Source organism: Ignavibacteriales bacterium, from assembly GCA_026390595.1.
Lineage (GTDB): Bacteria > Bacteroidota > Ignavibacteria > UBA10030 > UBA10030 > UBA9647.
Window position 1 is genome coordinate 1 of sequence record JAPLFQ010000012.1, and the last position, 115,343, is coordinate 115,343.

The 115,343-nt window shown below is 53.5% G+C and carries 76 protein-coding genes, 1 tRNA gene and 1 riboswitch (1 of these 78 running past the window's edge); of the genes, 26 read left to right on the top strand and 51 right to left on the bottom strand.

What is annotated here, in order from left to right; all coding sequences use genetic code 11:
• The 9 genes from NTU47_05140 to NTU47_05180 all read right to left on the bottom strand — a co-directional run.
• The coding region (locus tag NTU47_05140) for a beta-galactosidase (GenBank protein MCX6133184.1) at nt 1–395 on the bottom strand (395 nt) is incomplete at its 3' end.
• A 47-nt stretch (nt 396–442) separates the two neighbouring features.
• The gene (locus tag NTU47_05145; protein MCX6133185.1) at nt 443–2,104 is read right to left on the bottom strand and encodes an endo-1,4-beta-xylanase; all 1,662 of its coding nucleotides are present in this window, start codon (nt 2,102–2,104) and stop codon (nt 443–445) included.
• Between the two features lie 80 nt (nt 2,105–2,184).
• The gene (locus NTU47_05150; protein ID MCX6133186.1) at nt 2,185–3,777 is read right to left on the bottom strand and encodes an endo-1,4-beta-xylanase; all 1,593 of its coding nucleotides are present in this window, start codon (nt 3,775–3,777) and stop codon (nt 2,185–2,187) included.
• A 219-nt stretch (nt 3,778–3,996) separates the two neighbouring features.
• Nucleotides 3,997–6,714 carry a T9SS type A sorting domain-containing protein gene (locus NTU47_05155; GenBank protein MCX6133187.1) on the bottom strand — a complete coding sequence of 906 codons (2,718 nt, stop codon included), beginning with the start codon at nt 6,712–6,714 and terminating at the stop codon, nt 3,997–3,999.
• A gap of 45 nt (nt 6,715–6,759) precedes the next feature.
• Nucleotides 6,760–8,535, bottom strand: a complete 1,776-nt coding sequence (locus NTU47_05160; GenBank protein ID MCX6133188.1) for a T9SS type A sorting domain-containing protein — start codon at nt 8,533–8,535, stop codon at nt 6,760–6,762.
• 46 nt (nt 8,536–8,581) lie between these two features.
• Nucleotides 8,582–11,647 (bottom strand): carboxypeptidase-like regulatory domain-containing protein, encoded by a 3,066-nt coding sequence (locus NTU47_05165; GenBank protein MCX6133189.1) that lies wholly within the window; start codon nt 11,645–11,647, stop codon nt 8,582–8,584.
• A gap of 83 nt (nt 11,648–11,730) precedes the next feature.
• Entirely contained in the window at nt 11,731–13,053 is a 1,323-nt protein-coding gene (gene xylA / locus NTU47_05170; GenBank protein ID MCX6133190.1) for a xylose isomerase, read from the bottom strand.
• Between the two features lie 27 nt (nt 13,054–13,080).
• Nucleotides 13,081–14,586, bottom strand: coding sequence for an MFS transporter (locus NTU47_05175; GenBank protein ID MCX6133191.1), 1,506 nt, complete (start codon nt 14,584–14,586; stop codon nt 13,081–13,083).
• Between the two features lie 76 nt (nt 14,587–14,662).
• Nucleotides 14,663–16,981 (bottom strand): glycoside hydrolase family 3 C-terminal domain-containing protein, encoded by a 2,319-nt coding sequence (locus tag NTU47_05180; protein MCX6133192.1) that lies wholly within the window; start codon nt 16,979–16,981, stop codon nt 14,663–14,665.
• Nucleotides 16,982–17,452: 471 nt separating this feature from the next.
• On the opposite strand from NTU47_05180, the gene uxuA reads away from it, so the two are divergent.
• The 11 genes from uxuA to NTU47_05235 all read left to right on the top strand — a co-directional run bounded on the left by uxuA (nt 17,453) and on the right by NTU47_05235 (nt 40,343).
• A complete protein-coding gene (uxuA, locus tag NTU47_05185) occupies nt 17,453–18,643 on the top strand; it encodes a mannonate dehydratase (protein MCX6133193.1) in 1,191 nt (396 codons plus the stop codon).
• Nucleotides 18,644–19,284: 641 nt separating this feature from the next.
• Nucleotides 19,285–19,458: a hypothetical protein gene (locus NTU47_05190; GenBank protein MCX6133194.1), complete on the top strand. Its 174-nt coding sequence runs from the start codon at nt 19,285–19,287 to the stop codon at nt 19,456–19,458.
• Nucleotides 19,459–19,577: 119 nt separating this feature from the next.
• Nucleotides 19,578–19,868: a helix-turn-helix domain-containing protein gene (locus tag NTU47_05195; GenBank protein ID MCX6133195.1), complete on the top strand. Its 291-nt coding sequence runs from the start codon at nt 19,578–19,580 to the stop codon at nt 19,866–19,868.
• Between the two features lie 1,296 nt (nt 19,869–21,164).
• A complete protein-coding gene (locus NTU47_05200; GenBank protein ID MCX6133196.1) occupies nt 21,165–24,101 on the top strand; it encodes a protein kinase in 2,937 nt (978 codons plus the stop codon).
• A gap of 29 nt (nt 24,102–24,130) precedes the next feature.
• Nucleotides 24,131–25,663 carry a sigma 54-interacting transcriptional regulator gene (locus tag NTU47_05205; GenBank protein MCX6133197.1) on the top strand — a complete coding sequence of 511 codons (1,533 nt, stop codon included), beginning with the start codon at nt 24,131–24,133 and terminating at the stop codon, nt 25,661–25,663.
• 386 nt (nt 25,664–26,049) lie between these two features.
• Entirely contained in the window at nt 26,050–26,652 is a 603-nt protein-coding gene (locus NTU47_05210; protein MCX6133198.1) for a hypothetical protein, read from the top strand.
• Nucleotides 26,653–26,744: 92 nt separating this feature from the next.
• Nucleotides 26,745–28,538, top strand: coding sequence for a hypothetical protein (locus NTU47_05215; GenBank protein ID MCX6133199.1), 1,794 nt, complete (start codon nt 26,745–26,747; stop codon nt 28,536–28,538).
• Nucleotides 28,539–28,553: 15 nt separating this feature from the next.
• Nucleotides 28,554–30,080, top strand: coding sequence for a C10 family peptidase (locus tag NTU47_05220; protein ID MCX6133200.1), 1,527 nt, complete (start codon nt 28,554–28,556; stop codon nt 30,078–30,080).
• A gap of 105 nt (nt 30,081–30,185) precedes the next feature.
• Entirely contained in the window at nt 30,186–32,267 is a 2,082-nt protein-coding gene (locus NTU47_05225; protein MCX6133201.1) for a T9SS type A sorting domain-containing protein, read from the top strand.
• Nucleotides 32,268–32,292: 25 nt separating this feature from the next.
• Entirely contained in the window at nt 32,293–35,985 is a 3,693-nt protein-coding gene (locus tag NTU47_05230; protein MCX6133202.1) for a YCF48-related protein, read from the top strand.
• 191 nt (nt 35,986–36,176) lie between these two features.
• Entirely contained in the window at nt 36,177–40,343 is a 4,167-nt protein-coding gene (locus tag NTU47_05235) for a GxGYxYP family putative glycoside hydrolase (GenBank protein ID MCX6133203.1), read from the top strand.
• Between the two features lie 409 nt (nt 40,344–40,752).
• Here NTU47_05235 and NTU47_05240 read toward each other — a convergent pair.
• A tRNA-Leu gene (locus NTU47_05240) sits at nt 40,753–40,836 on the bottom strand.
• Nucleotides 40,837–41,090: 254 nt separating this feature from the next.
• On the opposite strand from NTU47_05240, the gene NTU47_05245 reads away from it, so the two are divergent.
• Nucleotides 41,091–43,325, top strand: coding sequence for an Ig-like domain-containing protein (locus NTU47_05245; GenBank protein MCX6133204.1), 2,235 nt, complete (start codon nt 41,091–41,093; stop codon nt 43,323–43,325).
• 57 nt (nt 43,326–43,382) lie between these two features.
• On the opposite strand, the gene NTU47_05250 is transcribed toward NTU47_05245, so the two are convergent.
• Nucleotides 43,383–44,693: a hypothetical protein gene (locus NTU47_05250; GenBank protein ID MCX6133205.1), complete on the bottom strand. Its 1,311-nt coding sequence runs from the start codon at nt 44,691–44,693 to the stop codon at nt 43,383–43,385.
• A 137-nt stretch (nt 44,694–44,830) separates the two neighbouring features.
• Here NTU47_05250 and NTU47_05255 point away from each other — a divergent pair, with 137 nt between their 5' ends.
• From NTU47_05255 to NTU47_05280, 6 genes are all read left to right on the top strand, one after another.
• Nucleotides 44,831–46,192 (top strand): mannanase, encoded by a 1,362-nt coding sequence (locus NTU47_05255; GenBank protein MCX6133206.1) that lies wholly within the window; start codon nt 44,831–44,833, stop codon nt 46,190–46,192.
• Nucleotides 46,193–46,400: 208 nt separating this feature from the next.
• The gene (gene rfaE1, locus NTU47_05260) at nt 46,401–47,390 is read left to right on the top strand and encodes a D-glycero-beta-D-manno-heptose-7-phosphate kinase (GenBank protein MCX6133207.1); all 990 of its coding nucleotides are present in this window, start codon (nt 46,401–46,403) and stop codon (nt 47,388–47,390) included.
• A gap of 20 nt (nt 47,391–47,410) precedes the next feature.
• Complete coding sequence (gene rfaE2, locus NTU47_05265; GenBank protein MCX6133208.1) at nt 47,411–47,899, top strand: D-glycero-beta-D-manno-heptose 1-phosphate adenylyltransferase; 489 nt, start codon at nt 47,411–47,413, stop codon at nt 47,897–47,899.
• Nucleotides 47,900–47,961: 62 nt separating this feature from the next.
• On the top strand, nt 47,962–52,479 hold the full coding sequence (locus NTU47_05270; protein ID MCX6133209.1) for an AsmA family protein: 4,518 nt from the start codon (nt 47,962–47,964) through the stop codon (nt 52,477–52,479).
• A gap of 91 nt (nt 52,480–52,570) precedes the next feature.
• On the top strand, nt 52,571–54,730 hold the full coding sequence (gene rnr, locus NTU47_05275) for a ribonuclease R (protein MCX6133210.1): 2,160 nt from the start codon (nt 52,571–52,573) through the stop codon (nt 54,728–54,730).
• A 122-nt stretch (nt 54,731–54,852) separates the two neighbouring features.
• Nucleotides 54,853–58,011, top strand: a complete 3,159-nt coding sequence (locus NTU47_05280; protein MCX6133211.1) for a biopolymer transporter Tol — start codon at nt 54,853–54,855, stop codon at nt 58,009–58,011.
• A 184-nt stretch (nt 58,012–58,195) separates the two neighbouring features.
• Here NTU47_05280 and NTU47_05285 read toward each other — a convergent pair whose 3' ends face one another.
• The 4 genes from NTU47_05285 to NTU47_05300 are packed head-to-tail and all read right to left on the bottom strand — an operon-like array spanning nt 58,196 to nt 61,806.
• Nucleotides 58,196–59,131 (bottom strand): substrate-binding domain-containing protein, encoded by a 936-nt coding sequence (locus NTU47_05285; GenBank protein MCX6133212.1) that lies wholly within the window; start codon nt 59,129–59,131, stop codon nt 58,196–58,198.
• Between the two features lie 16 nt (nt 59,132–59,147).
• On the bottom strand, nt 59,148–60,437 hold the full coding sequence (locus tag NTU47_05290; protein ID MCX6133213.1) for an MFS transporter: 1,290 nt from the start codon (nt 60,435–60,437) through the stop codon (nt 59,148–59,150).
• Nucleotides 60,438–60,446: 9 nt separating this feature from the next.
• Nucleotides 60,447–60,923 (bottom strand): transcription antitermination factor NusB, encoded by a 477-nt coding sequence (gene nusB / locus NTU47_05295; protein MCX6133214.1) that lies wholly within the window; start codon nt 60,921–60,923, stop codon nt 60,447–60,449.
• 58 nt (nt 60,924–60,981) lie between these two features.
• Nucleotides 60,982–61,806 carry an ABC transporter ATP-binding protein gene (locus NTU47_05300; protein MCX6133215.1) on the bottom strand — a complete coding sequence of 275 codons (825 nt, stop codon included), beginning with the start codon at nt 61,804–61,806 and terminating at the stop codon, nt 60,982–60,984.
• Between the two features lie 172 nt (nt 61,807–61,978).
• Nucleotides 61,979–62,090: riboswitch (TPP riboswitch) on the top strand.
• 67 nt (nt 62,091–62,157) lie between these two features.
• Between NTU47_05300 and NTU47_05305 the strand changes: the two genes are divergently transcribed.
• The 3 genes from NTU47_05305 to NTU47_05315 are packed head-to-tail and all read left to right on the top strand — an operon-like array spanning nt 62,158 to nt 66,732.
• A complete protein-coding gene (locus NTU47_05305; GenBank protein ID MCX6133216.1) occupies nt 62,158–64,605 on the top strand; it encodes a TonB-dependent receptor in 2,448 nt (815 codons plus the stop codon).
• A gap of 45 nt (nt 64,606–64,650) precedes the next feature.
• Nucleotides 64,651–65,277, top strand: a complete 627-nt coding sequence (locus NTU47_05310; protein ID MCX6133217.1) for a thiamine diphosphokinase — start codon at nt 64,651–64,653, stop codon at nt 65,275–65,277.
• Nucleotides 65,278–65,292: 15 nt separating this feature from the next.
• On the top strand, nt 65,293–66,732 hold the full coding sequence (locus tag NTU47_05315) for a sodium:solute symporter family protein (GenBank protein ID MCX6133218.1): 1,440 nt from the start codon (nt 65,293–65,295) through the stop codon (nt 66,730–66,732).
• A 142-nt stretch (nt 66,733–66,874) separates the two neighbouring features.
• Here the strand turns inward: NTU47_05315 and NTU47_05320 are convergent, their stop codons facing one another.
• The 3 genes from NTU47_05320 to NTU47_05330 all read right to left on the bottom strand — a co-directional run bounded on the left by NTU47_05320 (nt 66,875) and on the right by NTU47_05330 (nt 71,707).
• The gene (locus NTU47_05320) at nt 66,875–67,519 is read right to left on the bottom strand and encodes an NAD(P)-binding domain-containing protein (protein MCX6133219.1); all 645 of its coding nucleotides are present in this window, start codon (nt 67,517–67,519) and stop codon (nt 66,875–66,877) included.
• Between the two features lie 143 nt (nt 67,520–67,662).
• Nucleotides 67,663–68,547: a prohibitin family protein gene (locus NTU47_05325; GenBank protein ID MCX6133220.1), complete on the bottom strand. Its 885-nt coding sequence runs from the start codon at nt 68,545–68,547 to the stop codon at nt 67,663–67,665.
• A gap of 112 nt (nt 68,548–68,659) precedes the next feature.
• Nucleotides 68,660–71,707, bottom strand: a complete 3,048-nt coding sequence (locus tag NTU47_05330; protein ID MCX6133221.1) for a hypothetical protein — start codon at nt 71,705–71,707, stop codon at nt 68,660–68,662.
• Nucleotides 71,708–72,039: 332 nt separating this feature from the next.
• On the opposite strand from NTU47_05330, the gene NTU47_05335 reads away from it, so the two are divergent.
• Nucleotides 72,040–72,840: an inositol monophosphatase family protein gene (locus NTU47_05335; GenBank protein ID MCX6133222.1), complete on the top strand. Its 801-nt coding sequence runs from the start codon at nt 72,040–72,042 to the stop codon at nt 72,838–72,840.
• Here the strand turns inward: NTU47_05335 and NTU47_05340 are convergent.
• From NTU47_05340 to NTU47_05390, 11 genes are all read right to left on the bottom strand, one after another.
• The gene (locus tag NTU47_05340; GenBank protein ID MCX6133223.1) at nt 72,824–74,167 is read right to left on the bottom strand and encodes a thymidine phosphorylase; all 1,344 of its coding nucleotides are present in this window, start codon (nt 74,165–74,167) and stop codon (nt 72,824–72,826) included. The genes NTU47_05335 and NTU47_05340 overlap by 17 nt on opposite strands.
• Complete coding sequence (locus NTU47_05345) at nt 74,164–74,736, bottom strand: NUDIX hydrolase (GenBank protein MCX6133224.1); 573 nt, start codon at nt 74,734–74,736, stop codon at nt 74,164–74,166. Before NTU47_05345 ends, NTU47_05340 begins: the two co-directional genes overlap by 4 nt.
• A complete protein-coding gene (locus NTU47_05350; GenBank protein MCX6133225.1) occupies nt 74,714–75,817 on the bottom strand; it encodes a mechanosensitive ion channel in 1,104 nt (367 codons plus the stop codon). Before NTU47_05350 ends, NTU47_05345 begins: the two co-directional genes overlap by 23 nt.
• 46 nt (nt 75,818–75,863) lie before the next feature.
• Nucleotides 75,864–76,508 (bottom strand): orotate phosphoribosyltransferase, encoded by a 645-nt coding sequence (gene pyrE, locus NTU47_05355; GenBank protein ID MCX6133226.1) that lies wholly within the window; start codon nt 76,506–76,508, stop codon nt 75,864–75,866.
• 49 nt (nt 76,509–76,557) lie between these two features.
• Nucleotides 76,558–76,875: a tetratricopeptide repeat protein gene (locus NTU47_05360; protein ID MCX6133227.1), complete on the bottom strand. Its 318-nt coding sequence runs from the start codon at nt 76,873–76,875 to the stop codon at nt 76,558–76,560.
• Nucleotides 76,872–77,153 carry a 4a-hydroxytetrahydrobiopterin dehydratase gene (locus NTU47_05365; protein ID MCX6133228.1) on the bottom strand — a complete coding sequence of 94 codons (282 nt, stop codon included), beginning with the start codon at nt 77,151–77,153 and terminating at the stop codon, nt 76,872–76,874. The genes NTU47_05360 and NTU47_05365 overlap by 4 nt, the downstream gene beginning before the upstream one ends.
• 155 nt (nt 77,154–77,308) lie before the next feature.
• Nucleotides 77,309–77,821, bottom strand: a complete 513-nt coding sequence (locus NTU47_05370) for a hypothetical protein (GenBank protein ID MCX6133229.1) — start codon at nt 77,819–77,821, stop codon at nt 77,309–77,311.
• A gap of 143 nt (nt 77,822–77,964) precedes the next feature.
• Nucleotides 77,965–78,486, bottom strand: a complete 522-nt coding sequence (gene def / locus NTU47_05375; GenBank protein MCX6133230.1) for a peptide deformylase — start codon at nt 78,484–78,486, stop codon at nt 77,965–77,967.
• Between the two features lie 79 nt (nt 78,487–78,565).
• Nucleotides 78,566–79,375 carry a glutamate racemase gene (gene murI, locus NTU47_05380; GenBank protein MCX6133231.1) on the bottom strand — a complete coding sequence of 270 codons (810 nt, stop codon included), beginning with the start codon at nt 79,373–79,375 and terminating at the stop codon, nt 78,566–78,568.
• Between the two features lie 19 nt (nt 79,376–79,394).
• Nucleotides 79,395–82,031, bottom strand: a complete 2,637-nt coding sequence (gene glnD, locus NTU47_05385) for a [protein-PII] uridylyltransferase (GenBank protein MCX6133232.1) — start codon at nt 82,029–82,031, stop codon at nt 79,395–79,397.
• A gap of 245 nt (nt 82,032–82,276) precedes the next feature.
• Nucleotides 82,277–83,755, bottom strand: coding sequence for a trehalase family glycosidase (locus NTU47_05390; protein MCX6133233.1), 1,479 nt, complete (start codon nt 83,753–83,755; stop codon nt 82,277–82,279).
• A gap of 1,112 nt (nt 83,756–84,867) precedes the next feature.
• Between NTU47_05390 and NTU47_05395 the strand changes: the two genes are divergently transcribed.
• Nucleotides 84,868–85,494: a hypothetical protein gene (locus NTU47_05395; protein ID MCX6133234.1), complete on the top strand. Its 627-nt coding sequence runs from the start codon at nt 84,868–84,870 to the stop codon at nt 85,492–85,494.
• A 124-nt stretch (nt 85,495–85,618) separates the two neighbouring features.
• Here the strand turns inward: NTU47_05395 and NTU47_05400 are convergent, their stop codons facing one another.
• Nucleotides 85,619–87,010: a lamin tail domain-containing protein gene (locus NTU47_05400; protein ID MCX6133235.1), complete on the bottom strand. Its 1,392-nt coding sequence runs from the start codon at nt 87,008–87,010 to the stop codon at nt 85,619–85,621.
• A 540-nt stretch (nt 87,011–87,550) separates the two neighbouring features.
• Between NTU47_05400 and NTU47_05405 the strand changes: the two genes are divergently transcribed.
• Together NTU47_05405 and NTU47_05410 are read left to right on the top strand one after the other, a co-directional pair.
• Nucleotides 87,551–88,594, top strand: coding sequence for a hypothetical protein (locus NTU47_05405; protein MCX6133236.1), 1,044 nt, complete (start codon nt 87,551–87,553; stop codon nt 88,592–88,594).
• Nucleotides 88,595–88,836: 242 nt separating this feature from the next.
• Nucleotides 88,837–89,427: a hypothetical protein gene (locus NTU47_05410; protein ID MCX6133237.1), complete on the top strand. Its 591-nt coding sequence runs from the start codon at nt 88,837–88,839 to the stop codon at nt 89,425–89,427.
• A gap of 349 nt (nt 89,428–89,776) precedes the next feature.
• On the opposite strand, the gene NTU47_05415 is transcribed toward NTU47_05410, so the two are convergent.
• The 6 genes from NTU47_05415 to NTU47_05440 form a co-directional block, all read right to left on the bottom strand.
• Nucleotides 89,777–91,753, bottom strand: coding sequence for an oligopeptide transporter, OPT family (locus NTU47_05415; protein ID MCX6133238.1), 1,977 nt, complete (start codon nt 91,751–91,753; stop codon nt 89,777–89,779).
• 159 nt (nt 91,754–91,912) lie between these two features.
• Nucleotides 91,913–93,166, bottom strand: a complete 1,254-nt coding sequence (gene pepT, locus NTU47_05420; GenBank protein ID MCX6133239.1) for a peptidase T — start codon at nt 93,164–93,166, stop codon at nt 91,913–91,915.
• A 102-nt stretch (nt 93,167–93,268) separates the two neighbouring features.
• Nucleotides 93,269–94,003, bottom strand: a complete 735-nt coding sequence (locus tag NTU47_05425) for a hypothetical protein (protein ID MCX6133240.1) — start codon at nt 94,001–94,003, stop codon at nt 93,269–93,271.
• Nucleotides 94,004–94,275: 272 nt separating this feature from the next.
• Entirely contained in the window at nt 94,276–95,043 is a 768-nt protein-coding gene (locus tag NTU47_05430) for an alpha/beta fold hydrolase (protein ID MCX6133241.1), read from the bottom strand.
• A gap of 33 nt (nt 95,044–95,076) precedes the next feature.
• Nucleotides 95,077–95,460 carry a Co2+/Mg2+ efflux protein ApaG gene (gene apaG / locus NTU47_05435; protein ID MCX6133242.1) on the bottom strand — a complete coding sequence of 128 codons (384 nt, stop codon included), beginning with the start codon at nt 95,458–95,460 and terminating at the stop codon, nt 95,077–95,079.
• A gap of 49 nt (nt 95,461–95,509) precedes the next feature.
• Entirely contained in the window at nt 95,510–96,271 is a 762-nt protein-coding gene (locus NTU47_05440) for an MBL fold metallo-hydrolase (GenBank protein MCX6133243.1), read from the bottom strand.
• 361 nt (nt 96,272–96,632) lie between these two features.
• Between NTU47_05440 and NTU47_05445 the strand changes: the two genes are divergently transcribed.
• A complete protein-coding gene (locus NTU47_05445; protein MCX6133244.1) occupies nt 96,633–97,778 on the top strand; it encodes an NAD(P)/FAD-dependent oxidoreductase in 1,146 nt (381 codons plus the stop codon).
• Between the two features lie 195 nt (nt 97,779–97,973).
• On the opposite strand, the gene NTU47_05450 is transcribed toward NTU47_05445, so the two are convergent.
• The 15 genes from NTU47_05450 to NTU47_05520 all read right to left on the bottom strand — a co-directional run.
• Nucleotides 97,974–100,118: a prolyl oligopeptidase family serine peptidase gene (locus NTU47_05450; GenBank protein MCX6133245.1), complete on the bottom strand. Its 2,145-nt coding sequence runs from the start codon at nt 100,116–100,118 to the stop codon at nt 97,974–97,976.
• Nucleotides 100,119–100,283: 165 nt separating this feature from the next.
• Nucleotides 100,284–101,531, bottom strand: coding sequence for an ABC transporter permease (locus tag NTU47_05455; GenBank protein MCX6133246.1), 1,248 nt, complete (start codon nt 101,529–101,531; stop codon nt 100,284–100,286).
• 93 nt (nt 101,532–101,624) lie between these two features.
• Nucleotides 101,625–102,857, bottom strand: a complete 1,233-nt coding sequence (locus NTU47_05460; protein ID MCX6133247.1) for an ABC transporter permease — start codon at nt 102,855–102,857, stop codon at nt 101,625–101,627.
• A 94-nt stretch (nt 102,858–102,951) separates the two neighbouring features.
• Nucleotides 102,952–104,043, bottom strand: coding sequence for an efflux RND transporter periplasmic adaptor subunit (locus NTU47_05465; GenBank protein ID MCX6133248.1), 1,092 nt, complete (start codon nt 104,041–104,043; stop codon nt 102,952–102,954).
• Nucleotides 104,044–104,223: 180 nt separating this feature from the next.
• Nucleotides 104,224–105,093, bottom strand: a complete 870-nt coding sequence (locus NTU47_05470) for an alpha/beta hydrolase (protein MCX6133249.1) — start codon at nt 105,091–105,093, stop codon at nt 104,224–104,226.
• A 224-nt stretch (nt 105,094–105,317) separates the two neighbouring features.
• Nucleotides 105,318–106,736 (bottom strand): M64 family metallo-endopeptidase, encoded by a 1,419-nt coding sequence (locus tag NTU47_05475; GenBank protein MCX6133250.1) that lies wholly within the window; start codon nt 106,734–106,736, stop codon nt 105,318–105,320.
• Nucleotides 106,737–106,848: 112 nt separating this feature from the next.
• Nucleotides 106,849–107,427, bottom strand: a complete 579-nt coding sequence (locus NTU47_05480) for a peptidylprolyl isomerase (protein MCX6133251.1) — start codon at nt 107,425–107,427, stop codon at nt 106,849–106,851.
• Between the two features lie 12 nt (nt 107,428–107,439).
• Nucleotides 107,440–109,302, bottom strand: a complete 1,863-nt coding sequence (locus NTU47_05485) for a CocE/NonD family hydrolase (GenBank protein MCX6133252.1) — start codon at nt 109,300–109,302, stop codon at nt 107,440–107,442.
• A gap of 147 nt (nt 109,303–109,449) precedes the next feature.
• Nucleotides 109,450–110,511: an ACR3 family arsenite efflux transporter gene (arsB, locus tag NTU47_05490; GenBank protein ID MCX6133253.1), complete on the bottom strand. Its 1,062-nt coding sequence runs from the start codon at nt 110,509–110,511 to the stop codon at nt 109,450–109,452.
• A gap of 4 nt (nt 110,512–110,515) precedes the next feature.
• Entirely contained in the window at nt 110,516–110,950 is a 435-nt protein-coding gene (locus NTU47_05495; GenBank protein MCX6133254.1) for an arsenate reductase ArsC, read from the bottom strand.
• A 109-nt stretch (nt 110,951–111,059) separates the two neighbouring features.
• Complete coding sequence (locus NTU47_05500) at nt 111,060–111,872, bottom strand: arsenite methyltransferase (protein MCX6133255.1); 813 nt, start codon at nt 111,870–111,872, stop codon at nt 111,060–111,062.
• A gap of 59 nt (nt 111,873–111,931) precedes the next feature.
• Complete coding sequence (locus NTU47_05505) at nt 111,932–112,252, bottom strand: metalloregulator ArsR/SmtB family transcription factor (protein MCX6133256.1); 321 nt, start codon at nt 112,250–112,252, stop codon at nt 111,932–111,934.
• Between the two features lie 282 nt (nt 112,253–112,534).
• Entirely contained in the window at nt 112,535–113,812 is a 1,278-nt protein-coding gene (locus tag NTU47_05510) for an adenosylhomocysteinase (GenBank protein MCX6133257.1), read from the bottom strand.
• A gap of 87 nt (nt 113,813–113,899) precedes the next feature.
• Entirely contained in the window at nt 113,900–115,042 is a 1,143-nt protein-coding gene (gene metK / locus NTU47_05515) for a methionine adenosyltransferase (protein MCX6133258.1), read from the bottom strand.
• Nucleotides 115,043–115,193: 151 nt separating this feature from the next.
• Nucleotides 115,194–115,343 carry the 3' end of a sugar phosphate nucleotidyltransferase gene (locus tag NTU47_05520; GenBank protein ID MCX6133259.1) on the bottom strand. The gene runs 825 nt beyond the window's last position, so 150 of the gene's 975 nt are visible here — the last part of the coding sequence; the start codon falls outside the window, past its right edge — the gene reads right to left on this strand; its stop codon occupies nt 115,194–115,196.

Below are 115,343 nucleotides of genomic sequence, written 5' to 3' on the forward strand. Positions count from 1 at the left end.
GGAGCGTAGCAGGACATGCTGTTCTTCCAGGTCCCGAACCAGAGAAAAACCAGCCTGATGTTGTGTTTCCTCGCACCGTTGATTGCACCATCAACAAGAGAGAAGTCGAACGTTCCCTCAGCCGGTTCAATCAAGCCCCAATAGACCGGAACAAGCAAGGTGTTGAGGTTCATCTTCACGATCTTGGGCCAGATCTCGTCAAGATACTTCAGGTCTGAGGCACTGGAGTTCCCCGTCTCGCCGGCGAGCATCAGAAATGGTCTGCCGTCAACAATGATATGCTTCGTATCCCCGTGATTTTCCAAACGGGGAGTAGGCACAAGTTTGTTCGTCTGGGCGTTCAGAGAACATGTCAGGAAGACGAAAGTGAAAAAAACTTTACCCGCGTTTGACATACGATATCCTTTCGAAAATCGGTAGAAGTTCGACTTCTACCTTGATACTATTTCATCAAGGTCATTTTTCTCGATTCGATGAAGACCGGTTCCTGACCGTTCACGGGTCGTGCCTGGAGTCGATAGTAGTATACTCCGCTGGGAAGGGTTGAGCCATCCCAATCCACTGTGTGACTCCCCGCTGAACGGGCTTCGTTCACCAGAGTGCAGATTCCTCGACCGAGAACGTCGAACACCTCCAGTTTCACGAAGCTAATAGCTAATAACTGATAGCCAATAGCTGTTTTTGGATTAAACGGATTTGGGTAGTTCTGCGACAAGGAGTACTCGGACGGAATGGCTCCTGTCTGTTCAACATCCGACATGACCTCCCCCGTAAGGAAATTCCCCAGCACCGAGTAATCACTGGTGCCGACCGAATTCGCGGCAGTGACACGCCAGTAGTACCGCACATTTGCGGCAAGCGGACGCAGGTTCAGCGTTGTGTCGGCAAGCGTGGTATCTACGACGAGAGGACTGAATGACCTGTTGTCAGCCAACTGCACATGGTAAGACGTGGCAAGAGTAGAAGATTGCCAGACCAGCTGAGGATCGCGCGGCGTGCCGTTCACACTCACTGGCGACATGAGCGCCGGAGGCACCGGAATGGTGATATATGTTTGGAGCCACTGAAAGGCAGGACGCGACCTGCCGTTCGCGTACAGCAGATAAGTGTCCGGGTACGAAGTCCAGACGTCATCATCGACGTAACCCCAGAATGTAATTCCCTTTACACTTGGATTGGTCCAGAAGATGGGGAAGTAGATCATGTACTGTGCGAGCTGATCGGAATCAACGGGTTCATCGACATCAAATTCGGTAATATAGACAGGGAGGCCGGTGGCGGTCAGTCTGTTCAGGTTGCTTTTGATATCGGCGAGATTATAGACATAGCCGGTGGTCCCGACGCGGCTCCTGAACTCGAAGTAGTGTCCCTGCACACCGATGCCGTCGATGAGTTTCCGATCCTTCAGCAGATTGATGATCGTCAGGTAGTTGGTCGTCGACGTCGTGTTGCCGAGGATATTGTAGTCATTCAAGATCAGCTTGACACCTGGTGCACAGTATTGCCGCGCCCACGTGAACGCTGTGATCACCCAGTCCCATCCGGTAGCGCCATCACCTCCCAGCCCATTCTTGTACGAGGGGAGAGGTGTATGGAGCGGTTCGTTGACGACATCGACGAAATTCATCTTTGGATACCGCTGGCCGACGAGGCGAATCCAGTTTTCCACTTCCCTGCGTTGAGTGGCGGTATCAAGACCTGCGATCCACCCGGGTTGCTGGCTTCCCCAGACCAGTGTATGATGCTTGTAGATCATTCCATTTTGGAGCGCGTAATTGTACAGCGAATCAAGGTAGGTCCAGTTATATTGCCCCTGCGAAAACGAAACCGAACCCCATTTCCCTGCATTGCCGGGCGTCATCTGGTTCCAGTAGCGGGTCAGATGTCGGGAGATGGAGGAGCCCACGCTGCCACCAAGAAACCTTCCTTTGCCGTCGGCGAGCCGTTGCGCAGACAGCGGGACCGGCAAAAGACACATGACAGCAAGGACGAGACTCAGCGCACCGATCACACGAGGACTCACAATCGCCAGGTGGAATCGCATATGGAAATGAGACCAGGCGGAAAACCTGGATGCAAACCAACTCCACATGAGCTCGATCATACGAATTCTCTCTCCCGGACGTACACATTTCACCCATCCCGATCTTCCGGTCGGGATGGCGTATTGACCAAAGTACACTGCTACTTCATCAGCAGCATCTTCTTGCTGTCGACGTGATCGCCGGCCACGATTCGGTAAATATAGACACCCGAGGGCACGTTTTTGGCGTTCCAGACAACGGTGTGGGAACCCGCCGGTTTCTCCCCGTCGACGAGTGTCGCGACTTCACGCCCAAGTGCATCATATACGATCAGCTTTACAGAGCTGAGTTGTGAAAGGCCCGCCAGACCAGACTGCCCCTTCGTCAGGTCGGTAGGCAGGTGAAAGCTGATGGATGTTGTCGGATTTCCGCCAAAGGCGGATCCGCCTCCGGCGGAGAACGGATTCGGATAGTTCTGGTGCAGCGCAAACTCTTCCGGAATATGACCGCTCTCTTCTACGCCGACGACAGTCGAGTTAGTCACAAAACTACGTGTAAGCGAGTAGTCGCTCGTGCCGTAAGTGTTCGTCGCATTCACCTGCCAGTAGTGCGTAGTGTTTGGGCGAAGCGGGCTGAGCTGGAGAACAGTATCGCTCACCGTGGCATCCACAAGAGCAGTCGCAAGCGTGCTGTCGTCGGAGACCCGGACACGATATGAACTGGCCGATGATGAGGAACGCCAGATCAATTTCGGGTTACGCGGAACTGCTGATGCCCCGGTCGGAGAAATGATTGCGGGGATAGCAGGGCCCGCAACATATCCTTTGAGCCACTGAAGGGCAGGTCGGGGGGCATTTCTGTAGTCGATCAAGAACGCGTACGGCTTCCATATTGAGTTCTCCGCGTAACCCCACAGCGTAATACCTTTCACAGACGGATGGTCCCAGAACAAAGGGAAGTAGATCTGATAGTTTTGCAGCTGAATGCCGTCATCAATTTCGTTGATATCGAACTCGGTGATGTAGATTGGCAGTCCTCGCGTTGCCAGCCTGTCCAGATTGCTCTTCAAGGTGCTGACCGGATAGGAGTAGGATGGACTCGAGCCTGCAGAACTCTTGAACTCAAAGTAATGTCCCTGGATGCCAAGGCCATCAATCAGGCCCCTCGCCTTCAGCGTGTCAATCAATGCAATGTATCTGTCTGTGACGGTGTTGCTTTGCAGGACATTGTACTCATTGATGTGAAGTTTTGCCCCGGGGAGATGTTTCCGCGCCCACTGAAATACCGTGATCACCCAGTCCCAGCCGGTTGTACCGTTCCCTCCCAGGGCGTTTCTGTATGCAGCAGGTCCGTTCAACGGTTCGTTCACTACATCCACGAAGGTCGTCTTCGGATACCGTTCTCCAACGAGCCGGATCCATTCTTCCACCTGGGCTCGCTGACTGGCTGAATCGAGCGATGTGATCCATGAAGGTTGCTGATTTCCCCACACCAGATTGTGATGCTTGTAAGGGAATCCATTCGTGATGGCAAAATTGTAGATGTTATCCAGAGGGGTCCAGGTGTACGCGTCCTGAGTCCCTTCAACGCTTCCCCATTTTCCCGCGTCGTCCGCTGTAACCTGGTTCCAATACTTCGTGAAATCGGAACGGACAGACTTCACACTGCTGCCGAGGAACTTGCCTTTGCCGGTCGCCAGTGGTTGAGACGACACAGTGTAAGGGAGGTACGCCAACGCTGCGATAAGAATCATAACGACTGTTTTGAACCACCGTGTGCAATCCGCGAGGCTTCGCGGTGACGACACGCCTGGTCGAAAATAATCGTCTGGATTCCTGGATAATCTAGTGTAGCGAACCTTGTGAAAAAGAAGCATCGGGGTACTCACTTCCTGATATCATCAACGATGGTCGTGAAATAAAAACGGCCCGCCCGTTGCTCACGGACGGGCCGCATATATCTGGTACAAACGTTACTTCACCAACATCAGTTTCTTCACCGAGGTGAACGTGCCTGAACCATCCTGGCTCTGGGCATCGATCCGGTAGAGATAGGTACCGCTGCTCAGACCTGCAGCGTTCCAATGAATGGTGTACCTGCTCGGTGACTGGACTCCGTCCACAAGCTGCGCAACCACACGACCCAGCAAGTCATACACACGGATGGACACGCGTGCGGACTTTGCGACGTCATACGAGATTGCCGTCGAGGGATTGAACGGGTTCGGGTAGTTTTGAGCGAGTCCGAATTCCGCCGGAATCACGTTGGTATTCTGCTCGACATCGGTTGCCGCTCCCTGAGGTGCAACCAGAGGAAGTGTGCCGACATCCACGTAATCGATCTTGACATCGGTCAGCTTCATGCCGGTGGTCGCCTGACCGCCTGCAATGGCGAACGCAATAGAATTGAACTTGGTTGTTGCGACCGGGACATTGGTGTCTGTCAGCTTTCCGGTGATCGCGTAGCTGTTGTCGGCCTTGGCCAGTTTGAATCGTACATCAGCCCCGCCGGCTGTTGCTGCAACCGAAATAGCGAAGTTATAGATGCCCGCTTTGGCATCCGCATTCGCCGGAGTCTGGACCTGTGTTCCGAGTGTGTAATTCGACGTCAGGATTCCAGCACCCGCGGCCGGATAATCATTGTGCAGCCACGCACCGTTGACAACGGCGCCTGAGCTTGCTGTCTTGCTCAAGCCCGGCCAGCTGGCGAGACCGTTCGTTCCGCTTGGCGGGATGAACAGGTATCCGGTATGAGCTGTCTCCACTCCATCCCAGCGTGAGGAATCTGGAAGCGTGGCTTTCGAAGAGTCAACGATAACCTTTCCTGCCGCGTCGCTGTAGAAGACACCAAACCGGAAAGAGTTCGGTGCCTGGAAGCCGCCATTCACAAACTCCGTTTTTCCTGTAATAAGAAGCGCTTTCGTTGCGGTGGGTGTAACAGGGTCAAAGCCGCCACGGATTGCAGCCCATTTCCCGTTCGGAGCGGTGCCGCCGATTCCGGCATTTCCGACGATACGATCGGGATCTGGAATAAAGTTCCATCCGTACATTCGGCCACCAATGAAGCCCCACTGGTCAACGTAATATGCTTGCCATGGAGGTGCAGTGACAGTAATCGGAGCTCCTTTGTCAACCTTGACGTTGGTGAGTTTGAACGCCGATGTGGCGGCTTCTATGTCGTTGTTGATCCAGAAATGAACAAAATTGAATTTTCTGGATACTGCTCCTGCGTCAATGCCAATTCCACCCGTCCAGTATGTCGTTTGTTGATTTGCGGCATGCTGTTTTTCTATATAGAATCGTACCTCGTTTGTACCATTACTTAAGGCCTGAACGGAGATGGACCAATTATAGACGCCCATCGAAATTTCCGCAAGACGGGGAGATTGAAGGATTGAGAAAATAGGCCCGCCGCCATTGCTAAACGTACTATTCCAGTTGCCGTTAATAACCGTCCAGATCACACCTGATCCACCTGAACCATTTGCCAGGTCGGTACCGCCTGACCTTGGTGTGAACTCGTATCCATAAGATCCTTTTGTGGTGCCGCTGGGAGCGCTCGTGACCCACAAGGCGGAGTCTTTCAGCCTATTGTTCAGTTTCATACTGTCCTGAAATGTCAAAGCGTAGCGAAGGCCAGTATAGGCCGGACCTGCACCACCTCCAACATACTCAAGCGATCCACTGACAATGATCGCCTCGCCTACTGCTACTGGAATCGTCTCGCCAAAACCTCCACTCAGGCTGGCCCCGGATGGTTTTGAGGCTCCGGACATCATGGCATCTCCGACGAGGTAGGTAGAGTCGTTCTTGATCTTCCAGGCTGTTCCGCGACTCGCACCCCAATTGTCGACATAGAATGCTGCCCACGGTGCTGCAGTAACAGTAATCGGGGCTCCCTTCTGGACTGTGACGCCAGTCAGGTTCATCCCGGTTACGGAGGCGTCTATGTCGTTGTTGGTCCAGAACGAAATGAAATTAAACTTCCTGGACACTGCGCCCGCGTCAATGCCGGTCCCGCCAGTCCAGTATGCAGATTGTCCACCGGCAGCGAATTGTTTCTGTATATAGAATCGAACCTCGTTCGTGCCATTAGCCAATGCTGTGACCGAAATGCCCCAATCATAAACGCCCTTTGTGATTACCGCAAGGCGAGGAGCCTGAAGGATTGAGAATATAGGACCGCCATTATTGCTGTAGGTACTATTCCAATTGCCGTTAGCAACTGTCCAGATCACACCTGATCCGCCCCCACCATTTGCCATGTCAGTACCGCCTGAGCGTGGTGTGAACTGGTAACCAGAGTGTGATTTTGTGCTGGTCCACATAGCGTCTACGGTATTTCGACCGCTCAATGACGCACTGTCCTGAAAATGCAGGGCATAGCGAAGCGCAGTATAGGCTGCACCTGGATCACCCCCAACAAATTCCATCTTGCCGTTGACGACGATCGTCTCGCCTGCGTTTAATGTGATTGTATTGAAACCACCGCTGAGTGAAGCCCCTGATGGTTTTGAGGCTCCGCCCATGCTGCCGTTTCCGGCAGGGGTAGTGGAAGTATTGAGTATCGGCCAGGCCGATCCGCGAGCGGTCTTACCCCATTGATCGACAAGGGTCTGAGCCTGCAACGCAGTTCCCATCAAACCGAGAACGACCGTTGCCAAGACCATTAACACGAAGAGTTTCTTCATGATAATCCTACTCCTTTAGAAGGTTAACGAATTGTGGGTTAGTTATTATTTCATGAGAATCAGTTTTTGTGTAAGTGAAGCCGTTCCGGATTGCAGACGATAGAAATAGACACCGCTTGTAAGCCCTTTGGCGTCGAACGTCGCCACATACTTACCGGGGTTTTGCTCTCCATCGACGAGTGTTGCTACTTCCTGACCAAGCTCGTTGAAGACCTTCAACGAAACATGGCCCGTCTTCGGGACAGAGTATTCGATTTGTGTCGACGGGTTGAAGGGATTTGGATAATTCTGACTGAGCGCGTACTCCTGAGGAACAACGCTGCCCAGCTTCTCTACGCTTGAGGCCAGGGGATCCTTGCCCGTCGTCAACCACGTATTGATTCTTGTGTTTTCTGCAGCCGATTGTGCCGCCCACGCCGTGTACTGCGTTGGCCACCAATGATAGAGATCGCCCTTCGGGAACCCACCCATTGCACCGGTCTTCAGCTTGGTATTTGTATAAGACATGTTCTCCTTGACAGGCCATGTTTGCGTGTATGAATTCCACGACGCCCATTCCCACGGGTGATCGGAGTTGTCATTCCACTTTTTATACAGGAATGTCTTCAAAGAATCTATGTTCACTGGCGGATTGACAAAACCAGGATTAATGCTGTCATTCTGGGCTCTGTTCATATACGGCCAGACTTTCTTTCCCGCGGACGTTGAATCAAAAAATGTCAAGGTCTGACCATTGAACATTGGCATCGGAAGTGGTATGTCGGTATCAAGTCTGGTTCTATGCTTGTCCTGGCTGTAGGGGTTGCCATTGGGGCCCCATCCCATCCAATCGACGAGCCATGGGTCAAGAGCGTAGTTGTTGTATGCGAACAGTATGCGGCGATCCTGTTCGCTGAAGGGGACGGTGAATCCGAAGCCTCCTCCCATGGCACCGCTATCGATAGGAGCGATTGTAATAGTACCGCCATTGATGCCGCCCGGCGCCGACGGGATGTAACCGTACATGAACGTGTTTATGAACAGGGAATTTGTAACATACATCTTCCACCACCATCCGCTCTCCAGCGGGAACTGGACAACGTTATAGAAGGTACAGTGGTTGAAGAAGACGTTATCTCCATAATTCGCTGCTTCTTGCATATAGACATATCCTATATTTGCGAAAGTGCAATTCTCGAATTGCAGACTATCTGTATGTATTCCTTGAGCCGCATAGGGGACTGAGACTGCCCTGCTGTAGTATCTGAAATGATTGTCAGTGCAGTTTCTGAAATAACAGTTCTTGATAAACCCTTTGAAATGAGTGGCAAACGGTTGTATGGCACCGCTGGAAGCTTGCTGCACATAATCGAACATGACGTTCGTAAATTCGCAGCGGCCGCCGACTGAAGATGAATCGCCGACACGGATTGTTGAGGTAAATCGTGTCCCGTCAAGGCTGGCCCATAAGAGCCATGTGTTCGACATTTTGATTGTCCCGGCGATATCGAACATGTATGTCTTGGAGGGAGCCGTACTGGCGGTCCAACAAATCATAGGCGGGGAAGTCGTCTGCGTGGTCCCGGGAGCATCTGCAGTAATTTCGAGCGTTTGTCCCGGAGGAGTAATGATAGATCCGGTAAGAACGTATGTGCCGTACGGCTTTAATTTGAAAATAGTATTTGACAATCTGCCACCAGTGATTGCTGCAGTCACGGCATCATTAAGCGTTCCTTCCTTACTTGTTTCCCAGTAATCGCTGACTACAACCACTTGTTTCTGTGCATAGAGTGATGTGCACATCATCGCTGCAAGGAATAGCGTGCGTAAAAGATGTTTCATAGTTGTTCCTCCACCTGTTTTGTTGGAGAATGAATGATTAGGTATTTCATAGCCGGTATCTGAGTCCCAAATTGCCCGTAAGGCCATAGTTCTGTTGACTCGTGAAGCCGTTGATTGATTGCTGAGCCGAGGCGTTGTTCCTGTTGTTGAGATTGAATATATCCAGGAAGACTTCGATGCCAAACCATGGAAGAATCTGTCGTACCGAAGCATCCATCCTGAAATAGTCTCTGGTGAAGCCGTCCTGCTCGGGGAAATTGCCAATGTTGCTGACTGAATTACCCTGGAAGACAATCGACAAACGGGCGGAAAAGTTTTTGTAGTCGTAGCCGAGAGAAGCATTGACGATGTCGTTGGGCTGGTTCACGAGACGCCCTGCACGAGTACTATCAAAGACTTCCGTGAGCGTCTGCCTGGGACCGATGATCGTTGTCCTGGCGTTTCTCCAGGGATACGTGGCATTCGAGGAAATCCGCGTGTAGTTGATACCGAGCAGCACTCCGTTGAGTGGCGACGGCAAATACCAGAACCGTGTCTGAAAATCCACTTCAATACCTCTGACGAAGGCAATATAAGGAGTATTCATATACGTGAAGAGGGTTGCTCCTTTTACAGGAGCCGTTCCTCCAATGCTGAAGGAATTGACCGTGGCAACGCCCGCGGGCGCTGTGGTGTAGAGCGAATATTGCGTTGAGTACGTGAAGTCCTTTATTTCCTTGTAGAAACCGGCGATGGAGAGAAGTCCCAGTTCATTGGTGTGGAACGTCAATATGAGATCATGGTTATAGGCATGGGCCGTTCTGAGATCGGGATTGCCGGACCGCACTGTGCCCTGGCCATAGCTGATGGTGTAGGATGGTGAAAGCTGATGATAATCCGGACGGGCCAACGTCTGTGTATATCCGGCACGGACATCACACCAATCCGTTACATCATATTTCGCCTGGACCATCGGAAGGAAGAATTCATTTGTCGGAGTTGCATTCACATCGAAATATTTCTGGCTCTTGTCGTCACGTCCGTCCATCAGAACGTACGCATCGTACACTCCTTTGTCCTTTTCATATCGCGCACCGCCGATAACCATCAGATTTCCATACTTCAATTCAGACATCACGAATGCGGCAGTATAGTCCTCGACGTATTTGTAGGTATTAGGAAGAGTCTGGAAGTAGCCGTTGAACCAACCGCCGGGTTCCACCGCCGTCGCATTGTACGAACTGAATGCAGGATTGCCTGCAACATAATGGATGATGCCGGTAAGCAAACTGGGATCGTTGGCCCAAATGATGCCTCCGAAACGGTCGTCAAGAAAACTCTTAAGGATGTCACTGTCATGAGATGTAAAGCCGGTCGATGTGAAAATGTTTAAACCGCTGTTGAACGTCATCCCCGGAAATTGTCCTCGGATCCCGTTCGAAATTGCCGACTGGATCGTGTTTGTTCCTGATATTGTTGCATAAGGCGTACGTTGAGAGTTTTGGTGGCGAGTGGTATTGAATTCACCGCCAAACTTCAGGTAGCCGGCCAGGTCGGAACCCAAACGAAACGGAACTTTGAAATCCGCCTTGTATGTCTGCCCGTTTTCCTTGTAGCTGGAGCTGAACAAAGTCAGCGTGTTGAGATACGTCGTCTCCGTGCCCCCATAGCGAATAAGGGAGGTCAGGTTCTCCGGAGTTGTGTTGGGTGTCGAAGTCCCGACACCGCGGGTCTGATAAAACTCGGATTGCGGCGCCTCGGGCAGATTGTTCCTTGAATAGTTGTTCGCCGCCCTGAGGTCGAACGTCATGAATCCCAGGTCATAACTGAAGACGAGCGAATTCATGGCCAGGTCAACGTTGTTCTCACCCTCCTGATACCTGAAAATCAGATCCGATGTGAGCGAGGAATAGTTCAGTATTGTCCGATAGTCCCTGTAATCTGAATTCAGCCGGCTGAACATATTGACAAGTTTGATGGAGCCCGAGGGCAAAATATAATCAACTATCAGATTTCCGCCGAAACGTTTCCTGGTTTCAAAATGGCGGTTCAGCTGGACGTTCGTGACCCTTACAGGAAGATAGCCGTTATCACCCTTCGTGTCTGACGTGATTTCATAGCCGGCATTCATGTTGTCGGCATCACGGTCATACTGTTCAATATTCCCCAGGAGATACACGCCGAGCTTGTCATTCAAGAAACGAGTGCTTGCAGATGCGACTGCTCTGAAATTTCCATACTGATTGCTCTTCTGAGTATAGCCCGATTGGAAAAGAAAGTCGGAATGGAAATCTGATGGGGCTTCGCGCAGCTCCATGTTCACGGTGCCGCCTATGGAATTGGCATTCATATCCGGCGTCAACGACTTGTAGACGGAGATAGATTTTATCATGTAGGGAGACATCATGGATAGATCTACACTTCTGTCATTGTTGATTGACCCGGCAGTTCCGCCCTGGGAGCTTACTCCGATCTGTGTGCTGCCAGTCGTTGCAAGCGAAACTCCGCCAATCGTAATTTGGTTGAACTTTGGAGCCAAACCTCTGATCACGACCTTGTTCGCTTCGCCGGAACTCTGGAGCGTGGATACGCCCGGCAGACGGCTTATTGCCTGCGCTGCGTTGAAGTCCGGCAATTCCTGAATCCTTGCTTCAGAGACAATGCTCACAATCTTGTCTGATGCCAGCTGCTGGTTGATCGCCTGCATCTGGCCCTGGGCCTGCCCGGTGACGACGAACTCCTGTCCCTGGATCGCCACTGGCGCCAGGGAAAAGTCGTGAACAACTGTCTCGTCGTTCGAGATTTTCACCTCAGCGCTTACGGAGCGATACCCGATATAGGAGGCCTGAAGTGTGTAGGTTCCCGGAGGAACGTTGGGGATGGAAAACCCGCCGTTCAGATCCGTCGAGGCTCCCAGGCTTGTTCCCTTGATCGTCACGTTGGCTCCAGGGAGCAGATCCTTCGTGTCCTTGTCGTACACTTTTCCTTTCAGCACCCCCCCCGCAAGGACCGTCTGAGCGACCAGAAGGAAAGATATTCCCGCCAGGAGAACGACCTTTGACCAGGAATGCCGTCCGACACGAAGGCCGGCCGACCACGTCATTGCTGCAATCAGACCCAATGATTTTTTCACAACAGTGTCTCCTTATATTAATGCTGTGCTTTACCGGACGAGACGGTTGACCGGCAATGTTGATAGTTCCAGATTCGGATGACTTACCGCAGAATGTATGAGTTCAGAATATTCTCGAGCATTTCCTGCCGGCCCCCTGCGGGTTCGGGCTTGCCTTGCCTGCGGGCCCATTGGTCGAGCTCTGCGAGTCCGACTTTTCCAGCCATAATCTTCGCGCCGATACCTGACTTGAAGCTGCCGTAGCGCTCATCAATGAACTTTGAAAACACTTTGTCCTTGATGATCTCGTGCGCAATCAGCAGCCCCTTCGCAAATGCATCCATGCCGCCAATATGCGCATGGAACAGGTCGTAGGGGTCGGTTGAACTCCGCCGTACCTTCGCGTCGAAATTGAGTCCCCCTTTGCCCAAACCATCCTGCTTGAGGATGACAAGCATCGCCAGGGTTGTCGCATAGATGTCTGTCGGGAATTGATCAGTATCCCAGCCGAGAAGAAGATCGCCGCGGTTTGCATCGACGCTTCCGAGCTTGCCCGCTGCCGAAGCAACTGCGAGTTCGTGCTCAAACGTGTGCCCAGCGAGCGTGGCGTGGTTGGCTTCAATGTTGAGTTTGAAATGGTCGATCAGATCATATTCCTGCAAGAACGAAAGGGTCGTAGCGGCGTCGGTATCGTACTGGTGTTTTGAAGGCTCAGCGGGCTTCGGTTCGATGAGGAATTGTCCTTTGAAGCCGATTTTCTTCTTGTAGTCGACGGCCATGTGGAAGAATCGCGCCATCTGCTCCTGCTCTCGCTTGAGATCAGTATTCAGCAGCGTCTCGTATCCTTCGCGTCCCCCCCAGAAAACGTAGTTCTCACCGCCAAGCTCCTTCGTGGCGTCCATCGCATTCTTGACCTGTGCGGCAGCGTGCGCCATGACGTGGGCATTGGGGCTTGTACCTGCGCCCTGCGAATAAATCGGATCGCTGAACAAATTGGCCGTTCCCCACAACAGCTTGACGCCGGTTGCTTTCTGCATCTGCTTTGCAATCCGGACAATCTCCTGCAGGTTCTTCACCGATTCAGAAAAGTTCTCACCTTGAGGAGCGATGTCGCGGTCATGGAAGCAGTAGTAATCGACACCAAGTTTCTGCAGGAACTCAAACGCGGCATCCAGCGTCTCTTTGGCGCGATCCATCGGGTCGCTCGCCTGGCGCCAGGCTCGTGCGAAACTGGCACCTCCGAACATATCGGCGCCGCTTCCCAGCATGGTATGCCAATAAGCGACGGCGAAGCGAAGATGCTCGCCCATCGTTTTGGAGCCGACGCGTTGATCTCTATTGTAGTACTTGAAAGAAAGGGGATTCCTGGAATCTTTCCCCTCGAATGGGATGGGTTTCTGGATTTTCGGGAAGTACGTTTTCGACATTATGGTTCTTTCAATTGTGATTCAACGTCACGGGGTCACGGTTGAAAAACTCTTTCGCCTTTCCGCGAGCTCGTCCTGGATCTGAATATTCAGTTTCTTGTTGATCCCGTAATACGAAAGCGCTATCACACCGATGAGGAACGTGGTAGCAGGGAAGATACTTGCCGTCATGCGGATGCCCAGGAGGGCCCCTTCCGACTGCACGATGTTCGGAATGTATCCGTACGCCGCAAGCAGCCAGCCGCAAATTGCCCCGCCGAATCCGAGTCCTGCCTTCAATGCAAACACAATCCCTGCAAACACAACGCCCGTAGCGCGGCGCCTGGTTTTCCATTCCGCATAATCGGCAACATCAGCCATCATGGCCCACAGCAACGGGATCGTCGGACCGTACGCGAGAGATTTCAGAAGATTCAGGATAAACGTGAGTCCCACGGCGTCGGATGGCAGCATGATGAACAGGGCAGTGAACAGGGTCGTCAGCGCCAGCCCCACGAGGAATACGGTCTTCTTCCCGAAACGTATCGAAAGAGGTTTGGACGCAATCACGCCGAGGATCATCACAAACTGTCCGGACATGTTGAAGAGGCTGAATCCGACGGACGTAACGTTGGTCCGATCCGTCGTCGCGATGAGCCCGAATGCGTTCAGGATGTCATGCCACCAACTCGTGGCCACCAGAGTGCCGCCGGATGTGGTCGTCACGAGTCCCCACGATTGGAGGAAACCAAACAACTGGTTCTTGTCCACAAAGTAGGTAAAGTAGTAGAACATCGCGCTTCCCCACAGAGCGAGCGTGATGAAAAGAAACAACGTCAGCACGAACATCGAAATCCACGGGGTGTTCTTCAAAAGATCGGCGAAATCCTGCTTGGGGGATGATTTCTGGTTGGGATCCGGCTTGATGCGTTCGCGTACGCTGAAGAAGGTGATGACGAAGAAAACGATACTCAGGAGAGCGAACACTCCGATCGTCATCGACCATCCCTTGGCGGCATCACCCTGCCCGAACTTGCTGACCATGGGGAGCGTCAATCCCTGTACGACGAGCGCTGCGGCCATGGCAAAGAAGAAGCGGTAGGACGACAGGCTTGTGCGGTCGTTCACGTCACCGGTCATGACACCGTTGAGTGCCGAGTACGGCAGGTTGTTGACCGAATACACCGTCATCAGAAGGATGTAGGTGATGTACGCGTACACGAGTTTCCCGGTGCTGCCAAAATCCGGAGTGGTGAACGCAAGGAAGAACATGACTGCGAATGGTACTGCTGACCAGAGGACCCAGGGCCGAAACTTACCCCATCTGGTGTTCGTGCGGTCTGCAACAACGCCCATGAAAGGATCAAACGCTGCATCCCAGAATCGCCCCACAAGAAGTAAGGTGCCTGCAGCAACTGCGGAAAGGCCGAACACGTCGGTGTAGAAGCCCAGCTGAAAGATGAGCATCGTCTGGAAGACGAAATTGGCCGCGCCGTCTCCAAACCCGTAGCCGATTTTTTCCCTGACCGACAGCTTTTCAGTGCTTGATTGCACGTATCACCCGAAGAGTAAGTGTGTGGTTGCGTAATTGAACATCGTGACTTCCGCCCCCTCGTCCGTTTGTCCGCCCCTATTTCACATGAAGCACCGTTTTTTCGAGGTCCCGGTCAAGCGAAGAACTCCCTACCATAATTTCGAAATCGCCGGGCTCGACAACATAGTGCTTTTCAATATTCGTAAACGCCAAGTGTTCCGGCAGAATGTCCAGGGCTACCGTCTTCGATTCCTTCGGTCCAAGCCAGACTTTCCTGAATCCCTTCAATTCCTTCACCGGGCGGGTCACGGAGCTGAACATATCACGTATATACATCTGAACGACCTCGGATCCGGCACGATTGCCGGTGTTCGTCACATCGATCAGGACCTTGGTCGATCCGTCCTTTTGAATCGTCTGATTCTCCAACCGGAGGTTGCTGAAGCTGAAGGTCGTGTAGCTCAGACCGAACCCGAAGGGATATAACGGTGTGATGTCGTCGAACAGATACCCGCGCCGCGCTGATGGCTTGTGATTGTAGAAACAGGGAATGTGCCCTGCGGATCTTGGAATCGATACCGGGAGTTTGCCACCGGGATTGACATTCCCGAACAGCACATCTGCCACTGCCGATCCGGTTTCCTGTCCCAGGTACCAGCATTCAAGTATCGCTGGAATGCGGGCGTGAATCTGGCTGAGACTGTTTGGACGTCCGTTGAACAGTACGAGGATCACAAGTTTGCCTGTATCCAGAACGGCCTTTGCAAGCTCGTTTTGCATACCGAAAAGGTCCAGATCCGGCCTGTCACCCATGTGCACCTTGCTCCACGCTTCTCTGGACGTTTGTTCGTTGTCCCCGAGGACAAGCACTACTGCATCCGATTTCTGTGCTGCTGCGACGGCGAGGCCGATCAGCTTCCGGTTCTCTTCGGGATCGGGAAGGGTGACGAGATCATCGCTCCATGAGCCGCCAATCGTGGTTTTGCATCCTTCACTATAGACCACATTCACACCTTCTCCCGCTTTTTCCTTGATGCCCTGCAACACAGATTTGAAATGCGGGGGAGTGCCGCTGTACCCCCCAAGCAGCAACCGGTCCGCGTTTGGCCCGATGACCGCTATGGTGCTGTTCTTCCTGGGAGCGAGCGGGAGCAGGTTCGCTTCATTCTTCAGCAGCGTAATCGTTTCTCGCGCTGCCTGCAAAGCGATCGTACTGTCCCGTTCCAGGTTACGCTTGTGGCGTTGTTCGTCGAACTGAACGTAAGGGTCTTCAAAAAGACCAAGCTGGAATTTCAATCGGAGAAGCGGGGAGATCAGATTGTCGAGCGCTGACTCTTTCAGCTTTCCCTCGTTGATCAACCGCGTCAGAGCGGGATAACAGTCCGGGTCCGGGGTTTCGACATTGATTCCAGCCTCGCAGGCGAGGCGGGCGGCTTCGTCTTTGTCTTTCGCAACACGGAAACTTGACGCTTCTTCACGTTCATGGAGTTCCGTGATTGCGAAGTAGTCGGAGACGATGACACCGCGAAAACCCCACTCTCCCCGAAGAACATCCTGCAGGAGCCACCGGTTTGCGTGAGAGGGGACCCCATCAATTTCGTTGTAGGAGGGCATTACCGAGAGAGCGTTTGCTTTCCGAATGACTTCCCTGAACGGGAAGAAGAAGGTATCGCGCAGGAGGCGTTCTGAGAAATCGCCGGGACCGCAGTTGGAGCCGGACTCTGGCTGGCCATGTGCGGCAAAATGTTTGATGGTCGCGATGATCCGCTCCTTGTCCTTGAGCGAGCCGTCTCCCTGCATGCCGCGGACGGCGGCAATTCCCATCTGACTCACAAGGTAGGGGTCTTCGCCATACGTTTCCTCGAACCGTCCCCAACGAGCGTCACGGGCAAGGTCGAGATCCGGTGCCAGAGTCTGATGTGCTCCCCGCGCTCTTGTAGCTTCGGCGATGGAAGCGTGGATATTCTCGACAAGTTCAGGATTGAACGTCGAGGCCAGCCCTATCGGCTGCGGGTAGCTGGTAGCATCCCGCGCGACCAGTCCGTGAAGCGATTCTTCGTGGAAGATGGCGGGAATTCCGAGTCGGGTCTTTTCAACAAGGAACTTCTGAAGCGTATTCGTCAACTCCGCCATCTGCGCTGGTGACTGTCCTCCAGCCCTGTCGCTGATGCGCGCTATCTGTCCAATGCCGTTGCAGAGGTTTCGCTGAACGCTTGTATGGTCGAGTTTCCCCGTATCATCGAACAGGGAGGTGTGCGGCAGGCGCCAGATGCATAGTGCTTGCGCAGCCTTTTCTTCGACGGTCATGCGTGCCAGGAGATCGGCCAGGCGGGCGTCGACGGGCAGCCCGCAATCTTTGTACGCGGGCACTTCCTGACGGCTTTCCTGTTCCCTGAGAAGCGGTTTTTCTATCATTGTTTTCTTTCGTGGCGAGTTCCAAAGCAGGCTCACGGTTAGAGCGCCATACTTCAGATGGAAGCGAATGCAGGTACACCGGCATAGGCGGAGGCTTTGCGGAGGCCATGCCTCAGCTCATTATGCCGGCTTGAACCCATTCATCCGCAGTCATCTCGGTCTCATTGATGTGGGACCCCTGTTCCGTGGGAATTGCTTCTATCGGAAGGCAGGAACTGCGGTACTATTTAATGGGTTAAACAATAATTGAACCGTTTCAATAATAATTAGGGAGTTTCAAGAAGTCAAGAAAAAAAACACTATTTTGGTCAATGGGGGCGTCCCATTTTCGAGAGAATTCATTGAATCCCCCGGAAATCAGTCCGTTCTCTCGCCGCCGATGTGGCGATCGTCATGTTTGAGGTCTGCAAGCTCGTTTCTGACCTGATGGCATTCAAATGAGCACCAAATACTTAGAAAAGGAAACAACTCATGTCGATGGAACAGACCTGGAGATGGTTCGGTCCTCAAGATCCCATCAAGCTTGACGAAGTGAAGCAGACAGGGGCTACTGGGATCGTGACAGCGCTGCATCATGTCCCCGCCGGTGAACAATGGACAGTTGAAGAGATCATGAAAAGAAAACGGGAAATAGAATCGGCGGGTTTGCGATGGTCCGTGGCGGAAAGTCTGCCTGTCCATGAGGGAATCAAGACGAACAACATGAACTGCGGGCGCCTTGTCGAAAACTACAAGATCTCGCTATCGAATCTGGGCCGGTGCGGCGTCGAAACGGTGTGCTACAATTTCATGCCGGTCCTTGATTGGTCGCGGACTGATCTGGGTGTTGAATTCAAAGATGGGTCTATCACGTCGAAATTTGAATCGAGAGTCTTTGCAGCCTTCGATCTGCATATTCTGAAGCGGGAAGGGGCGGAGGCCGACTACACGGAGGATGAGGCGAGAAACGCCCGGCAATACTTCGACACATTGAGCGAGCGCCAACGCGATGCGTTGGTGCAGACGGTGCTCCTTGGATTTCCTGGCTCGGGAGAGGCGTACACGCTTGCGCAATTGAAAGATGCTCTACACATGTATGATTCGATCGGGGAAAATGAACTCCGGCACAACCTGACTCGATTCCTGAAGGAGATAGTCCCGGTTGCTGAAGAGTCCGGCGTGCGTCTTGCAATCCATCCTGATGATCCGCCGTTTCCACTGCTGGGACTGCCAAGGATCGTGAGCAATAAGAGGGATGTGGAACAGATACTCGCCGCATATGATTCAACGTCGAACGGCATCACGCTGTGCACCGGGTCCTTTGGTGCCGGGATGAAGAACGACCTTCAGGAACTCACGGAGCTGTTCGCGCCGCGTATCAATTTTATACACCTGCGCAACGTCACCAAAGACCCTCAAGGTGATTTTGTGGAAGACAATCACCTGGAAGGCGATGTCGACATGTACGGAGTCATCAGGACCCTGCTCCTGGAGCAAAAGCGGCGTACCGAAGATGGAAGGAAAGACATCAGAATCCCGATGCGGCCGGATCATGGCCATCTCATGAAGGCCGATCAGGAACGTGCGAAGGTGTATCCCGGCTATTCACTCTTTGGGAGAATGAGAGGATTGGCTGAGCTGCGCGGGGTGGAATTGGGGATCCGGCGTTCGCTGGGGTTGTAACCCCGCTGAGAAGCGGAGGGGCAGGCCCTTCGACTCGGTCCGCGAATAACGTAGACCTCGCTCGGGACTTCGCACAAAGCGCTCAGCTTGACCTTCAACCTGCGTCAGGGAGATGCTGAAACAGGAAACGCCACCTGAAGAAAGGGTGGCGTTTCTGTTTCGGAGTGCCCGGAACCCTTCGCCTCGTCCCGATAGAAGTCATCGGGACTCGCTCAGGGCGGGGCCCGAATTTTACAGAACTCACACATCTGTACCGGGTATTTGAAATGGCATTGAATTCAAGGGAATAGTCGATCCATCTATTTGCATTGGCGATATCTGTGAAAGCGACGAAGATAACATCTTGGCATTTCATCCTCATTCTGGCGGCCGTCGTTCCCTTTTTGACTGGCCGGAACACTCCCTCTCCTCCCCAGACAGAATCCCCGACTACGACATTGCAGGCCTACTTCTCTCCACTGGGTGGAGCCACCGAAGCCATCGTTCAGACCCTCACAAATGCAAATGCATCCGGGGCAACCGCCACAGAAGCCGCTTGTCGAGTTCTCCCGTCTCGCCAACCACCAACAGTGACAAGACATTCCACTTGACAACTATACGCCAATGGCGTATATTGACTTATGCTCATTGTAGAGACCCCAGTGTTCACAAAACGAGTGCTCGAGACCCTGTCCGATGATGAATATCGGGAGCTACAGCATTTCTTGTCAGAACACCCGGATGCTGGCAACGACATTCCGGGCAGCCACGGACTGCGGAAGCTGCGATGGACGATCTCAGGCAAGGGAAAGCAGGGAGGAACGAGAATCATCTAGTATTGGCTGAAGTCAAGGGACACAATACTGATGCTTTTCGTATTTAAGAAGAATGAACGGAGCGATCTGAGCAAAGATCAGCTCAAGATACTAAGATCAATCGCCGCAAAGGAGTTGAAATGAAGAAGGAAACATTCGATGAGTTGGTGACAAGTATTGAGCAAGGTGGAGCCATTGTGCGAGGCAAGAAAGCCTCGAGCAGGACATTTCGCATTCAGAGTCCGAATGTATCGGCAATTCGCCGGCACCTGGGACTCACTCAACAGAAGTTTGCAGAGCTGCTTGGAATCAGCCCGGCAACGCTCCGCAACTGGGAACAAGGAAGAAGAAGACCCGAAGGCGCCGCCCGTGTACTTCTCTGCGTTGCGGCAAAATATCCAAGAGCGGTCCTGGATACCGTTGGAGCATGATCCACTCTCCGCAAATCACTTCTGCCCCCTAACCACAAGACAGGTTCTATGGAAGCACAGAAGCCCGACTGGCTATTGCCAATCGGGCTTCTTGTTTTGTACAACTCCAGCCTGACACTTGAGACATCACCCGATGCTCTTACGCGATGCAGAACTTTCTCGCACCGCTTTCAAGTTGCTCACTCCAAAGTTGCAGGTTCAACTCCGGGTCATAAAACAAAGAGGCCAAATCTTTTCAGATTTGGCCATCTGGTGCCCGGAACCCCGCCCAAAAAAAGGCGGGGCGGGCAGGACATAAGCCCATTGCGATGACATGCTGAAACAAGAAACGCCACCCGAAGAAAGAGTGGCGTTTCTGTTTCAGAGTGCCCGGAACAGGACCCTTCGGCTCTCCCTCGACTCGCTCACTCCATTCGCTTGGGTTCGCTCAGGAGCTCGTCTCGCCTGCGGCGAGACTCGGCTTGACTCAATAACGTTCGAATGAGATAGAAAACGAACGCCCCACCAGAAGGTGGGGCGTCGTTTTCTGTGCCCGGAACAAGACTTGAACCTGCACGTCCTCGCGAACACTAGCTCCTGAATCACATCAAGTCGTTTTCATCGAGTCGGAAGTGCCCAGTTCGATTTGAATTGGGCACTTTTCTTTTTCCGTTTCGAGTCACCAACCCTCTTTTAGAGACAAAATGGTTACGATTTGGTTACACGATTTCTGGATGTCATAGAGTGTGACACAGTGTGGTGACAATTTGGTTACTCGGGTCACGGGTAACAGTTACACTTTGCTATGGAGTTTTCGTCCTGCAACTCAATCCTCTTGAGAGCCCATTCGAAAAGTCTCTTCGAATAACCGAGACAAGCATGCACGAAATCGGTAAAACTGATTTGAGATCTATGAGAGAAGCCCCGAAACATGGGGTTTGTTTCTTCAAGCGATCGGACCAATTGTCTGATGCAACGGAATATGAGGATGAGCCCAAAACCAGATGCTGACTGAGATCTCTTGTGCGATGACCTCATGATTCGTCGTGCGGGCTCTTGATGCCGCCGGGTGGGGGCTACTCGCGAGGCTACACGGAAAGACGTTCATCTTGCCGGATGTTCCCATTTTCAGCACTCTCGAGCATCTGTGAGGATGTGCCTACAACATTTTGTCCGTACTTTTGCACCGGACATTTGTCGGCACTTCCCTGACGTTGACAATCTCCACACATTCCATTACGTTCCTTCATTAGTTCCCTCCAAATGTCGTGCGTCAGGGGTCTCCCAAAACCTGTCTTCCTTCGTGAATAGCACCGCATGATTGGTACGACTGTTTCTCACTATCGCATTCTCGACAAGCTTGGCGGCGGAGGAATGGGCATTGTCTACAAAGCCCATGACCTCAGGCTGGATCGTGACGTCGCGCTAAAATTTCTCCCGCCCGAGCCCGCTCTCGATCCGAAGTTAAAAGAACGTTTTGCTCTTGAGGCAAAGGCCGCGTCATCCATCGACCATCCGAACATTTGCACTGTCTTTGATGTGGAAGAATCGTCTGACGGACGAATGTTCATTGTGATGCCCCACTATGAAGGGGAAACTCTCAAGAAGAAGATCGAACGAGGTCCTCTTCAGCCGGCGGAAGCGATCAACGTTGCGATTCAAATTGCGCAAGGCCTTTCTGAGGCCCATCGGCATGGGATTGTGCATCGGGATATCAAGCCGGCGAACATCTTCATTACCGGCAGCAGGGTTGTGAAGATCCTCGATTTTGGTTTGGCGAAACTCGACGGGTCCTTTGACATCACCAAAAGCGGAAGCAGGCTCGGCACAACCACCTACATGGCGCCGGAGCAAGTGAGGGCGGAACAAGTTGATTACCGGGCAGATATCTGGTCGCTCGGAGCCGTGCTCTACGAGATGTTGACGGGGACAACGCCTTTTGGCGGCGACAATGAAGCAGCTGTCATGTATTCGATCGTGAACGACATGCCGCCGTCAATTCACATACGGCGCCCGGAAATCTCTCGACAGATTGATATGGTGGTTAACCATGCCATCTCGAAATCGAAGGCTGACCGCTATCAGACAATGCTCGAATTTGCCAGCGATCTTGAGGCCTTGAAAAACAGTTCGTCCATCTCAGGAGTGACCATTGCGCAGGCAGCAGCTGCAAAAAGATCCAGAAGTCGGTTTATGAAGGCAATGGTTGCCGTTGGAACGTTGTTGCTGGCGTTGGCTGTCGGTTACTATTTCCTTCAGCCCATCCTTGGTGATGACGCGCTCGCGTCCCACCCGGAGCGCGTGTTGACCATTTCGTTTGAAAACCTAAGCGGTGACACGACTCTCAACTACCTACAGAAGGCAATTCCGACGCTATTGGAGACGCGGCTCGAGCAGTCACGATACCTTCAAGTGGTCACGCAGGAACGAATGCGGGACATTGTCCGGAACATGGGGAAAGGCACGCCAAAGTATGTCGATGCCGAGCTCGGCACTGAGATCTGTCTGAAAGAAGGGATCCGCGCACTTATTATGGGCAGCTTCACCCGTGCAGGCGACTTGTTTGTCTCAAACATGAAGGTCCTTGACCCTACGACGAAAAAAGTACTGAGAGCAGCCGAATCAAAAGGAAAAGGTGTAGAGAGCCTTCTCGCAAGTCAGATCGATGAACTGAGTAAAGCCGCTGAGAGTGGAATCGGCCTGTCACAGCGCAGGATTCAAGAATACGATCGTCCCGTGGCACAGTTGACAACAGAGTCGCCTCAAGCACTTGCCTGGTACTTGAAAGGAAAAGAGGCCGAAGGCAACTACGAGTGGCAGGAGGCAGCAAAGTGCTACCGGGAGGCCGTGAGATGTGATTCATCGTTTGCCGCAGCGTATTGGAGTATCTATACGTGCGAGGACAACGCGGATAATCCCACGATGGCCTTCGAAGCTTTGAGGAAGGCGAACGACTGGCAATGGCGAGCCTCCGACAAAATGCGTCTGCTAATTGAAGCCGATTACGCCGGTTTCCTTGAGAACAACAAAGAGAAAAGATTCTCCATCCTAAGTGAAATCGTGAAGCGCTACCCATACGAACGAGAAGCGTACAAATCGCTCTTCTACGTGTACGTGGCAAAAAGAGACGCAGTTCAAAAACGAGCCATGTTAAACAAAATCGTCGAGCTCGATCCTACGAACGAGATGGCGCTAAACGAATTGGCAGCTCAGACAAGCGATACCACTCTTGCGTTTTCCTACCTCCGAACAGTCGTGGAGACTCATCCAAAGAACACCAATGCCCTTGATACGTGGGCTATGACGTATTTCATGGTCGGCAAGTACGACGATGCGCTTAACAAATTGAGGGAACTTGCTCAGCGAAGCAAGCAAGGCGAACGCCCTCTCTGGGGAATTGCGTATATCACAGCCTGCAAGGAAGATCTTGATGGAGCTGTTTCCGCGCTTGAACCTGGCCCAAGCCTCTCGCGCGGACTCTTTGAGTACTTCCGAGGGCGGGAAGAAACAGCACTCCAGAATTTTCGACAAACGAGGGGCACAAACGAGGCGAAGCAGGTCGAAGATATTGCCCGTCTCGTTACCGGATGGATTCATCTCGAAAAGGGACGATTCAAGGAAGCCCGAAAGCAGTTCGAAGTCTATGCGGATTCTGCAGACAGGCACGGAGCGCTAGCGAAAACACCGTTCGGACGAGATAAGAACCCGTTTTATCATTTCTCATTGGGGTATTTGGATCTTGCAAGTGGAAACCTCAAGGGCGCTAACGAACATCTCGACGCACTGCGAATGGACACGCTCAACCGCCGCATAGATCACAACACCCGAGTTGTGAAGCAATACCTGAAAGGGGAAATCCTGTTGGCGGAGGGAAGCACGCGCGAAGCACTGGACAAAACTCAGGGACTCGAGCCCGGCATTGATGGAAACATCAGCTACGAATCGGACATGATTCGCCACAATATCCCGCTTTCATTCCGGGATCTTCGAGCCCGTGCCTGGTTCAACGTCGGAGTCATTGATTCCGCGATTGCCACATATGAGCTGCTCATGTCGACACACTCCGGAGGAGGCAGAGTGAATATCACTTCCCCGGTATTCCATCTGCGACTTGGAGCGCTCTACGAACAAAAGGGAGAACTGGAGAAGGCCAGAGGTCAGTATCAGACTCTTCTGCGGATTTGGAACAATCCTGAAAAGAACCTGCCGGAACTTGCCGAAGCGAAGTCCCGTTTGGCGAACTTGCGGAAGTAAGTGAACTCTTCGAGTTTTCTGGAGTGACTATGACTGTAACAGCTGACCCCGCTTCGCTCCTTGAACGCGTCCGCGAACTCGAGCAACTGAACCAACTTGCTCAGGCGCTGAGTTCAACCCTCAGCGTTGAAGAATCGCTCGACACAATTGTTCGTTCGTGCCTGACGCTCTGCAGCGCTGAGCGGGCGGCAGTTGTCCTTTTTGACAATGGGACGAAGAAGCCTGAGACTCTTGTTCGTTGTGCAAATACAGCTGCGGACGGGATTGATCATATGATCAACGATCTGGTCGCAGGGTGGGTTCAACGACACAAGGAGCCGCTTGTCACGAACGATGTCCTTCTGGAATTTCGATTCCAGGAACCCTCGGCGCGCATTCGGAGACTTGGTCCGGCTCTGGCCGTCCCCCTCATGGACCAGGGAACAGTTTTCGGAATGATCAACCTCATTAATTCGCGGGATGGAAACTCATTCTCATCGAATCACCTGAGGGTGGCTGGTATCATCAGCACGATCGCAGCCCAATATATTCACCGCGCGGAAGTACATGAATTCCAGAGTGAGCATATTCAGCAGCTGAAATCAACCCTTACCCGAGAGCGAGGTGTTCATTCGATCCTCGGCAACAGCAGGGAAATCAAGGCAGTCATCGAGACGATTGGTCTGGTTGCTCCCTCGTCAGCGAATGTTCTTCTAATAGGGGAGACTGGAACAGGCAAGGAGCTTGTTGCGAAGGCGATTCACTATGAGGGGCAGCGTGCGGACAAACCGTTCATCGCCGTAAATTGTGCTGCAATTCCACATGATTTGTTCGAGTCGGAGCTCTTTGGTCACGTGCGTGGCGCATTTACGGGGGCAACGGATGCGCGTGCAGGAAGATTCGAGCTGGCAAATGGCGGGACGTTGTTCCTGGACGAAATATCGGAGATGCCGCCGGCGCTGCAACCGAAGCTGCTGCGCGTCCTCGAAGAGAAGAAGTTTCAGCGAATCGGATCGTCCGACCAGATTACCGTCGATGTCCGGGTCATCGCCGCGAGCAGCAAAGACCTCGCCCGGGCCAGCCAGGCTGGAGAATTCCGGGAAGCATTGTTCCATCGGCTCAATGTTGTCCCCATCACGCTTCCCACGCTTCGGGAGCGCGTTGAGGATATCCCCCTTCTTGCAGAAGCATTTTTAGGAGAAATCAGTGAGGGTTCCAAGCGCTTCACTGCGGAGGCGCTTGCACTGCTGAAGACTTTCGAGTGGAAAGGAAACGTGCGGGAGCTACGAAACGTTGTCGAACGCATCTCCATTCTTGCCAGGGAGCGTGAAGTTGGCACTTCAAGCGTTCGGCTGTTTTCGTTTGGCGCTGATGCAGGAATCACGCCTCGCCTTACATCTGCTTTCCGCGAAATGCTCCACGTGTCGGATCGAGAAACAAATATCCCTGATCGCGTGGAGAAGGAACTCATCCAACTTGCCCTCAGAGAGTGCTCGGAAAACGTTAGCCAGGCTGCGCGTTTGCTGGGCATCGACCGGATGGCGCTTCAACGGCGCATCGAGAAATTCGAACTGAACACGTAAACATCGACTTCATTCCGCCTCTTTTAGCTTTCATTCTCTTCCCGTCAACAGATTGTTTCGATCGATTCTGAGCACCCCCTTTGCTCGGAATCGTTCACTGTCGATACCCCGGCCTCAAAAACCAGTCGTTTTGCCCCATTGAAGAGTGGCACCCGCCTTGAGAAGTCTTGGAGCACTATCTAGGATTCTTCTCTGAGTTCTTTCGTGATGTGTCAATTACTCGCACCGTCGCCGGGCATTCCCTATATCATAACCTTTGTCGAATAACCGTCGGGGGCGATGTGTAGTAGTTCACCGGGGGGGAGTCCGCTGTGCCCCGTTATGCACGCATACCAGCAAAATGTCAACTAGCATTCCGATCAGTTCCCAAAAATGGAGGGCTGTAAATGAAACAGATAGCATTGCCTCTTCTCATTCTTGTTCTCCTGGGACCTTTGTCTCTCATTGCGCAACAAGAGATGCAGGATGTAGTGTATCTGAAGGACGGATCGGTGATCCGTGGCATCATTGTCGAGCAGGTTCCTGGAGTAAGCCTCAAGATCAAAACGCGTGACAGTAACGTTTTTGTCTACAAGATCGCGGACGTTCAGAAAATGACAAAAGAAACCTCTACGGATGCGAGGGAACTCAGAGGGCGGGGCGAAAAATCGCCCATCCTTGCACTCGGTCTCTCTTTGCTCGTTCCCGGAGGTGGACAGTACTACAATGGCCAGAATGTCAAAGGGGCGATTATGACAATCGTGTCCGCGGGCGGGGCTGTTGTGATGGTGACAGGAGATCACCATGAAGCACCATACGGACTTCTGGTCTATGCAGTGGCGGCTGTCTGGTCGCTCATCGATGCGCCGATCGCGACAAACCTCATCAATCAAGAAAGGGAGAATTCCTATGGGCACCTCCTTGAACTCAAGACGAGGGTGGGACTAGCCGGTATGGATCTGGCTGTGAGTTCCAGTGGGGTTGGAGCCAAGATCGTGCTGCATTTCTGACGAACCCGTTAGTCAGAATTCCATCGAGATCACTACATAGTTGAGATCAATTCTGCTCGTTGTGTACCCTGGCAATTCTAAAGGAGAATGCTATGCATACCGCATGGAGAAGTATCGTAATTGGTTTCCTTCTGATTCTCGTCGTCGCCCTGTCCAATGCCCAGGTTCCAAAGACCATGAGCTATCAGGGTATGCTCTCAGACGGAACCGGCAAAACTGTAGGCGATGGTACGTACAGTCTCACATTCAAGCTGTATGATGTGATCACTGGAGGCACCGCGCTCTGGACAGAGACGCAAAGCGCCGCCGTGAGCAAAGGTGTCTTCAGTGTGATACTCGGCAGCAGTACCGCATTGAACCTCGCCTTCGACAAACCGTACTTCCTTGGGGTCTCGATAAATGGAGCAGCCGAACTCGTGCCGAGAATGCAGTTGACGAGTTCTGCGTACGCGCTCAATGCGGACAAAGTGAAGGGAACAACCAACGTGTTTCCTTCTGAAGGAAACGTTGGTATCGGAACAACGACTCCCATGGGAAGGATGGAAGTGAAAGACTCCCTTGTCATCTCCGGCAATGGAATAGAAGGAGGTCAATTGAGTTTGCTTGACGGCGACCGTCAAGGAGGATGGGAATTTGACAACTATGGCACCAGTGGAAATGAGCAGTTGAGGATCTTCCGCGGGAGGGGGTTCAATGACATCTTTGATGCATTTGTTCTAAGGCCGACTGGGAACATAGGAATCGGGGTTTCTGACCCGGAGACGAGGCTTGAAGTGGCTGGCATCATCAAGTCGAAAACCGGAGGTTTCAAGTTCCCGGATGGCACCGTTCAGACCTCAGCGGCCACAGATGTTTCGGTGCCCCTGAGACTCGCGGGCGCGCTTGCCTATACCTCCATCATATCCCCTCCCCCACCCAAAGCAATCTTGACGGCATTGAACAATGGCTTTTACTACGGGGTCGAAGGATCTATTACTTCAACGAATGGGAGAGCTGGATTGCACGGCTATTCTGATGCGGCCACAGGCAGCGGCCTAGGTGTGTTGGGTGAAAGCGACGCTGATCAGGGCGTTGGAGTTAGGGGAAATGCGGGTAACACGGCGATTGCCGCCTTGAATTATGGAGGTTACTTTCAGTCGTCTGGTGGAAAGGGAATCGGTGTGCTTGGGATTGCTGCTTCCGCCGGGCCTGGTGCCTCCAATTATGGGGGCTACTTCGCGGCATCTGGTGGTAAGGGAATCGGTGTGTTCGGAACGGCTACGGGTGTCGCGACGGGGGCAACATACGGTGGATACTTCGAGGCCACCAAAGGTGATTCTGGAATCGGTGTGTATGGACATGGGAGCATTTGGGGAGCGAAGTTCTTCGGCGAGCAAGTTGGTATCTATGCGAATTCATATGTAGCAGGCAGTTTCCAGGGCAAGGTGCAGATTCTAGGGCGCCAGAGTGGTGGTTTGGTCATGGAACTTGGTGAGGGGCTCGACTATGCCGAAGGGTTTGACGTCACTGAGAATTCAGCTCTTCCACCGGGAACTGTCCTCGTGATCGATACCGAGAAGCCGGGAAATTTGAAAACGAGTGAACAAGAATATGACACGCGCGTTGCTGGAATCGTGTCAGGGGCGAAAGGGCTTGGAACTGCAATTCGTGTCGGTGGGAATGATTTTGACGTTGATGTCGCACTCGCCGGGCGGGTGTACTGTAACGTCGATGCAACTGAGCAAGCAGTCGCACCCGGGGACTTGCTTACGACGTCATCCGTCGCAGGATACGCGATGAAGGTCACCGATCATCAGAGGGGTCAAGGTGCGATCCTCGGGAAAGCCATGCAACCTTTGGAGCGGGGGAAGAAGGGGCAGATCCTTGTTCTGGTAACGCTGCAATAGTGCCGTGGAGGACCTATGAAAAACAAATACGTGATTGCCTTGGTTGTTTTGAATCTCCTTATCGGCGCAAACGAACAACTCAATGCTCAGATCGCGAGCAAGGATGAAGCGACCATCGTCGCTCGAACCTGGATCGCTGTTATCATTAGAAAATTCGGCGACTGGGGTGGGAACAAACAAGCTTCTGTACAATCCGTACGGGAATTCACGAGAGGCTCGAGACAGCTTGGCTATTTGATCGACGTGAATCCATCAGGCCACATTGTTGTGTCGCTTCGGAAAGAGTTTCTTCCCATCGCGGAATACTCGGCAACGAGCCGATTGGATCCGACGTCAGATGTCGGCTGGGTTGATTTTATCAAACTGAGCGCCGAAAGGGATCTCAACGCGGTGGAAACAAATGTGGGCTCGGTCAAGACAGCCTCAACGCAAAGCGTCACCCAACTATTTGAAGCCGACAACAAGCCGCTCTGGAATGCGTTGCTGACGGGGACGATTCTGGAAGACCAACATATGACGCATCGCCAAAAAGTTGAAGACTACACCGAGGGCGAATCGCTCGTAACGTCAACATGGAATCAGGGCTGGCCCTACAACGCGGAGTGTCCGGACAAAGGTTGTTCGAGCTCATCCAATAATGGACACGCTGTTGTGGGTTGTATTGCCACCGCTGCTGCTCAAATAATGCGTTACTTCTGCTGGCCGCCGTACAAGACCCGCAGCGCCGGACTGGGCCTGATCGAGTGGACGGGTACGCCATATGATTGGGCTAATATGCCCGACAATCTCATTTACAATGCTCCAGGCGACCAAGTGATGGCCGTTGCCACCCTGTGCGCAGATATTGGCAAAGCTGCCGACATGGACTATGGTTGTGATGGATCAGAAGCCTGGCTTTACAACACTACCTCGTTCACGAATTACACCACCATGCTCGACGCCTACAAAGCTTTCGGCTATAATCCCGATGTGGAAGGAGAGCTTCGGGGGTTCAGGAGCAGCTCTGATTGGAGCAGTATGCTCAAGAACAACATCAATGCGAACCGTCCTTTGCAGTATAGTATTGAAATGGATGAGGGGGGACACTCGATGGTATGCGATGGGTGGCTTGAAGGTCCCGGCGAAACCCTCTTTCATATGAACTACGGTGGGAGTGTTGCTGCCGATGGTTTTTGTCCAATTGGCAACATATCTGGTAGATCATCGACAGAAACGGAAAGAGTCCTGATAAATATCCGGCCGATAAACCCTGTTGGAACTTGGGTCCAGGGAACGTTCGACGTTCCGTACTACAAGTATCGCAATTTCGATCGCTCCGCCACAGGGCATGCGGCGGAATTCTCAGCCGGCCAGAAACTGCATTTCATTCCCGGCGTCAGTCTCAAGAACTCATCCCAAGGGACAGATATGATAAAGTTTTATGGCTGGAGCGATCGACCGACAATAATATTCACCCAAGGCACTGAGTCTCGGGGTATTCACCTGATGAGTGGTCATATCTACTTGTACCCAGATGGTAGTTTCAGATTTCCGAAGAGGTGAAACATAAGGTCGCAGCAGAAATCTCGCGGTTCATGGAATTCAAGCAATCCCGGAAATTGTGTCTGGGCTCTAATACGGGTATAGCTATGACAGAGGACTATTGAGATGAAAAACTCTAGAGCATTTATCAGCGCACTTAGTCTCGCTTTCGTAATCGTTAGCTGGTCGCAGGCGCAAACACAGTATGCGCTCGATCGGTCCACGTTTGGCACTGCAGGGGGCGAAATCTTGGGGGGCGGGTATCGGCTTGCTGGAACGGTCGGGCAACCGGCAGTGGGATTGGCAAGCCAATCCGCCATGACTCATATGGCAGGATTTTGGTGCCAAGCTGGTTCGACGGTTATCACACCGCCTTCGCCGCCAACACTTTCTTATCCCGCTGACCGCTCTCAAAGTGTCCCTGTCACAAACACTTTGTCCTGGTTCAAATCGGCTGGGGCAACGTCATACAGGCTGCAAGTTTCAATCGCTGCCGATTTCTCGAGTACTGTAGTGGATAATGCAACGATCACAGACACACTGAAGACCATCGGGCTACTCCTCAATTCGACAACGTACTACTGGCGGGTGAGCGCAACGAGTGGAACGGGTACGAGCGCGTACTCAATCGCCTGGGCATTCACTACAGTTGGAGGTGCCACCCTGGGCGGGTCGCTGGCTGTGAGTGATGGTGCTGGTGGAACACAGATACTTCAGTTCGGAATCGATCCCTCGGCGTCGGATGGGATCGATGTGTCGTTGGGAGAGGTGGAACAAGCACCGATTCCTCCTTCAGGTATCTTCGATGCGAGGTTTGTCGGAGATGACATTGGAGTGAACCTTGGTCAAGGGCTGCGAAAGGACTATCGGCAAGGCTCACTGACAGCCACTGCTGTCAAGATTCATGAAATCCGGTATCAGGTCGGCAGTGGGACGAGCATCACAATAAATTGGAACTTCACTGGATCGGCGCTCACCATCAGCGGCACACTTCAGGATCTGGTTACAGGTTCGATCGTGAATGTGTCTATGAGTGGAACGGGTAGCTATACAGTGACGAACCCCGGGAGCATCTCGAAGCTCAAGATGACGGTCAGTTATGGAATAACAACGAAGGATGTGACTGTCAACTCCGGTTGGAACATTGTTTCTGTTCCGTACCAGGCAACAGACATGAGCGTTTCGGCCCTTTTCCCGGACGCATCGCCGCCGGCATACGGGTTCAACAATGGATATTCCTCGGCCACAACTCTTTCTCCCGGCAAAGGCTACTGGTTGAAGTTCCCCGCACCGAGAACCTATAGGTTGGTGGGAACGACCATCCGGCCATCTACCATAGCGGTCAATGCTGGATGGAACATGATCGGCGCTCTGGATTGTGAAGCTACAACATCATCCGTCACGAGCACACCGTTGGGGATTGTTTCTTCTCCCTATTACGGTTACAGCAACGGCTACACCACTGCGACGATGCTCAACTCTGGAAAGGGGTACTGGGTGAAAGCTTCGCAGGCCGGGACACTCAACCTGCAATCTGCGGGCGCAAATGTCGAAGGCGATCGCATCGCATCAACGTCCTCCTCTGCGGTTAGTAGAATCGCGATACAGATCGAGGACAACAGCGGGCGAACTGGAACGCTCTATCTGTCGGAGGGGAGAGGTGGGGAGGAGCTTCCTCCTGCCCCACCGGTTGGTGTTTTCGATGTGAGGTTCAGCAGCAACGCGATCATGGAAGCGCTTGGATTGGACCATCACAAGATTAGGTTGAACTCAGTTGACTATCCGATCACACTGACCGCTAAGGGAGTCGAAGGGCAAGAGATGTGGATTAATGACGACATGGGAGGTTCAATTGTGAATGAAAGATTGCAGGAGGGGAAGACGATTGTGATACACCAGAAACTGTCTGCGTTGGTATTGAGTGAGAGAAGAGATGCATTGCCAGAGAAGTTCGAGTTGTTCCAAAACCATCCCAATCCGTTCAATCCGAGCACAACCATCCGTTATGCGCTGCCGGAAGGGGGGAAGGTCCGACTGGTAGTATATAACGTGCTTGGAGAAGTTGTCGCAGAGCTGGTCCATGGCGAACAGGAAGCGGGGCAACACCAGGTTCAATTCAATGCGGTGAACCTTTCATCAGGTGTGTATCTCTACAGGCTTGAAACAGGAACCTTTGTGTCTGTAAGAAAACTCGTCGTAATAAGGTAGCTCTACAACAGGGAGGAACCATCCTATGCGTCACACAATCGCGCTCCTGACAATGCTATTCCTGGTTGCAGTGCCCGTGCTGGCACAAACGCCTGCCGTTGAAGTCATCCTCACCGTCGCTGACGGAGCAGGAGGAACCCAGCAGCTCAGATTCGGACTCGATCCTTCTGCAACAGATGGGATCGATGCCGGCCTGGGGGAACTTGAACTCCCGCCGACACCGCCGACAGGGGTGTTCGATGCCCGGTTCATTGGTGGCGATATCGGATTGAGTCTCGGGCAAGGACTGGTGAAGGATTTTCGATTGGGCTCGACGTCGACTTCAGGAATCAGAACACATGAACTACAATACCAGGTTGGCGGTGGAACAAGCATCACGTTGACCTGGAACCTGCCGTCAGGTGCAACCGGAAGACTGCAGGATGTCATACTTGGGTCGCTGATTGATCAGCCGATGAGTGGCAGTGGGAGCTATACCGTGACGAACCCCGGAGCGTTTTCGAAACTCAAGATGACGGTGACCTATGCCTTCGTAGCGACCAATCCGCCCACGGCAACGACGGGATCAGCCTCCAGTCTCACGACAACCGACGCGCAATTGAGCGGGACGGTCAACCCGAACGGTGCGAACACCACGTACTATTTTGAGTACGGCACAACGACGAATTACGGTTCGCAAACCAGCAATGCAAATGCGGGGACGGGGACAGCTACAAGCAACGTCACCGCCACACTTACCGGTTTAAGTTCAAATACGCTCTACCACTATCGCCTTGTAGCGACGAATACCTCAGGGACAAGTCGTGGGGGCGACATGTTCTTTACTACAGCACAAGTAGTCCTCGCTCCAACGGTGACAACGGGTCCCGCCACAAATGTCACTGTCTCGGGGGCACAACTGACTGGATCAGTAAACCCGAATGGTGTGAGCACGACGTATTACTTCGAATATGGTGCGACGACAAGCTACGGATCGCAGGCCACCACCACCGATGGAGGCTCAGGATCAAGTGCATCGAATGTTGCTTTTACACTTGCCGGTCTAAGCGCAAGCACCGTGTATCACTATCGCATTGTAGCAACGAACAGTGCGGGAACGAGCCGCGGGAACGATATGCTGTTCACAACGTCACAACTCATCTTGGCACCCACGGTCACAACCGGCTCTCCGTCGAGCATCACGGCAAGCGGGGTACAAGTGAGCGGCACAGTCAATCCGAATGGAGCGAGCACTACCTACTACTTTGAGTATGGAACTTCGGCAACGTACGGTTCCCAGACTGCCAGTACGACTGCGGGATCTGGTGCAACGGTGACGAACGTCAGTGCGACGCTCTCCGGCCTCAGCGCAAACACGTTCTATCACTACCGGATCGTGGGTGCAAACAGTGCCGGTACGAGTCGTGGGAACGATATGACATTTACGACGGCGCAAGCTTCCACACAAATTGCGGCTGTTGATGTGCTCCTAATCGTGAGTGATGGTGCCGGAGGAAGCCAGCAACTGAGATTCGGCGTTGATCCCGCAGCAACCGATGGGGTGGATGCTTCTTTTGGGGAGTTGGAACTCCCGCCAACACCGCCGGCCGGAGTGTTTGATGCGCGGTTTGTTGGCGATGATATCGGCATGAATCTTGGTCAGGGGATGGCAAAAGACTATCGCCAGGGTACTGCTACGATGGCTGGAGTGCGCACACACGAGCTGCGCTATCAGCTTGGTACCGGAACAAGCATCACGATCACATGGACTCTTCCCACCGGAGTGACCGGTCGTTTGCAGGATGTCATCCTTGGAACGCTGATTGATCAAGCAATGAGCGGAAGCGGTAGTTACACAGTCACAAATCCAAGCGGATTCTCAAAGCTCAAGATGACGGCAACCTACGTTCTGAACCCGGTGACGGCGCCGACGGTCACGACGGGATCTGCGACAAATACCACGGCCAGCGGAGCGCTGGTAAGTGGATTCATTGATCCAAAGGGGGCAACCACCTCCTACTATTTTGAGTATGGTCCGACTGTCAACTACGGTTCCCAGACGAACGCGGCAAATCTTGTGTCCGGGTTGGCGGCGAGCAATGTGAGTACTGCGCTTGTCGGCTTGAATTCAAACACGCTCTATCATTACCGCTTGGTAGCCACGAACAGTGCCGGGACGAGCCGTGGAAACGATATGACGTTTACGACCGGCATCATAGCTCCGCAGCGTGTTGCACTCGCCTTGCCTTCAAATGGGACGATGAATCTTTCAACAAGTCCTGTGCTGAGCTGGAATGCCTCCGCAGGCGCAACCGGATACAGGCTAGAAGTCTCCACGGCGCCAGATTTTTCTGCTCTCGCCTACAGCCGCGTCCTTGCTGCCACGTCGCAACAAGTATCCGGACTGGATTTCTTTTCGACCTACTACTGGAGAGTGACTGCATCGAACTCAGCAGGTGCGAGCGCCGCCTCTGACGCATGGCTCTTCACAACGAGTGGAACGACGAATATTGTCCCAAAACGGGTCTGGACGAGCCAGACTTCAGGAACTACGCAACATCTCCAGGGCGTCTGTGCGGTCAACGAACTGGCTGCATGGGGATGTGGACTCAACGCGACTATTCTCAAGACGACTGACGGAGGTTCGCATTGGACTTCGATCCAGGGTCCCGACCCGTCTATGTCGTACTACGCTCTCACTGCCATCGATGAGAATACGATTCTTCTGAGTGCCGAAGTAATGCATGGTAGTGCTTACACTGCAAACATCGTGAGGACGAGCGACGGAGGCGCAACGTGGTCAAAGACTTTCGAACAAGAAGGCGGATGGATCAACACGATTGACATGTTCGATTCGCAAAATGGCATCGCCATAGGAGATCCACTCGGAGGAGCGTGGACGATCATGAAAACCGGTGACGGCGGTAGGTCGTGGCAGTCCATCGCGGTACCGCCAACAGCGATCACTGCAGAATATGGCGCTGCTGTCAACAACACGTTTTGGATTGGTGGACAACTTGGTTGGTTTGGGACATCCAAGAACCGCATCCTCTCTACGACAGATGGGGGTGCTTCCTGGTCGAGCATCTCGGTGCCTCAATTGGCTGTAGTCGGGAGTATTGGTATCGTTCCCTCCGGCGCTATGATTGTCTGTGGACCGAGGACAGTCCTGCGAAGTTCCAATCAGGGGCAGGCGTGGGAGTCTCTTGCGTTTCCAGGAACACCATCACTAAGTCAGTTCGCAAGAGTCTCTGCGGGGACGCTCTGGCTTTCAGTCGGTAATTCACTCTTTAGCAGCAGCGACGCGGGCACAAATTGGCAGGCAGCGGGATCGCTCCCCACAGCGATCAAAGCCCTTGCAGTCAAGGTCCAGGGATCAAAGGAATACGGCTGGGTGGTTGGGGAAAGCGGTGCGATCATGAAGTATCAGGTCGTATACACGGGTATTTCCGATCCGAAAGTGGATCAAGTCCCGATCGGGTTTACTCTTGACCAGAACTATCCGAATCCGTTTAATCCAAGCACAGCGATCAGCTATCAGCTCTCAGCGCTTGGCTCGGTAAAGCTCAAAGTGCTTGACATGCTCGGTCGAGAAGTCGCAACTCTTGTCAACGAGACAGAGTCAGCTGGACATCACATCGTGCAGTGGGACGCTTCGGGAATGGCGAGCGGTGTGTACTTGTATCAACTCACGGCCAGCGAGTTCGTGGCGACCAAGAGAATGATCTTGCTCCGGTGAAATCTAAAACGGTAGCTTGTCCGCGGTTCATCCTGCGGGCACCGAAGGGAGGTCGACCTGCCGCCGTTTCTGTTCCTCAACGTCAGGCGGGACTTTAAGTTCAACCTACTTGCGAGCGGGAAGAGTCTTTCATACTTCTGCCAGATGTGGAGAGAACGCGAAGAATCGCGCCTATTTCTAGAGAGGAAATTATGCGCAGATCATCATTCCTAATGCTCCTGCTCTCTGCGGGGCTTTTCCAGAATTCAATGTTGGCTCAGAGTGGATCGGCCACGGTGGTCGCATTCGAATTCAGCAAAACGGTAACGAGCCTCTCAGATTCACGTGCCCGAGCGGTAGCGTTCCACTCGTTCTATTTCGTCGATTCGTATGGGAGCATTTTGGGTGATACGCTGCTCTTCGGCACACCTGTTGTGGACCAAATGCTCGGCGAAGGATGGTTCACCAAAGAGAGTGACAACACGATCGGTTCATATCAATGGGCGGGTGGGAGTGGAAAGAAAGCGGTTCTCAGCATACAGGTGCCGAATGGTGCCGAAGGTCTTGTGGTCAAGGTTCTGTCTATTCAAGACAGTCTGCGAATGGATGTCAGGATTGGCGGAAGCATTGTCTCCTCGCTGTTGGTCGATACGTACTGGCATTCGGGCTACATACCCGTCGGACTGGTGATGCCGGAACCGCGTCCAAACAAAGAGCCGGTCTGGACACAAGGTCTCTACTTCCCGAAGTTCCCGCGCACGGATAGCGTCTACGTGATTCACGTCCACACTACATGGGGAAACGGCAGCGGCTGGAATCTGAGTGAAGACGTGAACTGGCGCCTGCGCAACTACAATGACATGACTGCACTCACGTTAGTGGGGATGCAGGGGATCATCAACCGCTATGGGGCGAGAGTGCATTTCGAATGGGAGGATCCGTTCCACATTAACTCATCATGGATTCCCACAATCAAGGAGAACATCAAGACGAAGGTCTTTGATTTCGACGGTCTGAGTGCCATCAATTTTCTCTACCGGCGGTTTGCATCGTACTTTTCCGGAGCGGTGATCTACGAACCGGAAGTGCCAGAGACAATTAACTTGGCGACGATGTTTGCTGGCGTGGACAATGCGATCATAGTTGCCCCGGGAGAGATTGGCCTTCCCGGAGTTCCACAATTGGCGACAGTGAATGATCTCAGGACCCTTGTTCAGCAGTATGGTTGGAAAGCAACCAATGATGATCAAACCAGGATCTATCAATGGGTCTATGACAACCTGTGGTCCAGGCTTGACCATCGGATATTTGGACTGATCAGCCCTGGTCCACCAACGTCCAGGGCGTTCGAACCGGGGTCAAGCCAATACTTTTCCCTGGAGACTATCGCTCGTGACTATCTCATCGCTCTGAAACTTCCCTGCGTATACCTTCACCCACAGGAAGAACCGCAAAAATCTCTTCTTGCGAGATTTCTCGATGCTTCTCCGTCGCCTATTGCCATCACTGGTTCGTTTGCCGGTTGGGAAGATGAAACTGAGCAAATCGGGAGTACGCATGGTGACATGAATTTCGGGCTGACATGGCCGGAACAGATTTTCAACTGTGGCAACTTCTCCGTATTCGCGAGCATCGATACACCACCTGCAAAATATGTCCCCAAAATGGATCCACAAAAGATCCTGAAATTCTGCAGCGGCGCACCGGCAGCCACGATGTTCCCGACAGACGGTGATGCTACGAATTATACCATGCAGCATGGGTATGATGTCTTTGATTGGAGAAATGTCCAGGGTCAGAATTCCGGTTGGACCATTGCCTCGTATTTGTGGAACCTTGCACCACCCGTTTGGAACTATTACGTAAAGACCGCCGTCCAAATCAGTTTGCTCTCCGACGTCAATGGCGCAGGCTACATGAACAACTGGTGCATGAATGACACCGAAATCGTAAACTACCTTCGATATACTGCCAGGTATTTGGAAGTGTCGGGCCTTGATGTTATTCATATTTTTGAGGGACATAACACCAGCTTCTGGACGGGTTCTCACGCAGCAAAATACTACACCTATCTTCATACCGCCGGCTACAAAGGTTCAATCCTCGGATACAACAATAACTACTATCGGGGATTTGGCCTTTTCTATGCCGGTTCGCCCGCTCCTACCGTGAGGACCGGTTACAGGATGCACAGCCATAATCTCGATTGGGTTGTGAACGAACTCACCGCAAGAAAGCCCGGGGAAGAGCTTTATTACGTCTCTGAAATTCGCAACATCCAGGGAGACCTGGTTAACCCAAATAGTCAGTATGTAAGTGACTCGTCTTCCTCCAACGGAACGTCAACCTGTATTTCAAAAGCAAATCAGAATGCGATCTTCTTCACGATGGACAATATGATCCTGGCACCGGGGCGATACGAAGCGACATTCAGACTGAAGGTGAGCCAGAACACATCACCAACAACTATTGTGAGAGTCTCTCTTTTCGATGACGGTCAGCAGAGTCAGCATGCGATCTTCAATCGATCGATCCTGGCATCTGAGTTTACCGCTCCGGGAAAATATCAGGACTTCGTGGTGAAGTTTACACTGAATGATATCACGACGGATCTCAGGTGGGTCATCGTTTGTGGCGATGGATCAACTGATCTCTATGCCGACAATGTCCGTACCAAGAATCTCGACGGAGCAAACCTACCGATCACAGGGACGATCGTCATAGACAATCTCAACATCAACGAACGGGGTCTCCTCGCCAGAGTGCCGGAGATGTTCACGTCGAAGTTTGAATTGAAGGGGGGGGTGGTCCTGAATCCTTCTGAGTATGTCGCAGCTTTGAATCCAGAGTATATGATCGAGTTTGCCAAACCGATCCTCGGATCTGGCCACCCTGCCATAGCCGATGCACAAAGCAAATTTTCAGCAGGCAAGTATTTCGAAAGTATGATGGCTATCCGCATAGCCCTAGGGCAGAAGGTATCGACGAGTCCGCTTGCCCCCGTTCTGCTCTCGCCGGCTCATCAATCACCCAATCTTCCGGTGATTTTAACACTCGGGTGGTCAACATCCGTCGGAGCAACGAAGTACCATCTGCAGGTCTCAAAGGACTCGCTGTTCTCTCAACTCATCACCAATGACTCGACGATCACCACGACGTCATATCAGATGAATTCGTTGACGAATAGTACAACCTACTACTGGCGTGTGAAGGGAAAGACCGCAACTGGTTCCGGCGATTGGTCAACGGTGTGGAGCTTCACCACGACTCGTGGTACGATGAGTCTGAGTGTAAACTCAGGGTGGAACATCATCTCTGTCCCACTTCAGGCATTGGATATGAATCTAGGCGTGCTCTTTCCAGATGCGACATCGCAAGCATTTGGCTTCAGCAATGGCTATGTCCTTGCCCCGTCTCTCATTCCCGGAAAGGGATACTGGCTCAAGTTCCCGACAGGGAAAAACTGCACGGTCGACGGCACATCAGTCAGACCGGCCAGTATTGCACTGACTGCGGGATGGAATATGGTGGGGCCGTTTGATTTCGATGTCCCAACATCATCTGTCACGTCTACACCGGCCGGAATTGTTGCGTCGGCGTATTTTGGATTCAACAACGGCTACACCACGGCCACGACGCTGACTGTCGGCAAGGGGTACTGGGTCAAGGTGTCGCAAGCGGGAACGTTGACTCTCCAGCCGCCGAGCGGAACAACGGCTGGAGGATCTGTTGCGTCAACCTCGACTGAATCACAAGAAACTAATAAGGTAGTCGTATTTACGTTCGAAGACAACGCGGGCAGAAGGGGAACGATACGTTTGGCAGAAGGAAGGAGCGGAGAAGAACTGCCGCCGGTTCCACCCGAGGGGATCTTAGATATCAGGTTCCGTAGCAACACGACCACAGAGTCGATGGGTTCAAACAATCACGAGGTGATGCTGAGTTCGGTAGAGTATCCGGTGACCATCATTGCTCATGGAGTTGACGAAATGGAATTGTGGATGTTGGATGGGGTGGGTGGGACAGTATTAAAAGAGAAGTTGGAAGAGGGGAAGAAAATCACGATAGCGCAGAAGCTGTCGAAGCTAATACTGACGGAACGCAAGGAAGAGTTGCCGACGCAGTATGAGCTCAGTCAGAACTATCCTAATCCATTCAATCCAACGACAACGATCGGGTATGCATTGCCGAAGCAGAGTCTGGTGACGCTCACGATATATGATTTGTTGGGTCGGGAGATCGAGACGCTCGTGTCGAAGGAATTGCCACCCGGATACTACACTGCGAAGTGGGCCGCAAACGTTCCGAGTGGGGTCTACATCTACAGGATTCGGGCTGGAGAATATGTGGCGTCAAAGAAAATGATTCTGCTGCATTGAATCTTACTAAATGCATGGTCTACGCAGAGACCAATTTCACCAAGGCAAGTTCTTCTGTAGTCAATAGATCGGGCCCCGGACTTGAACCTGCAACTTATCCTAGGACGTACCCGAGAATAGTTCAGGGGAGACGTCGAGGACACTGAACGGACCGTGTAAGACCTTGGCAAGAATGGCATGGTCTTCTCTCGTACACTAGATCCCGAGTAGAGAATCATTTTCTTCATGAAGATCAAACCGGCCGATTTGGATCGAATTGCACACTTTCCATTTCCGTTTCAGCGAAGGATCCCATCTTTCACACATAACGTGGTTACGATTTGGTTACACGAGGTGATTTCTCGGAGGGCGCTCGAAGGCTTCAAGCTTACAAAAATGAAAAACCCCCGATCACTCGGGGGTTTTTTTGTGCCCGGAACAGGACTTGAACCTGCACGTCCTCGCGAACACTAGCTCCTGAAGCTAGCGCGTCTGCCAGTTCCGCCATCCGGGCGTGGAAAACAATATACAAAAAGATTCTCAAAAATCCGCAACCATTCAGCAGAGTCCACATGATCTTTTCAGTCTTTTGCAGCAATTCGATGATTCTGGTCCGGAAAGCCCGCCCCAGCTCAATCCCTTCATTGTTTATCGGACTTGTGAGAATGGCTTGATGATTGATCTATTCTTCTTTACCCTTGTTCAGATTGGTTCAACAGCTGTTCGGATGTCAGCGGTGTTTTTGCGTTCGTCCATTTCAGGCTCTTCATGCTTCTCGACACTCTAAAGACCGATCACCCCCTCCTCGCGAGAATCTCTGTCCTCGTACTGAGCTGCCTGCTTCCATGGCAAGTTGGCTTTTCGCAGAGCAGCGTCAAATACAACAACCAGCAGCTCTTTCTCAGCGGATCGAATCTGGCTTGGCTGAGCTTTGCAAATGACATTGGGCCGGGCACCAGAGATTTCACCGCATTCGGAGACGTTCTGCTGCAAATGCACAACCATGGCGGTAATGCGCTTCGATGGTGGCTGCACACCAATGGAACGGTGAGCCCGGCATTCAACGACACTGGGGCTGTCATCGGACCGGGAGATGGAACAATAGAGAGTCTGAGGAAGGCGCTGGATATCGCCTGGCAGAGGGAGATAGGGATGAACCTTTGTCTCTGGTCGTTTGATATGCTTCGGTCAACAAACAGCTCCTCAGTTGTAGCTCGCAATCTGAAACTGCTCAGCGACACCACATACATCAGCGCGTATATCAACAACTGCCTCATTCCAATGGTGGACTCGCTCAAACGCCACCCTGCCATCATTGCGTGGGAAATATTCAATGAGCCGGAAGGAATGAGCAACGAATTCTACTTCCATTCCGTCGATCCTCATGTGCCGATGTCGACAATTCAACGGTTTGTGAACCTTTGCGCGGGTGCCATCCATCGGAGAGATTCCACCGCGCAGGTGACCAACGGAGCATGGAGTTTCAAAGCGCTCACAGATGTTCCTCTTGGCTCTCTTGCGAAGTCCGGTTCCGGAGTGAGCCAAGTCAATGCCGCCGACCGTCAGCAGATGCTGAGGGATTTCAACAAGAAATACGGATTCTCTTTCAGCTCCGGAGAATTCGATGTATACCTGCAGCGTATCGCGGCCTCCGACAATTACAATTACTACTCGGACAACCGGTTGATCGCAGCGGGTGGAGACCAGAAAGGAACACTTGATTTCTATTCCGTGCACTACTATGACTGGGGCGGAACGCCGATCTCGCCGCTTCATCATCCATCCGGCACCTGGCTCTTGACCAAACCGATTGTCGTGGCAGAGTTTGCTCTCAAAGATACATATGGCGTTATGAAGCAGGATATCTACAAGACCCTTTTTCGGCATGGATATGCCGGCGCGCTTGCGTGGTCATGGACGGATGCAGCGTTTTCGTCGCCGGAGGACATGCTCGCGGGGATGCGATCACTCTGGGATAACTACAAGAGCGCGGTGGACGTTCATGGCGTCGGCGGAGACTGGGCGAACGTTACCATCACGCGGCCGGCCAACGATACTGTTCTTGCAGCTTCGGCGCCAATTACCATTGAGGCAAGCGCCGCCGTGACTGATGATGGGCGTGTTGTCAAGGTTGAGTTCTTCGCCGATGATACATTGAAGATTGGCGACCGAACAACAGCTCCATACTCTGCTGTCTGGAACAATCCCCCGAGCGGGTACCACACGCTGACGGCCCTTGCAACAGGAAACCTGGGGCACAAAAGCAGTTCAAACAGGGTGCGTATTCAGGTTGGGACACCGTCGACCATCAGGTTGGAAGCAGAGGCGGCAGCGAAAGAAGGCGATCTCGCAAACATGTTCGTCAGGAGTCTTCAGACGGCAAGCGGAGGGGCGTATATTGAATTGCGAACACAGACGGGGAAGATTACATGGACGCTTCCTCCCGTTTCGACAGCCGGGACGTATGATATTACATTTGGATTTCGAATGTCATTCGCCGCACCGAAGACTCAAGTTCTCAATGTCAACGATACTCGTATCGCTGATGTCGTATTTGATGGAGCGATGAGCGAGTGGTTAGAGAAGAAGCAATCCGTCACCCTGGTCAAGGGGAGCAATACAATCCAATTGGAACTCTCGTGGGGCTGGATGGATCTCGATTACCTGGCTGTGCCGAGAGGCCTTTCAACCGTTGTCGAAAACGATCCCGCAGTCTTGCCTCAGAGATTTCTGCTGGAACAAAACTATCCCAATCCATTCAATCCATCGACAACTGTGAAATTCGCGCTTCCCGTCCGGAGCCATGTTTCCCTTGTCGTGTATGATGTCCTTGGTCGTCGTGTCGCAGAGCTGTTACGAGGAGAACTGGCAGCCGGCCATCACGCGGCCGTGTGGACCGCCGGGGAATCTTCGGGGGTCTACTATTGTGTAATGGAAGCGGAACCAGTCATCGCGCCGTATCAACGCGCACGCGGCGTCATCAAACTACTGCTGATCAGGTGAACTTCTGATTGCTTTGACGGATCTTCGGAGAACACAGCACGGCATGGCGGTCCCGTGCTATCGGGCGCTGCCTGTCGCGATCAGTGGTGGAGAGTAGTCCACGCTGGTTTGCGGAAGTTCCCAGGCCAGCAAGAGAAATACCGGCAGATATTCCACGATCAGCACCCACGGTGCCTGTTCCCAGACGCCATAGAGTTTGTAGGAAAGAATTGTTACACTCGTCAGGCAGGCCGCGGCCGCATAGAATATTCCGGACCATTGCCGCGTCAATGGCAGGAGAACTGCCAGCCAGGCGACATACCAGGGATGCACAACGGGCGAGAAAAGCAGCAGCAGAATCACCGAGAGATGAACTTTTCTGAGCAGGTCTTTCCTGCTGAGATATACCATCAACAGAGCGAGTGAAAGAAGACCCAGGCACACGAGCCTCGTCGATTGGTTGTCGGCGAGAAGAGCGTACAAAGCCTCGAACACGATGCCGTTGAACGTCCAGTTCCTCGCGAATGTTGTGAGTGCCTCGAACGGATTGGAAGACGCTATGTACGGAAGGAATTGGATCAGGACCGTACATGCCGGGATGACGATCGTCGCGAGCCGCTGTTTCCACGATCGCTCGAGGAAGAACAGAATCGGGAGCAGCACGAGTGCGACAGGTTTGATTGACATCGAAAGGCCGATCAGCACCAATGCCGGTATCATCCTTCCGCGAAAGTAGAAGAGTAGTCCGAAGAGGAGGAATGGAAATCCGAGCGCATCGAGATGTCCGTCGAGCCCGAATTGCAGGATGGGGAGAGGACAGAAAGCGTAGAGAAGCACAAATTTCTTCTGAATGCCGAATGCTGTAAGCAGTTGAAACAACGCCAGAAGCGAAGCTCCCTCGGCTGCAAGAAGCAGCAGCTTGTACCCCAAAACGGCTTCGCCGCTTAGCTGGTAGCAGGCGAAGAAGATCCACTCACTGAATGGGAAATACAGCGTCTTCATGTCGGGATGATTGACGGCGGCCGGGAGGAGGGTGGAGTGCAGTGCCTTGAGCGCGCTGGTGTCAGGTGCGTACAAATACGGATCGATCTGCGCACTCTGCACCCTGCCATCCCACATGTACCGGTAGATATCGTCGGACCCGATGGGAGCAGATGTGACGAAGCTCAGACGGATCAGCAATGAGATGCCGATGCCGATCATCAGCCAGTTGCCGGGGACCTCGATCCGTTTGATAACCAGGCACATCCAACAAAAGAGAAGAGATGTTCCGGTGAAAGCGAGCGTATACATCCAGGCCGGATGGAGAAACGGAAAATGCACAAGCAGCAGCCCGATCGAGATGAGTGCTGTGACGATTGAGAGTCGAAGAAGTGGACGCGTTTTCAAGGTGTCGAGGTTTTCTGGTGCCCAATAGTACTACTCGGTCGTAAGAAAAGCAAAGCAGCCTGGAAGAGCTAACAACGTGAAGACATACATCGTACATGTTGTGTCTCCATAGAAAGTCAATACAACCAGGGATACCTATGTTCTTCAGAATCCTCCTCCTCTGTTGTTTCGTTTCGCTCCTGTTGGATTCCTGCTCCTTCCTGCCGTTCCTGCGTCAGCGGGAGGATTTTGTGCGGGTGAAGGGGACGCACCTCATGCTCAATGGGAAACCATACTACTTCACCGGTGCCAACATGTGGTACGGATGCTATATCGGCTCACCGGGGGAGACGGGTGATCGGCCGCGCCTCCTGCGCGAGCTTGACTCATTGCGGGCAAACCACGTCGTCAATGTAAGGATTCTTGCAGCGTCGGAAGAAGGGTATATCAAGCGCTCCGTGAGACCTGTCATTCAACGCAAGCCGGGTGAAGTCGATGAACATCTCTTGCAGGGTCTCGACTTTCTTCTCGCCGAGATGGCAAAACGCAGGATGCACGCGGTACTCTATCTCAACAACTACTGGGAATGGTCCGGAGGAATGACGCAGTATAACGTCTGGACCGGAGCCAAGCCGGTCGACCCTGATGACACAACGCAAGGATGGGGGGCTTTCATGGATTTCTCCGCATCCTTCTACGCGAACGCGCCGGCCCAGAAACTGTTCCGTGAATATGCTCAGCGCATTATCACGAGGACAAATTCCTGCAACGAAAGAAAATACTCCGAGGACCCGACGATCATGGCCTGGCAGCTTGCCAATGAACCTCGCCCCGGGAGAGTTGGGATCACGTCGGAGAAAAATCTTCCCGATTTCTATCACTGGATCGATCAGACCGCTCTCTTCATTCACTCACTGGACACCATCCACCTTGTCTCATCCGGATGTGAAGGAACGATTGGGACGCTCCAATCATCGGCATTTTTCCTCAGGTCACACAAGACACCACACATCGACTATCTTACCTTCCACCTGTGGCCGTTGAATTGGGGATGGTTCGACCCGAAGCGCATCGGCGAAACGCTTCCCGTCACAGAATCGAAAGCGCTCGATTACATCGCCGCTCATCTCGCGCTCGCCCGGCAGCTTGACAAACCCATCGTCATGGAGGAGTTCGGCCTTGATCGGGATGGAGGAGAAATACTGCAAGGCACTCCCGTGACGGCGCGCGACCGTTATTTCCGGGTAATCCTAGACGCAGTCCGCGACTCCGCGCAGGCCGGCTCCCCCATCGCAGGATGCAACTTCTGGGGATGGGGAGGAGAGGCCGCGGCGAAACATCCGGATGGGATCTGGAGAATAGGTGATCCATTCATGTGCGATCCGCCGCATGAACCACAGGGGCGGAATTCAGTTTTCATAGGCGACCGATCGACAATCCGGATCATCAGAGAAAGCGGAGACAGCATGCTCCGATTGACTGACCGCAAACCGAGCGCTCCTCCCGCGGCGGATAGATGATGAGATGCGGTTCCAGAGATCGGCCATGAAACACCCCTGCTGGCACACCCCGCTCTTGAGTTAATTCTCGTCAATATCTAACTACAATGAGGGATCGCCGCGGCTAGTCCGCTATTCAGACTGTTCTGTCGGCCGTCCAGCTTACCTTGCTTGTCCTTCGTTTTCTGGGTATATTGGCTGAAAATCCAGCATAAATAGAGGTACGATTTTGGTAACCTTTACAAACTCCCGTTTACAAACCCTTTTTGAAAATCTCGCGGGAAAGCGCGTTGCGGTGATCGGGGACTTGATGCTCGACCGCTATTTCTGGGGATCTGTCACCAGGATGTCTCCGGAGGCCCCCGTTCCGGTGGTCGAGGTAGAATCTGAATCGACCCGGCTGGGTGGAGCAGCGAATGTCGCGAACAATATAGCCTCCCTTGGCGGGATACCGTTCATGGTAGGTGTGGTTGGCGGCGACGATTCAGGTAAGGCGCTGACCTCTATTGTGGCGGAAAGCGGATTTCGAACCGAGGGCATTCTCGTTGATCTGGCCCGTCCGACGACGGTAAAAACTAGAGTGATCGCCCACCATCAGCACGTCGTTCGGGTGGACAGGGAGGTCAAGAACGATATTGACGAAAGCGTCCAGAGCCGACTGATTGATGTGCTCCGTCGCAATGCGGGATCGCTCGATGCGATCATCATCGAAGACTACAACAAGGGGGTCGTTGTCAAGAACTTCATCAGAGAAGTGATCGACTTCGCCGTCCAGAATCGGATCATTATTACGGTTGACCCGAAGTTTCATAACTTCTTCGAATTCAAACACGTCACGGTGTTCAAACCGAACCGCAAAGAAACTGAAGAAGCGCTTGGTGTCCGGCTGAACGATCAGGCAAGCGTCGAGCAAGCTGGACGAACGCTGGTCGAGCGGCTCAACGCGCAGAACGTGCTCCTCACGCTTGGCGAACGGGGAATGACGCTGGTCGAAGGGGATGGCCGGATGACGCACGTGCCTACCGCGGCCCGGAAGGTCTCTGATGTCTCGGGCGCCGGCGATACGGTGATATCGACCCTGACCATGGTGCTCGCTGCCGGAGGGTCAATTCGAGAAGCGTCGATGCTCGCCAACATTGCAGGGGGGATCGTATGCGGAGAAGTGGGCATTGTGCCCATCGACCCATCAGTGTTGCGTACCAGTGTAACAAGTTCCTGATTTCAAACCAGACCACGCCAATGGGCAAAATTCTTTCTCGCAATGAACTCGTTCAAGTCCGCCGGCAGATCAAGGCGGAGGGCAAACGCGTCGTATTTACGAACGGGTGTTTCGACATCCTTCATCGGGGTCATGTCGACTACCTTACCAGGGCCAAAGGTCAGGGGGACATACTCATTGTTGGGCTCAACACGGACAGTTCTGTTCAGCGCTTGAAAGGCCCTTCGCGGCCTGTCGTCGAAGAGGCGGACAGGGCAGTGGTCATTGCGGCCCTTGCCGTCGTTGACTATGTCTGTCTGTTTGATGAAGACACGCCCTATGAGTTGATCAGCGCGCTCGTCCCCGATATCCTCGTGAAGGGGGCCGATTGGTCCGTGAATGATATTGTCGGAAAGGACGTTGTAGAGGCCGCAGGCGGAGCAGTCCACACCATCGAATTCCTCCCCAATCGTTCCACCAGCAAGATCATTCAGAAGATTGCTCAGACTGTGCACCCGCAGCCGAAATGAGTCGTTTCAATTCCCGGGGTGCTCGAGAGCGATACGCATCAACATGAACAAGCCGGAATTCCGTGCGAAAATTCTTCCGAACAACATATGCTCTCGCTGTCATCGTACTATTCGTCGTCGTGGCGGTTCTCGGTTTCACGCAGACGAAGGTGTTCCGTTCCTACTTGCGTACCCGTCTGATCGAGACGGTCGCTTCCGGGATCCACGCCGACCTCACACTGGGAGAAATTGAAGGCAACCTTTTCACGGGGTTCCACGCAGAGAATGTCGTTCTCAGTCGTGATGGGGACTCACTCCTCACTGTGAAAAGGGTCGACGCGAAGTACGATCCGTTGAGCCTGCTTGCCAAGAACGTCTCTGTTTCACGTATTACCCTGACGAGCCCTGTTATCGATCTGAAGCGCTCCAAACAGGGCATGTGGAATGTCGAGCCCCTTTTTCGGTCTTCTTCGAAGGACAGCACCTCTTCATCCTGGACAATCAATCTCAAGCAAATACAGATTCTGCAGGGCAAAGTGCACCTTTTCGATTCGCTCGATCTGGCCGCCCGGGAAGCCGATAGCTCGCTGCAGATCTGGCCGGGGAGAATTGACTACGCGAATCTCGACCTCGATTCCCTTCATCTTGATGCGGGTTTGCATATTCACTCACGCCGGATTCAACTCGCCCTTCGATCGTTTGCCTGCAATCTGCTTCAACCCCGGTTTCAGATCAGGGAGCTCACGGGTGATTTTCTTCTTGCCCCGGCGACTGTCGCGGTCCAGAAGCTCAGCCTCCTGACTGGAAGATCACACGTCAAACTGGATGCGCGACTGGACAGCGTCGACATCACAGGCGTCAAGGACCTCGCGCAGCTTGAGTTGGCACCACTCTCTGCGCATCTCAGCATCGGACGACTCGATTTCGGAGAATTGAAGCAATTTGTCGGAAGACCGGTCGCATTCCTCGAACAGGAAGTTGCAGGTCAGGTCGACATTGAAGGGCGATTTGGATCGATGGATGTGCGCAATGTGACCTTGCACACCGGTGCTACATCGGTAAGGATCGCAGGCACGCTGACCAACTCTCATCATCCTCAGGATCTCGAGCTTGACCTCGCCTGTGTCAGGAACAGGATCGACCCCGACGATATCCATCGCTTGATGCCCACGCTTCGCCTGCCCGATCTCTCTGCCTTCGGGCCGGTGGAATATGACCTTCGGTTCAAAGGCAAGCCCCTCGCTTTCAATGTCCGCGTCGCAAGCAGCTCGCGGGTGGGGAACATTGATGTCGATGGGACCCTTGATCTCCGTGAGCCTCTGATCTCGTATGACGGTGTTCTGAGAACTTCCGATTTCAATCTTGCCCGGCTGGCAGGCGACAGCTCGCTCGTGAGCAGAATCAGATCAACAATCACATTCCAGGGAAGAGGTGTCCGTCTCTCCGAGATGACGGGAGTTGTACGTGCGGAAATTGATTCATCGGATTTCTACGGACTCCCACTGACCCGTTCGATCGTCGTTGTCGACGTCGTTGATCGTACGGTGCGTCCACGTGTATCTCTCCATCTTGGTTCAGCCAGAATTGATCTCGGCGGGACGCTCCAGATGAAGCCGAAGGATCTGGTGGGATATGACATCTCCGGTCGCATCAACTCACTGAACCTGGCCGACATTACGAAGAACGACGACCATACGAGCGACATATCGTTTGACGTGCAGGCACAAGGGGACTTAAAGTCGTTGCGGGCAATCTCGGGGCGCGGCGCGTTAAATGTGTTCCGTTCGTCGATTGATACCGTACAATTTGCCGGAGGACCTGCAGCCATCCGGATCAACACGCTTGATGCGAGTCCGCAGACCCTTTCCGTCACCTCGGATATCTTTGATCTCGACGTGAATGGGCGGTTCACCCCGGCCACAGTGGCGACCGCTCTTGTACGAGGTGGCACGCTGATTGGCGAAGCGATAGCATACCGTATCAACTCCCTCGACGCGTTGCGCAATGCTGCGGGCGATCAACAGGCGGTGAAGGATTTCCACACGATGGTCTCGTCCATTCGCGATACCGTGGATTATTCATTTTCAGTGAATCTCAAGGACTGTTACCCCATTGGTATAGCACTCGGAAGAGAACTAGAAGGAAGCCTCGGAATCAACGGCCGCGTTCGCGAGGAAGCACAGGGAATACAACTCAGTGCGAAGGCGAAGGTTGAGGTATTTCGTTACGGCGATGAGAAATTGAACCTCGGGATGGAGATGGGGACGGTCTCATTCAGCGCCGATGGACTTTCGACGAGGGATCTGCTTCATTCGATGAAATTGTCGTTGGGGGCGAAGGCGAAACGATTCGATGTTCAGGGCCTTCAAACCGCGAACCTCGCAATTGACCTGAATATGCTCGCAGATTCGAGCCATTTTGCAGTTGAGGCGATGCTTGATTCCGTGGTGACAGTGCGGGGGCGTGGGTCGGCTCACTACGTCGATCGACTCTTCGCGTTCACTTTAGACCGACTCCAGGCGCAGTTCACTTCTCATGACTTTATAAACTCGGGGCCAGTCATTTTCAAAGTGGGAAAAGACGGGCTTCAGATCTCGAATTTCCTTCTGCACCATGAAGACGAGGAAGTGAGCGTTGCAGGGCTATTCAATTCCGGGGGAACGTCGAATCTCGCCGCTTCGGTCCACAACGTTTTAGTCAACAACATACCGAAAGTGGTTCGACGGACTGCCTCCATTGAATCACTGCCGCCGATGAGTGGCATTGTGAATGCAAATGCCACGTTCGATGGAAGTCTTGAGAAGCCGAGGTTCTCCCTCGACATGAATGCGACAGGCGTTCACTATCAACAGCGGCCATTTGGTACGGTGCAGATCCGCTCTTCATACGCTGATCGTCTTCTGACAATTTTCGCTCAGCTCCAAAGTCAGCCAGACAGCATGACATCGACGCCCGAATTGCTCGTGAACGGCACCGTCCCTTATGATCTCTCTCTCACGGGAGAATCCAATGGAAAGCTCGAAGGGGAGATGAACCTTGATGTTCAATCCAAAGACTTCCGGCTCGAATTTCTTGATCCGTTCATACCCGAGCTAAGCAATCTCAGCGGCCATCTGGTCTGTGATGTGAAATTGCGCGGAACGGTTGAATCTCCTGCGTATGCAGGATCCATGGTTATTCAGAATGCACGATTTCTCTTCGATCCGCTTGGAATCCAATATCTCGTGGATGGTAGACTTGTTCCGAACGGAAGGCAAATCGCGTTCGAGAATGCGACCGTTCGAAACATTCCTGAAGATCGGCCGGATGGGAAGCTGAATCTTTCAGGGAGTTTTTCGCTCGAGGGGCTCAAGATCAAGGATTTTGACCTCGTGGCAAACGGGCAGTTGCTTGTGATGAAGGAGAGCGCGAGGCGGTCAAACCAGGGACTCTATGGAGATCTCGTTCCCGGCACTGGCCCCCTTGGCATCACCTGGAAAGGAAGCCCATCCCGTTCCTTTGTCAGCGGCGAGGTTTTCACCAAGTACGCAAACCTCACATTGCCTCCGGCGGTGCAAACGCAGGATCTCCCCAACAGGAGCATCGAAGTCAAGGTGATTGACGACCTGAAAAAGGATTCTGCCTCGACCCAGATGAAGGAGGGCCAATCGGGACCCGCCGTAAAAACTGCGACTCTTCGCTCAGCCAAAGCGCTGGCCGCCGTCCAGGAGGAACCGGCTCCCTCTCAGAAGTCGTTTCTTGATAATATCGTCTACAACCTGGCGATCGAAACCCAGGGTGTTACGCAGCTCAGGTTCGTCTTCAGCAATTTCACAAACGAGCAATTGCTGGCCGAGCTGAAGGGGAGAACCGTTTTTACCCGGGATGGCGATCAAATGCATTTGACTGGAGAGCTCGAGCTGGGGAATAGGTCGTACTATAACAACTTCAAGAAACTGGACGCGACGGGGCGAGTCAATTTCACAGGCGATCCCGTCAACCCTGAGCTTGATGTGGTGGCAACGTATGAAGGAGTTGGTACGAGGGGTCCCAGTGGATCCTCCAAAGTCGTCGTCAAAGTCTTCATCACCGGCACAAGGGACCAACCCAAAGTGAAAATGGGGCTTGCTGAATATGATCAGCTTGGCAACCTGATGAAGGAAAGGCCCGATAAGGAAGGAGATGCAATCGCGTTCCTCGTCACCGGATCGTTCCGTGATGAACTTACGCAACAGGACAAACTATCCCTCGCCGGATCATCAGTGTTGGGCGGAGTCGCCTCATCAATTCTCTCTGGTCCATTGACCGACCTTCTGCGCAAGGAATTCGGTATTGTCCGGTCTGTAGATGTTCTCTACTATGGGGGTGGCACGCTCCAGGAATCAGCCGATGTGCGGTTGACAGGAGAACTGGGTGATGCCGTGTTCCGGTTGGGGGGGCGGGTCCTGAGCGATCTGAACAACACGAATATCAGCATGCAGCTTCCCATGAGCGCCATCGTGGGCTCCGAAAAATGGCGTAATCTTGTGCTGGAAGCCGAACGGACCGTGCAGGGCATCGAAACCGTTGACCAGCGCAGAGAATCAAAAGGTGTCCGGCTCCTGTACAGAATTATTTTCTGATTGTCAAACTATTTGACGTACCCAAGCGTCTAATCTCATATCAACCGAGGCTCATATCATCGAAACCGTTGAGAACAAAATCCTGGCCTTTCTGGCGCGGTATCCAAACGAGGCTTTCAAATCGAAAGAACTTGCCCGTCGTCTCAGCTTCAAGTCGCAGCAGGACTACCAGATATTCAAAGAGGCGCTTCGCGTGCTGGTGAATGCGAACAAAGTGAAGCGAATCAAAGGGGGAAGGTTCGGTCATTTTGAAATCCCCCAGAGTGTCGCGGGGATTTTCAAGATGACGAAACAGGGATTCGGTACTGTGCTCGCGGAAGGGAGCGGCGATGTCGTTTCCATCGCTCCCCGAGACAGGGGTATGGCCGTCCACGGAGACACGGTGGAGGTTTCTCTGTTCGCTCAGTCGTCCAAGCGCTTGGAGAAGGGACAGCCGCGCGAAGGTGAAGTCATCAAGATCGTTCAACGCGGAAGAACCGAACTTGTCGGTACACTGGAGCGCAGCAAAAACTTCTTCATCGTCATACCCGATGACCGCAAGATCGCGCGCGATGTTTTTGTCGACAAGGAGTTTCTCAACAAGGCGGTACCCGGCGACAAGGTCGTCGTCAAGATCGAGGAGTGGGGAGTCGGTCATTTAAATCCCGAGGGACGCGTCGTCGAGGTCCTCGGAAAGGCGGGGGAGGTATCCGCCGAGCTGAAGTCAGTTATCCGCGAGTTCAAGCTCCCGCTTCATTTTCCGCCCGAGGTCATGCGAGAGGCGGAGTCCCTGCCGGCAGCGATTCCGGATTCGGAGATCATGGAGCGGCTCGATCTTCGAGGCGAATTGTGTTTCACCATCGATCCGGAGGACGCCAAGGATTTCGATGACGCGGTGTCGTTAACCGAGCTTCCGGGAGGTGATTGCCGTTTGGGCGTTCACATCGCCGATGTGTCGTTCTATGTGAAAGAAGGGGGTGAGGTGGACCGTGAAGCGCTCAAGCGGGGAACGAGCGTATACTTTCCGAATATGGTGGTCCCCATGATTCCCGAACGTTTGTCCAACATGCTCTGCAGTCTTCGGCCAGACGAGGACCGGCTTACGTATTCTGTCCTCATGACCGTCACGGCGAAGGGGACGGTGAAGGACTATGACATCGTCGAATCGATCATTCGGAGCAAGCGGCGGTTTTCGTATGAAGAAGTCGAGAAGCTCCTCGATGTCCCGGCAGGCCAGACATCCGGCGCCGGAGTAGACGAAAAGACGCTCGCGTCGGTGCATGCAATGCAGAAGCTCAGCACGATGTTGACGAAGAAGAGGCTTAAGGAGGGAAGCATAGATTTCGAAACGGCGGAAGCGAAGTTCTATTTTGACGCGGAGGGAAAACCTTCGGAGATTCACAAGAAAGCCCGATTGCGCAGCCACCGGTTGGTGGAGGAATTCATGCTTCTGGCCAACCAGGTCGTGGCCCGGCATATTGGCCTTGCGAAGAAGGAAGACCATCGGAAGCCGTTTCTTTATCGTATTCATGATTCACCCGATCCTGACCGGATCCGTGAGCTTGCGGCGTTCGTCGAGCCGTTCGGGTACAAGCTCCGTGTCGATGTCGGCGTTCCGTCGAAGGATTTGCAGAAACTGCTTGACCAGGTTCAGGGTACCGAGGTGGAAAACGTGATCAACAAGGTCGCGTTGCGCGCGATGGCGAAAGCCATCTATTCCGAGCAGAACATCGGTCACTATGGACTCGGGTTTGAGTACTATTCACATTTTACGTCTCCGATTCGTCGCTATCCGGATCTCGTCATTCACAGGCTCCTGAAAGACTATGCCAGGTCTGCGTCGGTCGAGCGTCGGAATGAGATTGCGAAACGTCTGCCGTTCATTGCGAAGCAATCGTCGGCGATGGAGCGGGTGGCGATGGAGGCAGAACGGGCGGGGGTGAAAGTGATGCAGGTGGAGTTCATGAAGCGGCACGTCGGCGACGAGTTTCATGGGGTCATCTCGGGCGTGATGCGTTTTGGCATCTTCATCGAAATCACCGATCTCCTTGTCGAAGGGCTCGTCCATGTCAGGGATCTCAATGATGACTACTATGAATACGACGAGAAAAAGTACGCTCTCATCGGAAGCAGGACGGGGAAACGGTACCGCCTTGGCGACGCAGTGCAGGTGAAGGTGCTACGGGTCAATCCCGAGGAACGGGAGATAGACTTCGCTATCCTCGGATCTGAACAGGATGAGGCGCCCCCTCAACGCAGGCGCCGCAGGTAATCCGGTGGAACCGATAGAGCCGCTGCTGTTGTTGAAGAGAAGGGGGCTGAATTGTATCTCGGGGTGATGTTCTCTACAATCCATTCAATCTGAAAGACCGGAGTATCACAGTGGGAGTGTGTATGAAAAGGATCGCAGTTGTTGGTGCCCTGATGCTGATTGCGTCGAGCCTGGCGGTGAGCCAAAATTCCGTGTACGGCAAGAACAAGGTGCAGTACAAGGATTTCCAATGGGAATACATCCAGACGAGCCACTTCGACATCTACTACTCCCAGAACGGGTATGAGCTCGCCGAGTTCACCGCGGACGCGGCTGAGGATGCGTACGAATCCATCCGGAAGATTCTTCGGTACGACATCAACAACCGTATTCCCATGGTGGTCTACAACTCTCATAACGAGTTTCAGCAGACGAATGTCATTGATGAGTACCTGGAGGAGGGGATCGGGGGAGTCACAGAGCTCTTCAAGAATCGGGTCGTTATCCCGTTCGAAGGCAACTACAGTCAGTTCCGGCACGTGATTCACCATGAGCTGGTGCATGCGGTCCTGAACGACATGTTCTACGGCGGATCGATACAGTCCATCATCTCGAGCCGTTCGCCATTCCAGCTTCCGCTCTGGATGAACGAAGGATTCGCGGAGTATGCGTCGATGAAATGGGAAACAAACTCCGATATGTTCATCCGCGATGCGACGATTCAGAACTATCTTCCCCCCATTGATTTTCTGAACGGCTATTTCGCATATCGGGGCGGCCAGTCTGTTTGGTACTACATTGCGAACAAGTACGGTGAGCAGAAGATCAGCGAAATCATGAACCGCATGAAGAGCACCCGGAGCGTCGAGCAGGGGCTCAAAAGCACCATCGGATTGACGCTCAAAGAGCTTTCTGAGCGGTGGCAGAAGGAGCAGAAGGTCATCTACTGGCCCGACATCGCCAAGCGGGAAGAAGCGGCTGATTTTGCCCGCCGGCTCACCGACCACACGAAAGACGGCAGCTTTTACAATACGAGTCCGGCGATTTCGCCGCAGGGGGACAAGATTGCGTTCATTTCCGACCGCAATGACTTTTTCGATGTCTTCCTCATGTCCGCAATCGACGGCCAGATCCTTGACAAAGTCGTGAGCGGTCAACGGACAAGTGATTTTGAAGAACTCCACCTGTTGACACCGGGAATCGCGTGGTCACCGGACGGCAAGAAAATCGCCTTCGGTGTCAAGGCCGGTGGATCGGATGCCATTGCGATCGTCGATGTGAACTCCGGAAGCAAAGAGAAGCTCGAGCTCGGGCTCGACGGGATCTTTTCTGTGAACTGGTCCAGTGACGGCACGATGCTGGCCTTCCAGGGAATGAAGGGACCCCGTTCTGACATTTATGTGTATGAGTTCGGGACAAAGAAACTGACCAACCTCACGGGGGACGTGTTCACGGATCTCGACCCGGCTTTTTCCCCCGACGGCAAGACGGTCTATTTCACATCGGACAGACGCGATTTTACTTCGCCCGGGAAGATCGTGCCGGGATTAAAGATGTCGCAGATCGACTATAGCCAGCTTGATATCTACGCCGTCGATGTCCAGACTCGCGTGATCCGACGCATCACTGACCTGCCGAATTCTCATGAGACGTCGCCGGTTGTTTCGCCGGACGGAAAGAAGCTGCTCTATATCTCGGACCGGAGCGGCATCAACAATGTGTACGAGAGGAACCTTGAAACGGGAACCGACCGGCCGATCACAAACTCGCTGTCGGGCATCTACCAGTTGACACTTTCGCATGACGGCTCTAAGCTTGTCTTCTCGTCGCTGCATCAGGCCGGGTTCGATGTGTTCCTGATGCGTTCGCCATTGGAACGCAAGCTCAGTGTGGCGGAGCTGGAACCAACGGAATTCATCAAACGGAAACTTGAACTTCCGCGCGCGGAAAAACCTCACGAGGTTTTCGCCACTGCCACGCCGAAGGACACAGTCGCGATCCGTGACAACATCGTCATCGTGCAGGACACGACACAGGAACCAACGAAGTATCAGGCAAACTCGAAGGTTGACCTCAAAAACTATGTATTCTCGCCGGAGACAATGCGCGACACGATTGTGTCTGCAAAGCCGGCAATGCGGCTTGAGATTGCCAACAACCGGGATGCGGAGGGCAACTATGTGCCGCGAAAGTACAAGCTCAACTTCACGCCCGATCTCGTCTATGGAACCGCCGGCTACAGTACATTCTACGGCATCGAAGGACAAACGGTCTTCGCCTTCAGTGACATGCTCGGCGATCATCAGATTGTCCTCCAGACGAACCTGCTGCTCGACCTGAAGAACAGCGACTACGGATTGACCTATCTCTATCTGCCAAACCGCATCGACTATGGGTTCCAGGGCTTCCACACGGCGCGGTTCCTGTACCTTGATGATCAGTATGGGAATGTGTTCCTCTATCGTTTCCGCTCGTGGGCGGTGGGCGGGGTTGCATCATATCCTCTCGATCGGTTCAACAGGCTCGATCTTTCCGTCAACTGGCTGAATCTCTCGCGGGACAACCTTGACGACCCTACGGAACCATCCCAGATACGGTCATTAATCATGCCGTCGTTGAGCTATGTCAATGACAATTCGATCTGGCAGGGCGGATGGTTTGCTCCCAACAACGGGTCCAGGTTCCATGCGACAGTCTATGGAAGTGCGAAAATCAGCGACGAGGCGTTGGATGTTCAGACCTTTACATTCGACTACCGGAGCTACAACAAGCTTGGCAAAGAGCTTCTCTTTGTGTACAGGCTTGCGGGGGGTGCGAGCTACGGCAAGGATCGTCAGGCGTTTTTCATTGGCGGGACGGAAGGTTGGATCAACCGACGGTTCGATCAGGGGGGGCAGGTACCAATTGTGAATGTTGAGGACTACGCGTTCTTGACCCCGGTTCTCCCCGTGCGGGGGTTCGATTACAATGCGCTGAACGGGACCCGGTTTGGTGTGGCAAACCTTGAGTTGCGCTTTCCGCTCGTTCGCTATTTGATCTTTGGGGCGCTTCCGATCGGCTTCCAGAACATGCTGGGTGCCGCTTTTGTGGACGTTGGATCGGCCTGGAGCAATACGAAGTCGTGGCGCGCATTTCAATCGACACCGGACGGAGTTCAGCGCAAGGACCTGCTCATCGGCACCGGCTTCGGTGCCCGGTTCTTCTTTTTCGGATTCCCGCTCCGGATCGATTGCGCGTGGAGCTACAACGGATCAGGATTCTCGGAGCCAATGTGGTATTTCTCCCTCGGTCCGGAATTCTGAGAGATCTCATCACCGCAATAGAAAAGGGCTGTCCCAAATGTGGGTCGAAATGCTATTTCGACCACGTTGAGGATCCTGAAATCTCCGAAACTAAAGAAATCTTGACTTACTCGAAGAGGTCGAAAGTACTTTTGGGACAGCCCCTTTTTTTGCCTTCGGTTGCATCATTCCGTCTGCGTCTCGCCTATTCAACCCCCCTCAGTTTGATTCGCTGAGTCCCCGGCACGAGGTTTCTCTTCAGGAACAGCCGTTGACCGTCTGCATGTGAAACAAAAGACCCGAATCCCGAGGCGAGGCTTCCCAGCGGGGCGTACCAGTATGCGTAGTTCGCCCGCTTCAGTGGATAGTACGAACGATGGATGTTTGCCGGATGGGGGGAGTAGAATTTCCCGAATGCTTCGGTTGGAACACGAAATGTGGTGTCTCCTGCCTGCCGGGTCTCGGCAATATCGAGAATCTTGGCTGCGACGCGGGCTGAGTCAACCCACGTGATACCGACAAGACCAACGGCAAGCGGCTGCGCGGCGACCAGTTGAAGGGTCGCCATGCTCGAACTTGTCAGCCGTGCGCCTTTTCGCAGGGGCTGGCCCTGAAGGATGCGGGCGTCTGCAAACGAGGTGATGTCGGAAGAGTCCTGCAGAACAAGTTCAATGGTCCCCCTCATCGCACCTGCCTTCGACAGCTGCTCCCATCGATTAAACTCGCCGGAAAGTATCTTCGTCAGCTCCGTGGTTGTCACTTTGGTGACGAGGTTCTTCTCGTGTACCACGACAGCAACAGCGTCATACGCGATCAGTACTTCACTCAACTCGAAGCCTTCAGTCTGAGGGAGCTGTTGTCGTTCGGTTGCAGTCATTGGCCGGGTGGAAAACACGAAGCGTATGGAGTCGCGCCCGAGGCGCTGAAGAGCATGTCCGGATGATACAATCTGGTACTCGATCTTCGCTCCGTCGCTTGCATGCTGGTTGAGAAACTCTCTGATCTCATCGAGGGCCGCCGGGACGGTCGACTCCGGCACAAGGACATGCAGGTTCCCGCGTGTGCTTGTCTCGCTCTTTTCCCGTGTGCAACCGGTGAAGAGTATCAGAAGCACAATGGCGGATGTGAACATGGCTTTCATGGTATGGTCCTCCCGGTTAGGAAGAAAAGGCGTTCTTCCGCTCAGGTTCGGAAACTCCCTGGAGCAGAACAAGTCCGGCAATAAAGAAGAGGCTGATGAACAGCACCGCGACGCGCTGGTCTGTCAAGCGGGCAATGACACCATACACAAAGGGGCCCACAACAGCGGATGCCTTGCCGCAAAGGCCATCGTAGAATCCGAAGAACTCCGCCTCCCGCTCTTTCGGTGTCAGGAGTGCCATGAGGCTTCTGCTGGCTGATTGTGATGAACCTATGGCTGCGCCGGCGCCGAGTGCCACGATGTAAAACGCGGAGACCGTAGTCACGAAATAGGCTCCGACAGTAATAATAATCCAGAGGACGAGTGTTACCGAGATCGTTTTCTTCGGGCCGAATTTGTCTGTCAGGAAACCAAAGAGAAATGAACCGATCACTGCGCTCGTCTGAACGATGGCGAAGAAGACGATGGTGTCTTTGTCGCTCATAGAGAGCATCTTCTTTGCAAAGATTGCAGCGAATGCGATGATGGTCAGAATGGCGTCGTTGTAGAGAAAGAAGGCGATGAGGAAACGCGCGATTGATGGATGTTTCCGTTCGATGAAGAGCTCGCGAAATGTCTGTGCAGCCTGACGAAATCCGGTACGAATGATGGCGGGAGGTTTCTCCCCCTTGACGAAAGGTTCAGGCACCCAGATGAACATCGGGAGCGAGAACAGGAAGAAAAACGCCGCCGCAGTGACAAAGGACAGACGAACATAGAACAAATAATCGGGATCGAGAGCGTCCGGAAGCATGAGGTTCACGATGAAGAGAACCACGAGCGCTCCCAGGTAGCCCATCGCAAATCCATACCCGGACACTCGGCCGTACGAGCGGCGTGACGTGATACTGGGCAGAAATGCGTCGTAGAAAACAATCCCCCCCTCGAACCCCACGTTGGCGATGATGAAGAGAACCATGCCGAGAAGAATCATCCCGGGCTTGACGAAGAACATCAACGCGGTGCTGACGACACACGCGAGAGTGAAGAGGAGGAGAAACTGCTTCTTGTTCCGAAGAAAATCAGCCGCCACGCCGAGGGGCGGCGCAATCGCCGCAGCAAGAATCATGGAGAGGCTGACGGTAAGACCCCACAGCAGTTCGTTGCCCCCGGCAACCTGACTCGTGAAGTAGGTCGAATAGATAACGGTAACGATGATGACGGAATACGCCGTGTTCCCAAAATCAAACAACGTCCAGGCAAAAATCCTGGGACGTGAATAGTGAGGAGTCTTCAACCCGGAGTCCGAAACGGGAGAAATGGACATCGCAGCCGTCTAGTGTGCAGGTTTTGTCTTTGATGAAGTCTCGAGAAGTCCGCGCCCGGTTTTCCTCATCCGGCCTGACTTCTTCAGGTCGTCCAGTATCGAATCCAGGACGCCGTTGACGAATTTGTCACTTTTCTCAGTGCTGTACCGTCGCGCGATTTCGATCGCCTCATTGATGGAAACTTTCGGCGGGATGTCATCGAAGTACAGGAGTTCGCAGATGCTGATCCTGAGGATAATCCTGTCGATTACAGCGATGCGGCTGAATTCCCAGTTGGCCACGCGGCTCATGATGAGCTTGTCAATTTCGTCCTTCGTCGCAAGCACCTTGAGGAACAGGATCTTCGCAGCGTCAAACAGATCAGGTTCCTTCTTGAGGCCGCCAACGATGGTCTCCAGAATCAGCTCGACCGGCTCTTGGGAAAGCTCATGAGCATACAATCCCTGCAGGACTTTCTCACGTATTTGTCGGCGTCGGGTGGACATAGGTTGCTCGATCCGGGAGAGACAGTGTTCCTTTATTCTTTGCTTTCTTGTGGACTATTTAGATCTTCGCCTGTCTGGAAACCCTTCGGGAGGCCATCGGCAGCAATGAAATCCGGAGCGCCGAAGAAGAAGGGACAAGATCAACAAGCACAGGGGTTCGATAAACCAGTTCAATGTTCAATTCGGTCAGGACTTCGCGCGGTTCGCCGATTGCGAAGATGCCTGATCCGCCGGCGTCCGGTTGGCCGAGCAGCAGCGTTCGTTTGCTGAATGCCGCAGCGAGATTAAGATCGTGCGAAACGGAAATGATGGTCAGGTGGTGCTGTTCATTTTGTTCCTGCAGGATCTGAAAGATCTCGACCTGGTGGTTGATGTCGAGATGTGCGTTCGGCTCGTCAAGCAGAAGAATTTCCGGCTGCTGGCTGAGTGCACGTGCAATCAACACACGCTGTCGTTCACCCCCTGAAATAGCAGTGATGAGCTTGTCGGCCAGATGATCGATGTCGGTGAGCCGCATCATTTCCCATGCAACGTCCAGGTCATGTTGATTCTCAAATCCTGACCGGGCAACATGTGGTGAGCGGCCCATGAGCACAACTTCGAGGACTGTGTAAGGAAACACCCAGAGCGTGTCCTGAGGAACATACGCCATGATTCTCGCGAGATCACGACGATTGAACGACGCTAGAGGCCGGCCGTCGAGAGTGATACTCCCCCCCTGGGGAAGGAGGATTCGATCGAGCAGGCGAAGAAGCGTTGATTTTCCAGAGCCATTGGGGCCCAGCAAGCTGAGGAAATCGCCAGCCGGGACATTGAAGGAGATATCGCGGAGAACCGGGACGCCGGGATAACGAAATTGAAGGTTCTCAACTGACAGATTCATAGAAGGAACAGTCTGCTCGGGATGGTTCGACAGATCGCGTTTACTCGTGCTGAAGAAAATAGACAAAAAATAGCTGGCAGGCAAGGAGTTCAGGCAGATTCAATTCCGCCTGCTTGACAAGTTCTACGAGAGCATGTATATTGAAGCAGTTCTTTTCCAACAGTGATATTGTACGTTCCGTTAGGGGTGCATCCCGTCTCAAGTCATCGGGGCCGGACGCTGAGAGCAGACCCTCCGAACCTGAACTGGGTAATACCAGCGAAGGAAAACGGGAAACTGGTTTCTTCTACGGCGGCCGTTTTCCATTCTTGCTCTCGAATGGAAAATGGCTTTTTTTTTGCGGGGACTCGTATGCAATACCGAATGGTTCTGGTTGCACTGGCATTGGCACATGCGTGTGCCATTGGACAGGAGACTGGAACAATTCAAGGCTTGGTGCGCGATGCGGAAACGCTGAGACCGCTCGAGGCAGCGAACATTCTGCTTCAGGGAACAAATGCGGGCGTGAGCGCTGGCAAGGACGGTTCTTTTCGGCTGCCTCGAATCCCGGCCGGTTCCTACACCGTGAGAGTCAGCTTCATCGGGTATTCGCCGCAAACACTGCTGGTCGCGGTGCGCCAGGGCGAAACATCAACTCTTGACGTGTCGCTCGTCCAAACGGTACTCCCGGGGCAATCGATTGTGGTTTCGGCAACACGCGCCCGGGAGCGCTCCAGCCCGGTTGCTTTTTCAACGTTGAGCCCCCGTGATCTCACGGAGCGCTATTCGACTCAGGATATTCCGTTGCTTCTTTCCGAACTCCCATCCACAACCTTCTACTCGGAAAGCGGAAACGGTATCGGGTACAACTACCTCAGCATCCGCGGCTTCGATCAGCGACGCATCTCAGTGATGGTCAATGGCATTCCGCAGAATGATCCGGAAGATCATGACGTGTACTGGCTGGATTTCCCCGACCTTGCCGCGAACCTCCAGGATATCCAGGTCCAACGCGGAGCAGGCAGCGCGTTCTACGGTCCCCCCGCCATCGGAGGATCGGTCAACCTCATCACCTCGAGTTACTCAAGAACACCCGGCATTTCTGTCTACACGGGATTTGGGTCATACAATACACGGAGATACTCTGTCTCGGTCAATTCGGGGCTCGTGGGGGAGAAATACCAGTTCTACGGCCGGCTGTCACGCATCCTGAGCGACGGATACCGTATGAACTCCTGGACAGATTTTTCAAGCTATTTTCTGGGGGCGACCCGGTACGACGAAACGATGACGACACAGTTGAACTTCTACGGCGGACCGGTCGCAGATCATCTTGCATACTATGGCATAGCCCGGGAGGACGCGTACTCTTCGGACTCACAAAAGAGGCGGCAGAATCCGATTCGGCGCGCGGAAGAAATCGAGAATTTCAGCCAGCCACACTATGAACTTCTGCACGAATGGCGCCCCTCGGAACACATCACGGTGAACAACGCCCTGTTTCTCGTCACCGGTGACGGCTTCTTTGACTACGACGGATCGTGGGCTCCATATTCGTATTTTCGCATTACTCCGAGAAACGGATTCGCGGTTTCCGGTGATCCTGACGAATTGTACATCCCCAACGCCCTGATACGCGCCTGGGTGGGGAATAGACAATACGGCTGGCTGCCGCGAGCGAGCATCCGGCATGACGGCGGAGAGGTGACAGTCGGTGCCGAGTTCCGTATTCACCGGTCAACGCACTGGGGCGCACTCCGCTGGGGAGAAAGCCTTCCGGCGGGGATCACTCCTGACTATCACTACTATGAGTATCAGGGTGGAAAGGACATGATTTCTCTGTATGTCCACGAACTCTACGAGCTTCGTCCCGATCTGACTCTGCAGCTCGACTTGCAGTATGCCGACAGCCGGTACCGTTTTCACGATGAAAAATATCTGAATACGGATTTTTCAGTTCCGTATCGGTTCCTCAATCCGCGCGCTGGACTGAACTACAATATCAGCGAGAAGTTGAATATCTACACGCAGATCTCCCGAACTTCGCGGGAGCCGCGGCTGAAGAACCTGTACGATGCTGCGGAGGCGAGTACGCCGCAATCCTGGGGCCCGGTCACTCCGCAATTCAGGACTCAGGCGTCCGGCGCTTATGATTTTTCGAGTCCCCTCGTCAGACCGGAAGCTCTTGTCGATGTCGAACTCGGAAGCGGGTACACTGCGGAACAACTCCACGTGACGGCGAGCCTCTTCTATATGAGTTTCGACGATGAGATCATCAAGCAGGGTCAGCTCGATCGGTTTGGAATCCCTGTCACCGGGAATGCAGACCGGACCCTTCACCAGGGAATTGAACTGACTGCCGTGACGAGGTTCGTGGAAGGGTTGGAGGTACAGGCGAACGCTACGTGGAGCAGGAATCGGTTGGAGAAGTACTCTGTGTTCAACGGTTCAACGCGTGTTTCTCTTGATGGAAACAACATCGCCGGATTTCCCGACTTCCTTGCGAACGCAAGAGCGACGTACCGAACCGGTGGGCTTGTCGCGTCTCTTTCGATACAGCACGTCGGGGAATTCTATTCTGACAACTTCCAAAGCTCCTCGAAGGGTAGAACAGATCCTGGTCGTACAATCAGCGCATACACCGTTGTGCACGCGTCGCTTACCTACAGGCTCAGGCTCGTACCGGTCGTGCAGTCCGTTGAAATAAGCGCCCAGGCGAACAATCTTTTCAACAGGATGTATGCGGCCAATGGTGAAGGAGGGGAGTTCTATCCCGCGGCTGAACGCAACTACTTTGCCTCTCTGAAATTTGATTTGTAATTTGAAAACGCAGGGAAATACCGTCGCTCACAATCTGATGGATGTATGGCGAAACGTGCCCTCGTAATTGCATACGGCGAACCGCCGAAGAAGCAACGCTTGCTAAGCCTCGCCCGGGAGTCGAATATCGTCATATGTGCAGACGGAGGGGCCAACATTGCATTGAAAGCAGGAATTACGCCCGACGTGATCGTCGGGGATCTGGATTCAATCCACGCCGAAGCGCTCGTGAAATTCCGCAAGGTGCCAACCTTCGAGGACCGGGACGATCAGACAACCGACCTGGAAAAGGCTATTCTCTGGGCCATCAATGCGAAATCTGACCACATGACAGTTGTTGGGGCGACAGGCAAGAGAGTAGACCATTCTGTTGGAAACCTGGGTGTGCTGGCCAAGTACTACCCGGACGCTATCATCCGTTTCGTTGATGACCTCGGAGAGATTTCGTATGTTGGCCGCGATCTGACGTTTGACGCAAAAAAAGGGGATGTCATTTCTCTCATACCGCTGAGTCGGTGTGAGGGGATCGTCACGAAAGGACTCAGGTATTCGCTGGATGGCGAAACGCTTGAGATCGGAGTTCGTGAAGGAACCAGCAATGTCGTCGACCATTCCCCGGTGAGCATCAAAGTCAAAAAAGGGCACCTGCTCCTTTTTGAACTCTTCTCCTGAACTCAGCCATCCCAGATGGTCCACTTCGGCCTCATCGACACGCTCCTCATACTTCTCTATTTTCTTGCCGTCGTCTTCGTCGGATTCCGGGCCGCTCGTCGTTCAAGAAACGAGACTGAGGATTTCTTTCTCGCCGGGCGAACACTCACACTGCCGATGTTTGTAGCCACGCTGGTCTCGACCTGGTATGGCGGAATACTCGGTGTGGGGGAATTTTCATACAAGTACGGGATCTCGAACTGGGTCGTCTTCGGTGCTCCGTATTACGTCTTCGCTCTTCTGTTTGCCTTGCTGCTTGCGAAACGAATCCGGGCAACAAATCACCTGACAATCCCCGACCAACTTGAAGCCTCGTACGACAAGAGAACCGCGCTCCTCGGCGGTGTGCTCACCTTCTTCCTGATTACACCGGCGGCGTATGTGTTGATGGTTGGCATCCTGATCCAGCTCGTCTTCGGCCTGGACATGGTTACGAGCGTCACTGTCACGACCACGCTCACGATCTGTTATCTCTACTGGGGTGGATTCAGATCTGACGTCTGGGCAAATGCACTTGAGTTCGTGTTGATGTTCCTTGGATTCGCGATGATATTGCCGTTCGCGTATTTCAAGCTCGGGGGATGGGAATACATCGTGACACATGTTCCTCCGCTTCACCTCACGTGGCACGGGGGAAACAGCTGGCAGTTCATTGCTGTCTGGTTCTTCATCGCTCTCTGGACGCTCGTGGATCCCGCTTTCCATCAGCGCTGCTATGCCGCGAAAGACGGGAAGACCGCACAACGGGGAATACTCATTTCCATACCGTTCTGGTTCTTCTTTGATTTCATGACGAGCATGGCCGGCCTCTACGCCCGTGCCGCTCTCCCCGACTTGCCCAATCCTGCCTTCTCCTACCCGATGTTGGCCGAGTTGACCTTGCCGCCGATTGCAAAAGGGCTCTTCTATATCGGGATGCTTGCGACAATCATGTCGACATTGAGCAGTCTCATGTTCATCTCTGCTTCGACGATCGGCCGGGATATCGTGGGTCGATCAGGAACAACCCGGAGCGCGGAATCACGTGACGCAATGGTTCGCAGGTGGACAAAGCTAGGACTGATCATATCAGCCGTCTTCTCGATCATTCTGGCATTAATGGTACCATCTGTGGTCAAGATATGGTATGCGATAGGAACTGCAATTGTGCCCGGGCTGCTCGTCCCTCTTATGGCGAGCTATTTCAAGCCGCTCCGCATTCCGCCAAGGTATGGGTTCTGGGCAATGCTGCTGGGTTGGGGCACCTCGAGCGCCTGGCTCATCTGCGGGCAGTTTCACCTCGTCGATGGTGCGCCTTCGTACTGGTTGGGCATCGAGCCGATGTATCCCGGGCTGGCGCTATCGCTATCCGTGTGGTTTGTAGGTCGAAATTCATTTCGACCACAGAATGGTTCTTCGACAGGTAATCTGCTGTAGTTGACCCATGTCCGGCGGGCAGGCTCAACTTTCGGACATGGGTCCTCTTTGACAGATTGTCCTTCGGAGAACACCACGGGAGTGGGGAAGATCCAGAAAACGAAGAACCCGGCCGGAGCCGGGTTCTATAGTGCGTAGCGTTCTACTTTCGTAGTAGTTTAAACGCGTGAGACCATGTGTTGGTCTTGAACCCATAGAGCACCCAGGCCATGGCCATCGGCTCGAGGAAACGTGAGCCTTCAATCCCCCCGATGTCAACCGTCGACCACTTGAATGCCGTCAGGATGTCGGTCACTTTCTGCTTGGCTTTCTCGTCGTTGCCGCAGATGAACATGTCCGGCGGGCCGCCATCGAACTGCGGGTTAACCATGAACGGAGCCCCGATGATGTTGAAAGCTTTTACGACGTGCGCCTCCGGAATCCACCGCTGAACCTGCTCGCCCCCCGAGTCCGTGTGCCCCAACGCGAGTTTGGGCGAAGAACCGCTGGAGAAATCGAGCGGGTTTGTAACATCGATGACGACCTTGTCGCTGAAGTTCTTCTTTTCTGACAACTTGATCGCATTTTCCGTTCCAGACCACGGGCTCGCCAACACAAGAAGCTCGCCGAAGGACGCCGCCTCTGCATAGGTCCCCGCGGATGCCTTCGGGCCTGTTTTTCCAACCCAGGTTTTGATCTTGTCCTGACCGGGATCCCTTGTCCCGATTTTCACATCATGGCCCAGATCGGCGAAGCCTTTTCCGAGTGCCTGACCGACGCCGCCGGAACCAAGAATTCCGATTTTCATTGAATGTCCTTTGAGTTTATGGAGATGATGAAGAGTGATGGAATCGTGTCTTCTCATGGAACACCACGATCACCGCAAAAGTTCGTACAAAAAAAAGCCGCGCACCTCAACGATGCACGGCTTCTTCTGAGATTGCTTCAGACCTACTTTGTGTCGAGTATCAGCGGCAAGCCGTCTTTCCCGGCTCCGATGATAACGATCTTCGCATTGGTGGACGTTGCCAACTTCTCGGTGGCCTCAATACCCTTCCATCTGAGCAATTGATCGCTGATGCCGCGGGCAACGATGTTCTGGAAGTCGGAAATTCCCTGGGCTTCAATTCTCTTCCGCTCAGCTTCCTGTTTTTCCTTCGTCAGGACGAACTGCATGCGCTGGCTCTCCTGTTCTGCGCGCAGCTTCTCGGTGATCGATTCTGTCAGTCCGGCCGGCAAGCCAACCTGCCGCAAGGGGGTCGCTTCGATCGTGATTCCCCGCGGCTCCACGAGCTTTTCCAGATCTTTCTGAATGATCTGGGAAATGACTTCGCGCTCGGAAGTATAGAGCGCACGCGCATCATATCCCGACGTCACACCGCGTGCAACGGAACGAAATTGCGGCTCGAGGATGATCTGTATGTAGTTCTCGCCGATGGTCTTGTACACTTCTGCTGCCTTCTCGGGGTTGAGATGAAAGAGTGCGCTCAGCTCCAACTTGACGGTCAGCCCCTCCTTCGATGGCACATCCATGGCTTCCTTGATCTCCTCGGTCTTCACACTGAATTTCACGACCTTCGCCAGCGGATTGATCATATTGATGCCGGCTTTGAGCGTCAGGTCGGAAACGGACCCGAAGAAATCGACGACGCCCACGCTGCCTGCCGGGACGACAGTAAACGTCTGGCTTAGGGCGAGAACGAGGAACAGGAGTGCAGCGGCTCCGAAAATTGCAGACGATCCGCGGGCCATAGCGTTGCCGGATGAGCTCTTGCGGGCAGATTGCCAGGCTATGAATGAACCGATTGCTACCAAAAGACTAAATAGGAATATCATACGTGCCTCCTCCGGTTTTTGAGATTAATGTGCGGGTCCAGAACGGGGTCTTCCAGAATTTCGGTAAAGCTTGTTTTCTCCTCCGGGAAGATGTTGTAGTCGCTTTATTCTGTTACCTAATTAACGGAAAGATCACATCGTAAACATTAGAATCTGAGTTCTTTTTCCTGCCTCCGCCAGCCCATTCTTTTGCTGCTGATTCTACGGCTCGAAAATCGCCAATTCCGGCCCCTCCATGGTCATCCTGGCATCCGACGAGGACTGTGTATCGCCATGTCCTGTCAGGTTTGCCCAACAGGTCCACCGGAATCGAAAATGCTATCTCTTTGGTCAACGTGTTTCCGATCGGATTCTTCTCATCGCCTGCGACGGGTATGTACTCCGCGAGGATGGTTCCTTGTGAATCTGCAATTCTGACACCGCCGCCGATATAGAGAATCGTCTCGTACGCGTATTGTGGATCGAGTGAGACGTTGGAGTTCATTCCGATCGCCCTGCCGCCAGAGCCCGGTCTGTTGTCCTTGTCGATGGCAATAGCCGCGTAGGTGAGCTGAAATCCGTACTCAGGATGCCAGCCGGGATTTGAGAGATCACGAAATCGCAGTCTGAAATGGGCGAACTTCGCGTCAGCGGAGACCGTGAAATGGGTAATATCAAGACTTCCCGGTTTCAAGAGCGGCGTCAGAGGATACGTGTAGCTTCCGTTTCCGTTGTCGTCCCCCTCCGGATCCTGGACATCGTAGAGAACCGCAGCTGTTGCACTTGGCGATGTGGCTTCTGCATTCGAGAGCAACCGATGTGACGGTCCCTTGAGTGATTGCAGACCAGGCCGGATAGCAGGAGTCGCCAGCGTGATTCCTTCCAGCTTAACCTGTGGTTCAGGTTTTGTGACCGGCTCCAGATTCCGGCATACACCATCGATCGAACAGGTTGCTTCCTTGCCGGAGAGGGCCAACTTCATGATCCGGTGAGGAGGAAGAGAGAACGAAATCTGTTTCTGGTCACCCTTTACTACGCCATCGAGGTCGACAGCTATCGAATCTGTCGCATCAGCAGATTCAAGAATCGCCTCAATCCGGTCGTTTGTCACGTTGTACGAAATGGTGACGTGAGCATGGCCGATCATGACAGATGTCCGCGCGGTTTGCAGAGCCGCGGGGAATCGTGGAGAAAGAACCAGGCGATGGCCGGGAGCGTCTACACGGATGCCAAGATAGTCCTGATACACGACACGCAGGAACTCGGAGAGGCTCCAAGCCTGGCTGAAAGTCCCTGAGAGCCGGGGTTCTTGCTCGCCCGGACGAGGAGCCGCATCGAGCAGCTCGGAGAGTGTTCCCACTGCTCCGCGATCGAGGATCTGGTGCACCATGTTGTCCGTCACTTTGAACGCAAGATCGGGGAGGCGATAAGAGACAGCGGCATCGATCCACGTGCCGGCCAGCCAGGTCCATACAATGCCGTTATGATAAGCAGCATCCTGCACGTAGTAGGGTTCATAATGATGGTAGGGGTGGAAGTTCGGATCGTCCTGAGAAAGTGAAGCGATGCCATGAGGATAGACGAGCCGATCTGTGATTGTCTTGAAAAGTCTGAATCGTGTCGCTTCGCTGCCGATCATGTCGAGGGCAAACAACGCGTTCGGGCGGACTTCCCGGTCCGGCGTCCCGTCTGCATTGAGATGGTCCGCGAGCGACGTGTCTGCCGCAATGAGAAAGAACTTGTTGAAGTTTGCCCGGACGGCCGTCGCAATCCTCTCCCACAGGACTATGCTCTGTTCATCGTCCGCGACTCTTGCAAGCGCAGCTCCGCACTGAAGTTGACGGAACCACAATGCCTGGACATCATTGGCTCTGGTGCCGCGAGGGCTCCAGGGTCCGGCTGGCCCTGCTGCGTCCATCCAGGATTCGGCATCGCCATGTTTCAGAAATCCGTGCTCATCAACGTGAAATGCCAGTGAACCTTCAATTGATCGCTTAACGACAGGATACAGATCCTTGACAAAGGCAGTATCTCCGGAATATCTGAAGTACTCATCGAGGGCAATGACAAAGCGTGGCGTGCCGTCGGTCGTATTATATGCGATGGAGCCCGTGGTGACAAGGTTCGGAACTCGCCCGTAGTTCGGGCTCTTTGGATTTTTTTCCTGCCAGTCGGCAAATGACCGAAGGATCTCCTTCGCCTCTGAGAAATTGCCAGTGACGAGCGTGGCCCCCGGGAGCGCAATGAAGGAGTCTCTTCCCCAGTAGTTGTCAAACCAGGGGAGCCCGGCGAAAATTCCTTTTTTGATCTGGTTCATGACAAGCGCATCCATCGAAAGCAGGGCCCAATGGAATGCCTTGTCGAAACGCTGATTGTCTGTGCGGAGGAACGACCGGTTCAGGACAGATTCCATTCGTTGACGCCGTCCCGAGACGTATGTTTCACAGTTCGCGGATATCGACCGGGTCAGAACGATCGTCTCTTCTTCGGTATCACCTGCTGCGAAGACGATTGCCGCGTTTTTTGGAGATGGGGAGCACGACAAACCGGCGGGTGAGAAACTCAGGCCCGGTGTCTCACCTTCTGAAACCAGCAAGGTGGAAGGAGCGTTGGATCCGAGCGAGATCCCGACCCAGACCGGGTAGTTTTCGGCCGCAGTGCGTCTGAGATGGCGCTGATGAGCGATAAGAAGAACGCTGTCTCTGAATTTGACGACAAAGTCCTCATGGCGGTCGCCGTCTTTGAAGAGAGGACGCACTCTCAGGCCCACCCCTTTGAGGTCTTGAAGCTGAACAACAAACGCGTCCACAGAGTCGAGCAACGTCATTGTTTCCCGTGTCTCTGAAGGATACTGACGGACGAGCTGGTGCGGGTACACCGTGGTGCCGGAGGCATCCGCTTTCCGGAGAATCTGCTCGCCGTCGATAATGTCGTAGTCCTCCAGGATTTCCTTGGCCATCACATTCCATCCCTGCCAGGAGTTGCGGTGAGCGGCGTTCGTTTCCGTGTAGAAGAATCCGGCCTGTTTGTTCGTGAACGCGACTTCGCGTGAAGTGCCCTTGACCTCAATGGCCAGTTCCGTAACCGTGACGGGTTTGTCGTTGGGTATGCGGCTGCAGCCAGAAAGCGAACAGAGGGCCAAAAAAGCAACGGCAGCAGTGAAGAAAAGACGGTTGAGCATGAGAATCTCCGCTGGAAGTCAGAATAACTTACAGATTTTTGGAGTGCATTTCAATCGACTCAAAATGATGGTTCTTTCGGCGCGTCCATAGAAGAACCTCGTCAGTCTGAGCGCAGGCTTGACGTTTCTTGTCAAGCCGCAGTCGAAGACTCTACCAGGCTCGGTACATCCTTCGTCCCTATGGAGGAATGTCGTGACTTCGCTCAGTTTGCGTCAGATTCACATGAACTCGCCGGCGCGAGCTCCGCCCCGACGTCTCCGGACAATCCTCGAAAGACGTATGGAGAGCAATCTGGTTTTTCCGTATCTTCCAAGCACGAAAGGAGATACCCATGATTCAACTTGCCATCGAAGCTGCACTTGAAGCCGGAAAATACCTGAAGGAAAGCGTTGGAAAAGTACTTGAGGTCGAAAGTAAATTTGGCCAGGAGACCAACCTCGTAACCCAGATCGACAAGAAGGCGGAAGAGATCATCATCAACAAGATCAAGGCGAAATACCCTGATCACGACTTTCTTGCTGAGGAATCGGGGAGCCATAACAAGCAATCGGAGGTTCGGTGGATCATTGATCCGCTTGACGGTACGTTAAACTTCACGCACGGGATGCCGCTCTTTTCGGTGTCTATTGCTGTCGAGGTGAAGGGAGTGGTCGTTGCCGGTGTGGTATACGAACCGAACCTCGATGAGCTCTTCACGGCGGAGAAGGGAAAAGGGGCGTTCCTCAACAAGAAACCGATCCATGTTTCCCGTGTTGATACTCTGATTGAGAGTATGATGGTGACGGGATTTCCCTACACCATCAAGGACAACCCCGATAATGCTGTGCAGCATTTCGTGAACATGCTGATGAAGGCGCAAGGGATCAGACGTCTTGGATCCGCGGCAGTGGATCTGTGCTATGTGGCGTGTGGCAGGTTTGATGGATTCTGGGAGGTCTTCTTAAGCCCATGGGATATGGCCGCGGGGGTACTGCTTATTCAGGAGGCGGGAGGCCGATTCACCGATTTGAGCGGGAAGCCGTCCTCGATTTACAACAAACAGGTCCTGATGACAAACGGATTGATTCACGAAAAGGTCGTTGAGGTCCTGGCGCAGGGAATGGCGGGGAAGGTCTCTACATCCATGTCTTGACGCCCCCTTTTTCTACATAACTCAGAATAAGGGGTTTGAGACGCGGAGGGGCTGACTGAATGTGAAATGCGTTTCGTATCCGATCGCGGGTTTGTTCGAGTACGGCCTCGCGGTCGGTGTGGAATACGGCAAGCGTCTCTCCTCCGTCGACACGGTCACCCACCTTTTTCGAAAGCACGATACCGGCTTTTGGATCGATCACGTCATCAATTTGTTCCCGGCCGGCTCCAAGCGTGATGCTTGTGAGACCAAGCTCCAGCGAATCTATCTCGCCCACGTACCCCGATTCCATTGTTTTGACCTCGATACAATAGTTGGACAATGGATACAACTCGAGGTTTTCGAGTGCCGCAGGATCTCCCCCTTGGGTCGCCGTGATTTCGAGGAACTTGCGATAGGCCGAGCCGTTTTCGATACTGGCGCGGGAAAGTGCCACCCCGTCTGCGATCGTCTTCGCCTTCTTCCCCAGCATCAACATAGCGCCGGAAAGCACATGGGTCACCTCCATCAGGTCGCTCGACCCGTCCGCCACTCCTCGTATTCCCTTCAAACACTCCACAGATTCGACAACCTCGAGCCAGTTGCCGATCGTCGTACCGAGCGGCTGACTCATATCCGTGATGAAAGCTACCGTCTCTTTTCCAAACCCGGTCCCGATGCGCACGAGCGTCTGAGCCAATTCGAGTGACTTCTCATAGGACTGCATAAAGGCCCCGCGTCCCGTTTTCACGTCAAGCACGAGGGCGTCGATCCCTTCTGCCAGTTTCTTGCTCATGATGCTCCCGGCGATCAGGGGAATGCACTCGACAGTGGCGGTGACATCGCGAAGCGCGTACATCTTTTTGTCGGCGGGCACAATCTCGTTGGTCTGGCCGATCAGGACGGCGCCGACTTGACGAATGACGGCTTTGTATTCATACAGCGAAAGAGCGGTGCGGAATCCCGGAATCGACTCCAGCTTGTCGAGCGTGCCCCCGGTATGACCGAGCCCGCGGCCCGAGATCATCGGAACAGGCACTCCACAGGCAGCGACAATCGGCGCGAGAATGAGCGACACTTTGTCCCCAACGCCGCCGGTCGAATGCTTGTCGACTTTGATGCCGGGAATATCAGAGAGGTCGATGACGACGCCTGAATGGAGCATGAGTCGTGTGAACGTGAGCGTTTCCTCTTCGCTCATGCCGCGGAAAAAACAGGCCATCAGAAAGGCCGTCATCTGGTAGTCTGGAATGGAACCGGCGACATACCCCGAAATGAGCCAGCGGAGTTCGTCCTCGCTCAGTGTTCCGCCTTCACGCTTCTTTTTGATCAGCTCAACAGGAGTCATCGCGCGGGGTCCGTGATGTGAATCGTTCCGGCACGGAGCAGCTGTGCAGTCATCATGATTCCGCATATCGTCTTGCCGTCCACGATTTCCCCCCGCTCAATCATGTTCACGACGTCGTCAAGGTGAAATGGTTTGACCACCAGATCCATTTCGCCCTCCTCCAGCCGCTGGCCGTGCGGGGATTTCTTCAGCCCCATGGCCAGGTAGATATGAAGCAGTTCGTTGCAGAATCCGGGAGTGGTGTAGATCGCTGTCAGTTTCCGGATGGATCCGGCGATGTAGCCTGTCTCCTCCTCCAGTTCACGCATTGCGCAGAGCTGAGGGTCTTCACCGGGGTCGAGTTTGCCGGCGGGGAGTTCCAGCAATTCCGTCTTGATGGGATAGCGATACTGATGAACGAGCAGAACCGTGCCGTCATCGAGCAGTGGAACAACCACAGCGCCTCCCGGATGTTCGGCAACTTCACGTACGCCGCGCCTGCCGGAAAGGTATTCCACATCATCAACAAGCAGGCTGAAGATTGTTCCGCTGTATCGTTTTTCGCTCTTAAGCGTTTTTACGTGTGTCATTCGGGGGATTGAAGAGTTGAACAACCCGGTACGGCAGAGCAAGTTGTATTCCTTCCCCTGCAAAGGCCCTGGTGATCTGTTCCCGCAGAGTCGTCTCGATGGGAAACTTCTTGCGGTAGTCGTCTGTGCGGCCGTTCAGTTGAAGATTCAGAGACGCCTCGCCGAATGAAATCAAAAAGACAGCCGGTGCAGGTGTCTTCAGGACATCGGGGTGCTGTGTGGCAAGATCGGTGATGATGGCTCGTACGCGGTCAATGTCGGTTCCGTGCGGGACGCTGATGTCAACGGAAATACGGATCTGTTCGGACGGATACGAGTAATTGATGATCTTCCCCTTGATCAAGTCGGCGTTCGGGAAGACGATGAGATTGTTATCGAAATCCAGAATCCTCGTGCTGCGGATACCGATTTCGTGGACATCCCCCATCTCGCCGGAGGGGAGCTTGATACGGTCACCGACACGAAATGGGCGATCGGTCATGATGATGAATCCGCCGATCATGTTTGCGATCGTTTCCTGGGCGGCAAGCGCGATGGCCAGCGAGCCGACACCGAGCGAAACGACTAGGCTGCTGACGTCCTGGCCGAAATGATGCAGGACGATGATCAGCGCAATGAGCGCAACGAGGATGTTGATGATACGATTGACGAGGGGAAACAGCGCCTCGTTGAGCTTGGAGGAGGTGCGCCGGGCATGACGCTCCATCGTGTACTTGATGGTGGAGTCGGCCAGCCGTATGAGTACGATGGTCACAACGGCAACGAAGCAGACGAAGATAATCCCCTGTGCATACCCCAGCCATTGGCGTGCAAACAGATCCGTGGCATCGGTTCCCCGGATCAGCTCTTCCGTGGCAAGATAGGAACCTGCAACGACGGCAATCCACTTGATCCGGTCGACAATGATTTCGATGATGATGTCGTCCAGTTCACTGTCAGTCCTGGAGGCAAGGCGTCTGCCAATGGTTGTCAGAAATCGTTTCGCGATCCATCCGAGGACCATAGCGCCAAGAAACATGAGGGCGCCGACGATGAGGTGGGAGAGGAGCGCGCTGCCGAGATATGTGCGAAGGGATTCCAAAAGAGGTTAGATCAAGACGTTAATTGGTTAAATGGTTAATTCCGGGTCAGTAGTTGCCGCGGCTGCCGGGCTTGATTGCTGTGCCGCCTTCTTTGCACAACGGGCATTCCTCGGGTTTGTACGTCACAACGTCCATCTGCAAAACGGAAAAGTGTTTGGCTTCGAACAAGATCTTCCCGTTGCTCCGGTCCACAATATATCCCACGCCTGCCAGCCGGGCATCCGCCTTTTTCACCTGATCGACGATCTCGAAGACCGATCCGCCGGTGGTCACAACGTCTTCAACCACAAGCGTCCGTTCTCCGGGATGAATTTCAAAGCCACGCCGGAGCTGCATTTTTCCATCGATCCGCTCGGCAAAAATCGTCCGTGCTCTGAGCATCCTGCCGACTTCCGTGCCAACAACGACGCCGCCGATGGCCGGCGAGATAACGAGCTCAATGTCGGCATATTCGAAGTGTTTGGCGATTTCGCCGCAGAGCAGATGTAAATACTTCGGGTATTGGAGCACCTTGGCGCACTGAAAGTATTGCGGGCTGTGGAGTCCGGAGGTGAGCTGAAAATGCCCTTCGAGAAGAGCCTTCGTCTCGCGGAATATATCGAGAATCTGTTCCTTGGGGAGTTTCACGGCGCTTGTGTGGTAATAGTGGATGGAAAATCGTTCAACTGCTTCGTTGAAAAAAGATAGCAAGAAGTCGCTTGATGTGCAACGAGAAGAAGGGGGGATCGAGAGGGGGAGCTCAGGGTTCCATTGAATCAAGAGCGTCCTGCATCTCTGCTTTCGCGTGATGGTCTCCCTGCTGAGCGGCGATATGCATTCCGCGCTTGAAGATGGCCGCGGCCTCCTGAAGCCTGCCGAGCCTCTCGTACAGGTATCCCAGTTGTTGATAGGCGGGAACGTACGTCTGATCGCGGAGCAAAAGGTCTTCCAACAATACAACTGCCTGACCCGAGTCGTTGGCTCCGGCATATTCCAGGGCCAACGCATAACGACTGAAACCGTCGTTGGGATCTTGTTCGAGCAGGGCCTTCAGCTTTCCGATTCGATCTTCCCTCATAGTCCGTCGATCGCCTTTGCCAGTTTGAAATCGTATTCAGTCAGGCCGCCTGCACTGTGCGTCGAGAGTGTAAGACGCACCTTGTTCCATCGGATGTCGATATCGGGGTGGTGGTTGTGCTTCTCCGCAAGCAGTGCCACCGAATTCACGAATCCCATTGCATGGACGAAATCGGTCAGCTCGACGAGCTTCCTGATTTCCTTTCCATCCAACGTCCAGCCATGCAGTTCTTTGATCTGATCAGAAACCTGATCGTTGCTCAGAAGGGTTGGTGCCATCGCTTCATCCTCCAATCGGCTGGGTGCTATGAAACACACCGCAAAGATCACCAGGAAATCATAAGACTCTAGTGTCGATCTGAAATCTAGGACTTTCTGTTCTTGGCGGCCTTGGCGGTTTAGTTTCTGGTCGTGACCTCGATGCTGAACAAACGCTAGATGATCAGTGCCGTGAATGTCGAGTTGTCGGTCGTGCCGGGAATGATGCCCATTGTGTACAGGAGAATTCCCGCGGCAATTGCCAGGAGTACGAACACGAACCCTGCTACTAACAACCAGAACATCAGGGTATAAAGTTTCCGAAGGTCCGTAAGGGCATCCATCAGATGCGGAATATCACGTCCTTTTGTGTCGATCACGAGCCTGAAGGAATGAGCTGCGTGGATCGTCCATATCCCGATGAGGAGCTCCGGGGTCACCAGGACGAGATAGAACAGGCCAACCAGGGGAGAGAAGAAGAAGGCGACCACCCCGGCCAGGGCGACAAAACAGCTCGCGATGATGTAGAAGACCCCGACGAACTTCATCTTTCGGGCCAACACGCGAATGATATCATTCTGCGCAGGCGTGAATTCGTAGGGGGCTTGGGGTTCTTGCTGCTCCTGTGGTTGAGTCGGATGCACAGGCGGAACAGGGTTGTGGGAGTCAGATCCGGCGGGCTGAGTCATGAACAGGCCTTTTTCGAATGTGAACCATCAGGATGAATCTCCCCATGCCGAAAGGCGGCGTGCCCCCGTGCGAGCGTCACACGAACTGAAGCGTGCTTGGTATCGCGGCAAGTGGACTCATTGAAAGCGGAACGCGACAGGGCTCACAACGCCATCGGCGAATTGTGGGAGAACTTCTCGTACTCGCTGCGAAGGACGATATGCTTCGTATCGATTGCGCGGTCAATTGCCAGAACGCCGTTGAGATGATCGATCTCGTGCTGGAGGAGTTCCGAGAGTGCGCCGTCTGCGCGCAGCCGTTTCTTCTTTCCCTGTTCGTCTAGAAAGGCGACCTCGATCGAGTAATTCCGCTGCACGTGAGCGAGAATGTCGGGGAAGGAAAAACAATCATCCCAAAGGTGGAACTTCTTTCTGCTTCTTCTGACGATCTTCGGATTGATGAGAGGCCCCGTAAACTCGAAGTCGATATATATGATCTGCTGCATCGCGCCGATTTGCGGCGCGGCAATGCCGCGGCCAAATCCCCGCTGAGATCGAAAGCGCATAAGAGTGTCGCGTAAATCATTGACGATGCAGCGGGTTTCTTCGGTCCGCACAGATTTCACAGAAGCGCATTTCTGGCGAAGAACCGGGTTGCCGAGAAGCAGGATATCTCGTGCAGGCATGATGACTCCTGAGGTGATGAGGCAATGTACCTAAAACCCGAAGGCGATGCAACGTGAAGGAGAGGGTTGTGCTTTTCTTTTACGCGGCGAAACCTGCGACTCTGTGCACTCTCCCAAGCTTCTGGCCCAGAAAACGCTCGCCGACCTCGGTGAACCTGTGCGGCACGTCGCTGACGTTGAACTGAAGGTTTGGCTTCAGCTTGCTTGCGTTGCGCATGTTCTGATCGTCGAGGAGCTTCTTCACGGTGACAGCAGTCGCCTCGCCGGAATCGATGAGGAGGACCGACTGATGCAGAACCTTACCAATGACCTCCCTGAGCAGCGGATAGTGCGTGCAGCCAAGGATGAGCGTGTCGATTTTCTGGAGCGTGAGGGGGAAGAGATATTCTTTGGCGATCAGCTCTGTCGCCTTGTGATCCGTCCATCCTTCCTCTGCCAATGGAACGAAGAGCGGGCATGCCTGGCTGAAAGCTTGGATACCCGGGTCGAATTGCCTCAGGGCGTTGACGTACGCGTTGCTATTAACGGTGCCAATGGTGCCGATGATTCCAACCCGTTTCTTCGTTGTCGCTTCGGCAGCTGCTTCGGCACCCGGGATGATCACCCCCACAACCGGCACCTTGGCGCGTTTCTGCACAACATCGAGGGCGACTGCGGAAACCGTATTGCAGGCGATCACGATCATTTTCACGTCATGCCCGAGCAGCACGTCTGTATCCTGCGCGGCGTATTCGCGTACCACCTGGGATGATTTTGGACCGTACGGCACGCGTGCGGTGTCACCGAAATACACGATGTTCTCATGCGGCAGATGATGCGTCAGCGCACGTACAACAGTCAGTCCGCCGATGCCTGAATCAAATACTCCGATGGGTCTGGAGTTGCTCATACGCTCTCCTGCTCTATGGTCATTGCATCACCAGTTCCGACTCAGACAAGTCGTTGATCACTTTGAGAATCTCGGATCGCACGTACGATCTCTGTCCTTCATCGTCCACCTTCCTGCCCGTCAGGTCGAGGACGTAGAAAGAGTCAACGATTCCGTCAATGCGTGTTGCGATCTTTGCAAACGAAATATTCAGACCCAGCATCGACATGGTGCCGGTAATTCTATACAGGAATCCCAGCATATCCGGGGCGTATACATCAATGATGGTGAAACGCGGATGGTTTTCGAATTCCACGTCAATCCTGACATTCGGGTTGGCAATGCGGCTTCGCCGTTTCCATTTCATCTTGTGGCGGCTCAGCAATGATTCGATGTCAGCCACATCATCGAATACATGATTGAGCTCCTGGTGAATCTTGTCGCATTGTCGGCTGCTGAGGGCCGACTTGGAGATGAAATCGACGACACGGAACCTGTCGATGATGATCCCGTCGTTGCGCGTGAAGATCTGTGCATCAAGAATGTTCGCATCGTTGGCCGACAAGACGCCGCAGAATCGCGACAGAGCAAACGGAGCATCGCGGGCGATGATGGTCACCTCGGTATGATCTTCATGTTTCTTGAAGACCGTGCTCACCGTTTCGTCTGCCCCGATGCGGCGGATGTGCTCGGCGATTTCCGTCGCATCAAATGCCGCCAGATACGCCGGACTCTCCACGGCGTCAAGGTGGCTCCGGGCCTCTGCTTCGGGAATGGTCGAGCTGAGTTCGTTGACCATGTCCTGAACCGCCGTTCTCCGGCGGTCGGCTTCCGCCCGCGCATACTCGTCGCTTGTGAGATTGCGTTCGAGAATCTCGTGCGAACGCTGGTACAATTCCTGCAGCAGCATCGCTTTCCAGTCGGTCCAGACGTTCTTGTTCACGGCGCTCAGGTCCGCATACGTCAGGAGATAGAGCAAGTCGAGCTGCCGCGTCCCTTCAATCTTGGACGTAAAATCGATGATGGTCTGCTGATCGCCCAGATTGCGACGGAATGCGATCTGTTCCATGAGCAGGTGGTTCCGAACGAGGAAGAGGACGTCTTCCATGATATCGTCGTACCGGAGCCGCTTCAGAATCGTGCGGGCGATATCGACTCCGATGATCTCGTGGTCGCCGATCCGGATTGGTTTGGCAATGTCGTGACACAACGCGGCAAGGTACAGGGTGTCACGCCTCTGCAGCGAGCGAAAGATGTCGCCGAACGCAGAAGGGCTCGCGCTGAGCGCTTCGGCGTTGGACAGAACGATGAGTGTATGCTCGTCCGCGGTATAGAAATGGTATTGATTGTGCTGGAAGAATGCGACAAGCCCCTTCCATTCAGGAATCCAGCGTTGCAGGAGTCCGAAATCGTTCATCCGCTGCAGCGCATGGCCGACGCCGTGTGGCCTGTTGAGGAGTTCACGAAAGAGCGATGTTTCCTGCTCCGACTGGAGCGGAGTGTGCCGCTTGGCGCTCCGGGTCAGAACGTCCTCCAATCGATAGGAGAGGGGGATCGCATGATCGATGGAAAGAAGAAACGCGCGGAGAGCCGCTCCGCTCGATAGCTTCGTTGCTTGTGAGCCCAGGTCAAGCTTGGCATCTTTGATGACGAACGGGGGGGCGAGGCGGAGCGTGACCTTCTGCTCCGTTTCAGCCACAAATCTGTCGTGTGCCCAGCTCATGATCCGGCCGGCGAGTTGAGAAACCACGCGGGCCGCCACGTAGTAATCTTTCATGAATCGCTCGACGTTTGTCTGCGTCGACGAATCACGGTACTTGAGGGCTTTTGCCACCTGCCGCTGCAGATTGAATTCGAGAGTGTCGTGCAGTGCCTGTGCGTTCAGGTGCATCTCATTGCGTGTTCGCAGGAGGAAATCAAGCCCCCGCTTGGCGTCCTTGAGGAAGCGGATATCAAAGAGTTTCCCCAGGAATTGGCCGCGCAGCATCTCGGTGAGCGCTGTATGTGTAACCGCCGGACGAGCGGTGAGTCTTGAAAGGCCCGTGCCGCGTCCCAGCCACAGAACCGTGTGAAGATCCCTCAGTCCGCCCGCGCTGTTCTTAACATTGGGCTCAAGCAGTTTGGTGGAATGTCCGTACTTCCGGTGGCGGAGCTCAGTGGCAATGATAAGGTTCTGGGTGTACCGTGGAGAATCAACGAACCGAATCTGGCGCTGGAGGCCCAAGTGGAGGCTGGAGAATACCGAGCGGTTCCCGCAGATGAATCGTGCCTCGAGGAGCGAGTGCCATATCTCGATATCTGAAGAGGACGAATCGACACATTCCTGGATGGTACGGAAGCTATGCCCGATGTCCAGACCATATTCGAGAAGCGCGTGAAGCAAATCGCCAGCGGAAGCAGCAGTCGCGGGCTTCTGGGACTCGTCCCGGATGAGAAACATGATGTCAACGTCGGAGGAAAAACAGAGTTCCTTCCTGCCGTAGCCGCCGAGAGCAACGACGGCGATGTGCTTCTTTTCAGGGTTCTTCAGAGAGCGAAACACCGACGTAATCAAACCGTCGAGGCGTCTCGTGAGGGCGAGTGCGATTCGGAGTCCGCCTGCACCCTGACGATGCAGTTTGACTATCGATTGGAATTGATGAGCAAGAACTTGTTTGCCGGGAGTGGAAACGGCCATAGAGTCTTGGAAAGGCGATTGAATTTGTGGTAGAACTTATCCAGAAAATGCCTGTTAATGGCACGAGATTCGCACGCCAAGCCGCCAAAAAAGACTGTCGGGGTTAAACAGAGTCGCCGGGAATTTATGTCTATTTCCCTCTTTTGCGTCTTTGCGTGAAGTTCTCTGAATTGGCTTCTGCTCAAAATATACTGAAAGCGGCGCTGGTTTCAAAGCAACCTGATCCGGCGTAACGACCCCGGGGCTCATGGGACCACAAACCTATTGTGACCTTTCCTGACGTTGAAATCCATTTTCTTTTTGCCGTGCTCTACGTTCAGCTTGAATATCCCATCCGCCTCGATGGTGACAACCACGCTCCTGGTGCCCTCTGCAGGCTGTGCGAGCAACGTGGCAACGTGCCCGTTGAACCGATAGCGTTCGCAACCCACCCGTCCGGAAGATTCAATTCTCCACGTCAATTCGTTCTGGGCCGCATTTGGCTTCAGTCCAATGCCGTATTCGAGGAAATACAAGATGGGTGCGATGCCGCTCCACCCAACGAAGTCCTTCGCTACCAGAGCGCTGTCAGCATGCCGGCCCGGCTCCTTCGCGTCGGGAGCATAGTTTTCCCAAATGGTGCCGGTCTTCGCAAATACCTCCGCCACGATGCGCAGGTGACGCATCGCAATTGACCGGGCGAGCTCGTTGTACCCGTAGTTCTCCAGTCCGCGGATCACCATGGTGTTCGTCGGCGCCCAGACGGCTCCTCTCCAGTACCCTCCGATGGACAGATATCCCGGCTCATCCGCCGAACAAGTTGGCACTGGATTGAGGCGACCGAATGTCTCCGGATTCTGCAATTCTCTCACAAGGTCTTTCGCCTGTTCGGGTGATACGACGCGCGCCAGCAGTGTCCAATATGCCGCGACTGTTTTCACCGGGGCTTGCTCGCCCTCGAGCGTCATATCGTAGTAGAATCCCTTCGTTTGATTCCACATCAGCTGGTTGATTGTAACTGAGAGCTCATCTGCCTCTACTGTGAAACGCCGGGCTTCGTCTTCTTTTCCAAGGAGTCTGGCGATCTCCGTCAGGTTTCTCGCGAACAACACCATCTCGGACGAAATATCGATACCGGTCCCGCCTTGATTCAGAAAAGCGTTGCGGGGAGAATTGTCCATGCTGGCCCAATCGGTGAGGTAGAGCCCGTTTCCCTGGCGGAGAAAGATCTGATATGCGTTATAGTATTGGACGAGCGGGTCCCAAATCAGTCGGAGGCGGGAAGTATCGCCGGTGAGATGATAGCTTTCGAGTTCGGCCCATGCAAGGATGGGATGGTTCATTGCATCGAGCGTCAATCGTGGATTGGGAGTCGGAGCGGTCCGCCCCCGATAGACGACCGATCCCTGCTTTGCGGGAGGAAATATCCATCCCCATCTGCTGAACAACGTGCTGTTTTCGGCGTTCACCCAATACGCGAAATCAAGTCCGCTCTTTCGTTGTATCTCCCTGCAGATTTCGCCCGTCGGATGCTGCTTGACGTAGAAGTTATCGAGCGATGCGATGCCGGGTACCAAGGGGTAGCCGACGTTGCAGAACATCGTCATGAACGCAGTGTCCCAGAGGAAAATATTGTCGTTGAACGCTGCATCGATGAACTGAGAGACAAATCCGCTGGCAGGTGCCGGCTCATGAAAATTCCTGAACGCAATCTCCCAGGCCTTCCAATACAAACGTACAAGCACGGAATCCTCGTCGAATATCGGAGAGGGGAGAAACGGGCGTGTCCGCTCATAAGATGGCAAAGGAGCAGAGACGTAGGCCTTTTTCTGAAAGTACTTGCCACGCTCTGCCTGGCGGGGGTCATGAGATCCTCGGTCCTGTGACAAGCATTGACTTGAGAAGAGTGAGAGGAATGCAATGACGCAACATGATGTGAACGGTCTCATAATCGTGCCCCGGATGAGAGGAGTGGAGCGGTAAATTCAATATAATCAGTGAACTTCTGGTTTGATAGCGGTCTTTACTCGATGAGTCGCAGAGGGTTCAGAAAGCCACAGGAGGTTAACAGGATGGAAATCGTTCCGCTCCTACGGAGCTCACTGTAGAAGAGATCGGCGCAGTTATTGACATTGCGCTCCTAACGGAACGCCAGGCTTTCACCATTACAAAGCTCTCGGGATTGCGGGATTGTGTATCGGGTTGGTAGCCCAGTAGGGGCGAAATGTCACCCACAGCCAACAATCGCGTGTCGACCTTAGTCGGAGCGGGATGATGAAACACGCTTGGGCGGCTCGCTGAGCGGAGAAGCACACGAGTTCCGCTCCTCTGGAGCTCATTGTAGATGAGACCTGCTTGGTTATTGACATTGCGCTCCTAACGGAGCGCCTGCCTTTTGCAATCATGAAGTTCTCGGGACCGGACAATTGAGTGAAAGGCGGGTAGCCCCGTAGGGGCGACATGTCGCTAACAGGCGTACATCACCAAGTTGAGCTCCGTCCGGAGCGGCAGGTGAGCTCGGCTGTCCCGCTCCTCTGGAGCTTAGTGTAGAGGAGACCGGCCTGGTGATTGACCTTGCGCTCCTAACGGAGCACTTCAACAACTAGACATCACGAGGACTGGCAACCGGGATCCTGAATCCCGGGCTCACCAGCCCCGTAGGGGCGGAATGTCCCTAACCGCGACACAACACATGGTCGAGCTCCGTCAGGAGCGGCACTCATGGAATCTCACCACTCTGAGGAAGTTCTAAGGCGGAATCTGGCATGGCTTCCAGTAAGTTCCGTTGCATCTGTCCACGTGTAGGCGTATGTTGTGGCGAACAAATCCTCGCAAAAACTCCAACAGCGTGGCGCTCATGCGCAATCACTCTGCTCTGCTTGCTTTAACGCTCTTCATGATATGTGCTCATGCTTCATTTCAGGGTTATGCGCAAACTCAACCGGGAAGCCAGGCAATCGATACGACGATCCACATCCTGACCGATATCAGCGGATGCGGTGTGAGTGACAGCGTATTCTTTCAGGCGACGGGCGATCGCCATGGCAACCCCCTCTTCTGGTCACTGACGATAAAAGATTGCCGCGGTGCTCTTCTATTCTTTCATTCAGCCTGTGCTTGCGAAGCCGACGCGTTTTTTGAGAGTGAAGAGTACGTCCTGCGCCAATCCTATGCGGGAACGAAGCGGGATTGGTTTTTCAATGATTTGCCCGAAAGGGTGATTACAACGAGGAGGTTCTCCCTGGCAAGCGGGATATTCGACAGGAACAATAGTGGATCAGTTTACCGCGCTGCCCGGGATTATCTTGTCGAGAAGTTCGGTCTTCCGGTTGCGAAGGCAATCGAATTGACTGAAGCCCTGGCTCTGAAAATGATGAAAGAGGAGGTGACGCTTCTGACAGTGTACAAAAATCCATCGGAATATGGTGATCCGCTGATCTATTTGAAAGAAATCCGACAGTTTGTTCCAATCGGTCATTGGTAAAACTTATCGTTTTAGACACGAAGACACGAGGCTCAACAGGCGCCAGGAGATAACTCAGGAATCTTCTCCTTTCCATAATCGTCTTCGTGCCTTTGTGGTAATATTCCTTTTCTTACAGGCTCCATCAGAACTTCGCCCCGACCACTGCCACTGCTTTCGCCGTAGCAAGAATACCTGCCTGACCGTCGATTGACTCAACGAGAACAACATAAGGCCCGATACGGGCGCGCTGCTTCGTGTCGTCCAGCCCATCCCAGACAATTGCTCCCTGAGAACCGCTCAACTCTCCGTTGGCCAGTGTGCGTACAAGTCGCCCCTTGGTATCGAAGATTGAAACGCGGATGACTGAGGTCGTCAACGGCAGGCTGTACCGGATGATGCAGAAGTCTTCAAATCCATCGCCATCCGGTGAGAAAGGATTGGGACTGATTGAGAGCGAGGCGTTTGAAGGAAGGCTATTCGTGAAGATTCCATTGATTTTCCCTGGCGTTCCTCCCGATGGAGCAGAGGAGGAGCTCCAGTTTCGCCGATCATTTGACGCCAGGTCGGGGTTCACCCGCTCCAGCGATCGCCCTTTCGGATCGGTCAGATCGGGATGATGCCAATCAGGGGAATACGAAACGCTGTCGATGGTCCGTCCCAGCGCGTCGCGCACCACGACGTCATCCCCGTCGTTATTCAATCCCAGACCACCGCTCCGGTTCAATATGAAGAGAAGCACGCCTGGTGCGGGCCGAGCAAGGTATTCAAAACGTGAGAGGATTGTGGAGTCGGCAGCTATGACGACAAAGTCGTGAGGCTGAATGACAGCCGAACTGCTTGTTATGGTGGTGCTGGTTGAGCCGCTTGAGGTCGGTCTGTCATAGATCTTCCACCGCGCGATGTCAATCGGAACGCTTCCGCGATGAAATAGCTCGATCCATTCGTTTTGCCCGGTCACCGGATCGTACATGATTTCGTTGACGACTATTGCTCTCGGTTCAGTCTCGGGGATGTCGACATGGGTTGTCACCGAGACATCGTCCAGCCGGAACGTGCCAGACGTCCCGCTCGTGGTTGCTAAGAGCCTCCAACGGAACCGCACTTTGGACTGGTTGTTGAGCGACGGGGGGAGCTGCAGAGACGAAAGTGCGTAGCTGGTGGAACCCGGATTGCGAATTGTATCACCGAGCACCATTGGAAATGTGACTCCATCGTCAATTGAAGCTTCGACAATCAAAGCGGAAGTGTGAGAGCTGGAACGAGCAGAATAGAATTCAAGCCGCTCCGGGTTGCATCCCGTGAAATCAAGAACTGGTGACACCAAAGATTGTGCAATGGTCGCGTTTGTCGAAAGCACCGCATTCGGAGCTGAGTGGACTGAGGACGTGGTCAGAATGAAGTCTCCGGACGTGAGGCGATTTGTTGAACTCATCCATCCGTGGGGAAGCGACGGCGCCATCGATGAATCGAAACGCTCCGAGTACAGAACGATGTTGTCCTGTCCATGGCAGACTGAAGCCGCTGCAATGAGCATGACCGGGTTCCCCATGGCGAGATAGATAAGAGAAATTGAACGCCGATGTTGCCGAACATACTTCAAGCATCTACCCGTTGGATGTAAAGGGACAAACGATGGTAGTCGTTCAGCCGAACGCAAGCAAGTGAAACCAATTGGCCATTCGCGCTTGTGTCGCGATGAACAGAAGGAGATTGCGATGGCAAATTCGCACTTTTGGCATGACTCACAAATGCGAAAAAGTACTATGAAAAATTCATTAGACGAAAGCAATGTATGCGATTACGCAAATCTGCACCGAAACTCAAATATACCGAGTTTTCGGTATGGCGGTTCTGTTGACTGCATGCTAAGATGACGCGGGCAAAAACCGTTTCTCAGATTTTCAATAGGTCGTTCACATCCATGGGTCGTAACCGAACGGAGTCGTCACTCTTCTCCGAGGTTTGTCGGTACTTCTACGTACACGCATGTTGTACGTATTTGTACGGACTTGAATCTTAGAAATAATTCCTTATGCTGTTCAGCAGGAAAAAGAAACTGAGAGAGTCGAATTCTATGAATCACCGTACAATACATGTTTCGATGAAGCTGACGCTTTCGTTCTGTGCAACCATAACCGTCCTCCAATCGGGGTGCAAGCACAATCCCGTTGATGCCCCGATCAAGAATCCGCGGGAGTACACGTGGACGACTGAGAAGATCAGCAGCTCGGATAACGATCAGACGTTTATGTCGGACATGTATGCTGTGGATTCCAAGAACATCTGGATTGTTGGGCACAACTCGAGTGCGCTAGGGAAGATGTATCACTTCGACGGCACCGGTTGGACTCGCCAGAACTTGTATTATGGAGTATACTTCGACCTTGAGGCAATCGTGGGATTCGGCAAGGACAACATTTGGGCAGTCGGAATGAAATGGCCACAAGATTCGCCGCAACTCGGATTCATTATTCACTTCAACGGGTCGCAGTGGGTTGAGATGAATGTTCTGGAAATGAACCGACTGAAATGCGTTTGGGGCAGCGGACCAACTGACGTCTGGTTTGGAGGACTTGATGGAACCCTCCTTAAATTTGATGGAATGTCCATTAAGCCCGACTCCGTTCCACGCTATATACCAAAGAACGCGAACCCCAATTGGGGTTTCTACGCGGGTTCAAGTGGGTTGGGCGATGATCAGTATTTGGTTCTCGCGGGAGAACCACTAACCAACCATGGTACATGGTCTTATACATTCAGAGGCCAATCTGGGCGCTGGACATTTATCGACAGCGCCTATGGTCTGATCAATCGACTGTGGTACAGCCCTTGGGGAAAACTCTATCGAACCGGAGGAGGAGTCGGCTTTTGGGACACTTCGAGTTGGAAGTTTCTGAGCCTGAACGCATTTACTCGGGGTGTTTACGGTGTAGCGGAAGACAACTTGTTTGCGGTGGGGACTATTATTTGGCACTGGAACGGAACCGACTGGTTTGAGTTCAAGAATCTTTCAACTGTTCGCATGACGTACTACAAAGTGTGGACGGACGGAAGGGAAGTCTTCATCGTTGGTGTCGGTAATGACGATAACAACACGTACATACTTCACGGCAAATAACAGAAGGAAGGAGGCGCAAGGCTAATCAAAGAAACCTGGGCCCGTGCCATCTGTGCTATCCTATCAATACGCCAGACATGCACCGAGTGGTCTTGGATGTGTTAGTAGAACACACGACGGCCGAGCGGTTCTGGTGAACCTTGGTGGCGTTTGGTGATTACACAAGATGCGTAGACTCGGGGAATCATCCCAGGCAAAAGATGAAGAAAAGACCATCATTGCAGCGAATAAAGGGACATGCCATGAAAGTAAGGCACGTACTGTTACTGCTCACGCTCACGAGTGCTGGCGTCTACGGACAAGTGGCGGGGAAGTTCGAAGTTGCAGTGGGTGTCGGCGCCGACATTGCCCGCTTTTCACCGACCTATAGGAACGATCACAGTTTCTCAGCGTCTATCTGCTACAACCTGACAAACGAATGGGGAGTGGCTCTATACTTCGGGCAACAACAGTATAGTCCGGAGGGCGAACTCCAGCTGGATAGCAAAACCCCTCAGTTTATCAAGACCTCGAAATCATTGCTCGTCGAAGGCCGCTATCTCATTCCGACGAAGTTAATGGTCTTAAGTCCTTATGTGTCTGTTGCCCTCGGTTATGTGAGTTCAGGGTCTTCGCAAGCAGGGTACTACATCGTCAGAAACCACCCCGTGGATACGGTATTTCACGCCGCACAAACGGGGGGGGTCTTTCTGGGTCGATTATCTCCAGGGATCCAGATTCGACCGTTCTCGTTCTTAGGTCTATTTGCAGAAATGCAGGTATTGATTCCTTCGGACGTCGATCTTTGCCCTGGGCGAATCGCAGGCAGAGTCGGAATGGGCATCATATTCTGATTCCAATAGCTAGTTGGAACCAGGGCGATGTATTAGATGCAGAGAATCAATTCTTAAAGGGCTCGGCACTCGCCGGGCCTTTTTTGTTGGAAGCGCACTCTGAGGCAATAATGTAGCGATTAGAATGGAGCGGTGAGTCCTGCAGGCTTTCTGAAACGATGGGGCGGCGGGTTTGATCGCCGCCCCGGGAAACTGAGGACTTGAAAAGTGTCACAACATCATGAATTCAAACCGCAAAGGGCACTCGCCTGACCTCGGTGGTTCTCCGCGGCGGGCAGGCAAAGAAACGCAAAGCTACGTCTCAATACTCTTTTATCACTCCATCCTTGGCGGCCTTAGCGGTTATCTTCTACTCCGGCTTCGCCCGCATCGTGTCCCAGAGCATATAGATAATAAGAAGTGCAAACATCACGTAGGCGATCACGTGAGCCGACTGAGTTTGCTGCCATGCCTCATTGAGCAAATTCACATCGAAGAATCGCAGAAACGCTCCGAAGACACCAAACAAAGATCCCCCCGCGAGGAATCCGGAAGCAATCAGTGTCCCCCTGGAGAAGCGGGCATTGTTTACTTTCTCATCTTTCGACCGGCTTGTGACGAACCAGGAGACCAGTCCGCCAATCAGCAATGGCGTGTTCAATTCGAGCGGAAGATACAGGCCCAGGGCAAACGCCAACGGCGGTATCTTGAGGACGACGCACAGCAGTGCGATGACGGCTCCTGCGAAATAGAGAATCCAGGGGACTGGAACATTCGACATCAACGGCTGGATGACCGCCGCCATCGCGTTTGCCTGAGGCGCAGCCATTGCATTCGGGCCTTTGAAACCGTCTGTCTGGTTGAGAACCATGATGACGAGACCCACGGTTGCAGCGGAAAGGAGGGAGCCGAGGAATTTCCAGCTTTCCTGTTTCTTCGGCGACGATCCGAGCCAGTAGCCGATCTTCAGGTCGGTGATAAAAGATCCGGCGACTGACAACGCTGTGCAGACAACGCCACCGATGATCAATGCGCTGACCATCCCGTCCGAGCCGGTTAGACCGATTTGCGTCAGCACAAGGGATGCGAGGATAAGAGTCATCAGCGTCATACCGGAGACCGGGTTCGTACCGACGATGGCAATTGCGTTTGCCGCGACCGTCGTGAACAGGAAGGAAATGATGACGACGACGAGCAGCGCTACGATTGCCTGACCCAATGTCGGAACAACTCCAACGTAGAAGAACACGAAGAGTGCGAGTACCGTCAGAAGAATCAGCAGCACAATGTGGAGCATACGAATATCCGTCTGCCAGCGGGTTTCCGTGGATGCCTCCGCTTTCTTCGCCTGGAAGATTTCACGGTAGGCAAGCGAAAAAGCACCGCCGATGATTTTTGATGACCGGATAATGCCGATGATTCCCCCCATCGCAATTGCGCCGATACCGATGTGGCGCACGTACGTCCGGAAGATCTCCTCGGCGCTCATGTTGGCGATCAGCTTCGTCGCCGTCGCACCCAGTGGAACACCAAGCTGGTGACCGACTTCGTAGAACATGGGCACAAACACAAACCACGAAAGGAACGATCCGGCACAGATGATGGCGGAATACTTCAGTCCGATGATGTACCCAAGTCCGACAACGATGGAGAGGATGTTCACACGGAACACAACCTTGAACTTGTCGGCAATGTCTGCGCCGAAGCCAACGACCCGCGACGTAACCACCTCCGACCACCATCCGAGCGACGTGACCATGAAATCGTACACTCCGCCGACCAAGCCGCTGACCACGAGAACCAATGCCTGCTTGCCTCCCCGCTCACCGGCCATGAGAATTTCTGTGGTCGCGGTCCCTTCAGGGAAGGGAAGCTTGCCGTGCATGTCCTTGACGAAGTACTTGCGCAGCGGGATGAGAAAGAGGATTCCCAAAAAAGCTCCGAACGTCGCCGCAAGGAAGAGCCTGAAGAAACTGGTGGGAAGATCGAGAATGTAGAGGGCCGGGATCGTGAAAATCGCGCCGGCGACAACGGCGCCGGACGTCGAGCCAATGGACTGGATGATGACGTTCTGACCCAGCGCTCCTTTTTTCCGGGAAAGCGTGGAGATTCCGACGGCAAGAATCGCAATCGGTATGGCGGCTTCCATGACCTGGCCGATTTTCAATCCGGAATATGCGGCAGCAGCGGAAAAGAGGATTGCCATCGCGAGGCCGAGGAGAACCGAGTACGGTGTCACCTCGGGAACCGACGCGGCAGGATCCATGACCGGCCGATACACTTCACCTTCTTTGAGTTCTTTGTACGCGTTGTCCGGGAGGACCCGTGGCGCTGATTGGTGTTCCATAGAATCAGTCCTTTATTGTTACTGAACGGTGCGAGGGGGATAAAGAGTTTGGAGTTATAAGTTTCGAGTTCAAAGTTTACTGTTTTACTGTATACTGTCCACTGTCCACTTTTTTGCCATCCACATCATTGTGTCTGCAAGCTGCTTTCTGCAATCTGCCTACTTGCTTCTCTCTACCCACACCTGAGCCAGATTCACAACTGTCTCTGCCGCCTTTTCCATTCCCCACAAGGAGGCCCACTCGGTTTTACCGTGATAATTGTGTCCGCCGGTGAAAATATTGGGTGTGGGGAGGCCGTTCGCCGACAACTTCGATCCGTCCGTGCCGCCGCGGATGGGAACCCACTTTGGCTCCATACCGGCTCGCTTCGCTGCTTCCCACAAACAATCGAGAACTCTCTGATCTTTTTCTAACTCTTCCCTCATGTTTCTGTAGGACTCGATGATCTGGAGCTCGATCTTCGCTTTCGGATGGAGCGGCTGCACTTCTGCGATGATCTGCTCGAGCCGCTGCTTCAGTTTTTCGAGTCCGTCTGTCCGGAAATCGCGAAGGAGTATCTTCACAACAGACTTGGCTTCCTCCCCCTGCAGAACATGCGGATGGATGTACGGCTCATATCCTTCCGTCGTTTCGGGAGCCATGTCTCTCGGCATCCGCGCGATGATGTCGGCGATGGCTCGGATCGAATTGACCATGATCCCTTTTGCTGTGCCGGGATGGATGTTGCGGCCATGAACCGTAATGATGGCAGAATTGGCGCTGAATGTCTCCTTGTTCAGTTCGCCCGCCGTATCGCCGTCAACCGTATACGCGAACTTCGCCCCGAATTTCTTGATGTCGAAGTACTTCGTCCCCATTCCCACTTCTTCATCAGGAGTGAAACCAATTCTGACATCACCGTGGAGAAGGCTCGGATTCTCGATCAGGTGCTGCATGGCGTTCATGATGATCGCGATTCCGGCCTTGTCGTCTGCGCCAAGGAGCGTCGTTCCGTCGCTCGTGATGACCGTCCGGCCGATGTCTTTCTTGAGCTCCGGGTTCTCAGATTCCTTGATGATGACCGACGGGTCGCCCGGGAGCACGATATCGCCCCCCTGATAGTTCTTTATGATTTGTGGTTTCACATTCGCGCCGGATGTCGACGGCGAAGTGTCAACGTGCGCAATGAATCCAACAGTCGGGATCTTGCCGTAGGCGGGATGCGACGCGGGTACGTTGCTCGGCAGCGTGGCCATCACATACCCGTACTTGTCGATGGAAGCATCCTTCAGGCCAAGATCTTTGAGTTCCTGGACCAGGGGGTTCAGGAGATCAAATTGCTTCGCAGTGCTCGGGTACGCCTCAACGTCGTCCTGCGATTGTGTGTCGATCTTCGCATACCGGAGAAATCGATCAAGAATAGTTTCTTTCATACAATATCCTCTTCTAGGTTTTGAGGGGACAGAAAAGCATATGGGCAACGTATGCAGGATCTGTGAACATAGACAAATCGGAACGAGACCCTGGAATTACTTCTACCTCCAGCGAGCGGTTTTCCAATTCTGCGGGTCGAACAACTTCACGTCGAGCTTCGGGTTTCCCCGGGGCTCTGAATACTCTTCTTTCATGAGGACTTTGCCGTCCACCATGAACACAACTTCGGGCGCCAGCCACCCGTTTGCCAGCCGTACATAGTTGTTGAATTGCGTATCTCTTGTCTGTGTGCCGTTTGAGCCCGCCGGTTCGAGAAGCCGAACAAAGACAAGCCGTTCTTTGTCGATCCAGAACTGAGTCGAATGGAGGTCGTCTTTCTGTCCTCCGACAACATAGACCGGGCGCCCCTGCCACGTGTCTTCGCGGAGAAGCGACAAATCGAAACGGAGTTCCTTAAGCTTTGCCAGAGTCGCCTGAGGTTGTAGAAAGTAGACATCGAATCCGAGGAGAAGGAGGGAATGCACGAAGTACCGTGCTGGCGATGGTTTCCCAGCCCGGAATACATGGAGCGAATCTCCGACCAGCAGCATACCGCTCCCGCCCATGGAATCCATGTCGATCCGCAGTCTCCCGGGGAAGGAGAACGCTTCATACCAGGTGCTCACGAGCGTGGTGTCGGGCTTCACCTGTGACGTTTTTTGTACAAAGGTGAGAGTCTTATACCACTTGCCGGCGTACCGGTCGCGCATTGCCCTGATCAGGTGCTCAGATGTCTGAATGGTCTGAGCCGACAGGAGATGAAAGGCAATGAACGGGAGAAGCAGTAGTTTCTTCATGGGGATTGATAAAGTTCTGGAGGGATTTTGCCCGCCGTTGTGCGGTCAATTAAAGGGAAAAACCACAGAATTCAAAGAGGAAATTGATGGCATTTTGCCGGTTTTTGGAGAGCCAGTCGAAAAATGTCGCCACCCCGCCTGCTAACTCAGTTCTTCGAGGCGGGCAGGCAAGTCACGAAGTCACAAGGTAGTGAGATGATTTCATTTCTTTCTCTACATTTTCTTCGTGCCTTTGCGCCTTTGTGGCAATTATTTTGTTTTCGATCAGGGTTCTAAGAGCCTTCACGAAGAAATCGCTCAACAACATCGGCAAACCGGTCGGGAGACTCGGCGTGCACCCAATGGCCGGCATCGATCGACTCGATTCTTGCCTTCGGGAACAGTCTCTGTATCGCAGGAGTGTCAGATTCGATGATGTAGTCCGATCGTGTTCCCTTGACGAACAGTGTCGGATTCGGAAACGGGGCGGCTGCGTCTACTTCAGTCGAAAGCTCTTCGTCGTGTTTTGAAATCGTCGCGAGGTTCGCTTTCCAATGAAACAATCCGGACTCGTCGCGTGCGAGGTTCTTCATCAGGAATTGCCGGACCGACCTGTCTGGTATTTTTTCTGCCAGCTCCCCGTCGATATCGTGCCGTGATTGGAAACGCGCAAGATCGACCGACATCAACGCATCGAGTAGTTCATCGTGCAACCGACGATAGGACCTCGGTGCAATGTCGACGACGATGAGCTTGCTGACTCTTTCGGGGTTTGCTAGAGCCAGGGTCATTGCCACTTTTCCTCCCATCGAGTGGCCGAGGATGTGAGACGAACCGATGTGCTGACTCTCCATGAGTTCAAGCACGTCCTCAGCCATGGTCTCGTACGACAGGCTGTCCGAATGAGGTGATCGTCCGTGATTGCGCAAGTCGGCTGCGAGCACATTGTAGGAAGACGCGAATCTTTTGCTGAGTGTGTGCCAGTTGTCGAGTGTTCCCAGCAGGCCGTGCAGGATGATCAGGGGCTGCCCGGTGCCGTATTCCTGGAAGAAGAGTTTCATAGGGAGTGCAATATGCGTGTACCGGGCCGGGTGTTAATTCGACATGGCACGGAGCGTGAATTTTGGGATGGTGACCCGGAAGAGCTCTCCGTTTTCCCGCTGCATGAGATACGTCCCTTCCATGGTCCCTTCCAGTGTTTCCAGGACGCAGTAGCTGCTATACTCGTGGAATTCTCCGGGACGGATATCAGGTTGTTTTCCGACGACACCTTCACCTTCGACCTCTTCGACTTTGCCGGTCGAATGTTTGATATACCACCGGCGACGCGTAAGTTGTACCCGTTGTGAGCTGTTGTTCTCGATGCGGATGAAGTATGCGAAGACAAACTTCCGCTTCAGCACATCCGATTGACCATCCAGATAGACGGGCTGAACGGTGATCCTGATTCCTTCTGTTGTAGCAGTGTAGGTGGTCATCGTTTTTCAGCTGGAAGATACTGGCAATGTGTGCAAACCTCAAAGATGATCAAAACCGAAAAGATTCACCGTTTCGAAGGACGTGAACCTTGTCCTCAAGATTGAGTCGATGCGCTTCTTCGCGAAGTTTCTGCGGCGGCTCTTCCATCGGCTCGTCGCTGATCCAAAATGTGCCCCAATGGAACGGCACGAGGTGTTTGGCCCGCAGATCCTGAAAAGCCTGAAGCGCCGTCACCGGATGGAGATGGAGGTTTTTGAACCATTTCTCAGGTTTGTAGGCGCCGATGGGAAGCAGGGCGACATCGAGCTCATGGCGCGATCCAATCTCCGGGAAGAATTCGGCGTACGCGGTGTCGCCGGCAAAATACACTGATCGCTTGTTGATCTCAACAACAAAACCGGCGCAGGCGTTCGTTGTCGCATCCCCGGGTTTTCGCTTACTCACGTGTTTGGCTGGCACGCAGGTGATCTTCACTCGGTCGTCTTCAAAGTTCTCCCAGCGACTCATCTCGATGACGTTCGGAAAGCCGGCCCGCTCTCCGTAGGAACCGATCCCCTTTGGAAGAATGAGCGTGGAAGCGCCCCGGCGGCGGAGTCGCCGCAGCGTTTTCATATTCAAATGGTCATAGTCGCTATGCGAAACAAGGATGTAATCGATGGGAGGGAGGTCTTTGAGCGGGATCCCCGCTCTCTGCAGGCGGGGGAACATATAGGAAACTGTCCACGAATAGATCGGGTCGGTCAGAATGTTGACCCCGCCGAGCTGAATCAGCACGGTAGCGTGGTTGATAAGTGTGATCGAGTCGGGCATGTGAGTAGAACTCATCTCAAAAATCCCCTTGGCGCCTCTTTGCGGCCTTCGCGGTTGAAATATAACCGCCAAGAACGCCAAGAACCGCAAAGGTCACATCTATTGGAATCGAGACAATACGTTTTTGAGACAGCTTCTGGTAAGATGGTAACGAATACTCGGCAGGTAATCAATTCCCATTGCGCGCAGGTGACTGTTGTCATCCGATTGACCGTGAAGTGAAATTGTGGGATATTAAACAGTCAGGATCTGCATGAATCTCTCACGAACGAGTCCTTTGCTGTCTTTGCGGCTTTGCGTGAGATTTCTTTGATCAAGTTCTGAGAAGGGCGCTTTTCTGAATTACTACAATGTCATCATCATTGGCGCCGGCGCAGCCGGACTGATGTGCGCCATCGAAGCCGGTAAACGGGGCCGTGCCGTGCTCGTCCTTGAACACAATGACAAAGCCGGTGAAAAGATTCTGATTTCCGGCGGCGGTCGCTGCAATTTCACAAACCTCAACGTTGACGCCAGCAGGTTCATTTCACAAAATGCCCACTTCTGCAAATCGGCCCTGGCACGATTCTCTGCAGCTGATTTCATTGCTCTCCTCGAAAAACATGCAATCAAGTACCACGAAAAAAAACTCGGTCAGTTGTTCTGCGACGGGAGCTCCCGGCAGATTATCGACATGCTGCTGCAGGAATGCAAAGAAGCGAAAGTCGGGCTGCACGCAGGATGTGAGATACAGAAGGTGACAAGGGATAGCCGTTATCAGGTGCAGACATCGCTTGGGCTGTATGAGTCGGATTCGCTTGTCGTCTCCACCGGAGGCCTTTCGATCCCGCAGCTCGGTGCGACGAACTTCGGTTTTTCACTTGCCCGTCAGTTTGGCCTGACTGTCACGAAGCTGAGGCCTGGCCTTGTTCCGCTGACGTTCAATCTCGAAGACCTGCGGTTCTTTGGAAAGCTCGCAGGGATCTCTGTCGACTCAGTTGTTTCATGCGGTACGGCTTCATTTCGCGAGAACATTCTTTTCACTCATCGGGGATTGAGCGGTCCCGGGATCCTTCAATCTTCCTCCTACTGGACGGAAGGAGAATCGCTGACGATTGATCTGTTGCCAGATGCGAATGCGTCAGATCTTCTTCTCGCCGCGCACCAGACAACGCGGGAACTGGCCACCGTTCTCGATCAGCATCTCCCTCGCCGTTTTGCGGTGGAGTGGTGCGAACGGCTCGGAGGGTCACAACCAATGCAGCGGTATTCCCGGAAGGATCTGGAGAAAATCGCCGAAGGACTGCACAGGTGGAACATTGTTCCGAGCGGAACGGAAGGTTACGGCAAGGCAGAAGTGACGGTCGGAGGAATAGATACGGATGAACTCTCGTCCAAGACGATGGAGGCCCGTAAAACTCCCGGGCTGTATTTCATTGGCGAGTGTGTAGACGTAACCGGCTGGCTTGGCGGATACAACTTCCAGTGGGCCTGGTCGTCAGGTTGGGTCGCAGGCCAGTACGCGTGACGTAATCCGAAATTCATTTCGGAACAGATGAGAAACCCGGCGTGAGAAGGTAGACGTAAAACGGGAGACGAGCTGAGAGAGGTGGGGGGGAGGAAAAAGCAAGGGTGAACCGAAGTTTGCACGGTCCACCCCTGGTTACCTGCCGATTTTTCTGATAACCGCTGGGCGCTAATAGCTAACCGCTAACCGCTTTCTTCAGTACTTCGGCGTAATCCCCATATTGAAGAAGATAAACGAATAGATATCCGCCGTCTCCTCAATAGCTTTCGTTGTGCTGCTCGCGCCATGTCCCGACCGGGTCTGAATTCTGATCAACACCGGGTTCTCTCCTTTGTACTTCTCCTGCAGCGTCGCCGCATATTTGAACGAATGCGCCGGAACGACACGGTCATCGTGATCTGCCGTCGTCACCATCGTTGCCGGATACTTCATACCGTCTTTGACATTGTGCAGGGGAGAATACTCGAGGAGGGCTTTGAATTCCTCCTCATCGTCACTCGATCCGTAGTCGGGCTTCCAGTTCCAGCCAATCGTGAACTTGTGATAGCGGAGCATATCCATCACACCCACTTGCGGGATGGCGACGCGGAACAAATCCGGTCTCTGGTTTATCACGGCACCGACCAGCAATCCCCCGTTCGATCCCCCCTGAATGGCGAGCTTCGATGGCGACGTATACGAGTTGGCGATCAGGTATTCCGCCGCCCCGATGAAGTCGTCAAACACATTTTGTTTCTTCAACTTGATTCCCCCCTGGTGCCATTTCTCGCCGTATTCACCGCCGCCACGCATGTTCGCGGAAGCGTACACGAAGCCTTGTTCCAGCAGTCCAAGACGTGTAGCACTGAATCCTGGCGTTGTGGAAATATTGAACCCGCCGTAGCCGTAGAGGAGCGTCGGGTTCTTTCCGTTCAGGGCGAGGCCTTTCTTATGGACGATGAACATCGGAATCTTCGTCCCGTCCTTGCTCTTGAAGAACACTTGTTTCGTGACGTAGTCAGCGGGATTGAAATTGGCGATCTCCGGCGCCCTGAAGACGGTACTCTTCTTTGTCGCGATATCGTACTTGTAGATCGTCGGGGGGAACGTAAAGGAGGTGAATGTGTAGAACACGAATGGATCCGACTTTTCCCCTCCGAATCCGCCTGCGATGCCGAGTGCCGGGAGCTTTATCTCGTTTTCCAGTCTGCCGCTAAGGCTGTAGACATACGCCCGCGTCGCGACATCCTTGAGGTACGTGACGATCAGCTTGCCGCCGACAGTGCTTGTGCTCTGGAGTGGCTCAGGCTTCTCGGGGAGCACTTCTTTCCAGTTCCTTTCTTCGGGATGTTTGGGATCGATAAGGACGAGTTTCCCGTTGGGAGCATTCTTGTTTGTCCGGATCAGCAGCTTGTCTTCAAGATTATCGACGACGTTGAAGTTGAATTCGCCGATTTCCGCCACGATCGGCTGGAAATTCTTCTCTCCTTTGCTCAGATCCCGATAGAACAACGCGTTGCCTTCTTTCCCCTTTCCGCGTTCAGAGATTGTGAGGAATGCGAAACGCTGGTCTTCGGTGGTGCTCACGAAATTGAAGCGCTCCGGATTTGCCGGGTCTTCATAGATGAGCTCGTCCGCCGACTGCGCCGTTCCGACCTTATGAAAGTACACCTTCTGGTTGACGTTCTTGGACGAAAGCTCCTTGCCTTTCTCGGGAGCATCGTAGCGGCTGTAGAAGAAGCCGTCCCCAAGCCATGCAGCACCGGAGGCTTTGATCCACTGCAGCGTGTCGGCGTAATACTTTTTCGTGGCAGTTTCCATGACGAAGTAGTCCTGCCAGTCCGACCCACTCCGGGAAATCCCAACGACCGCCCTTGTGCCGTCACGCGTGAGCGCAAATGCTCCAAGCCGCGATGTTCCGTCTGCGGAGAGCTTGTTCGGATCAATCAACACGGCGGGTGTTCCATCGAGTCCCTTCTGAATGTAGAGCACGCTCTGGTTCTGGAGACCGTCGTTCTTGTAGAAGAAGTAGGTATCCCCGCGGTGGAAAGGGGCAGTATACTTCGGATAGTTGAAGAGATTCTCCAGCCGCTGCTTCACCTGCTGCCGGTACGGGATTTTCTCCAGGTATCCAAACGTAACCTTGTTCTCTGCTTCAACCCACTGGGCCGTCTCAGGCGAGTTGTCGTCTTCAAGCCAGCGGTACGGATCTGGCACGTTGATGCCGAAGTACGTGTCGGCGTGATCGACCTTTTTCGTCTGGGGATATTGAAGTGCCTGCCCGAATAATGTCGATTGAACAAAAAGTAGGACAACCGCCGAAGCGGTCGCAAAGAGCCGAAGTGCCCGATGGAGTTTCATCGCAAGTGCTCCCGATTTGTTGAGAATGGTCTTCGAGCGTATCTGGTGATCTGCTGAAGAACGAGGTGAGACGAACCGTGTTCCAATATATCCATAAATGGGGGGTTGGGCAACATCACGAACATGCGCCTGAAATGAAGCCCGGCGGGGAAGAACAGATAGGCCCTATTCGTATCGCAGTGATTCCACCGGATCGACGCTCGCCGCTTTGCGGGCAGGGAAAAAGCCTGCGGCCAAACCGATGGCTGCAAGCACTCCGGTTGTCATCAGCATGGTGGCGGCGGAAAGGACAGGCCGACCGAGGAACTGCATCGCGTTGACGCCGTCGCCGATTGGAATCATGCGGACGGCGGAGATGACGCCGTACGAAAAGAGCATACCGATACTGCCGCCGATGAAAGCGAGGAACAACGCTTCAAAAATGAACTGAAAGAGGATGTATGAACGGCGCGCGCCGACAGCCATCTTGATGCCGATCTCACGTGTTCGTTCTTTGACGACCACATACATCACGTTGGCAACGCCTACGCCCGCGATCAGCAGCGTGAGGAATCCGACGGAGAACAGGAAAATCGACACGCCGAGCCCGATCTTGCGGCTGATTTTTTCGGCTTCGATGAAGTCCCAGATGCCAATCGCCCGCTCATCGGTGGGGTCAAACCGGTACTTGCTCCCGAGGACTCTGAAGATTTCACTCTTCACGCGTTCCTGCTGACTCGGATCAGAAGGGCGCACGAGGAGTGAATTCACATAAATATTACCGTAGGAAGTTTTGAACGTGCTGTAGGGCATGATGGCGCGTCGGACATCGGGGCCGTTATTCATCGCCGTTTGGATCTTCTTCTGCATGATGCCGACAACCGTAAATGGCACGTCTTCGACCAGGAGCGTCTTGCCGACGGGGTCTTCTTCTTTGAAGATGTCCTTCGCGATTTCCGGGCCAAGGAACAGCACACGCCGCTGATCGAGCACGTCGATCTCGTTGAGAAATCTCCCGTTGGCGCTCGGGAACATACGGCGCATTTCCTCAAAGAATGGGTTCACACCCTCACATTCCGTGGTGATGGAAAACTTGCCGTAGCTCAGCGTGACATTGCGCCGGTACTGCGGGGAAATCATGTCGATCGAAGGGATTGCCCGGGCGAGAAGATCGGCATCGTCTTCCACCATCCTGATCCGCCGGCCTTTCGGGAGTCCGTCAAACGTCAAGCCTGTCTCTCCGCCGTAGACGATCATGATTCTGTCGCCGGCGTTCAGCATCCCTTTCATCATCTGGTCGCTGAGCCCTTCGCCGAATGAAAGAAGAAGCACCACCGCCACCGTGCCCCACGTGATTGCTACCAGCGTGAGAATCGCCCGCGTCCTGTGCGCCCGAAGGTCCTGGAAGAAGTCTCTGAGAAGCTCAAAGTACATTGTCGATTTCCAATTGTCGATTTTCGATTACTCGTCTGCGAGTTTCGATTGCTATTCGACAATCGGCAATCGACAATCGCAAATTACTCAGCTCTACGTTCGCAAACACTCCACCACGTCCAGATTCGCCGCTTTGCGTGCAGGCATTAAGCCGGCAGCGAGCCCGATGATGCACAGCATCGTGACTGTGGCGATTGCTACCTCAGACGAAAACTCAGGCGTTCCTACAAACTCTTTGATAGGGACATACTGGAGAGCCGTGATGATGCCGAACGCGATGAGGAACCCGAGAGCAGAACCGAGCCCGACGATGAAAAACGTCTCCATGAAAAATTGGAAGAGGATATTTGACCGCGTGGCGCCGACGGCCCGTTTCACACCAATCTCCTTAATCCGTTCCTGCACAACGATAAACATGATGTTCGCGACACCGATTCCTGCGACGCCGAGCGTGAAGCTCCCGATGGCTCCCATGAAGATGTTGAATCCGAGAAAGAAATAGAAAATGAACTTGTCAAACGACGTCGTGTCCCAGATCCATACGGCGTCTTTGTCCGCCGGATCGAACTTGTATCGCTTTGCGAGGACCGAGCGTACCTGCTCCATCACCTCTTCTCCTTGCCGCGGATCGTACACCTGGTAGATGATATTGTTCAGATAGATCGATCCGTAAATCGACGAATGAGTCGAGGCAGGTATGAACACGCGGTCCTGGTCGCGGGAATTATACGAAGAGCTCTGCGTCTTCTTCTGCATTACGCCGATGACGGTGAAGGGGACTTGACCGACGTAGATGACCTTCCCCAGAGCGCTGCTCTCGCCGAAGAGAAACTCCTTGACCTTGTTTCCGATGACAGCGACCCGCTTACGGTGTTTGAGATCGATGTCGTCGATGAATCGGCCGTCCGGCTCCGGAATGATGTTCCGCATGTCCGCGTAGATCGGATGGACACCGGATATCAACGGCGTGAGAATGTTCTGTCCGACGCGGGTGGGTGTCCGCCTCCCAAATTCGGGGCTGATTGCCTTGATGCCCGGAATCTGACCTGCAAGTAGCTTCGTGTCTTCTTCCACGAACGTCATCGGACGCCCGATGCCGAAACCTTCCCACGGCTTCGTTGTCTTGCCCGGGAACATTATCGCGATGCTCTCGCCGATGCCGTGCATGTTGATCGACATCTGCTTCTTGAACCCGACGCCGAATGCGATGAGGACGATGATCGTCACGGTTCCCCAGACAATTCCAAACATCGTCAGGAACGCCCGCAGCTTCTGCGCCCGAAGGTCGAGAATGAACTCTGATATGATTGTGCCGAGATGATTCATGGTTGCTCTCTGAAAGAATTCAGAATTCAGTAGTCAGAATTCCACATCTTGCATTCTAGATTCTAAATTCTGTATTCTGTATTCCGCCTTCTCATCAATCAATCTTCTTCACCGGTTTCTCACACACTTCGTCCCCCTCTTTCAGGCCCGACACGACTTCAATGTTGATCGCATCACTCAGGCCCGTCTTGATCAGCTTTTCCTTGTCCTTACCCTGGCCGAGAGGAATCTTGATGAAGGATGAGTCATTTCTGAACGTGACAACCCGCTCGGGAATCGTCAGCACGTTGTTTTTCTTCTGCACGATGATGTTGGCGTTCGCCGAATAGCCTGCCCGCAGTGTAGTGCTCCTGGCACCGGGAATCAGAATTTCGATCGGAAATACGGTCGCATTGTCCTTCTTTTGCGCCTTCAGCCATATCTTTCTGAGAACGCCTTTCACCGTGTCTGTCGGCAGCGCGCCAACTTTGATCTCCACGTCCATTCCTTCCTTCATCTTGCCTACGTCGATCTCGTCGACGGTCCCTTTGAAGAGGAGCCGGTCCATATTTGCCATCTTCATCAGCGCTGTTCCCTCCATGAACGAGGTCTGCGGCGTAACCGGATCGCCGACTTCGATGGCACGGTTGAGAACATAGCCATCGATCGGAGCTTTGACAATCGATTCGATCTGGGTGTCACCGATTTTTACTTTGCCGCTCTCCATCAACGCGAGTTTCTCGGTGGCGATCTTCACGCGAAGCTCAGCCTCGTCGAACTTCTTCTGGAAGTCTTCATATTCTTTATCCGAGATCAGCCTGTTCTTGAAAAGAATCTCCTGTCGCGTGCGGTCCTTTTTCAGGTTGTCGACATCGACTTGCGCAAACTGTACCTGGCGTTTTGAATCCGCCAGCTCGATCGGTGTCGGGTCCGGCCTGATCTCAACCAGGGGCTGTCCGGCTTTGACGTACTGGCCGACATCCACAAAGAGATGTTTCACGACTCCCGATACTTTCGATTTGACGGAGATTTCGATTTCCGGCTCGATGGTTCCGACAGCCAGCGCTTTGTCCACGATCGTCCCGGTCTTGACCTTCACCAAGGGCAGCGCCTCGTCCTTCGTGGATTTTGAAGTACCGAAGAACATGAAAGCCGCACCGGCAATGACGATGATTGTAATGGCAGAAAAGATGATTTTCTTTTTCATGAGCGCCTCGAAAAGAATTCGGAGAACTTGAGAGGGTGGAAACTGGTGCTGCCCCTTCTGATACGCCGTCTGCAATCAAAGGTTACGGGAATGGCCGTCAAATATGGGCCATTTCAAGCTGGAGGGAAGGCGCTTTCGTTAGACCTCAGGTTGCGGAGAAAGGTTGCAGTTGGAGCGCTGTTAGCGGACGGGTGGGATTGGAGGCGGGAGGATCTTGGATGTGAAGAGACCGACCCGGTTGAAGTACTCGTCGCCTCCAACGAAAAACGTATCATTGTGCCGGGCACCGGTGATTTCGTAGAACTCCTTCGGATCGTTCGCTGAGGCATAGAGCTTTCGGCCCAAACCGATTGGAAGAATCTCGTCGAGATCTCCATGCATCACCAGAACGGGAAGATGGAGGGTCTTGATCTTGTCGATTGTATTGAACTTGCTCTGCATGAGGGGAGCGACAGGGAGGAATGGATAGAGAACGCGCGCAACGTCACTCCCCGAAGTAAATGTCGACTCGAGTATCAACCCTGCCGCCTTGCGGTGAACGGCGACATCGGTGGCTACCGCGCCGCCGAGACTTGTTCCCCACAGAATGATCTTCTTCGGATCGACCTCGGGCTGCGTCGACGCGTAGTCGAAGAATGCCCTGCCGTCTTTGTAGATCCCCTCCTCGCTCGGAGTTCCTTCGCTTCGGCCATAACCGCGATAATCATACATCAACACGTTGAATTTCTGACGCACCAGCGAGCGCATCAGCAGGTATCGGTACGAAATGTTTCCGCCGTTGCCGTGGGAAATGAGAAGTGTAGCCCTTGCGCTTTCCGCCGGAGCGAACCATGCATGGAGTCTAACACCGTCTTCCGTCGCTACCCAACAGTCACGCAGGTTCGGAATGGACCGCGCCTGTTCATACGCTCCATTTGGGTATTTTTCAGGAAAGTAAATGAATTTGTCTTCGAAAAGCATAAGTGCCACTGTCCAGAAAATAAGAGCGGCTGCAACGGCGATGCCGGTCATCTGCAGCCAACGTAGCCATCGCCTGTCGTGTTGATTCAACTGCGCCTCCGTGAAAAGTGCAGTGCGCAGAAAATGAATGACCACGGATGACGCAGATGAGACGGATCGTCACGGAAAAAAACACATCTGTGGGTATCCGTGCTCCTTCCGCGAAATCCGTGGTTAATTCATCTTTCGTCTCCCGTCTCACCTCTCCCGTCTACCGTCTACCGCCTCACCCCAAGTTTCTCCTCTGTTCCGAAATGAATTTCGGGCTACGTCCATCACTTCGTAAAATACTCAATCATCCTCTCGACTGCGGCGCGGCAGACGGGATCGAAGTCGACCAGACTGAGCGAGAACATCCTGCAATCGATTGCCGGTCTGAAGACGCCTTTGGAAACATACCCCGCCCCTTCAAATGCGCCAACCTTGCCGGCAGAGGGTGAGTTCTTCAAAAGAGCCTCTGTCTGGCGATAGAGAGGCTCCCTCTTCGCATAGTAATCCGGAGCGAGCCTGTCCAATATTGCGCGCTCGTGCTCGAGGCTGTCGAATTTCGCTTTTTCCCAAGGCGTCGGGAGAGTAGTGCCGGGTGCAACGAGGTTCTTCCACTTCAGGTTCGCGGGGTCGTTCAATGCCGTGAGATTTGGTTCCCACGGCTCGATTCCCTTCGAATAGAAATCATTGTACGACACCTGTGAGGTGTAGTACTCATCGCCGAGCCCGGCGAACGAATGTCCGAACTCGTGCACATACATATAGTCCATCTGCCATTCCATCCCTTTTGCATCCGTCCGGGTGAAGGTGGTCAGATACAGATTGTAAATGCCTCCTCCGCCATAGCGCGTGTCGTTGACGAGTATCGTGATCGCGTCATACGGAACAGCGGAAGCGATGTCACGAAGCGTGCGGTTTTCTTCTGTGAGAACGTACCGGGCGCTCCCAAATGTGTCGTAGGTAGTTCCCAGCACATTGTCCTTCCAGACATTTTTGCCCGGAATGTCAATCCCCGACTCGTTCGACGTGGCATCGATCGTCCACACGTTGAAGTCCTTCCTGTGTTCTTTGAACGGACTTGTCCCGAGCAGGACCTCTGCGAAATGTTTTGCGTCGGTGTGGAATTTCTCCATCTCAGCGCTCGTATATCCGTCAGGAAGAATGAGAAGGTCGACCTTGTTCTGCGGACCACCGTTGTCAACGATTTTGGCGAACTTGTAGGCCGGAGCATGCGGCTCCTTGTGAACCTGCGAGGAGGCATTCGGATCGATCGTCGTCGAGAAGATCTCATGAAACACCATCTGTTTGTCGCGGCGGGAGATGGTCACTTGGACCGGACTCTTCGGGAAGGGGAAGCGGACGGTCTCGTGGAAGGTGCGATATACTCCGCCCAGCGCTTCGTCGGTTGACTGCCATTCATTAAAGTAGGCAGAATAGCCCCTGCTGAAAATCGGCTGCGACGAGGCAAGATCGTACACCCGGACGATGTATTCACCGAAGTTCATCGGGTCGATCAGCTGCGTGCGCGTCCCGGGCCATTCGCCTTCCTGATAAACCCTGTCAAGGCTTATCGTCTCCTGTCCCTTTGTGCCGGTGTGATACAAATCGACACGCATGGTCTTGTCCCCAAAATAGCGGACGTATTGGGAGGTAGCAACCGTGCTTGTCAAAAGCAACAGCGCGAGGAGAAGAACAGAGCGTTTCATAGTGAGGTCCTTAGATAGCTCAGGAGGTAAATAGTGAATCGTGAACCGTAAACAGTAAACGTTTGAAGTAAAAAGTGGAACGTAACTTCAAACTCGAAACTCGAAACTCCCCTCACTTCCTCTTCATCGACACAATAATCACCGGCTCCGCCGGGACATCCTTCATCCCGTTCTTGGTTTCGGTCTTGACTGCGACGATCTTGTCCACCACGTCCATTCCTTCAATCACCTTTCCGAACACGGCATATCCCCATCCCTGAGAAGTGAAGTTGAGCATGGAATTGTCGACGACATTAATGAAGAACTGAGACGTCGCGCTGTGAGGATCGGATGTCCTCGCCATCGCAAGCGTTCCCCGATCGTTCTTCATGTTGTTGTCAGATTCGTTCTTGATGGGGGGGAGGATAGTCTGCCGCTTGCTGAGGTTCTTCATGAATCCGCCACCTTGCGCCATGAAGCCCGGGATGACACGGTGAAACGTGAGTCCGCCGTAGAACCCGCTATCGACATAGGCGAGGAAGTTCTTTGCCGAAATCGGTGATTCCTTCTCGAAGAGGAGGATAGTAAAATTCCCCATGGTTGTCGTGACCACGACTTTGGTCGTGTCGGCTTTCGACTGGGGGTCTGCAGATGCGATTGAGGTCATGGCTATCAGGAGAAATGTGAGTGTGAGTATGGATGTGAATTTCACGTGGTGCTCCTTCTATTTTGTTATGATTGGTAATGAGATGTGTGACGGAAACTCGGTCGAACGGAACACGCGTTGTGTCGCTGATTGAAAATCTGCTTCTTTCGCCAGGAAGATGTTCTCAACGTACTTCTGCGGATTCCGGTCAATAATGGGGAACCAGGTGCTCTGTACCTGTACCATAATCTTGTGTCCCTTGAGGAACGAATGATCAGTGTGACGCAGGTCTATGACAAACTCGTTCACCTCGTTGGATTTCAGAGGTTCGGGTCTTTCGAAGCTCTTGCGGAATCTTCCGCGGAACACTTCATTCGCCACCATCAGCTGGTAGCCTCCCATCGAGCGTTGCGGTGGATAGAGCTCGGGATAGACATCAATCAGCTTCACAATCCAATCGCTGTCCGTCCCTGACGTTGATGCGAAGAGATGAGCAACGATATTGCCGCTTACGGTGACATCCTCCTGCAGCGTCTCTGATTCCCAGCTCAGAACATCTGGTCTGTGGTCGTCGTGAACGTACCGTTGATCCTCCGTCAGCCAGAAGGGCCAGCGTGTGCCTGGACCGAGTGCGTCGACGGGCCGCTGACGGTAGGGGACAGGGTGAGCCGGATCGGAGATGTACGAGTCGAAATTTCCATGATCCGAAGCAACCGGTGCATCAAAGGAAAGACGGCTGCCGGCGCGCAAGTACAGATTCTTCTGCTGTGCTTTCTTCGGGGGCCATTCTGTGTACGTCTGCCATGAATTTGTCCCGGTGCGGAATGTGACTGCTTCAGGGAAACGCCCATCACCTTTGTCTTTCAGCCAGTAGGCAAACCAGGGCGCCTGAATGCTCTGCCGGTACGTGATGGAGGTGGACGTGTCAAATCCGATCCTTCCGAGCATGCGTCCATCTCCTCTTCTCCACCCGCCGTGGTTCCACGGGCCGACAACGAGGTAATTCCATTTGAGCGAGTCTTTTTTCTCGAGCACTTCATAGGTCTTCAGGGGGCCGTAGAAATCTTCCTGGTCCCACCATCCCGCGACGTGCATGATGGGGACGGTGGGAGCATCGAGGCGATAGGGAAGAGACTGTTTCTGCCAGAACTCGTCGTAATTCGGATGGTTCACGAAATCATTCCAGGAAGGTATTGTTCCGTGGAAGTATTTCGCGTTCACGTTCGAAAGCGGTCCCAGCTTGAGGTACCAGTCGTACGTATCATACCTATCGAACGGGAAAAGCGTATCGACCTTTGATGCCTCTTCCATGAATGCATATTCGAAGGCGTAGCCTAACCGGAACGCGCCGTTGTGGTGAAAGTCGTCGCCAAGAAACATGTCAGCCGGCGTCGCTTGTTCGGACACTGCCTTGAGGGCCGGGTGCGGCTCGAGTGTAGCCATGACCGTCAGCCACCCGCCGTACGAAATGCCGAGCACTCCAACTCTCTGATTGTTGAGCGGGATGTTTTTCAGAAGCCACTCGATGGAGTCGTACGTGTCCGTGCTTTCATCGATCGACTTGGGATCGCGCTTGTCCCGTGAGAAGCGCTGCATCTCGAACTTCCCTTCCGACTTGTACCGACCGCGGATATCCTGAAACACGAAAATGTAGCGGTCTTTGGCCATGTCCTCGAGGTACGCCGACTTGTCAGGCGGAGCGGTGTTGTCAACGCCGTACGGTGTCCGGAGCATAACGAAGGGAAGAGGTTCCTGTTGGCCCTTTGGAGTGAAGATGACGGTGTGGAGGTTCACCCCATCGCGGACAGGAATCATCATCTCGCTTCGCATGTAGTTTGACGCCTGATTGCCTGCTTGCGCAAACAACTGCAAAGCGGGAAGCAGCCACAAGGCAGTAACAATAAGGGCAAAACGCGCTTTCGGATTCAACTGAGCGAACATGGTGCCTCCATTCGATTGCTGAATATCTTATCCAAATTTTGATTGTTTGTCAAACAGGGGAAATACGAAAGGAAGGATACGTTCGAACCTCGCTGAATGGATAGGCGAAATCAGGCCGGGAGGATGACAAGATACAGATCTCTGAGCCTACGTGGCCAGCAGCTCTGGTGAACCGAAATACTTCTTCTGGATCCAGAGCGATACGTTGACGAGGCTGATAAGGACCGGCACCTCTACCAGCGGACCAATGACTGTTGCGAATGCCACGCCGGAGCCTATGCCGAACACCGCGATGGCAACGGCGATAGCAAGTTCGAAGTTGTTGCTCGCAGCTGTGAAGGAGAGCGTGGCGGATTTCGCATAGTCTGCGCCGATTTTCCTCGCCAGGTAGAAAGAAATAAAGAACATCACAACGAAGTAGATCACCAAGGGCAGTGCGATGCGAAGAACGTCGAGCGGAATCTTCACTATGTACTCGCCTTTCAGAGAGAACATGACAAAGATCGTGAAAAGAAGTGCGATGAGGGTGATGGGGGAAATCTTCGGTATGAACTCCTGTTCGTACCACTGCCTGCCTTTGATCCTGAGCATGGTGAATCTCGTCACAATCCCCGCGATGAACGGGATCCCGAGATACACAAAGACGCTCTGTGCGATCTGCCCGATGGTGATATCGACGGCGAAGGTTTTGAGTCCAAGCCAGGAGGGGAAGACCGTCAGGAAGATATAGGCATAGACAGAGAAGAAGAGGACCTGGAAGACCGAGTTGAATGCAACAAGTCCCGCTGCGTATTCTGTGTCCCCCTTTGCCAGCTCGTTCCAGACAATGACCATGGCGATGCACCGGGCGAGGCCGATGATGATCAATCCCGCCATGTATTCCGGATATCCCTGAAGGAAGATGATCGCCAGAACAAACATGAAGACGGGACCAATGAGCCAGTTCTGGACAAGCGAGAGAGTCAACACCCGCACATTTGTGAAGACGTCTCCGAGCTCTTCGTATTTCACTTTCGCGAGCGGCGGGTACATCATCAGGATGAGGCCGATCGCGATCGGGACGTTTGTCGTGCCGCTCTGGAAAGAGTTCCAGAAATTCACAACGCCCGGAAATGAATACCCGGTCAGGACGCCGATCGCCATTGCAAGAAAAATCCACAACGTAAGATATCGATCGAGAAACGAGAGGCGCTTTCCGATGGCTTCCATTGGGCTATTCCTGTTTGATTACTTCTGTGTAGAATTTCTTGAACCCATCCCTGATCTCGTCGCGTATGCGCCTGAATTCCGCCATGACTTCCTCGTCAGCGCCGGTCGCATCCGCCGGATCGTCAAATCCAATGTGCAGACGGTGCCTCACGATTCCGGAGAATATCGGGCAAGTCTCTTTCGCGTTATCGCAGACGGTCACAACATAGTCGAAGGGGAGAGAGAGGAATTGATCCACGGACTTGGGGGAATGAGAGCTGATCTCTATCCCCGCTTCCTTCATCGCAGCAACGGCGCGGGGATGGACGCGGGTTGCGGGAGAGGTGCCGGCTGAGAATACTTCCAGCGCGGCATCGAAGGACTTGAGAAATCCTTCTGCCATCTGACTGCGGCAGGAGTTGCCTGTGCAAAGTATGAGTATTCGGTTTGATGGAGTCATCGGGGGTTCCTTAGGAATGAACCACGGATCACGCGGAAATGACACGGATTTCCACGGATTGGTCAATCCGTGTGTATCCGTACGATCCGTGTCATCCGTGGTTAATTTTCTACGAGGGACGCTCAGCGTAAACGGTCACGCTGAATATCCCGACGTGATTCTGCTTGAATTCCCTCAGTTGTTCTAGTGTCATATAGTGTATGAGAATCTCGTTCGGGATTTCGACCTTGCGATCCTTCTGAACCGAGATGTTCACAAACCCGGCTTCCTTGATAACGCTGAGATACTCTTCTTTCTGAACAGCCCCGGAAATGCAACCGGCGTAGAGTGCCGCTTCCTTCTTCAGTTCATCCGAGAGTTCTCCTTGGAGCACGATGTCCGAGATGCTGAAGTGTCCTCCCGGCTTGAGTATGCGGAAAGTTTCGGCGAACGCCTTCTTCTTGTCGGGTACCAGATTCATGACGCAGTTGCTGACGACAACATCCGCAGTGTGGTCCTCGATTGGCATGTGGTCAATGTCGCCGAGCCGGAACTCCACGTTCGTGAATCGAAGCTTCGAGGCGTTTGCGCGGGCCTTCTCGATCATCGCTTCGGTCATGTCGAGGCCGATGACGCGCCCGTTGTCGCCGACAATAGAGCGGGCCACAAAGCAATCGTTGCCTGCGCCGGCGCCAAGGTCCACAACTGTGTCACCCGGTTTGATTTGAGCGAATTCGGTCGGTAACCCGCAGCCCAATGCAAGATCGGCGTCCGGGACATAGCCGGGAAGTGTCTTGTAGTCCTCAGCCATGACTGAAAAATCGACATCCGAACATCCACAGGTGCTTCCGCAGCACGACGATTGGTTTTGTTCCTTTGACTGCCTGGCGATGGCGCCGTACTTCTCCTTTACCATCTCTTTGATTTCTTGTTCGTTGTTCATTGTGTCCTCCGTTTGCTCAACGTCTTTGCGCCTTTGCGTGACGATCTTTCCAATGTTCATCAACAGCACTTCTTCACATCGATAAGGAATTGCGAAAGCAACTGTTTCGCTTCCTCCCACGCCTTTTTGTCGATGCAGTAGCAGACCCGCGGTCCTTCAAATTCCCCCTTGATGAGTCCTACTCGTTTCAGTTCGGCCAGGTGTTGTGAAACCGTTGCCTGGGAAAGGGGGAGCTCCTCGACGATGTCGCCGCAGATGCAGGCATCCTTGCTGGCGAGAAATTCCAGAATGGCCACGCGTGCGGGGTGGGCCAGCGCCTTTGCCAGGTCCGCGATCCGGTTTTGCTTCGCGGTATACGATTCTGTCTTTGAGAGTCCCATAACAGATTGGTAACGTTCTTGTACAAAGAGAAAGATGAACCGCAAAGGGCGCCAAGAGCAATGAGCGATTTGTCCCGATAGGAAAACAGAAGCTAGAGATCTTCTTGGCGGTTCTTTGCGGCTAGTTCTTCAACTTGCGCACACATATTCTATCGTAATATTACGATAAATGTTTCAGCGTGTCAAGGGAAATTTCACGCAAAGACAGCAAAGCAAAGAAAAAGGGCTGTCCCAAATGTACGTTGGGACAGCCCTAACAAAACACGTGCAACAACGAATCTACTACGTGCCCGATGAGTAATCGTTCATGTATTTTTCCTGTTCGGGGGTCAGCTTGTCGATCTTGAGGCCCATGGTCAGGAGCTTCACGGTTGCAATTTCCTGGTCCTGCGACTTCGGGATGTCATAGACCTTGTTCTCGAGGCGCTTTCCTTTCTTGTGCAATTCCGCCAGGCGGAGCTGCGACATGAACTGGTTGGCGAACGACATATCCATCACCTCCGACGGATGTCCCTCCGCTGCCGCGAGGTTGACAAGGCGTCCCTGCGCAAGCAGATAGATCCGTCGTCCGTCTTTCATCAGGTATTCTTCATTGTCTGAACGAACTTCGCGCACGCTCTTCTTCAGCTTGTTCAGATCGACGATGTTCACTTCGCAGTCGTAGTGACCTGTGTTGCAGACGATCGCTCCATCCTTCATGGATTTGAAATGGCGTTCGACGATGACGTCTTTGACGCCTGTCGCCGTGACGAAGATGTCTCCGACTTTCGCCGCCTCGTCCATTTTCATCACACGGAATCCCTCAAGCGTCGCTTTCAGTGCGGTTGTAGGGCTTACTTCGGTGATGATGACGTTCGCGCCGAGGCCCTTGGCCCGCGTCGCAACGCCCCGTCCGCAGTGTCCGAATCCTGCGACCACGAAGTTCTTGCCGGCGATCAGGACGCTCGTCGCCCGCAGGATACCATCGAGTGTCGATTGACCGGTTCCGTAGACGTTGTCGAAATCCCACTTCGTCTCAGCATCGTTCACCGCGATGACAGGATACTTCAGCGCCCCGTCATCCGCCATCGCCCGGAGGCGATGCACGCCCGTTGTCGTTTCCTCAGTTCCGCCGATGACGGTCGGAATGAGCTCGGTGTGCTTGTTGTGGACGGTGAAGATCAGGTCCGCGCCGTCGTCCAGCGTCAGGTTCGGCTTGAAGCGGAGAGACTCCTCGATGCACCAGTAGAACTCTTCGACGTTCATTCCGTGCCAGGCATAGATCGAGACTCCGTCAGCGGCGAGAGCCGCGGCGACATCATCCTGCGTCGAAAGGGGATTGCACCCGCTCCAGCTCACCTGAGCGCCGGCTGCGATGAATGTTTTCACCAGCACGGCTGTCTCCTTTGTCACGTGCAAACAGCCCGCGATACGGTATCCCTTCAGCGGTTTGATTTTCCGGTATTTCTCCTGAAGCGCCATGAGAACGGGCATACGTGATTCTGCCCATTCAATGCGGAGTTTTCCTGCCTTTGCCAGCGACAGGTCTTTTACTTTGTAGTGTCCTTTTTTCTCGTCCATGCTTCTTCCAGTCTCGAGTTTAGTGTTTTGAGTTTATAGTCGTGTCTGTTCACGGTTCGCTGTTTACTGTTCACTCCACCGGCTGTTCTACTTGACGGCGCTCAGAAGAGTCTTGACCAGGTCGAGTTTCTCCCACGTGAATTCCTTCTCGGTCCTTCCGAAGTGTCCATACGCCGCTGTCTTCTGATAGATGGGACGAAGAAGGTTGAGGCGCTTGATGATTCCCCGGGGGGTCATGTCGACTTCCTTGCCGATGATCCTCGCAATCTCGTGATCCGCGATGATTCCGGTTCCGAACGTCTGCACGTTGATCGATATCGGTTCCCGCACCCCGATGGCGTACGCGACCTGGATCTGGCATTCGCTCGCGAATCCTGCAGCGACGATGTTCTTCGCCAGATGGCGGGCAGCGTATGCGCCGCTCCGGTCGACTTTTGTGGGATCCTTGCCGGAGAACGCGCCGCCGCCATGCGGAGCGCGTCCGCCGTAGGTATCGACGATAATCTTCCTTCCCGTGAGACCTGTGTCGCCATGAGGTCCGCCAACTTCGAACCGGCCGGTCGGATTGACGAAGTATCGCGTCTTGTTGTCAAGCAGGCGTTCGGGGATAATGTGCTTCACCACGTGTTCGATCACGTCTTCCCGGATTCGTTTCTGACTTACGCCGGGATCGTGCTGTGTCGAGACCACGACGGTGTCGATGCGCTTCACGCGGCGTCCATCGTATTCAACCGTCACCTGAGTCTTGCCATCAGGCCGGAGGTACGGCATAAGCTTGTTCTGTTTTTTGCGGATATCTGCGAGGCGGCGGGCGAGCTTCTGAGCGTACATGATCGGCATGGGCATGAGCTCGGGAGTCTCGCTGCAGGCGTATCCGAACATCATTCCCTGATCACCTGCTCCCCCCGTGTCGACGCCCATCGCGATATCGGGTGACTGCGAGTGAATGGCAGAGAGTACGGAGCAAGATTCCGCGTCGAACCGATACTCGGCTTTCGTGTAGCCGATGTCACGGATCACTCCCCGGACAATTTCCTGCACATCGATGTAACCGTGCGTTGTGATTTCCCCGCCGACGAGGGCGAGGCCCGTTGTGACGAACGATTCGCAGGCTACGCGGGAGAACTTGTCCTGGGCGAGAAGGGCATCGAGTACAGCGTCGGAAATCTGATCGCACACCTTATCCGGGTGCCCCTCGGATACAGACTCCGATGTAAACAGATAGTTCATGAATTCATCCTTCGTAAATGATTATTGGCAGATCTATTCTCAACAAAGCCGGTTGAAAGCGTACGGATATCTCGCAAAGTCGAAAAGGAGAGAGTTTTCGACTCAAGATCTTGCCGTTGCTGTCTTAGCGTGAGACTTCTTTCGAAGGCCTCTAGTCAAATTCAAGTTCAGAGGAATCCCCGATGTTGACCCGTTTGTACGTGCCTCGCACGATGGAGTTGTTCCCGACGATCGAATCTTCCAGGAGCGTGTTCGTGACGCTGGCTCCTTCGCTCACGATCGAGTTCCGGATGATCGCATT

What these genes read in the sequence shown, in the direction of transcription:
- NTU47_05145 (MCX6133185.1), bottom strand. Translation starts at nt 2,104, where the DNA reads ATGATCGAGCTCATGTGGAGTTGGTTTGCATCCAGGTTTTCCGCCTGG.
- NTU47_05150 (MCX6133186.1), bottom strand. Translation starts at nt 3,777, where the DNA reads ATGATTCTTATCGCAGCGTTGGCGTACCTCCCTTACACTGTGTCGTCT.
- NTU47_05155 (MCX6133187.1), bottom strand. Translation starts at nt 6,714, where the DNA reads ATGAAGAAACTCTTCGTGTTAATGGTCTTGGCAACGGTCGTTCTCGGT.
- NTU47_05160 (MCX6133188.1), bottom strand. Translation starts at nt 8,535, where the DNA reads ATGAAACATCTTTTACGCACGCTATTCCTTGCAGCGATGATGTGCACA.
- xylA (MCX6133190.1), bottom strand. Translation starts at nt 13,053, where the DNA reads ATGTCGAAAACGTACTTCCCGAAAATCCAGAAACCCATCCCATTCGAG.
- NTU47_05180 (MCX6133192.1), bottom strand. Translation starts at nt 16,981, where the DNA reads ATGATAGAAAAACCGCTTCTCAGGGAACAGGAAAGCCGTCAGGAAGTG.
- uxuA (MCX6133193.1), top strand. Translation starts at nt 17,453, where the DNA reads ATGTCGATGGAACAGACCTGGAGATGGTTCGGTCCTCAAGATCCCATC.
- NTU47_05195 (MCX6133195.1), top strand. Translation starts at nt 19,578, where the DNA reads ATGAAGAAGGAAACATTCGATGAGTTGGTGACAAGTATTGAGCAAGGT.
- NTU47_05200 (MCX6133196.1), top strand. Translation starts at nt 21,165, where the DNA reads ATGATTGGTACGACTGTTTCTCACTATCGCATTCTCGACAAGCTTGGC.
- NTU47_05205 (MCX6133197.1), top strand. Translation starts at nt 24,131, where the DNA reads ATGACTGTAACAGCTGACCCCGCTTCGCTCCTTGAACGCGTCCGCGAA.
- NTU47_05210 (MCX6133198.1), top strand. Translation starts at nt 26,050, where the DNA reads ATGAAACAGATAGCATTGCCTCTTCTCATTCTTGTTCTCCTGGGACCT.
- NTU47_05215 (MCX6133199.1), top strand. Translation starts at nt 26,745, where the DNA reads ATGCATACCGCATGGAGAAGTATCGTAATTGGTTTCCTTCTGATTCTC.
- NTU47_05220 (MCX6133200.1), top strand. Translation starts at nt 28,554, where the DNA reads ATGAAAAACAAATACGTGATTGCCTTGGTTGTTTTGAATCTCCTTATC.
- NTU47_05225 (MCX6133201.1), top strand. Translation starts at nt 30,186, where the DNA reads ATGAAAAACTCTAGAGCATTTATCAGCGCACTTAGTCTCGCTTTCGTA.
- NTU47_05230 (MCX6133202.1), top strand. Translation starts at nt 32,293, where the DNA reads ATGCGTCACACAATCGCGCTCCTGACAATGCTATTCCTGGTTGCAGTG.
- NTU47_05235 (MCX6133203.1), top strand. Translation starts at nt 36,177, where the DNA reads ATGCGCAGATCATCATTCCTAATGCTCCTGCTCTCTGCGGGGCTTTTC.
- NTU47_05245 (MCX6133204.1), top strand. Translation starts at nt 41,091, where the DNA reads ATGCTTCTCGACACTCTAAAGACCGATCACCCCCTCCTCGCGAGAATC.
- NTU47_05255 (MCX6133206.1), top strand. Translation starts at nt 44,831, where the DNA reads ATGTTCTTCAGAATCCTCCTCCTCTGTTGTTTCGTTTCGCTCCTGTTG.
- rfaE2 (MCX6133208.1), top strand. Translation starts at nt 47,411, where the DNA reads ATGGGCAAAATTCTTTCTCGCAATGAACTCGTTCAAGTCCGCCGGCAG.
- NTU47_05280 (MCX6133211.1), top strand. Translation starts at nt 54,853, where the DNA reads ATGAAAAGGATCGCAGTTGTTGGTGCCCTGATGCTGATTGCGTCGAGC.
- NTU47_05285 (MCX6133212.1), bottom strand. Translation starts at nt 59,131, where the DNA reads ATGAAAGCCATGTTCACATCCGCCATTGTGCTTCTGATACTCTTCACC.
- NTU47_05290 (MCX6133213.1), bottom strand. Translation starts at nt 60,437, where the DNA reads ATGTCCATTTCTCCCGTTTCGGACTCCGGGTTGAAGACTCCTCACTAT.
- nusB (MCX6133214.1), bottom strand. Translation starts at nt 60,923, where the DNA reads ATGTCCACCCGACGCCGACAAATACGTGAGAAAGTCCTGCAGGGATTG.
- NTU47_05300 (MCX6133215.1), bottom strand. Translation starts at nt 61,806, where the DNA reads ATGAATCTGTCAGTTGAGAACCTTCAATTTCGTTATCCCGGCGTCCCG.
- NTU47_05305 (MCX6133216.1), top strand. Translation starts at nt 62,158, where the DNA reads ATGCAATACCGAATGGTTCTGGTTGCACTGGCATTGGCACATGCGTGT.
- NTU47_05310 (MCX6133217.1), top strand. Translation starts at nt 64,651, where the DNA reads ATGGCGAAACGTGCCCTCGTAATTGCATACGGCGAACCGCCGAAGAAG.
- NTU47_05315 (MCX6133218.1), top strand. Translation starts at nt 65,293, where the DNA reads ATGGTCCACTTCGGCCTCATCGACACGCTCCTCATACTTCTCTATTTT.
- NTU47_05320 (MCX6133219.1), bottom strand. Translation starts at nt 67,519, where the DNA reads ATGAAAATCGGAATTCTTGGTTCCGGCGGCGTCGGTCAGGCACTCGGA.
- NTU47_05325 (MCX6133220.1), bottom strand. Translation starts at nt 68,547, where the DNA reads ATGATATTCCTATTTAGTCTTTTGGTAGCAATCGGTTCATTCATAGCC.
- NTU47_05330 (MCX6133221.1), bottom strand. Translation starts at nt 71,707, where the DNA reads ATGCTCAACCGTCTTTTCTTCACTGCTGCCGTTGCTTTTTTGGCCCTC.
- NTU47_05335 (MCX6133222.1), top strand. Translation starts at nt 72,040, where the DNA reads ATGATTCAACTTGCCATCGAAGCTGCACTTGAAGCCGGAAAATACCTG.
- NTU47_05340 (MCX6133223.1), bottom strand. Translation starts at nt 74,167, where the DNA reads ATGACTCCTGTTGAGCTGATCAAAAAGAAGCGTGAAGGCGGAACACTG.
- NTU47_05345 (MCX6133224.1), bottom strand. Translation starts at nt 74,736, where the DNA reads ATGACACACGTAAAAACGCTTAAGAGCGAAAAACGATACAGCGGAACA.
- NTU47_05360 (MCX6133227.1), bottom strand. Translation starts at nt 76,875, where the DNA reads ATGAGGGAAGATCGAATCGGAAAGCTGAAGGCCCTGCTCGAACAAGAT.
- NTU47_05365 (MCX6133228.1), bottom strand. Translation starts at nt 77,153, where the DNA reads ATGGCACCAACCCTTCTGAGCAACGATCAGGTTTCTGATCAGATCAAA.
- NTU47_05370 (MCX6133229.1), bottom strand. Translation starts at nt 77,821, where the DNA reads ATGACTCAGCCCGCCGGATCTGACTCCCACAACCCTGTTCCGCCTGTG.
- def (MCX6133230.1), bottom strand. Translation starts at nt 78,486, where the DNA reads ATGCCTGCACGAGATATCCTGCTTCTCGGCAACCCGGTTCTTCGCCAG.
- murI (MCX6133231.1), bottom strand. Translation starts at nt 79,375, where the DNA reads ATGAGCAACTCCAGACCCATCGGAGTATTTGATTCAGGCATCGGCGGA.
- glnD (MCX6133232.1), bottom strand. Translation starts at nt 82,031, where the DNA reads ATGGCCGTTTCCACTCCCGGCAAACAAGTTCTTGCTCATCAATTCCAA.
- NTU47_05395 (MCX6133234.1), top strand. Translation starts at nt 84,868, where the DNA reads ATGCGCAATCACTCTGCTCTGCTTGCTTTAACGCTCTTCATGATATGT.
- NTU47_05400 (MCX6133235.1), bottom strand. Translation starts at nt 87,010, where the DNA reads ATGCTCATTGCAGCGGCTTCAGTCTGCCATGGACAGGACAACATCGTT.
- NTU47_05405 (MCX6133236.1), top strand. Translation starts at nt 87,551, where the DNA reads ATGAATCACCGTACAATACATGTTTCGATGAAGCTGACGCTTTCGTTC.
- NTU47_05410 (MCX6133237.1), top strand. Translation starts at nt 88,837, where the DNA reads ATGAAAGTAAGGCACGTACTGTTACTGCTCACGCTCACGAGTGCTGGC.
- NTU47_05415 (MCX6133238.1), bottom strand. Translation starts at nt 91,753, where the DNA reads ATGGAACACCAATCAGCGCCACGGGTCCTCCCGGACAACGCGTACAAA.
- pepT (MCX6133239.1), bottom strand. Translation starts at nt 93,166, where the DNA reads ATGAAAGAAACTATTCTTGATCGATTTCTCCGGTATGCGAAGATCGAC.
- NTU47_05425 (MCX6133240.1), bottom strand. Translation starts at nt 94,003, where the DNA reads ATGAAGAAACTACTGCTTCTCCCGTTCATTGCCTTTCATCTCCTGTCG.
- NTU47_05430 (MCX6133241.1), bottom strand. Translation starts at nt 95,043, where the DNA reads ATGAAACTCTTCTTCCAGGAATACGGCACCGGGCAGCCCCTGATCATC.
- apaG (MCX6133242.1), bottom strand. Translation starts at nt 95,460, where the DNA reads ATGACCACCTACACTGCTACAACAGAAGGAATCAGGATCACCGTTCAG.
- NTU47_05440 (MCX6133243.1), bottom strand. Translation starts at nt 96,271, where the DNA reads ATGCCCGACTCGATCACACTTATCAACCACGCTACCGTGCTGATTCAG.
- NTU47_05450 (MCX6133245.1), bottom strand. Translation starts at nt 100,118, where the DNA reads ATGAAACTCCATCGGGCACTTCGGCTCTTTGCGACCGCTTCGGCGGTT.
- NTU47_05455 (MCX6133246.1), bottom strand. Translation starts at nt 101,531, where the DNA reads ATGTACTTTGAGCTTCTCAGAGACTTCTTCCAGGACCTTCGGGCGCAC.
- NTU47_05460 (MCX6133247.1), bottom strand. Translation starts at nt 102,857, where the DNA reads ATGAATCATCTCGGCACAATCATATCAGAGTTCATTCTCGACCTTCGG.
- NTU47_05465 (MCX6133248.1), bottom strand. Translation starts at nt 104,043, where the DNA reads ATGAAAAAGAAAATCATCTTTTCTGCCATTACAATCATCGTCATTGCC.
- NTU47_05475 (MCX6133250.1), bottom strand. Translation starts at nt 106,736, where the DNA reads ATGAAACGCTCTGTTCTTCTCCTCGCGCTGTTGCTTTTGACAAGCACG.
- NTU47_05485 (MCX6133252.1), bottom strand. Translation starts at nt 109,302, where the DNA reads ATGTTCGCTCAGTTGAATCCGAAAGCGCGTTTTGCCCTTATTGTTACT.
- arsB (MCX6133253.1), bottom strand. Translation starts at nt 110,511, where the DNA reads ATGGAAGCCATCGGAAAGCGCCTCTCGTTTCTCGATCGATATCTTACG.
- NTU47_05495 (MCX6133254.1), bottom strand. Translation starts at nt 110,950, where the DNA reads ATGACTCCATCAAACCGAATACTCATACTTTGCACAGGCAACTCCTGC.
- NTU47_05500 (MCX6133255.1), bottom strand. Translation starts at nt 111,872, where the DNA reads ATGAACAACGAACAAGAAATCAAAGAGATGGTAAAGGAGAAGTACGGC.
- NTU47_05505 (MCX6133256.1), bottom strand. Translation starts at nt 112,252, where the DNA reads ATGGGACTCTCAAAGACAGAATCGTATACCGCGAAGCAAAACCGGATC.
- NTU47_05510 (MCX6133257.1), bottom strand. Translation starts at nt 113,812, where the DNA reads ATGGACGAGAAAAAAGGACACTACAAAGTAAAAGACCTGTCGCTGGCA.
- metK (MCX6133258.1), bottom strand. Translation starts at nt 115,042, where the DNA reads ATGAACTATCTGTTTACATCGGAGTCTGTATCCGAGGGGCACCCGGAT.